Raw genomic sequence first — 115,343 nt, forward strand, 5'->3', positions numbered from 1 at the left:
GTATAAGCACCTGAAGCATTCGCTACATAAGTCTGTCCCGTTTCTCCTGCCAATAGCACCCCATCCCTGTACCACTGGTTACCAGTCGAAGCACTCGAAGTTAAGGTTACTGAACCGCCAGTACAGAATGTTGTTAGTCCTGAGGCTGTAACTGTTGGTGCAGGAGGTAATGGGTATATTATTATTGTCTTTACCTCAGATACAGTAGTACATCCAGCAGCTGAAGATACTATCACCCTTATTTTAACCTTATCTAAAACCAAAGGAGCATTTGTTATTGTTAACGTTGCCGTACCGAAATCAGAAACACCATTAGCGGCAACAAAATCCACCCAGCCACTTGAGCCTTCATATTGCCACCTGTAAGTATCTGTACTTGAAGACGAGACTACAGTTGTTGAGCCATTGGTGCCTTCACAAATAGTGATATCAGATGGTCCGCTGGTAATAACTGGGTTTGAATTCACCGATAATAAAACAGTAGTTTTTTTTCTTTCATTGCCAAAAGTCCCTATGGTAAAATTAAAAAGACCTGCCTGACTTGGCGTTCCATTAAGAGTAACTATGTTTGTTGTATTATCAAAGGTAGTAATCAGTCCAGATGGCATTCCAGTGCTAAAACTCGGAAAACCACCAATTGTACCTACAGTATAAACAATTGGTATTATGGAAGATCCAATACAAAATTGCTGGGGATTAAAAGTATTGTACTTAATGTTATTACAACCCTCAATGGTTGAACCGTTCAAACACTCCTGGTGCGGATCCACAGGTATAGCAGAGATAGGGTTCGTAGCATCCGGATCCGTTACATCGGGCGGTCTCAAAATACTGGCTTCAACTTCAAAAGGCTGATTTAAGAGCGGTACAACAACAGTTCCTGTAACCGTAAATTCTATCACAGTCTGATTGTTCATAGCTACTTTCGACTGGTATGTACTTCCCGAAACAGCGGCATTACTCACAGTCCCAGTTCCACTGATTATCGTTGGTACAACAGAACTGATATTATACCCTGTCGGCGCCTTAAAATCGAAGGTAGAACCAGAAATATCACTTGGCCCATCATTTTTAACCCTTATCTTATAACTTACCTTCTGATCAGTAAAATAGGTATCAACAGTTGGCGTAATACTTTCAACCAACAGATCAGAAGATTTAATGACCATTGCAATTGGCTGGGATTCTTCACTGCCCTGGATATAAGTCCAGGTATCCATAGATTTATTATTGCCAAAACCATTACTGGCAAAATTCGAATCGTATACTCCCCATTTATGGCCATTGGTTAAACTTGAAACACCTGTGACAGCATTACTCACCGGGTTCGGAGTTCCACTTGCTGACCCCGCACCAGATATATTACTATCATCCCAGTAGACCCTGCTACTATACACCCCCTCATCCGCGGAACCTGTTTGAAGGTTATAATCAGTTGTGTTATCGGTTAGTTCTATAATTACGCCCTGCGGGTTTACCTCCATATCAATGTAAGGAAAATGAACTTCTGCCGACAATAACCTAGTTTTTAACTGACTTACCGAAGTCCCAGCCGGCACGTAGTTTCCATTTGCGTCCTTTCCATCCCAAAATACAGTGTTGTTGCCAACAGAAGCTACACCTACAATCACTCTGTCGGCCCCTGATGGTACTGGAATGGTAATCTTATAAGTTCCCCCTGTGCTGGAATTAAAGGTAATGTTCCCCCCCTTTCTACTCACCTGCCCCAATGTACCCTCTGCACCTATTACTTTCAACCCAGTAATCTGTGGTAACACAGCCGTATTTTTAAGCCATGTTGTACCACCAGAAACTCCTGATATATACATTGGAGCACTCGCGGGCAAATCAGGATTAGGTTTGTTATAAAAAATTTTATGGGTTACATTGTTACCCGCATCTGGCAGCCTGGGGTCATGAGTGTAAGGAAGTATATCCGCCTTTTCAGAAAGATCCAGACTTTTGTAAGTAGGTATTGAATTCACAGCAAAACCGTTACTGTTCGAGAAGAAAGTAAATCCAATACCCTGATTCCCATTTGTACGAACACGATATGCCCTACCATCTTTTGTTAGCACATAATGCGTAGCGTAATAAGCGGTAGAAGAAGTATTTGAGGAGTTACTAAGCAAAAGATTCAAAACATTTGTATAGGTACGACCAATCAGCCAGGAAGTACCAAACCTTACAGATACATCCCATGCAGCAATGACGTTGGGATTTCCACTTGATGTCGTTCCCTGTGTCCAGGTATCAGTAGCTGATCTTGCCGGAACCGTTGAATTATTGTCTCCCGTCTCTCCGCCCGGTGGCAAAAAATCTACTGTCCATACCCCTTCTATATTAACACTAACCTCAAAAGGAATATAGCGATTTGCATCTCCGGCAGCACCATTTCTCGGACCCGCCAGTTCAGCTGCACGATCGCTAATGCGTCCGGTTGAACTACCTGATGTAGAAGCATAAACCTGCCCGTTAGGGGCAGTGATACGGATAATTCCATTATTAATACCCTGCGCACTAGACCCTGTAGCTATAATTTCTCCAATTTTTGCATATACAAAATGTGTACCTGTTGTCTTAAATGGCCATGAACTCGTATGAAAGGTGTTGGTGTTGCAGTATAAAAAAGCCCTGCTCCCATTTATCTGCCCACTAGGATAAAGATCCCTGCTCCCTTCAGCAAATACATTCAAACTAAAAAATAAAAAAACAAGAATGCCCAGACAGAATTTACCTCTGTGAGATGAGAGCACATCAGACCTGAGCGCATTTAGCATAAATTCAGTTTACATTAACTTTACTAAAAAAACTTCTTACCTGACACAGTGATTATTTTCTTAAGAGAGACAAACCCATCAGAAAAGTCAACACAAGCAAACAAAAATTTCTTATAAGTATAATTTCATTTACCTCTAGCAAATTAAATAGAATTCATGTCTTTTCCATTAAAAAAATAAAATTTTTAATAACAATCAAGCCAAAAATATCATATCACCAAAAAAATACCTTAATTTATACAATAAAGGCACTTTTTAATAAAGGCACCATATATCACCGCTCCAGAAAAAAAAATAAATTGTAGATTTTTGAGTAAAAAATTACTCATATAGAGTAAATAATAAACACAAATTAAATAAATAAAATTATGCCATCATAACAAAAAAGCAATAAAAAAGAACAAAAAAAGTCAAATTGGAAATTTTAATCCAAAAAACGTCAGACCAATCCAGAAAACAAATGATAAAAAATAAACTAAAAAGAAAACCAGATGTGGTAAAACCTCATTGCACAATCAAAGGCGTATTAAGTTTGGATTTTACAATTTTCAACACCTTCCCTTCCTTGATCACATATAAATAAATCCTATACATTACCGGATCCTTAGGAACGTTCAGGACAACCGAATTTCCTGTTGCAAAACGCTCCATAGAAACCGGCTTTTCAAACCTGTCAACCCTGGAGAGGTTCCATTCAAATTCAAAACCGTGCTTTAAAGAATCAGTCAGTATCCATCTATTGTTGTGTTTGATCAACGCGTGATATTTTAATGCTGCACCTTCAAAAGTTCCCAGAGCAGGTTTCAGAATTTTAACTTCTGGTACCTCAAAACGTACCGGGCTTTTTACCCAAAGATGAGCAAGTTGCATAAAGTCAAACTTCTCCCTACCCTGACCATCCTTAATCCCATTTACCATCACCCGATCAACCCTCTTTTCATCCTGCCAGTTCGAAATGAATATTCCCTCTGTAACCGTTCCTATACCAGTATAGGTATACACCGGCACATCACTATAAAAATAAGGCACATTTAAACTTCGGGCAAATGACTTTATCTCCGGTTTATCATCCGAAACCAGTCCATAAGCATCAATCTGAGGGATAGCTATTTTAAGCCTATCAACCGCAAAATTCAGGTTTTCAGAAACTTCTACATCAACCGATATAGGTCTTTCAGGATCAATTTTCCGAATGTTGACAACGAGTTCCTTGAGCTAGTTTAAGTAGGCATTTTGCTGATAAATCAATTCCGGCTTGTAATAATATAAGTCGAGTTTTTGAAAGACAGCGTTTCCTATATTCCAGGAAACAATCATAGGTTCCTTTTTTAGGGAGTTGACAGATTTCAATATTTTGGTCTGTAATTTATCCAATTCTTTCCCATCAGCTAAAAAATCCAGTTCATCCGAAATCCAGTAGCTATAGTGTATGCTGATACCAGTACTTTTGGCAGCTTTAAGTATGTTCCGGTCATAAATATCAGGGCCATAACGTTTAATCACATTGATCCCTATAGCTTTCATTTCCTTGAAATCGTTCAGCATATCGTAAATGGTTACCGTGTGATAGTTATTTGTCCAGTCTCCACCCCGGTTATAATTTATCCCTTTAAGTCCTGTAAACAAATTCTTTGCATTTCGGGATACAGACTGAGGGGCAGATTGATCTACCTGTGGTATCCCCAATATAGCACCAACAGGCTTGTCTTTGTTTTCTGCGGCAACAGGCAACAAAAGTTGTTTTAAAACCTCAGGATGCTGAATACTCCAGTTCAGTGCAGTCTGCCTGGCATTGCCCGGTACATTTCTGTCAAAATCCGAATTAAAGAAAACAAAGCCCTTGATTTCTTTGAATTTCTTTCTCACCCTAAAAGCCTCTTTAAACCACTTATCCTGATCTCCCGCATCGGCAAGAGAGCCCATCTCTGCCAGCATAACCGGTAACCCAGAGCGGAAAATTGCATTTTGATGAAAAGGCTGATAAAGCTCTTCCATAGTTGTCCATCTTTTATTTGAATTTAAAGCGCCATAGTTCAGATTGGTAACACCAATCCAATCCACATACTGTTTTCCGGGAAAATAGGCAGTAGTATTTTCTGCCTTCCAAGGGTTCCACACCCACACTGCATTGTAAGTAGCATGAGCATAAAAGAAATCATACACATATCTCCAGGCCTGCTTAAATTCAAAAGAACTATTGTTACCAGTTGCAGACCACGGATATGCAGGATTATCCATTTCATGCGCAAAGCGCAGATAAACAGGGCGCTGCAACCCTCTAACCTGGGCAGAAAATTTCAGCAGATACTGATCGTATTTCCCCGCAGTTATATTTTTGAATACCTTTTGATCCGCCTTCTTGTTTCCATAATCCCCGAATAAATTCTGCCATGGTTCCCAGGTAATCATCGGAACCGATCCCTTTCTATAAATAGAATCAACAGTCTTTATTGGCAAATTGCAATGCCCTTCATCTCCCCAGGGAATATATACAGATACCAGATCAAAATGATTGTCCAGCTGTTGCTCCAATTGGTTAACCTGCTTAAGTGACGACAGTCCGTTAAAGCCTGCAGGAGAAAATACACCAGTAATAAAATACTTTGACTTATGGTCGGGGACAGCCGGCATGATTGTCTTTTGACCAGAAAACTGAGCAAAATACAATATTGTACATGCCAGGATAATGGTAATAATCAATGATGCGCTTCTTACCCCGGCATATAAGCGCCGTCTCATTAGCCAAAAATCTATCTTTACACTTTTTACCCAGCTCATAAAAGCATTTGCCTGTGGGTAGCGCTCTTTTAGCAACTGATACTGCTGCTGTCTGCTTGCAGCAATATTAAAGCAAAGTATAAAGCTATTCAAACCTGCAAAACCGACCATAATTAAATTATAGGGATTCCAATCCACCCATAAACCATATCCTATTGCTATAACAGACAACGCCAGCATAACCAGGTTTGGCACATTTAAAGGCCAATTATTGGCTTCATTACCATCTTTAGGTGTCGGCACATAGGGTATTTTTTTTCCAATAATGGTATATACCAATCCCAGGATGTATATCCACCACGTGCCGATCATCAATAAGCCTCCGACAACATGAAAGCCCCTTTCTTCATCTTCCATAACCCACCATTGTACAAAATGACGAATCAGGAGTGTAGAAGCAACAAAAGGCAATACCACCAACCCGAAACTGGCAATGTTCATTCGCATCGGACTGACATCAAAAAGCAACGAAATAATTGGGATTAGGAAATTAATCAGATAAATCAGTCCAGAAAGGTAATGGAGAGGGATAACCGCATAATGTATTTTTTGTTTCCAGGTAAATCCCTTGAAAAGCTTAGGGTAGGCAGTAAGCAGCAAATCAAAAACACCCCTGGACCACTTTAACTGTTGCTTATAATATGCAGAAAGTGTTGATGGGACAAGTCCCCGCGCCAAAACACTAGGCACATATACCGATTTCCAGCCTTTGGAATGCAATTGCATGGCCGTATGCATATCTTCCGCAAGCCCTGCAGCATGCCCACCTATAGATTCCAGCGCAGTCCTGCGAAACGTGCAATTTGCACCAATAGCCAATACGGTACCATACCTATTCATCGTCATCATCATGGGCCCATAAAACTGATAGGTTTGCTGCGCCGCCCCCTTGGCAATCAGATTTTCATCATTGTTTTTGTAAGCCTGTACAATTTGCACAAAACCGATTTCAGGATTGTTAAAATGTGAAACAATAGGGTCAAGAAAATTAGGAAAAGGGACATGGTCCGGATCTAGCACTACACAAAGCTCACCTGAAGATCGCGCCAGCGCATTGTTGATATTTCCCGCCTTGGCATCTATCTTTTTTATGCGCGTAACGTGGTTTACACCCAACGCCTTACATAATTTTTTCAGATATGGATCATCAGCTTCATCGCACAGATAACTATTGTGAGGATAGGTAATGGCCTGAATAGCCTTCAATGTCTCCTCAATCATCTCATAAGGCTCTCCGGCACAATAGGTAGTAAATATATCTACCGTATATACCTTTTCATGCAGAGGGGTCTTGGGAATTGTGATAAAAAGATAATGGCACCACTCATGAATTGTTTTAAGGCACATGAATACAAACGTAACTACCAGCATCCAATACAACGGCGGGCAGCCCCTTACCTCCGGCACAAGCATGTTATAAAGAAAGAAGACCATAGCCGCCAATCCAAGTGTAATCATCAGCCTCAATGTAAACCGCTCCATTCTCGTAGGCGGCGACACCAGATGAATAGGTTTCAGGACAGGTTTCATTTGTCAGTAATTACGTAAAAAGGTGTATTTACAGTAGAGAAATGGCCATTTTCATCATAAATCGTAGCAAAAATCCGGTACGGTCCTTCGTCAGTTGGTGCTTTAAAGTTTACATTTAATCCCTGATCGTCCTCCATAAGTCCTGCAATAGGTTTTAATTTTCTGGTACTGTGCAGGTTATTTTTCTTGTACCAATCTTCCTTAAAAATCTGCCATTTTACTGTTTTTATTATTGCCTTTTCCAACATCAATACTTCAGCTGAAGAGTGATTTCCGGGCGATAAAATGATATTGTCTCTTGCCCCCTTTTTATCCAGAAGCATGTATTTAATCTGTGGAAAAGGATATTCTTTCCTTTTGCCCGTCCAGATGTACTGCATGGTACTTACAACCTCAGATTCTGCCCCGTTCTCATCAAACATACTAAACCAGGTGTGCGTTCCTTCTTGTTTGTTACCCCAATAAAAGGCAAAAGCTCCCAAAAATCTTGGATTTTCTACAGGCATATATGTTTTATACCTTTCCAGGTAAATATCTGCCTTTTTTGTACTGTTGTCTTCAATGTAAGCCCCCCAGGCAGTCTGCTCTGTCCCCTCCCAGGGGCCATTTATACCCCATTCAGCCAACATAAAAGGACCATTCCAAAACAACGAGACGCCTTTTAGCTCGTCCCTTAAAAAAGAAAGCCTGCTAAAAATATTAAAAGAGATCAGGTCAACATTGCAGCGCGCATTAATATTGAAGATGTTCTTGGAATTAAAATTCATTACTGTTGTGGTAACCGGATGGTCAGGATCTTCCCGGTGAATCATCTCCGTCAATTCGTTAAAAGCCTTATAAAAATTCAGGTAAGCCGGCTTATGTGGAAAATCCAGCTCATTCCCTATGCACCACATTAACAGGGCCGGATGTTTTTTAAACCTGGATACTACCGATTCAAATGCCTCATATTGCTTAGCCACCTTACTTCCGTTATTGTAAAAGGCCATATAGTCACTGTTAAAAACCGGCAAGCCAACCACTACAGCAATTTCATTTGCAGCAGCACTATCTAATACCTTAGCAAGGTTCAGGGTATCCCATACCCTTACGGTATTCCCTCCGGCTCTTTTCAAGACATCAAAATGCGCATTACCAGATGCACCTTTAATATAGAAAGGCTTTCCATCCCTATACAAGATATACTTTCCGTTTTTTTCTTCAATATGAACCTTTCCCTGCAAAGTATCCTTTTGCCGTGAAGAACTTATAGCTGCAGCAACCAGTAACAGTGCCGACAAGAATATTTTTATAGCTTTCAAGCAAACAATAGTTTCTTTCAATGATAAAACTTTTTTATCGATCTGCCTAAGCTTTTTTAAATTCTGTTTAAAAAGAATGCCCAAGAGTAAAAAAATACCTTTCGTTTACCTTAGAGAAGATTTTCACCTATCGATTCCTTTCTATTTACCAACTGCTTATTAAAATTATCTAAAACGAATCACCAATGAGAAGAACCTAGGCAAAAAATGGCTCAGGTTTTGATCGCTGCAAAATAAGTGACTGTAGCTGGATTGTGTTTTCAGAACGTAAAACAATCAGCTGCAAAAGAACCAAAATAAACCGGGCACTACATTTTAATGATAAAAAACAGGAATTGTGCCCACAGTAAGTAAAAGCCCCTGAGGATAAAGAAAGCAAACTCTAGGAGTAACAAATTGTACAATCAATGGATATAAAAAAGAACAGCCTAATAAAAGATCAATAGATTTTACTTTACAGAAGTCATTCAATATAAAGAAACAGGCGAAGTGTTTGAATATTATAAAGTCAAGATCACGTATGAACCATAAAAAGAACGGAAAACTAAATGAAAAACTTGCATTATACCCTCTTCTTGTTTTTGCTCTTTTCGTGTAAACCAAGGGTAAATAATTTTTATCAGGGAAAGGTCATAGACCTGAACAATAAACCTCTTGAAGGTGTCATTGTAACTGAAGAAGACAGGAAGGAGAAACAGACCACAACAGATAAAAACGGCTATTTTAAATTGGATAGAAGTCCGGATTGGCTGGGAAGGTTAATATTTATCAAGGATGGCTATCAAACTGACACCATTGCAAGTGTATGGCATCAGGCAGGTGAAACAACTGAATACAACTTTATTGAAAAAGACACAACTATCGTCAGGTTAAAAGCAACCAAAGTTAAAGATTCAATAGTTCCTTCCAACTCTCTATTCCAGTCGATTGAGTCCATAGGGCTGCCTTTCAAAGACTCTACAAATTTTGATAATTTTAATTTTAAGGAATCCCGAAAATTGACAAACCGGGAAGCTGGTATTTTAAAACTAAATACCCTATACAGTGGAGCCACGGGATTTTATTCCAGATATACCGTTCCATTCTCCACTAAATTCAAATCTGTTGTCATTAGCTATCATCCCAACGAACATGAGTTGATTACTACACTTATTAATTATGATAGGGATTATAATATTCTCGGTAAGGTTGATATCGCCTATGATGAAATTGCAGAATCACAATTTTGGAAAGAAAGCCTGCTGACAATGGATAAAATTATAGTCGATGAAATCAGCTGGATGGAGAACGGGCCGGTCAGGAAAACAAAAGCCTACGAGGTTTTGCCCAATGGCAAAATAACCAGGAACCAATGACAGACAGAATAATCAATACCAGCTCAGTAAAACTGGAGTCGGCCACAGCAGAAATAGGCTATTTTGATATATGAAATATGTAAAAGAAATAAAATCAAGCATTACAGGAGCCCATGAACTTGAGGAACAAGATGGGATTACTTATAAGATTAAAATATTAGGGCGAGGTGAAGAACTCTTTTTTCAAAAGGGTAATGATGCCTTAATTTGTGAAATATCTGCCAGACATGCAGTGATTGATCCCAGGACTATTCGTAGATGGGACAGCGGGAATAAAATTTCTGATGATGAACGGGCCCTTATATTAGAAAAGATCATTGAACTGTACAAGAAAGCGTACAAAGATGATTTGTCTGCTTTTAAAAATTAGTCGCTGAATGATAAAAGCTGATGAATCCAAAATCAAATCACTGATCATATGACAACAATTCCCGAAATCGCATCACACGAAAATATAACGGAGCACTACCTTCGGCTAAATATTGAAACAAATGACCTGCCCTGCGGATCTATTGATTTCGTTTCGGAAAAGATCAATTTCAATATTTGTGGTCGATGCCTCTTCAAGGGAATGGTAGCCATAAAAGACATCCAATTGGAATATAAGGATGGAAAATTAATTTTTATATTCAAGAACAAAAAGAATTTACGGTTCAATTGCAGTTTAAAAGAATTTGAAACAGTAAGTACACATATTAGGACCTATGGATATCATCCATAAAAACATTAACTATGAATTTTTATCTAATAAGGAATAGAAAAGCTTCATGGGGAGATTACGGAAATATTTTTTTGATAGGGACATTTTTACCAGCTGTTTACCCCTATAACAAGTATATTGCTGTTGTTGAGTCCATAAAACAAACGTTGGAAAAATATGATCTTAAAGGTCTGGATTTCTCGAAGGGTAAAAAGAAAAAAATAATACCTATTGACTGGCAGAATTGGGCAATAGAAGAACCAATACCTCGTAAGCCTAAATCTGTTGAACCTGAAGACTTTATATTGAAAGGAAAGCATGATGAACTACTTGCCAATGAAATGGATGAAATCTGGATTATTTCACCAGCCGACACCGCAAGAGTAGTAATTGACAGAGACAAAAAGGTTCATGATGAATGTAACCATATCAGTTTAGATTTGACAGGCTGGAATGAGAGTGATGTAATTTAGAACACCACAATTAGGACATATTTTTGCACAGAAAATTTCAAAATTGCCGTAGAGAAAACACCTAATTCGCATTTAACCTTTATTCCTATTCTTGCAGTTTAGTTGTATAGTAAAAACCATCCCATATTCATGATATGAGAATTTATATTTTTAGAATAACTATGAAAATTTTAATCACCTTACTTGGGGCAGTAGTCCTTCTTTTTCAATCTTGCACCAGCAAAGACAAGCATCCTGATGTTTTAACCCTGGAAAAACTAATTGAAAACGGAGAGGTTATTTTCATCGAGAAAAAAGATTCAGTTTCACTATCTCCTTTCATCACGTTTTTAAACGACTCAGTTTATTTAACGCAAACATCACATCATAACTACTCAGAGACAAAAAACTCAGGCAGTAATGAAAAAACGGCGACTGAGGTAAGCATAAAAAACAGCTTTGCGCTTAAAAATGTATTTAATGGCAAAACGTATCATTCAGAAACGTTACATTCAAAATCACTGGTATCCATAAATAAAAATAATGATGTGATCATAAATGATGTCATGTTCTTAGCCCCTGATTACACCTCAAAAAAACCAGCAGACACAGCCTTTGCAAAGAAAACTACAGATATAAAAGCGGATGAAAAATTAAACGAACTGGATGAGTTTGACAAAAGCATTATCCGTAAATGGACAAATACCGGCAGGCTTGGAACCATGCACGAAATGTTTTATTACCAACTTGGTGGAAAAAAGTTTAAGTCTACATCAGAGTGTTATTTAATTACAGAAAATGGAAATTATTTTTATAACAGTAAGTTGGGAATACTTAAACTTAAGTAAATAATATTGGTTATGGAAAAGTATAAGAAAGAACTCGACAGGATCAGGGTTATTTTCGAAAACTTCTATACTGTAAAGGTTACCAGTAGCGATAAAGAGTACGAAACAAATAAAATCAATAAACAACAAATTCAGCAGCTTATTGTGAGGATTAAACAGACGCAGGATTTGTCTCAAACAGATCAACAGGATTTGGTGAATGAAGCACTAATACTCTTGGCGAAAAATACGGGCAGTGCAGAAGATATTGAAATTGCAGAACAGATCTTAGATCATCTGTTTTTTGAGCTGAAAATAATCAGTCAGCATGAGGTTGATAGGTTTTATCAATGTAACGCAACCCGGCGCTGGGAATAAAACTGACCACTGAAAAATAAAGTATAAAGATGAAACGGGCAAAAGAAATAAAATCAACCATCAACGAAACCTATGAAGTTAAGGATCGTAACTACAATCATATAGCAAGATTTTCAGCATTTTTTATGGTATTGGTGTTGCTTTCATGCCAGAGTCCTTCTGGTCATCAATCGCAAGCGGCCAGTACATCCGACACAACAAAAACAACTATTACCAGGCATGATCAAGAAATGTCCTGCGACCAATTCCTGTCAGCCATCGTAAAATCCAGCAATGCAGTTGCGCTGAAACATTTTAGTGATACCCTTGTAAAAGTCCGCCTTGAATACCTTACAGCTGAAAAAGCAAGGATTAAATTATATGTGCTCAGTGATATTTCGGAAGATCCGGCAAATAAAAAGCTAACAGAAAATGCCGTGGGCTGGTTAGAATTCCATAGGCAAAACAAGCGGTTGACAGACATTACCAATGACCCCGATAAACCATTGGTTTTACAATATGACACCACCCTTTTGCAAAGGTATGATCTTTATAAATTGTGTGGCGCTGAAGCTGCAATTGTCAAACCCGGAACCGGTTATGAACAAAGAGATGTGATGCAGGAAGCCGATATAAGATTTAATGGTAAATTGAAACGGTTTTTTACCATGGCTGAGTTTGAAAAAGTATTTGGCAAGCCAGACAGCATACAAATGCTGAAAGATGAAGCCCCCTGTATCACTATTTTCAACACTGAAGCCCCGGATGATAAATATGTATACAAAGACGGTTCCCGCTTTGAAACCAGCAAGGACAGGGTGGCTGTTGATGAGTTTTGGTTTCTGAACGGAAATTTCATCACCTATAAAGGTATCCGGATAGATGCCAATACTACGATGAATGATATCAAACAGTTGTTTCCGACCGCTGTAAGCGGAAGACTGGGAATGGATAAGGAAGGAAAACTCTGGGTAATTCAATTAAGAGAAGATCATGAAGGAATTTCTTACGGACATATCAAACTGTTTTTTGAGAATGGGAAAGTAACCTTTATGCACTGGTGGTTTCCATGTTAGCATAAACAGCTGAGGATGTTCATCATTAATTAATCATATGTATTAAAATGAAAAAGCAAAATATTCAAAACTCAGATTATTTAAAAAGAGAAAAGAATTTTCTTAACGCAATTACTTCTGAGGAAACTTTTCAGGTAATTATTGAAAAGAAAATCATCAACAGATGAATTATGCTATCCATCTGGTCTTTGGGCAAGCATCTCCCAACTTACGTCCGACAGAACTGAGTAAAAAAATTATAGATCAAATGGAGAGTGATGGGGATTTTTATGACACATTAAGAATAAAACAAGAAATATGACCATTCCAGAATTTAAAGAAAAGCTACAAACCATACACCAGACGCTCTTCTCTGAAGAGGCACTGGATAACAATGAAGCTGATCAAAGCTATTTTGATGTTCTCTACCCATTTGCAACATCTTTGAATAAAAATGTATATCCATTTTTTGCCTTCAGGGAAGAAAGCGAATCGACAATCGAATTCATCTTTAACAACCGGGTAGCAGATCTATTTATGGTAAGCAAAGATCACATGTTCGCTGATGATCCTATGGTATACATCAAGACCAAAGCGCAATGGGAATCCTTTGAATTCAGTTTGTCTACGTTATTGCTTACCGAATATGTGAATTGGATAGCGGAAAATACCAGTAGCAAACTGGAATTTCGTCTCGAAGGATATGCAATGTATGTTAGAATAAAAAAAAACTGGAACCAGTTTTTTAACCCTTTCTCTTATCCGGATAAAATATGGATAGGAAAAGAACTGAAATCAGTGATCCTGATACAAAATGAGATCGGTATGCTAAAGTGCATAGCAATAGATGCTGGGAATTTACAAATAGCTCAGAAGCTGTTGGAAGAATCACACATTACAGAAACTTAAGGCAAAAAAAACGGAGTGAAAATTTCTGAAAATATTCACTCCGTTGATGTACCCTGGAAGGGACTCGAACCCCTGACCCACGGTTTAGAAAACCGTTGCTCTATCCAGCTGAGCTACCAAGGCATCTCTTATTAAGAGCGGCAAAGATAGAAGTTAGGAAGTAAACACGCAAATTTAAATGACTATTTTCTTCTGTGGGAACTGCGCCGTATAATTGCTGATCATATTTAAAATGTAATTATCAGAAGGATAGGGTTGTAATACAGATTTTAGCATTTCCGGACCTTCTATATCTGTATGGTAAGAAATATAGCCCATGCCGTAAAACTTACCCTGCTCTACCAAAAGGCAGCTCTGCTCCTCTTCATTCCTCCCCTTATCCAATACCGCAAAAGTTGGCAACATTCCTTTCAAATACTCAATAGCATATTTTACGCGTACATTATACGATGCTGCCGATTCCTTTCCTACACAGGCCCCGCTGCATTTCCCCTCTATATGCGCCGTACAGGCAATTCTTTTGGTTTGAACATAACATAACTTTTCACAAAGAATATGCTCCTTTATCAAAGACCTCAATAAGTTATGTCCCTCCAACAAGGTATTGAAGCTATGCAATATCGGCATCTGCTTTTTGTATTTGTCTATACCCAACCTCATATACCCGTTTTGATCTTCAAAAACATACAAAGCATATTTTTGCTCATGGTGCTTTAATGCCCGGTTATTCTCAGGCCAGAGTCGCTTAATTTCTGCCGCTTCCAATATAAAAGCCATCAATTCGGTACCACAGATTTCAAAATCAACCGAATGAATGTTCTTTAAAAATTCCTGCCGCTGTTTTCCTATGTTACTTCCCGTAAAATGAGAATAAACCCGCTTCTGAATATCTTTTGCCTTTCCAACATAAATAATCTCCCCTTTTTGGTCCTTGAAATAATAAACACCTGGTACACGTGGAAGCCGGTCTATCTGGCTTCTGGAGAGATTTGGCGGCAAAAGTTGCTCTTTAGCTTTCCGGTTTAAGGTCTGCGCAATCAACCCCTCCAAATCAGATTTGATCAGCAGCCCCAGCAAAATCGCGGTTGCTTCCGCATCCCCGCCTGCCCGGTGACGGTTGTGAACAGGGATACCTAAAGCAGCACAAAGCTTGCCCAGACTGTAAGAACCATGTCCCGGAAATAACTTCCTGCTCAACCTTACCGTACATAGTTTTTGCGCATTTAACTCATAACCAGATAAACTCAAATGATGTTTTATGAATGAAAAATCGAAATTCACATTATGCGCAACAAATACCTTGTCCAGCAGCAATTCATAGAGTTCATCAGCCACTTCTTTAAATCGTGGCGCATCTTTAACCATATCATTACTAATCCCGGTAAGTGCCTCAATATAGGGTAGAATATCCATTTCCGGGTTAATCAGGGTTTCAAACCGCTTTATGATTTCCTGCCCATCATATACCAACACCGATATCTCTGTAATTGCATTACCCGAAGCAAACCCTCCGGTAGTTTCAATATCTACAACAGCATACAACATCAACAATCAGTTTTACTCAGTTTAACAGCTCAAATATGCTAATAATATTAGTAAGTTCATTAAAATATTTCAACTATAACTCATGAGCTGACAGCCCCCTAACTCGTTTCAATTTTTATTGGATTATTCAATATCTTATGAATAGGGCATTTGTCGGCAATTAACATTAAACGTGCACGTTCATCATCGGTCAACGTTCCGGTAAATGTAATTTTTCGTTTAATTGTCGTCTCCTTGCCCATCTCCTCTTCCTTACAAATCGCAAGTTCAATTTTAATGTGTTCCAGGTTAAAGCCCTTTCTATCGGCGTACATTCTTATGGTAATTGCGGTGCAGCTTCCTAAACTGGCCAGTAATAAAGCGGCTGGTGACAAGCCCTCATCGGTACCACCAATATCCTCAGGTTCATCAGCGTAGATAAAATGTCCTCCCGAATATACCTTGGTTTTATAATGCGCCCTGTCCAATTCAGTAACGGCAGTGATCTGCTTGTTCTCCATATTCTTTTTTCTTTAAAAATACATATTCCCCAACATAAATAGGGCCATGTTCCCTAAATGCAGAAAGGGTGCAGCAATTGCTGCACCCTTTCCTTTAATCAGCCTCAAAAACCTATTCAGCCTCTCTTTTGATATAAGTTTTATTGCCGTTTTTATTGATATAATATTTTCCACCACGCGGACCGGTTAAAATTTGCTCCCCGTTAGGGCCATGCAAACTTCTGTCAATCGTAGGTTTGTATTCCTTGGCGGTAGTGGCAACAGAGGTAGCCTGCTTTTTGGTTGCCGCAACTTCCTTTTTCGCGGCCTTTACCGGAGCTTCAACTTTTTCCTTATTTGCCGAAAAACGCTTGTCTGGCGTACCGTCTTTTTTCAAACCCGGTGCATTTGCAGCCTCTTTAGCTGCAGCTTTGGTAGTGGTTACTTTTACTTCTTTTTCAACCGCTTTTGCATTGGCATAACGTTTATCAGGCGTGCCATCCTTTTTAAGTTTAACCCCGGCTTCCTTTGTTTTATCCTCTGCCTTTTTCGCATCTGCCTTAACTTTAGCAGCCTGTTTCTTCGCATCAGTCTTAGCTTTTGCAGTTTCTTTCTTCGCAGTTGATACCGCGGCTGTCTGCGCCATGCTCAGGTTTACACATAAACCCAGGATAGCAATTAACGATAGTAATTTTTTCATAGTCCTTTTTTTATACGTTGATTTCCAATTTGCTTACCCGACCAACAGGTAATCATATACAATTTAAGATATTGCTTCGAGTTTAGGAAAAAAAATTTAACGCCCCATGCTAAGGAAATAACCTCGGCTGGTAAACATTATTTATTTTCCCCGCTCCATTTTCAAAATTGGAGAGCGAAATTCCCAGCAACCTCACACTTCTCGATGTAAAATCTATCGTCTGCAGCAGCGCCTGCACTACCTCCATCATCCTGTCAAAATCAACTATCCCCTCAGCAAAAGATTTGCTCCTGGTTAGCTGTTTAAAATCACTGAATTTCACTTTTAGCGTGATGGTCCGCCCTGATAAATTGTTTTGTTTAATACGGTTAAAGACTACCTTTCCTATCTTCTCCAGTTCAATCTGCATCTCTCTAAGTTCGGTCAGGTCATACGAAAATGTGTCTTCTGCACCAATAGATTTCGTCTCCTGATTAGGTTCTACCGGGCGGTTGTCTATCCCTCTTACTATTTTATAAAAAAACCTCCCACTCTTGCCAAATAAGTTCACCAGTTCCGTTTCCGACAGTTTTTTCAGATCAGCACCGTTATGTAACCCACGCATTTTCATCTTTGCAGCAGTCACTTTCCCCACACCATGAAACTTTTCAACCGGCAGCTGCTCAATAAAACGTTCTACTTTTGAAGGCCCAATAAAGGTTAAGCCATCCGGTTTATTGATATCTGAAGCTATTTTGGAAACAAATTTATTGATGGATACCCCTGCCGATGCTGTCAAATGCAGTTCATCTTTTATTGCCTGCTTAATCTGCTTTGCAATGTCTATAGCAGAGCCGATCCCGAGCTTATCATCGGTCACATCCAGATAGGCCTCATCTAAGGAAAGCGGTTGGATCAGATCAGTATAGCGACGAAATATTTCCCTGATCTGCCTTGACACTTCTTTATATACTGCAAACCGGGGATAGACAAAAATAAGATGAGGGCACAATTTTATGGCCTGTTTGGAGGGCATGGCTGAATGTACCCCGTAGGCCCTTGCCTCATAACTTGCGGTGGCAACCACTCCACCCCTGCCTTCAGGTGATCCGCCCACGGCAATGGCTTTGCCCCGCAGGTCAGGATTATCCCTTTGCTCTACCGAAGCATAAAATGAATCCATATCCACATGGATAATCTTACGGTATTGGGTGCTACCTTCCATTTATCAAGCCTAAATGAGAAAGGCCCCGATATTTCGGGGCCTTTCTCATAAAATCAAAGATGATTACTTTGCATTTTTTTTCTCAGTAATTTCAGTACGGATTTCCTGAGCAAGACCTTTTAAATCCTGCATAGCTTTACGTACCCTGGTACCAGCAGCACCATTACCTGAATTATAGAATTTGTCTGCATCAGCTTCAGCACCAGCAATTAGTTGTTTAAGTTTTGAAAATTTTTCCATGTTTTTCTTCGTTTAAGATTTTTTAAATATAAGATATAACGTGCTAAAGTTAATAATTATTGGATTTTCACCAAATGAATATTTATACACATATTTTTTTGCACCAGCAGATGTTAAAAATAATCAGACAAAGCCCTGCTGTATTTTAACCGCAGGGTTTTATGCGCTTTGTCCCTAAGCTGCCGCAACCGCTCCTTCCCTATACTGAATATCGCTACCATATCTTCCAGCGGGGTTGGCGCGTAGCCGTTCATTCCATAAAACAAGATCAGAATTTTTTGCTCCCGTTTGGGCAAACGACTGATCGCCCGGTTCAGGTCAATTCGTATAGATTCATCTATTGTACGATGGTCTGTATCTCTTGTGCTTTTATCCACCAGCTTATCCATCAAGGTCAGTTTGCTTTCTCCATCCACCAGCTGGTCCAGAGAACAAGATGCAATACCTATATTCCTACAGGCTGCTACCTGTTCTTTTGTAAATCCTGTAGCCTCCGCCAGTTCTTCAATGCCAGGCAACCTTTCCAGTTTTTGCTCCAGTTTTAAACCTGCCAGATTGATTTTAGATAATGCAGCCAGCTGGTTGGCAGGCAGGCGCACCAGGCGTTTCTGTTTCGCAATAGCCGTTAATATAGCCTGACGGATCCACCATACCGCAAATGTAATGAACTTAAAGCCCATAGTAGGATTAAAACGCTGGGCCGCGATCATCAATCCTAAATTACCTTCGCTGATCAAATCGCAAAGCCCCAGCCCTCTTCCCTCATAGTTCTTGGCAATTGAAACTACAAAACGCAGGTTGCTCTCTATCAATTTGCCAAGTGCCTGCTGATCGCCATCACGCGCCTTGCTGCTCAACAAAATTTCCTCATTCATATTTAGCAGTTCAATTTTACCAATATCCCTCAGATACCTTTCAACAGCATCTGAATCCCTCCTGGTAATAGACTGTGCTATCTTTAACTGTCTCATATCATTTATGCTCCTTGTTTTTTACAAAACTCGCAAGCTAAAACTGAATAGTTGACAACTCCGTTAATTTCCGGAAAGTGTCCGGTTTTAGGCATCGTTTACCATACAACGTTTGTTTTGAATAAAAACAAACACCTTAAACAAAATAAAATTTCGTTAAGAATAAAATCACCTGTATAAATATATATTTGACACCAGCTAACTAACCATAAAAACTACTACTAATGACCACCCCTAACCAAACAACACCCAACCCTGATACGCTTGATTTTGAAATACTAAAGATTCTTGTACGCAATTCCAGACTGGGCAGCAAAGGAATTGGCATGCTGCTCAATCGCTCCAAATCTGTTATTGCAGAACGTATAAACCGCATGGAGGCAAATGGCATCATTAAAAACTATGTCGCCATTGCCGACCATAAAAAATTAAATAGTTTGTTCATCAGCTGTATACTTGTACGGGTAAAAGACCATTCTTCGCAGGCACTCGATCTTTTCAAGCATAGCGTATCAGATTTTGAAGAAGTTCTGGAATGCCTCCATATTACCGGACATTTCGATTTTTACATTAAAGCAGTGGTAGAACACATGGCCTCCTTCAACTATTTCCTCACTGAAAAGCTGGGCTATCTACCCAACCTGGCCGAAGTAAAATCATTACCTGTAATTGATGAAGTAAAAAGAGAAGTACTTTATCCCGTATTTAATTAAAAAAGCGCACAGCATGACGCTGTGCGCTCAGATTCTGCCTTCTATACTCAGGCCGTGTACAAATTAATTGTAATTCGGGTTTTGTGTCATCTGCGGATTTGCCAGTATTTCCTTTTGCGGTATAGGCCAAACCATATCCCTGTTGGCTTTAGCCGATCTCACTTCAACATTTACAGGCTGGTTTGTTGCAGGATCTACCGCACCATAAACCTGACCGTTCATCACTTCTTCAAATATCCCCCATCTCCTGATGTCGTAATAACGTACGCCTTCAAAGGCCAGTTCAATGCGCCGCTCGCGTCTTACCAATTCCCTCAGTTTTTCCTGGGTATTGTACACAGCAACGTTCACGTTAGGCATCCCGGCCCTGTTCCTGATTTCATTTAAATACTTTACTACATCGGGATTGCCGTAATCTCCCGTTTCAATCAAACATTCTACATAGTTCAACAATACTTCTGCATAGCGCATAATCATGTAATCAAGCGTTCTTGTTCCGGTCTTATCTTTAGGGTCCAGGTACTTATTCACCCAAAAACCAGTAGCAGTTGCATTTTGGTTTCCTATTTTATCCATACTCGATCCTGCAAAGGGATTTAGCACTACTCCCGTATAGGTTGTCCCGGGTAATATAATAGAAGCCAGCATCCTTGGGTCCCTGTTGTTGCGGTAATTCGGATCTTTGGTATAGATTGCAACAGAATCGGGGCCTAGCTCTGCAAGAGTTTTACCCTGCTTTGTTTCATAAGCATTCACGATAGAGGCTGTTGGCGAGACCACGGTCTTACCACCGGTACCCAGCGGGGCAAAAGTAAGCCATTGGTTCCCGCTGGTATTTTCCCTGAAAAAAATACGCTCATTATTAATTTCACCGGTATAAAGGAATAGGTCTGCATAACTTGCTTTAACATTGGTGCTTTTGCGCAAACTATAGTCCCCCATATCTATGATCTTTTTTGCCGCGCTTTTTGCCAGCTCATAATCCTTGTTATAAAGCGCATATTTTGAGATCAGCCCCCAGCAAGTGGCAGCAGACATCCGCTTTAAATCGGCATTGTCCACATACTTGTTCGGAAGATGGCCATTACTTGCGCAATCAGTCAGTTCCGCAATCACAAAATCATAAACCTCTTTTGCTGTATTTCTTGGCAAATAACTTCCTTCGGTGCTTACCGATTGCTTCATGATGGTTATTCCGCCAAAAAACATCGATAATTCCATATGGTAATAAGCCCTCAATGCCCTTGCCTCATAAGGATACCTGTTTTTAATGTCCTCATTGGTGATATAGGCTTTACCCATATTCTCCAGGAAACGGTTCGCCCTTCTGATATCGCGATAATCATCATCCCAAATTCCGGTCCCAACTGCCCAGTTGGGACCCTGTATTCCTTTGGTATAAGATTCATAGTCGCCCCTGGTACTTTGTCTGGCCACGGCATTGTCACTCATTGCATCCAAAAACATCAGCTGCCGGCCTGAAGCACCATCCGGTATTCCGGCATATACAGAATTCAGCGCTCCCGTTACATTGGCTTCCGTGTTCCACCATATTTCATCATAAACATCCGTAGGATGGTCGTGGGTAAGGTATTTTTCGCAGCCTGAAAATACAACCAGGCTTGCCGCACATACGATATAGAAAATCTTTTTCATCTTCAATGAATTAAAATTTAACATTAAAACCTATTGTATATAGTTTTACAATTCCATAAGTCCATTGATAGCCACGACTTTCAGGATCCGTAATTTTAACAGAAGTAAAAGTAAAAGGGTTCTGGGCATTGAAATATGCTCTGATTGCACTTACACCCAGCCTTTTTGCCATAAGCGGTTTAAAATTATAACCCAGCTGTACAAACTTTACCCTAAGATAGGCAGCGTTCTGAAACCAGAAATCCGACGAAACTTTATTATTGGCAGGTGCAATAGACAATCTCGGGAAACGTGCATCTGTACGCTCCGGTGTCCAGTAGTGATCTGCATAATAAGTAGTAGGTATCCCGCCATCGGCACTGAAATCCAAAGGCTGTGCAAACATGCCATACAAAACAGCATCATTATTGCCCACGCCCTGAAATAGCGCTTCAACATCCAGGTTTTTATAAGCCACCCTCAGGTTGGCAAAATAGTTCAGCCTCGGTATTGGGTTCCCAATTACCCCCTGGTCTTCAGCGCCAATCACATTGTCATTGTTCAGGTCCAGGTATTTGATGTCTCCGGGCTTTGCATTTGGCAGCACCGGGATCAGCGGCTGACCGTTTCCATCAAAATCGCTTTGCTGCAGCAAACCATTGGTCTTATAACCATAAATGCTGTTGATGCTCGAACCAACCTGTGTAATTACGGTCGGGCTTATAATAGAGCCTCCCCGCAGCTTAAGCACTTCATTTTTATTGTACGACAGTCCGGGTCTGAACGACAGGCTCAGGTGCTCACCAATCCTTTCATTGTAATTTACAGACGCTTCCCAGCCTTTATTCGATACCTCACCGGCATTCACCGGCACGTCAGCCTCAAACCCTCCAACCAAAGGCAGCACAGGAAAAAGAATGATGTCATTGGTTTTCTTATCGTAATAATCAAAGGTAAGTTCCAGCTTATTGTTCTTTAGCAGCCCCAGGTCCAGACCAATGTCCAGCATATTTACGGATTCCCAGGTGATGTTCGGGTTTCCATAGGTAGTTTCCACACCACTGCTGCTGTTGATCAGGGTCTGGTATTTGTACAGCCCGATATTGTCATTGCCAAGTTTTCCGTAAGAAGCCCTTAATTTCAGGTTGTTGATGATTTTTGATCCCGCCAAAAAGTTCTCATTGTGCAGGTTCCAACCCAAAGCAACCGATGGAAAAACACCAAATTTATTTCCCGGTCCAAAACGGGATGAGCCGTCGGTACGTACCGTACCTTCCAGCAAATACCTGTCTTTATAAGAATAGTTCAGTTTGGCATAGCCAGACACCATAGAAAACACATCCCAGGAGCCGCTGTTCGTTTCTTCCTGAGAATAGCCGGCCAAAGCAAAGATTCTGTGGTCATTAATATTCAGGGTATAATCCAGGGTCGTTCCTACATAGTAATAAGTGGTCCTTGCAAGTGTAGTTGCCCTTTGCAGGGTCCAGGTCCTCAGCAAATTTCCCGTAAAGTAATCAAAATGGTTAAAATTCTCCCGGGTATCCCGGCTTACATCACTGTTTAACCTGAAGCTAAATTGCCCCCTAAGGTTCAACCCCTTTGCCATTTCCCATCTTGGCTGAAGGTTGATGCTCGTTTGTCCGAATTCAAATGCACGCGTGCCCCCTACTTCTGCATAGGCAAGCGGGTTTACAATATCTACGTGCTGCCCATAAAATACGCGCCCGTCTTTCAACGGAAATTTCGGAATTACGGTCGGTGGCACCCGGTACATATCTTCCAAAAGCCGGTTTCCGGTATTGCCCGATGCACTTGGCCTGTTGGGCTGCTGGGTATTCCTTCTTATCGCCAAAAGGTCAAGGTTTACCTGGAACTTATCGCTTAAGGAAATGGTGGTATTGGCGCGGATGTTAAACCTTTTCATATCACTAAGGGGAATGATCCCTTTCTGGTAAGTATAGTTCCCTGTCAGCGCAAACCTGGCAATATTACTCCCGCCGCTTAAAGAAAGCGAATTGCTGGTAATCGGGGCGGCGTTGTCTATCAGCATATCCAGCCAATTAGTATTGGCATAAGCCAGGGTCGGATTGGCCACCGGGTCCATCCCATTACGGGTATTGTCTATCTGTTCCTGCGTAAAAGGCAAGGCATTTGTTGGGTTATTGTTAAAACTGGCCTCATTATACATACGCATATAGGTAGGTGCATCCACCGTTTCCGGTAAAGTGGAAGAGCGCTGTACACCATAATAGCCATCATAAGTGATCGCGATCTCACCGGCAACGCCCCTCTTGGTGGTAACCACAATAACGCCGTTTGCCCCTCTCGATCCATAACTTGCAGCCGCCGCAGCATCTTTCAATACCGTCACGCTTTCTACAGTTACCGGATCAATATGGTTCATGTCCATCGGGATCCCGTCAACCAGAACAAGCGGATCTGAATTTCCCAGGGTACTGATACCCCGTATCTTTATGGTAGCCGCATCACCGCCCGGCAAGCCAGAGCCCTGCGAAACATTTATCCCTGTTACCCCGCCCTGTAAGGATTGCGAAAGCGTAGTAATGGGTTTACCTTCTATATTAGACTTTACATTTAAGGTAGCCAGTGAGCTTGCAATGTGTTTCTTTTGCTGTTCGTTCATTCCCACCACAACGATCTCGTTCAATGCAGATACATTTTCTTTAAGCGATACGTTGAGGCTTCGGTCGGCCTTAACAACCGTATATTCAAAACTCAGGAAACTGATCATAGAAAATACCAGCACATCGCCTTTTTTGGCTTTTATGGTAAAATAACCATCACCGTCTGTAGTGGCACCGGTAGCAGAACCTTTTATCCTGATACTCACCCCAGGTAACGCTGAAGGCGGCTCATGCGTATCATATACGCGTCCTCTAATGGTCAGCAGGCTATCCTGTATACTGTTTTCGGTTCTTTCCTTGGCAAAAATCACAATCTGACGGCCCGAAACCGTATAAGTAAGCCCACTTTCTTTCAAAGCCTTATCTAAAATCTCTTTTATGGTTTTATTGTTTAGTTTAAGGTTTAGCTCTTCATACCTGTTCAGTTTAATGAAATCGTCTTTATAAATGATTAAGTAATCGCTCTGCTTTTGAATCTGCTGAAATAAGTCCGGTAAATTCCCTCTGATCAGGTCTATGTTCATCCGAACCTGGGCTTTAGTATTGGCATAAGCGGTCATCATTCCCATCCATAATAAAACCATTGTTACTTTCATAGTTCTTATTATTTTAGTTTTGAGCCTTAAATAGAATGCATGAGGTTCACATACATGAAGTTTTTTCATATTTTTGTTAATGAGTTAAATAATAGCTTGAATTGGTTATTGTTTGGAGGAGATGTTGGCGCATCTCCTTTTTTCATCAATAGTTAGCGTTTTCTCAGTTCCACCCTCCTTTCTGCACTATTGTATACATAAGACGTTCCCGAAAATAAAACCTTCAATACATCCTCTGCCGCACGCTGAAAATAGAGTGTACCAGAAAAGGTTTCGCTCAGGTCGAGCCCCTGTGTACCGATCTCAATACGATAATATCTTGCTACCTTCTGTACAATTTCTTCGAGTGATTCCTGTTCAACATGCAACAAGCCCTCCTTCCAGGATTCAAACTCTGCTGTCTTTACTTCCGCAATCTGAAGCTTATTTGCTTTAAGATCATAACTGATCTGCTGACCGGGAACCAGTTTCTTCTCCACTTTATTTAACCAGTTGCCTGTCGAAAAAGAGATGCTTCCCTTAACCAGAACAGCATAATTCTTTTCGCTTTTCGCATCCGAGCTCACGTAAAACTCGGTTCCTAAAACCTTAATGTCCATATTACCGGCCCTTACATAAAATGGATGTGCTTTATCGTGCGTTACATCAAAATAGGCTTCGCCCTCTAAATAAACCTCCCTGCTGTCACCCGAAAAAACAACCGGATAAATCAGCCTGGAACCAGAATTCAGCCATACTTTCGTACCATCAGGGAGTTTAATTACCGAACGCTGGGCATCCCCAACCACCAGGGTATTAAAATCGTTGGTCGTAATGATGTTCTCCTCTTCATTTACGGTGCCGGATGCCTGAAGCTGTCCTTTTATTGCTGTCTTATTCAGCACTGCACTCTTCCTGGTCACATTTTGTGCAGCAAATTCCATCAGCTTATGTGTAGGTGTATGTTGCTGGTATTGCCACATGCCTATACCCAGTACAGCAAACAAAACTGCCGCTGCCTGCAGGTATAGTTTCCAGGTGTGCCGCTTAGGTTTAGCTGCTGCCTCCTGCTCAATCCGCTCCCACAGGCCCGCTGCCTCCAGCGCCGTCAATTTCTCTCCACCGGCATTTTTTACAGCTGCCTTGATTTCTTCGCCAAGCTCCCGCTCGCTGTCAGAAACCAGGTGTTCCTTTCCCTCCGGAATACCGCCCGATAAAAAATCTTCAGCTTTATAATTGTTCTTTGAATCCATTTATACACTTTATAGTGTATACAGAGTGAGGAACCCCGATTTTATAGACGATTATTTTAAAAAAAACAAAAATCTCTTCCTGATGCATTTCAGGCCAGTATTTTATAGAGATGTTTCACTACCATACGCTCCCTCAACTGCTTTACACCACGGTACACCAGGGTACGGCAGGTCTCCAGTGAAACGTTCATCACCGCTGCTATCTCTTCATATTCCAGTTCAGAATTAAACCGCAGGTAAAGGGCTTCTTTCTGCCTGCTGGGCAACAACTCCAGCTGTTTGTTCAGCTTCAGCAAAAGCGCCGATTCCCGCTCGTCCTGAATGATCTGTTCTTCGGCATTACCAGAAAGTAAAAAAGGCACTTCAAAACTATGATTGGCCTCTGCTGCCTGTTTCTTTAGCACCAGGCAAATCTTACGCTTAAGTGAAGTAAAAAGATAGGATTTTACATTTACCTCTGGGGCCAAAGTTTTACGGTATTTAAACAGGTCTACAAACAAATCCTGTATCCCATCCTTCACCAGTTCCCCATCTTCGGTAAACCTCAAACCAAAAGCATACAGCACATCAACAAATTGTTTATACAGCGAATTCAGGGACTCCGTATCCCCGTTAATGAATGAAGTCCATAAATCTCTATCTGTTTCTCTAAACATCATTCAATAGTTTTTTTTAAAACTTTTCGCTGCTGCTCAATTATTTGGTTATTATGATGAAGTTCTGAACGGTATATCAATAATAAGAAAAAATAATTTAAAACCTTAACGATTTTTATGTTGCAAGCTAGTACAGCTATATAAATTTAACCATAAGCCGGTATTAACAATACATTAATAATTGTCAGGTAAGCTGCACAACCTGCCCGGTTTTTACCGACTCATCACAGGCAAAGGCAATCTTCAGGCTGTTGATGGCATCGGCTGTAGGCTCATCCAGGTCAATATCTTCCAGTATCGCCTTCAAAAAGTAGCGCTGTTCCCGGTTACACAGTTCCTGATGACCGGGTTCATCCGTAAGGTCTACCCAGCTGTCGGCTTTCGCAAACTTATCTGCTGCGTCGAGTGCTGCATAATGCACTTTAATCGACTCGGTTTTGGTATGCGCATCTATATTGTCCGAATTGCCTGATGCACCCGCTTGTTTTGCTACAATGGATACCGAACCTTTCGGGCCAATCACATCTTTTACAAAAAATGCAGTCTCACTCATCATCGGTCCCCAGCCCGCCTCGTACCAGCCTACAGAACCATCTTCAAAACGGATCTGCAGCTGCCCGTAATTGTAATTGCCTGCCGGGATTTCTTCCGTCAGCCTTGCCCCTATGGCGCTTACCTGTAAAGGTTTGGAACGTGTCATCTGGCACATCACGTCAATATAATGCACCCCGCAATCCACAATAGGGCTCAGGCTCTTCATCAGGTTGCGGTGTACCGTCCATTTTGCACCCTGGCTCTGCTGGTTCAGGTTCATCCGCATTACCAGCGGCTTGCCCATTTCCGAGGAAAGTTCAATAAACTTCTCCCAGGAAGGATGGTAACGTAAAATATAGCCCACCAGCAATTTCTTATTGTACCTTTTAGCGGCTTCGGCCACACGCTCCGCACCGGCTACAGAGTCGGCCAGTGGCTTCTCTATAAATACATGTGCCCCCGCCGCCATCGCCTTAATGGCAAAAGCCTCATGTGTATCCGGATAGGTGGAAATACATACCGCATCAGGTTTGGTTTGCTCCAGGGCCTGGTCGTAATCACTAAACAAGGGATAACCGCCGCCAAGTGCTTCGTTTAAAACCACTTTGCTGTTCCCTGTGGATACCAGGCCGCAAATTTCAAATCCGGGAAGTGTATGGTAGGCTGTAGCATGGGAAGCCCCCATATTGCCACAGCCCACTACCAATACCCTTAAATTTTTTAGTCCTACAGACATACTTTCAATTTAAAATTATATGCCTAAACTCCAGTCCTTGCGGTACTCACGTTTCACATACTGGTTTACCTCATCAAAATTCGTCACCCGCATGTTCTGTTTGTCCCAAAGCAGTTTAATGTCCCTGCCCGGATAAATCACCTTACCATCTGCTTTTGTGCGCGGCACGTCTGTGCCCCTGATGGCCAGATTGGCAATCAGCAAAGTTTCGGTAAGCGGGCCTGCAACATCAAAAGGCGAGCTCAGCTGTATCTTTCCATAACCTGCAATCGCCGCTTCTGCCCATTGTGTATAATGCCCGTCAACATCACCAGGTACACGTGGCAGCTTCTTTTTGGTACGCACCTCATTGTTGCGGGTTAACGGCAGCAGTTTCGGATTGGCTCCATACACACCGCACATCATCTTTCCTTTTGTACCTTCAAACAACACACCGTTGTCACCAAACGATTCGTTTGGCAGCAATTCTTCCGGACGTTCAGGCTTAATGCCCCCATCCATCCAGTGCATTTTCAGGTTACCCTTGGTCTTTTTCGTTTTCTCAAAAGTCATGATCACATGACTTGAAGGCGGACAACTGTCCGGAAAATATCCCCTTTTAAATTCATCCAGGTATAAGGTACCTACGCTGCATTGCACGTCAAGCGGAGTGTCCAACCCTAATACCTTTACTGAAGGCTCCACCAAATGGGCACCCATATCGCCAATGGCACCTGTCCCATAATCCCACCAGCCTCGCCAGTTAAAAGGCACCAGCTTTTCTATATAAGGTTTATAGGGTGCAGAACCCAGCCATAAGTCCCAGTCCAGTTCAGCAGGCACTACTCCTGGAGTCGAAGGCCATAAAAGCCCCTGCGGCCAGGTAGGCCTGTTTGTCCAGCAATATACCGTATGCACCTTGCCAATCTGGCCGTCGTCCAGCCATTCCTGCAATTGCCGCACCCCTTCTCCTGATGAACCCTGGTTACCCATCTGGGTAACTACCTTGTAGCGTTCAGCAGCCTCTCTCAGCTTACGTGCTTCATAAATATCATGCGTCAGGGGCTTTTCCACATACACGTGCTTGCCTAGCTGCATAGCCGCCATGGCTATCATGGCGTGGTTATGGTCTGGTGTCGATACCACTACCGCATCTATACTTTTCTGCTCTTTGTCCAGCATTTCACGGTAATCCCTGTAATACTTTGCCTTTGGGAAAGCCTTTACAGAATTGGCCGCCCTGCGGTCATCCACATCGCATAAAAATGCAATCTCGGATTTACCGCCATTGTATATTTTAGCCAGGTTACTCTCGCCTTTACCGCCTACACCAATACCGGCAACCATCAGGCGGTCACTCGGTGCCAGAAAGCCCCTGCCGCCCAATACATGGCGCGGCACAATCATAAAACCGGCTGCAGCCAATCCTGCAGTCTTAATAAAATTTCTTCTTGAATTGATTGCTGCAGAATCCTTTTTCTCTTCCATCATAATTTACAACCCGATACCATATGTTTTCTATTTCTTAACGCTCTTAACGCTCTCGTTCTTTGCACTAAGGTCTTTGATCCGGATGTTTCTGAACTGCACAGGCGAGCCATGCCCCAGGAAACCAATGTGGCCGCTTTCACGCTGCAAGCCAGGGTGTGGTTTTCCATCAGCGGCGCCATTTTTACGTGCTTCAGTGATGTCGCCATCCAGGATTACGGTACCGTTAAGGATCACCTTAATTTTAGGGCCTTTTACAATTACCTCCTCATAGTTCCATTCGCCTACAGGTTTAAGGAAACCTCTTTTAGCAGGGATGGTTCCATATACAGAGCCATGGTACTGGTAAACGTGCAGGTTCTTATAAATAGGTGCATCGTTGTCCAGGATCTGCAATTCCATACCCTGGTAAGCCGCATCACCCGTTAAAGGCGCCCTGATGCCCAGGCCATTGTTTGCTCCGGGGGTCAGCTGAAATTCAAAACGGAAAATGAAATCGCTGAATTCCTCTTTGGTAAACAGGTTACCGCCAGAGCCCTTTCCCGGTTTCGGGCGGATAGAGATGTTGCCATCTTCAATAATGTATTCCGTAGTGTTACCAGTCCAGTTGTGCATATTGGTACCGTCAAACAATACCTTATAACCTTCTTTCTTCTCCTGTGCGCTCAGCTCAAATGGTTTCGGACGCGGGATCTCCCGGATGTAAATATCGCGGTAAGCAACCGGCGAACCATGGGCCTGCAGTTCGATCTGCTCTTCGGCAAAGATCGGCAGGTTTCTGTCCCAGTAGTTTTCCAGGATCACATTATCAGTCACCAGTACGCCATTCAGATATACGGTAACACGGTCACCCTTCATTAAAATGCGGAAGGTGTTCCACTCATCCAATTTGTTGTCGGCAACCTGAAGCGGTTTGCTTTCATGAACTTTATTGTTGTACAAACCGCCAGAACCTACCTGGGCACCCACCTTTACGCGGGCATTGTCCCATATCTGTACCTGTGGGGTACCGCGCAGATAAATACCTGCATCACCTTCGCCTTTTTTATCGTCAATAATCTTCCAGTCCACCAGCATCTCAAAATCCCCATACTTTTTTACCGTGGCCAGGTTGTCGCCATGGCTCATAAAATGCAGCTCACCGTTCATCGGTTTCCAGCTTTCGCGAGCCGATGCATCTGCTTTTTCCTGTGCAGCAGCCAGGGTTTTGGCATCCATTTTCGACCTTTTTATCGGATCAGCCACCAGGCCTTTCCATCCTGTAAGATCGGTGCCATTAAATGCCTGTACAAAACCTTCGCCCTGTGGCATTTCGGCAAGGTATTTACGCATGGCCTCAATCTGGTATTCAGCATCACCGCCTTTAATGGTAGCGATGGTTTTATTGAGCAGGTCTTTGACAATTGTTCCTTTGTACGACTTATCGGCCAGGGCAATGTTCATTACTGCATTGGCAGCAGGCTGCTGTAAAGCGGCATTGTCTAAATACCTGCCCGCAAATAACAAGGAATTAAAACATTTGGCCTGCTCCAGGTCTTTTAAGATCTGTCCCTGCTGGGCCGGATTTTTGGCAACAGCCATCGCCTCACGAAGCAGCAGCAGCCTTTGCTCCGGCTGGTATTTTGTTGTCCTTACCAAACGCAGGTAACCATTAAGGGCCTGTTCAAGGTAGGCGGCATTGGCGGGCTCTCGGCTGATCTTTATCAGTTCTCCTGCTGCACCTGCATCTGTCCATGACGATAAAGCTGCAATTGCCGCCTTTTTGGTTTGTTCATTGCCCCTGTTAAAAGCTTCGGAAACCGCTTTCAGAGATTTCTCTCCACCCAAACTGCCCAGCATTTTATAATATAATTCTTTTTTGGCATCAGGTGCTGCAGCCATTTGCAATAAAACTGCATCTACCTGCTGGTCCCTGTTTTGCGTACCTTTTACCGCCGCAATAACAGCCTCTTGAACCTTTACCAGTTCATCCTGATTGCTGGTTTCGTTCAGCAAAGTGAACAACTGCGATAAGTTATCGCCGATTACAGTTTGTTTCAGCGCCGAAAAAGCGGCTTGCCTTACCTGCGGGTTTTTACTTTTCAGTAACGCAGAAACAGTACCCAATTGGGCGTTTGCCGCTTTCGCGGCCAATACATTGATTAAAGCCACCTGTACTTCTGGCTTTGCTTTAGGGATAAAGGCAGCAACCTTAGCACCCATGCCCTCACCTTTCATTCTTAAAATGGTATTGGAAAGCGCAGTTATGTCGGCCGCATCACCTTTGCCCATTACTTTAAGCAAGGCTGGCAGCGATGCTTCTTCACCAATATTACCGGTTGCAGCAAAGGCGGCAGCCCTTACAGCAGCATCATTACTTTTAAATAGTTTACTGATCGAAGGCAATACCGATTGAACTTTACTCTCGCCCAGCATATTTAAAATGGCCACCTGTGTTTCAGGGTCTGCTTTGGCAGCCTTTTTAACCCATTGTTCTGCAGTTGCAGGCGTAAGTTTAGGCAAGGCAAATTTCAATGCCGCAGCGCGGTATTCAAAGCTTTTATCGTCCATCGCGGCCATCAGGTATTCATCGCTCTGCTGTGTACTGAAATCAGAAACGATCTTCAATGCGGTAGTACGTGTATGTACCTGATTGTCGCCCGTAGCCTTTTCCAGGATCTGTTTGGCTATTTTATTGGCCAAAGCCTTATCATTGCCTTTCATCAGCTCAGTGGCGTAAATACCGTAGGCTGCAACAGCATTTGTTTTATCGTATTTAAAGCCTGCTTTCTCGGCAGCAGTGGCCATCACGCTCTCCGAAGCCGGATCAGCAATATAAGCCAGTGCATATAAAGCCATCTTAGCCAGGTCATCTGCGCCGGTAGTTAAACCTGCTATAGCTTTGGCGGCTTCCCTGCTCCTGCTATCTCCCAATGCCTCAACTATAGAAAGACGGGCAGCTCCTGATGATTTAGCTAAACTGTTCAGCAAAGCTGTTTTTGCAGCCGCCGAATTCACTTTAACCAGGGCCCTTGCCGCAGGATCTGCCAATTGGGCATCTGTTAAATAGCCTTCCAGACAAGCCACAGCATCGTCCTTACCTACAGTTTCCAGCTGAGCGATGAGGAAGGATTTGTTTTGTTTGTCCGACACTTTGGCCAGGGCTTTGCAATAAGCATTTACGCTCATTTTTCTCCAGGCTTCCTGTCCGGGCTGGGTCACATAACCCGAAAATCCGCCAATAGCATATTCCAGCAGGGCATTATTTCCTTTGCCTGGGGCGGTTAAACCACTGATGAGGGTTACATAACCATCTTCGCCCATGCTGGCAATTTCCTGCATGTTGGCTTTTAGCTGCTTGGCATCCCTGGCAGGCAGCTGCGCCAGTAAATCTGCAATTCTGGTGGTGATGGTACGTTGGTCTGTTTTGTCCTGCGCAAAGGCCTGATATTGCAGCATTACGGCAGCGAGCAGGACAAAGAATATCTTTTTTATCATTATAGTAAGGGTAAAAGGTTAATTCTAAATATTTAAAAGGATTAAATTAAATGGTAAAAGGGGCACGCATAACCGGGTTAATCAATCGGTTTGCGCCTTCATCATCAATAAATTCCTGTTTAACCGGGTCAAACTTCAGGTTACGTCCCAAACGCAGGGCAGCAAGGCCTATGTTAATGATGTTACATGAACGGTGCCCGTTCTGCTCATTTAAGGCAAACTGCTGTCTTGTTCTTACCGCTTCGCTGAAATCGGTGAGTTGTGGTGCCGGATCAGGGAATGCAGCAAGCTTGCGTTCCAGATCAGGGATATCCGATTTAAACCCTGGGTAAAGCTTTCCTTTTGGTCCTTCTATATAAGGTACATTCGCATCCTTAGCCTCACCATCTAAAATAATCTGGCAGCCATCTGCATAAGTATAGGTTATTCTGCGCCAGATGCCTACAGCATCCGTATGTTGTTGCGGGGCATCAATTTCGACAGATATTGGGTTGGTATCGTCTTTACCCAAAAAGTATTGGATCGGGTCCAGGTAATGCTGTCCCATGTCACTTAAACCACCACCATCATAATCCCAGTAGCCTCTGAAAGTCTGGTGCACGCGGTGGGTGCTGTAAGGTTTATAAGGCGCAGGGCCAAGCCAGGAATTGTAGTCCAGTTCTGCAGGCACCGGCTCAGGAGGCAAATTATCCTTACCTACCCAGAAAAATTTCCAGTCGTAGCCCGTATGCCTGCTTACCGTAACCTTTAAAGGCCAGCCCAGCAAACCGCTATCTACCAATTTTTTCACCGGTTTAACGGTAGTACCCAGTCCATAAAAAGTATCTTTAAAACGGAACCAGGTATTTAACCTGAAGATCCTGCCATTGGCCTGTACGGCCTCCATCACCTTTTTTCCTTCGCCTATGGTATGCGTCATGGGTTTTTCACACCAAATGTCTTTACCAGCGTTGGCCGCATCCACAGCCATAATGCCATGCCAGTGCGGTGGTGTCGCAATGTGCACAATATCTACCTCCGGAAGCTGGATCATCTCACGATAGTCGCTAAAGGTCTTTACCCCTTTATCCAGCATGGGCAGCGACTTGGCGATGTGCCTTTTGTCTACATCGCAGATCGCAACCACCTGTGTGCCTTCGTAAGGAAAGTGGTTACGGCCCATGCCGCCAACACCAATAACGGCCTTGGTCAGCTTATCACTTGGTGCAATAAATCCCTGTCCGCCCAATACATATCGCGGAACAATGGTAAATGCGGCCAATCCTACCGCAGTCTTTTTAATGAAATCTCTTCTGGAGTTTGCTTGTTGTGGTTCTTTGGGTTTCATGTCAGCTTTGTGTTGTTATCATCCTTCATACTTTTCCAAACATCAAAAATTCGGTACTTGCATGGTTAATATTAGGGAGAAATTGTTAAAAACACAAAACATCCTTTAATTATTTACGTATTAAAAATACTTTTATAAATTTTTAATATAAGTTCTCTATATTTAACCAAATAGAGCAATCAAATCCATGAATCTTAGTCTATTAAATCACATAACAAAACCAATGCAAGATAAGCAGCTGATACACAAATACCAGCTGGTCAAACATCTTTTTAACCTTGGCCCATGTTCTGTCTCTGCCTTATGCCGTACCATGAACATGAGCACCCCCAGTATTCTAAAACTGATCAGTGGTTTAACAGATGAAGGCTGGATAGAAAAGAAAGGTTATGGCGTATCTCTTGGCGGCAGGAAACCCGATCTCTACAGCTTAAAAGATAAAAAGATCCTGATCCTTTGTATTGACATCGCCTTGTTCCACACCAAAATAGCCATTATTGACAACAATTATAATTACATAGTAGAGGCCCAGACCATTGCCCTGCCCATCTCCAAAAGCACCCGGTCCGATTTTCTCCATATATTAAGCGGCCATGTACAGGATATTCTGAAAGACCATCACATCAGCAAAGAAACTTTGATTGGCTGCAGCGTAGGTATGCCGGGCCTGGTCGACTCTGAAAAAGGAAAAAGCTACAGCTATTTTCTTAGTGATGAAGAAGACATCTCGCTCACAACGGAATTTGAGAAAACACTGAAACTCCCTGTCGTTATCCAGAATGATGTCAACGGATCGTCTATGGCCGAATTTACGCACGGCATGGCAAAAGGCAAGCAGAACGTCCTCATCCTGTTAATGGACCTGGGCGTCGGGCTCGGCATCATTATGGATGGCAAATTAAGAAAAGGTGCCTGCGGGTTTTCGGGCGAGCTGGGCCACATCCCCTTCGTAGAGAACGGGGCCCTGTGTTACTGCGGCAAACACGGCTGTCTCGAAACCATTACTTCCGGCAACGCTTTATCAGAAATGGCAAAAGAAGGCATACTAGCGGGCAAAAACTCCATGCTCAACAAACTCAGTAAAGAAGAACTGCAAAGGATTGAACCTGCTGTGATTATAGAAGCAGCAAACAAAGGCGATCAGTATGCCATCCAGCTGCTCTCCAATATCGGTACCTATATGGGTAAAGGTATCGCCATGCTCATTCAGCTCTTTAACCCCGAACTCATCATATTAAGCGGAAAAATTGCAGAGGCCAAGCAATACATTACCCTGCCCATGCAACAGGCCATCAATACCTATTGCATGACCCAGATCAGGGAGCGGACCACTATCCTCTCTTCCGAGCTTGGCGAAAACTCAAGGCTGCTGGGCTATGCCACAACAGGGATCGATCATTTTCTGGACACCTGCATTCAGAAAGCCGGAAAACCAAAGTCAAAGCTTCAGGTTCAGTAATAATTTGCTTACTTTTTGTATTGAACAACTATTTTATGTTTTCATTTGTTGTTAACTTGTAATAGCTAAAGACAATATATGGCATTTATAGATTACTACCAGACACTGGAAATTGACAAAACAGCCTCCCAGGATGATATCAAAAAAGCTTACCGCAAGCTGGCCAGAAAGTACCACCCCGATCTGAACCCTAACGACAAAGAAGCCAACAAACGCTTCCAGCAAATCAATGAAGCCAATGAAGCGCTGAGCGATCCGGAAAAAAGGAAGAAGTACGACGAATATGGCGAGCATTGGAAAAATGCAGAGCAGTTTGAGCAGGCCAAACGGGCACAGTCACAGCAGCAGCAATACCAGGGTTCCGGAAATCCTTTCGGTGGCGGCACTTCAGGCAGTTATACTGCCGAGGATTTCGGAAGCGGCGATTTCTCGGAATTCTTTGAAAATATGTTTGGAAAAGGTGCTGGACGGCGAGGCGGCAGTCAGGTTAAATACAAAGGGCAGGACTACCAGGCAGAGCTGCAGCTTGAACTGATGGATGCCTATAAAACCCATAAACAAACGCTGACCGTAAATGGAAAGAACCTGCGCATTACTATTCCTGCAGGGATTGCCGACGGACAGGTGATCAAACTGGGCGGACAAGGTGGACCGGGCAGGAATGGCGGACCAAACGGCGATCTGTATATCACTTTCAACATCGCAGCCCACCCTGTTTTTAAGAGGTTAAATGATGATGTATACCTCAACAAAGAGATCGATTTGTATACTGCAGTGCTGGGCGGCGACGTTACAGTAAATACAATGGATGGGATGGTGAAATTAAAAGTTGCACCAGGCACCCAAAACGGAGCAAAAGTGAGGCTAAAGGGCAAAGGCTTCCCGGTTTACAAAAAAGAAGGGCATTTCGGGAACCTCTTTGTAACCTTTACGGTAAAAATCCCTGCCGCACTCAACGAAAAACAACAGGAACTGTTTAAAGAATTACAAAAACTGGAATCATGAACAACGAACTCATCACTATAACAGAATATTGTGTAAAATACGAGATTGATCCTTTATTCATCAATTCCCTGGAAGAATCCGGCATTATTGTATTTACTAACGTAGGCCTGGAAAAATTTATACATACCACCCAGTTTGCCGAAATTGACAGGTACATACATTTTCATTATGACCTGCACATCAATATAGAAGGGATTGACGCCATCCGGCATTTGCTGAACAAAGTAAGTAGCCTGCAGGATGAGATCAGCCAGTTGAAAAGGCAGTTATTGCTCCATGAAACCTGATTGATAAGGTTTACTTAAAACATTTCAGCTTTTTTAGCTATTTTAACATTATGCCCAGCAATATTAAAATCCAATTTTTCGTTAGGGATAACCGGTTTTAATGTGAAAATATTTCTTTTGTGGCATCATCTACCTTAATGTTCATAATAAGGTAAACTATGCAATCACACATCAAACTTCAATTGGCTCCAACTGAGCCCCTGACCCTTGATGCTCTCCTGTTAATCAGCAGTCTGCCACTTAAAATAGCAGAAGCCCAACGAATCGTTACTGATGATGGATATCTTCTTATCCAGTCTATCAATCATTACATTGCGCACATTGAATTGTTTGAATACAATTTAATCAGGGACAGCAAGATAGACTTCGTTATAGAACGACCCTCGTTTTTTATGCAAATCGTATTGGGTAAAAATACCTGCTGCATGAGTTATAAGCCCGCCGGAAAATACCGCAGAATCCTACCCGCCGGAAATGACCAGATCTTGCTCATTTCATTCCAGACAGAATGGCTAAATAAAAAATGTCACAAGCTGGCAGAGTTCAAACCCTTTAACGAAATTTCCGGCGATACCGGATATGCAGCCGTCAACCTTCCCCCCTTTGGTATAGCCAAAAACATTTTTAAGTCGCTCAAAAGCCTGGATTCAAAAACAAATGAGTTCAATATAGATGCCGATGTGCATGTGTTTGTCAACAAATGCTTTAATAAATACTACCATAAGCTGAGCTCAAGGAATGCCACAACCAGCTACCACCAGCACAAAGCCCAGGCAATAGCAGCCTTTATTGAAGAAAATTTTGCTACAGAACTGGTAGACGATCTGCCTAAACTTGCCCAGCGCTTTATGGTATCCGAAAGAAGCATGGCCCGCCTGGCTAAAATAGCCTTTGGCACCCCTTTACGGGAGAAAGTGATTAACTTCAGGATGTGCTCCAGTTTAGAACAGCTCATCACTACAAATTATCCGATCTATGAAATAGCCAAACGAAGTGGCTACAAAGAGGGACATTATTTCAGCAAAGCATTTAGAAAGCACTATGGAGTAGCCCCAAAATACATATTACGTCCGCACAGAAGATCGGCATGTAAATTGTAAGGTAGAATAACCTGCAAACTATTTTATACATAGATTGGCAGGTTATTCCATTTTTTTTACCATAAAAAAACCGGAATTTTACATCCGAAAGCATACCAAAAAAGCGCATTTTTAGTTTTCAAACATTTGGAAATAAATTGGTTAAAAAAAATCAAGGGGAATATTCTGCCACTTACTACGTAAATATTTTGGCAGGCCTACTCATTTTTTAAGTAAAAAATGAGCCGCAACTTTGGATCAGAAAATAATTCAAGATCCATATGCAAATCTCATTAAACAACCAGCCACGCCTCCATTTGTCTGCTAAGCACCGGGAGATCATTACCGATATTGCGATCTACCTGTTTGTTGCACTTTTCATGTACACAGCAGCAAGTAAATTCCTTACCATTAAATCATTTGCCAGCACATTGGCCAAATCGCCACTCATCGGTAGTTACAGCCTGTTTGTAGCCTGGGCTATTCCAACGGTTGAAGTACAGATCAGTTTATTGCTGATTGTGCCTTCTGCTAAGAGAATTGGCTTGTACGCATCCTTTGCATTGATGACCTTATTTACAGGCTATTTGATGTACATGGTCTTCTCAGGAGTAGAACTACCGTGTCACTGCGGAGGTGTCATCAGCCGCATGACCTGGCAACAACACATCTGGTTTAACCTGGGCTTCGTAGCCCTGGCCATTGCAGGAATCACCGCCAACAAAAAATAAAGAACTACACATAAAAAACAGGTAAAGCTGTAGCCTGACAAGAAAATACAGTAAGGATTAAAAAACAAAAAAAAGCACTATTATGAACAAGATTAAGAGACTCGCATTCGGTATTCTGGTAGCTGGCCTGGCATTTGGCTTCAGCGCATTCACAACAGTAAAAAAAAGAAGTGTATTGATTTATTATAAAGTAGATACAACCTATCCAAATGCAAATGACCCAAGAGGTTATGTTTATTACTCTGGAGATATGTGCGCATCAGGGGGCAATACCTGTTCAGCCCAATGGGATATCGGAACACACATCCCACCGGTTGGAGATGGAGAACCTCTACCTACAACAGGGGTAACCTTCCAAACAGGATCGGTATATAGCGGTCATGTAGATTTGTAAACTTATGTAACACCATACAAAAAGAGGCTTAGACAGTCTCTTTTTGTATTTAACGCTCATTTTGCTGAATCCCGCTTAATCGAATTTCCTGCTCATCTATCGGCAAAACATATCTTTTATCATTCGGCGGCAGAGTATAAGTATTGCCATTATTTGTTCTGGTTAAAGTTACTGCAAATCTACTGTCAGTATTTAACCTCCTTAAATCAGACCAACGAATTCCCCTAAAAGGCAACTCTCTACGTCGTTCTTTAATTACATAATCTAATACTGTAGCTGCATCTGCACTATTTAAATCCGCATAAATCCCAATCCATCTGTTTCTTCTCAAAGTATTCAAATCATTTAAAGCCCCCATAAGTTCTCCTAATCTTGCCCTGGCTTCCGCGCGGATCAGGTACATTTCTCCGGTAGTCAAACCACCAAACAAACTCCTGTCACCGTTATAGCTACCTTTGAAATTTAATCCTGTGGGACCGAAGAATATGGTTTTCCGACAATCACCAGCAACATATTCGCTATATAATCCAGGTGTTACAGTCATTCGGTTGGGATTAAAAATACCGAAATAAAAAAGACTATGAAAAATAACTTCAGTATTAAATCTTGTTATGGGGAAAGCGGCGGCACTGTTTAATTTGCTATAATCCAGCAAATCGTCCTGAACCAGAAGAGTTAAGTTTGCATATTGACCAGCCTTTTCATAATTTCCCATCACCAGATAAGTTCTGGCTAATAAAGCATAAGCGGCTTCCTTTGAAGGTCTTGTTTTAACAGCAGACTTGGTATTCAATAAATTAGCTGCTGTTTCAAGATCCTTTATTATCTGATCATAAGTTTGTTGGAGTGTGCTGCGCTTATGCTTAGCATTTATATTATATTCCAATTTCAAAAGTAACCCTAAATCCTGATTTGCAGAAGCAGAATTATAATTAACGCAATATCCTTGCGCCAGATTAAAGAAATCAAAAGCCCTAAAAAACAGCGCACTTCCTTTTACATTATTCCAGTTTTGCTGTTCAGAAATTTGCGGCTTTATTTTCTCTATCCCGTTTAAGATCACATTTGCATTCAATACTCTTCTATATGCGCTTTCCCAATCCTGACTTAGTTCTCCATTATAAAATTCTTCTGTCTTTGCCCAAGTGTAAGCACCCTTTTCCTGATTCACATTTACTGCAGACCAATTGGCATCAGCAATATAGAAATCCCCCGCACCAACTTCGCCAAGCCCACAAGCCTGTGCAGTATTAAATACCCCAACATTATCCAATAAAGATTGATAATCTTTTATGGTTTCAGGAACCACCAACGATTTATCAGGTTTTGCTGCCAGCCATTCTTTCTTACACGATTGAAGAATCAGGAAAAGTAACAGGAAACAAAAAATATTGATTGAACTTATTTTCATCATTCAATTCTGTTGATTAAAAATTAGCTTTCAAACCAAATGAAAAACTCTTCGGAAATGGATTTACCAATCGTTCTCCTTGTCCTGCAATCAAATCGGGATCCAAACCTGCATCATTGGCTTTCCAAAGAATCCCCAGATTATTTGCATAAAGATACAATTGAATCTGCTTCACTGGAATTGATGCCCAATTACGGGTATCAAAGTCGTAACTCAAACTGATGTCCTGCAAACGGACGTGATCACCTTCTAGTACTGTTGCAGATGAACCATTGTAAAATTTGTCCCTGGCCTCATCAGCTCCATAATTCCCCATTGAAGGTACATTTGTCCGGTTTTCATCTCCCGGATTTTGCCAGCGATTGGCAAAATCCTTATGCATAAACCTGCTTAAGCTGGTACTGTACATACCGGAATAATTTACGGATGATTTTCTGAAATAATAACCCATTTTATAGCTGATGTTAACCCCAAAGGTAAATTTACGATAAGTAAAGGTATTGTTCAGGGCACCAAAAAAAGTAGGTCTCGCAGAACCACTATATTCTAAATCTTCGGGTTTGGTTTTACCAATTATTGTTGCATAATCTTTGCTAATTTCAATTTTTTTAGTGACCTCGTTATAAGCATAGCCTCTCGGATCTCCATTCACAGGGTCCAAGCCAGCCCATCGATAACTGTAAATTCCATAAACAGGCTTTCCTACTATAGGAGTCGCATTATAACTTCCAACATAATAAATGGTATTGGGTTCAATCACATCATAAAGGGTAACTTCATCATGCACTGTAGAAAACAATACATTTGTTTGCCATTTCAATTTGCCACTTAGATTCTTGGAATTTAAAGCAATATCAAAACCATTGGATTTCATCTTTGAATAATTTCCTCTTAATACCTTTATCCCAGCTCTTGATGGAAATGATTTATCCCCCAACATATCTAAACCGTTTTTAAAGAAGTATTCTATTCTGCCGGTAAGTACTTGATTCCGTAAACCAAAGTCAACTCCAAAATTCGCAATACCAATCTTTTCCCAACGCAATTCCGGGTTACCGATATTTATAATGCTGGCATAGGGTAAATTGCTATACATTGCATTGACCACGCTATATTTGAAAGTAGTAACACCTGTATTACTTCTATCCAGATTTCCGTTAAAACCATAAGTTGCCCTTAACTTCAATACTGGCAGCCAGTCCAATTTGTAAAAGCTCTCCCGGTCCAAATGCCATAAAGCACCTGCCGACCACAAAGGTACATTTTTCTGGTTGGTTTTAACACCGAAGTAATTAGAACCATCCATTCTGGCACTGGCAGAAACAGTATACTTATAATCATAAGTATAGGCTGCATTTCCAAAAACAGAACGAATCCGATCAAGCCTGCCGAAAAGATCTGCACCAGAATTAATCTTAGCCCTTCCAGATGGGTTTAAGTTAAAAGTAGTCACAGTATCCACATCAACGGATTTCCCAGTGGTTGAATCATAACCATAACGGGTATATTTATTAGCCTGCGTATCAAATTCAGAAAGCTCGTATCCTGCAATAGCAGAAACCGCATGTCTGTTCCATTGTTTGTCATAATTCAACTGAACTCTGAAATTCTGGGCCACAGCTTTAGCTGAGGTTTGATTTTGAATAGCACCTACGGGAATATTAAATCCACTTACCTTTCCGGCACTCGTAGTCGAATATTGATTAATCAAGCTTCTGGTCAAATAAGCATCTAGACCACTAACCAGTTCAGAATTGTTACTAATTTTCTGATATTGATACTTCAATTCTGCACTCAGACCGGGTAATATCTCATACTTCAATCCGGTGTTAAAACGAAGATCATTTCCTTTCACACTAGTCGGCGGATAGCTTAATTCATTCAAAGGAACATAATTCCAATTCATAAAACCTTGTGAAACAGCTATTTTTTTGAACTCCGCGCTGTAATCCCGCTCATAGACAGTCGGGTTCCCATTTTGATCTTTGTACCGATAATAAGGAGTAAAATTCAATCCAGAAGTCACCACTATCGTACTGTCAATAGTCCCCTTATTCCTAATATAATTTAAACCTGCACTTAACTCCAGGTTCTTCAGCAACTTTACTGTATGCTGCGTATTAAAAGTATAGCGATTGTTCTCATTATTTGCCAAAGTGTACAAAATTTTGTCATATCCGGCAGAAAAATAATGACTGGACTTATCAGTTCCCTTACTGGCATTTATAAAATACTGTTGCGAAACCGGCTTCCGGTAAAAGTATTTCAGTTCTTCATTCCTGATGTCATTGCCCCTCAAGGCGTCCAGTTGTCTTTGCGTTTCAGCGGCCGATTGCCCGGAACGTTGTCTGTCCAGAATTTTCACTACAGGAGAAACCACGGGATAATTTACCTTATCCGCCAGGGCCGCATCGTACTTACCATTGTTAAATAAAAATGTCTCTACCTCTATAAAATCTTTAGACGATAAGTAATTCGGGTTGTAAAACAGATCCGGTTTACCAGCAACTGTAAGGTTACTGTTGAAACTTAAATTCAAAGCTTGTCCGTACTTTCCTTTCTTGGTTGTAATCACAATAACGCCATTACCTGCCCTAACACCCCAGATAGAGGCCGCTGCTGCATCTTTCAACACGTTAATGCTGGCCACGTCATTCGGGTTAATGGAATTAAAATCACCATTAAAAGGAAAATTATCCAGAATAATCAAAGGCTGATCATTCGCATAAATGGTACTTCTGCCACGGATAGATAGATCCAGGCTCCCCGTATTGCTGCTCATCGTATTTTTATTGAACAAAAGCCCACTGGTAATTCCTTCCAGCCGGCTTAAAATATCAGTGCTTACCCTGCGGTTCAGTTGCGCACTGTCTACCAACACAAAACTTCCCGTGGCGCGTTCCTTGGGAAGTCTCTGATAACCAGTACTCACGATTTCAACCTGCTGCAAGTCATATACACGTTCCTTATCGGGCACCTCTGGCTTGCTGTCTGGCCTATTGGAGACCTTAGGTTTTGGCGGAGCATTGGCCGAAACAACCGGATCGTTCTTTACGATCACCATTTTACCTACAATGGTATAATTCAATTGAAACCTGGCCGAAATAAAGTCCAATACCACTTTCAGCTCAGTATTCTGAAAACCAGCATCAAAGCGCTGCTCAACATCCAATTCCTTCTCATTCCAGGTTATGCTGAAGCCGGTTTGTTTTCTGATTTCCTTAAAAAGCTTGTTTAACGATACGTTCTTACCCGAATAGCTTAACTTTTGCGCACGCGCTGCCATTCCAAACAGTAAGAGCATGAAAATAACAGTTCCCCCTTTTAAATGCATTATTGTGTAACGGTAATCCTCCTGCCTTCAATTTTAAAGTGTACGTTTGCGGTTAATTCGAGCGTTTTAAGTACATCGCTCACATTTTCAGATTTCAACACCGAACCTCCCAGCAGGGCATCGCCTACAGTTTTGTTCTGGTAAATTACATCTACATCGTACCAGCGGGCAATTACCTGCATCACACTTTCCAATGGCATATTCCTGAATATGTATTCGCCCTGCCTCCAAGCTATGGCATCTTCGGCTTCCACTGCCTTCACATCGATGTTTTTTCCCGTCAGGACAGCCTGTTGATTGGGCTTCAACACCACCGCTTCGCCAGCTTGTATATAGCCCTCATCCACACGGGTTTCTAACGCCCAAAGCGGGTCAATAGTTGCAGGGTCTGTCCCGGCAGTCCGTTTGTCTACTTTAAGGAAAGGTGTTACACGTACGCTTCCTTCAAGTAGAGTAGTTTTAATATTGCCATCGTTACCGTAGGCAGTTACATTAAAATGGGTTCCCAACACTTCTATTTCCTGACCTTTGCTGGCCACTATAAAAGGATGTTTTTTGTCTTTCGCTACTTCAAAATAGGCTTCACCGGTTAATTCTACCCTACGTTTCATGGCACCTGCAAAGGTAGAAGGGAATTTCAGGTGACTGGCAGCATTTAGCCACGCCCTGGTCCCGTCGGGAAGTACCACCTGGTAAAGGCCACCCTTTGGGGTATTCAGGGTTACCAGTTGCTTACCTTCATAATCAGCTTCTACTTTACTGCCGTCATCGTATTTCAATTGATTGCTTGCAAAAACAACACCGGTTTTTCCTTCATCTAGGCTAATGTTCTTACCATTACCCAGGGTTAACGTAATCCGGTCCGTAACCGCCTCCACTATGTTATTATTATCTGAAGCAGGGGCTGGTTTTAAGAAGAACCAGCTTAAGCCTAACAATATGGCGGCAACCGCAGCAACGGAGCTAAAGCCCGCAATCAGCTTGTGGGTCATGTCTTTTTTCTTAGCCACTTTATATTCATCAACCCGCATATCCCTGATGGCAGCCAAAGCACTGTTCAGGTCAAAGTGCTGTTTATGGGCCTGCATGGCTCCCATCCCTTCTTTGTATTCCAGAAAGGCCATCAGTTCATCATAACTGATTTTACCAATAATTACTCCATTATCATACACAGGATAAGAATCTACCCCTTCTCTACGCATTATGGTCAATGCATCTGCAACCAGTTGTTGCGCATATAGTCTTTTCTGTTCCAGCGTTATATAAGTTACGTTAACAATTCTTTAATACAATTTTAAGGAAACTCCACCACATAACCACCATTCCATATTAAAAATAACTTCATATAATCAGTGTTTTTCTAAAAATGAAAATAAATCATACGAAAGCTATATCACAACCGGCTAACCCTATAAGTTACAGCACCGTCTATAAGGGGCCCGGTTTTATTTTGGAAAGGCTCCTAAAGGCCCGGATTGTAAAATTCGTTTATATTTGGTCAAATCTTCTCCGCAAATCCGCGGGCATTTCCTTGAAGTTATATTTAAATCCCTTTTGACCAGTACTTTCTCAACTAGTAATGACAAGATATTTCCATATAAATCACTAGTAAATCACATAGTTGAGATACCCTTGGAATAGGGTTGGCTTACCCTTGCAATACCCTATGGGGTAAACCAACCATATTCCAAGGGTAAGTCAAGGGTATTCCAACGGTAAGCCAATTGTGTTGTTTTCTTGTTGTTTATATGTGATTTACTACTCGTTATTACGAGAGAGGACAAGCGGCGTTTCCTGTTGGAAAGCAATTGGGTGCGTTTTAGAGTGGGCTTTTGAATAGAGGAGCGTAGATCCTAAATCTAGCTATGTTCAGCAGTTAAATATAATAAGAACAGCCGTTAAAAACAAGAATGCATTTACAAACCACCTTAGCAGCCAATCGGTTAGTTCTTTAAAACTGGCACCTTAGCTGTAACTTAACTTCTGTTTTCTTACTACCTTCAATTTCGTCTAAACCACTACCTATGGTTTCTACACCACCATAGCTGTAAATGGCAAACCTTCCCCATATGCCTACTTTTTTGAATGGCCGGTACCTCACATTAACGTAAGTACGGATGCCTTTGCCAGAATAATTGCCCGATCCTGAACCATAAAGCACATCGTCTTCATAAGCATAAATCCTGCTATTATAGGATGGAGTGTTGAAATAAGCAAGTCGCATATTTCCAGATATGCGGGAAGACATAGGTGCGTAGCTTACATCCTGATACACAAGAAAGCCTGTTTCTGTTGGGTTATCTCCCTTCTGATATTGGACAATTTCCACCCTTTGCTGAAAGCTGAATTTTCTATCGGGTTTCCAGTTCCCCTCCAGCCGGCAGCTTTGCTTAATCACCTTTAGCAGCCCCTTTACTGTACTCGCTGCATCAGGGTTTTGCAGTTTCTGTTCCCGCTTATACCTTATGACCGCCTTGAATATCTTTGCCCGGATATAGCTGAGCTGGCTTAAACCTTCGTACCCAGAGGAAGCAGCATCTACCCTATATTTTAACCATGGAAATTTAAAGTAATCGGTATAAACAGACCAGGTTAGGCTTTTGATGGGGCTGTAGTTTATCCCCGCATACCAGCCTTGTTCGTTATTCGCTTCAGTACCCTCGCCCACAGCACTGCTGAAAAAATTATGGTAATCTTTGCTATAATGTCTGTACAACAATACCGCAGATAGTTTAGGAGATAAAGTTGCTACTGCCCCATTAACCATAGCCCAGCCACTGCCGAGGCTATATGCAAGTTCACCATAAAAATAGGTATTCCTGAATGTGTAATTGTAATGCAGGCCGGTATTGGTTAATTGCTGACCTGTAAAGGCATATTTATTATACAAAGCCGTTCCGGTTACAAATTGGTGTTGGTAAGCAGATTGATAGCCAATAATCCCCATATTCAGGTTATCACTTAGATACTGTAATGTCCCGCCATAGACCAGTTGGCCCAGGGTCCGCTTGTTTTTAAGTTCTGTTTGCGTACGGTGCAGGCCGCTGATGTTGATGTTTGAAAGGGTAAAGCTCCCATCAGGTAAGGCTTTTAAACTGGCATCCAATTTTCTGTAGGAAACAAAAGGGCTGATGTGGATATTCCTACCCAGATCAATGGTACTGGCTGTGCCCCGGAAAAAGGAGGCTTCGTTGGCCGAGGTATAAGGCTTAAGGCCCATATCTTTGGCAGCTACGCTGGTTACATCAGGCCCTTTGCCAAATGCAAAACCAGACCACAGGGTCAATCCCTGGCCAAATTGCAGGCTGTAATCACCTAGCACCAGCTTTTTAAGCCTGCCCAGCTTAAAAAATGCAAGATGGCCAGACAAGTGATCCATACCTGTTTTTTTGTTGAACAATGTTTCTCCGGCATCTTTTTCCATTACCAGCGCGGCCGACAGTATATTTGAAAACTGGTACTTATACCTTAGCAATACCTTTTCGGGGCTACCTAAATACCTGCTCCCCGGAAGCGCCTTAAATCCCTTTTGCTGCTGCATTAACCGGCTATACCTTACAATCAGGTCATGACTACCTCCGGTTAGCAGATTTTTTGCTTTTAACTGCGCATAGTCTTCGGCTGAACTCAGGCATACAAAAGGTAAAAGCCTGTTAATGGTTGTGATATCAAAGCCGGGTATGGCCTGCAACTCCAATACATCCAGCAATTTGGCATTACTGTTTAGGTAATTAAAGAAACTGGCTATCTGTGCTGCCGACAGAAACACCAGGTTCTTTAATTCTTCGGGCTTGGTGCGGTTAAGGTTAATAGGATGCTTGCGAAAATGAGCAAGCTTTTCGGTTAGTTCAGACAGGTCAGCATCCTCCGGTATATTTTCGGCAAGGCTTTCTATAATGTCCTTAATCTTTTCATCTTCCTGGGCAAGGCCGTTGAGGCTAACCAGCAGTAAAAATAATACGCATAATCTTCTCATTTTGAGCAACACCCATTTATTTCTCAGTACTGGTTCCAATAAACCGGAAAGTCATCAGCCGCATTTCTTTATGATCATATATATGCAAGGTCTTGTACCTGTTGTTTATCTCGGCAGCATGAATGCTGTGTTTTTCATTTTCTGATTTGAGTTGTTGTGCCGTGGTTGCGCCATAAAATTCCCTTCCGTGAATAGCGGTAAGACGCCGGTTATATTGCTCTATTTTTTGTTTGAGGTTATCCTTTTTTAGCTTTTGAAGCTCTGCTGTTAACAGGAACCATTCTGTTTGAAAATCGGTTAAAAACAGCTTGACAATAATATATAGCTCTATTACCTCTGTATTTTTGTTAAATTTTATATGTGCAATGTGCCACTCTTTACCTAAGTCTTTTACAACACTGAAATCTTTTAAAGACTTTCGTATACCAGAATAAAAATAATGAAGAATATGCGCGTAATATTCCTCAAATGTGGCTTTAAATAGCGCTTTATCTTGTTTAGGCAACTTATATTTATGGTCTGTATTGGTTAATTTTCCCATGAGTAATTAGCTTGGTTATTTATTAAGGTTAGGTTTTCATTAGCTTCGGTGAAAAAGCTGAGTATAGCTTGCTGCTGTTGTATTTCGGTTATCCGAAACTGATCCGTTACAGATACTTCAGCAAAAAATTCGGTAATGACATAACTGATTAAAATTGGTTCCATTCTATTTCTATTTAGAAAATTTCTTAAGCCTTAAAAAAGGGATGTCCGGTGGGACCAGAAACCGGAACATCCCTAAAAACATCTGCCGCAAAATTGGAAAGCGATAAACCAATAGGTACGGCCAGACATTTTTAATTTATCAGCCCGTTATCGGTCTTATTGCTGTTAAAAATATCATTGAGCTGATTGCGCTCAACCTCCCGCGCTTCATTCGGTATATAGAAACTGCGCATAGACACCACATTTTCCATATCCATTAGCTTACTCGCTACATTGCGGTGAAAATCGTACATATCGCTAAGCAAAATGTGGAATAAAAAGTCAAAGCAACCATTTACACGGTAGCTGTTAACAATCTGGGGTATACCTTCTATTTCCTTCCGAAAAGCCCATACATGCTCATCCTTATTGCTATACAAGCGTATACCTGCAATGAACAATAACTTCTTTTCAATTTTCGACCGGCTCAATACAGTCGCATAGCCTTTGAGGTATTCATCCACCTCAAGTTTCTTCATCCGCTCAACAATGTCGGCTGCTGGTATATGTAAAATGTCTGAGAGTTCCGTTAAACTGATCCTTGAATTCTGCTGGAGCCACATCAGGATCTGAATGTCTTTTTCGTCTAGATTTAAAGCCATAGTGTTTTAGTTTGATGGCCAAACATAAATACTATATTTCACATTAAGAAATATAATTTAATTTTTAAAGAATTAAATTATATAATTATTTGCATTTTATTTCACTATAAAGAAATATTAACCAGCATTCTATAATATACTTCGATATATTGGAAATTTAATCTAGCATTTTTATGCCTGTCCCGCCTTAGAATCATAGAAAAAACTTGCTATATTGCTTAACTTTTTTGTTTCTATGGATTTAAATAAGCGGAGGGGAATAAGCCCCGAGATGCTAAAGGTATTTGAAACCTTACCGGGAATGTATCTTGTGCTCTCCAGAGAGCTGATTATCCTTACGGCCAGTGATTTGTACCTGCAGGCCATGAGTAAAACCCTTGAGGCTATCCAGGGCAGGTATATTTTCGATGCCTTCCCTATAGATGAGAAAAAAGAAAACTCATTCAGGCTAAGGAGTGCTTTGCTGGATGTGGTGCAAAGCAAAAGGCCTGTTCAGCTTCCTGTGGCGCGCTTTGATGTGCCCGATCCTGAAAATAAGGGCGTAAAAACAGAACGCTATTGGCATACGCTGAACACCCCTGTACTGAATGATGCCGGCGACATCCGTTACATCATCCATTCGACCAATGAAGTAACCCAGCAGGTTATGGCCGAAAAAAAGCTGAGTATCAATCTGCAAAAACAAAAGACAGTTACCTTACAGGTTGCCCAACTGAACAAAAGGCTGGAGAAATTATTTGCCGATTTGCCGGCAAGGATAGCTGTATTTTCAGGGCCGCGACTGGTTTATGAATACACTAACCCCAGCTATCACGAACATTTCGGCTCCCGCGATCTGATCGGCAAACCTTTAATTGAGGCTCTGCCTGAACTGAGGGAGCATCCGATAGTAGATGAGCTGCGTAAAGTTTACCAGACGGGCATCACCTACGAGGCAAAGGAAATCTGCATACCCCTGCAAAACATTGAAGGCCAGCCGCTGGTTGACCACTATTTCAATTTTCTGTGCCAGGCCAGATTGGATGAGAACGGAGAGATCAACGGCCTCATCAGTTTTGCTTATGATGTTACTGAACTCGTATATGCCCGAAAAGACATAGAACTGCAGGAACAAATGCTGTTGACTGGAAACGAAGCCCTGGAAAGGGCCAATAAAGAGACTAAAGCCAGTATGGAAGAGTTGGTCACAATTACTGCCGAACTGAATGAGGCCCGTCAAAAACTACTGGTTTTTAACACCAACCTGGAACAGCAGGTAGGCCTGCGTACGCGCGAACTGGAACTGGCCAAAAAAGTAAGGGTGGCCCAGCGCGAGCGTCTGGCCAGGTTCTTCACACAATCTCCCATAGGCATTTGTATTCTGGACGGGCCTCAGTTTATTTTTGAAATGGTGAACCCGGCATACCAGCAGCTTTTCCCGGGGCGGCACTTAACCGGATATTCGCTGGTACAGGCCCTTCCGGAGCTCAAAGACAAGGCCATTTTAGATATTTTAAAAGATGTTTACCGCACCGGCAAACCATTTGAAGGCAACAGGCACCATGTGCTGCAGGTGCTTACAGAAAATGACCTCATTGAAGACCGTTACTTTAATTTCATTTACCAGGCCAGGCACAATGACAAAGGCAATATAGACGGCATCCTGGTATTCGCTTTTGAAGTGACCGCCATGGTGCGGGTAGAAAAACGACTGAAAGAGGAACAAAAGAAGAAAGACGAGTTTTTGTCTATTGCCAGTCATGAGCTGAAAACCCAGCTCACCAGTATCCAGGCATTTAACCAGCTCATGGACCAGACCAATGACCTTGCTAAACACCGCAGCTTTATTCACAAATCGGCCGAGAGCATCTGGCGCCTCAATAAACTGATCAACGACCTGCTGGATGTGACCAGGATCAATTCCGGAAAAATGCAGTACAGCATGGAAGAATTCAGCTTTGATGAGATGCTGAAACAGACCATAGAAAACATGCAGCTGGTCACAAAATCGCATAAGCTGGTTTTTAAAAAGAATGAGCCTGCCAGGCTTTATGGGGATAAGATCAGACTTGAGCAGGTGGTCAGCAATTTTCTGAACAATGCGGTCAAGTACTCCCCTACAAAAGAATGGGTAGTGATAAACAGTGTGGTCATGAACAATGAGATCGTGGTGTCTGTTCAGGATTTTGGAATTGGCATTGCAGCGGCCGACCTGCAGTACATTGCTGAACGCTATTACCGGGTAGACAATGCCAAAATGCGGTTTGAAGGGCTAGGCTTAGGTTTGTTTATTTCTGCTGAGATCTTAAAAAAACACGAGGGCAAATTCTGGATAGAAAGCGAGCCTGGCAAAGGTTCTGTTTTTTATTTTTCGCTTCCATTGATCACGCCGGCTTTATAATACCTTAACATTGCAACGATATTTTTGATCAAAAGCAAAAATGTCATGAACAGTATTTTCAATTTTTTTACCCCTAAAGATAAATTGTTCCAGCCCTTGTTTGAACAGGCTGGAAGTAACCTGGTGTCTATAGCAGGGGCCCTGGTAAGTGCCGTAAATACACCCGGACAGGAACAACGCAAAGCCCATGTTAAGGAAATTGAAAAGCTGGAACAGGCGGGCGATGATATTACACACGCCATTTTTCTAGGTCTCGGAAAAACTTTCATCACGCCTTTTGACCGGGAAGACATCCATGCCCTGGCCAGCTCAATAGATGATATTGCAGATTACATTTATGCAGCAGGAATGAACCTGGACCTGTACAATGTAAAAACCATCAACAAGGCCATGATCAGTCTGGCCGAGCTGCTGCTCGAAATGTGTACCGACCTGCACAACGCCATTAAAGAACTGCGCAGTTTCAGGAATACAGACCTGATTGCCGAAGTATGCTTAAGGATCAATGCCGGAGAAGGCCGCGCCGATTACATCTGCAATACCGAAGTGGCCAGCTTGTTTGACCACGAACGGGATGCCATTGAGCTGATCAAACAGAAAGAAGTATTGCAGATGATGGAAACGGCCAGCGATAAATGCGATGACGCAGCCAATGTACTGGAGACCATCCTGATCAAGAATGGCTAGAACTGTTCTAAATTAGCCAGCTGCGTTACACTTAACATAGCCTTAAATTTGAGGCAATACTCCTGTCTTAAGTTTGTTACAGAAAACAAAAAACAAACTATGACTAAAAATCTATTCAAAAGAAAAACTCTGGCATTTGCCGTAGCAGGTTTTGTAGCTGCAGCCGTAGCGGTTACCGCATGTAAGAAAGATAAGAAAAACGATGATCCTTTAGATCTGAAGGATTATTCAGTTAACCCATCTTTAGTTAAAGCGTTGAGTGGTTTTGAAAGCCTTAAAATCACTACACTGATCAGTTCTGACGATGTTTTACCTGAATCGCCAAACTTTATCTTTGGTGCGCAACCAGATGGTGCCGGGATCATCAGAAACCCCAACGGACAAGGCTTTATCATGATCAATAACCACGAGATCCTGCAGTCGGTATCAAGGGTATATCTTGATAAGAATTTTAAGCCTGTTAAAGGAGAATACATTGTGGATTCAGATGGTGGTATGACCCGTCTGTGCTCTGCAACAATGGCAACCCCTGAAGAACATGGTTTTTCTAAACCTTTGTTTCTTACCGCCGGTGAAAGCGGCATTGAGTCTATGATCCACGCGATTGACCCTCTTGCCCCTGCCGATAAGAAAAACAACCAGCGTACAGTAAAAGCTTTGGGCAGATGGAGCGCCGAGAATGCTGTTCCATTGCCTAAAGGTGCTTTTGCAGGTAAAACCGTCATCATGATTGGTGAAGATGAAACAGACGGACAGCTGGCCATGTATGTTTCCAATACGCCTGGCGACCTGGAAAACGGGAAGCTATATGTATTGAAACGTACAAATAACGACCCGGTTGAGACCAATATGACTAAGGGACAAAGCTATGATGTAGAGTTTGTGGAACTGGACAATGTAAAAACAAGCACGGGTGCCCAGCTACAACAGCAAACAATAGACAAAAAGGCACTTTCACTGTCCCGTGTGGAAGATATTGACTACAGAAAAGGTAGCGCTGCCAATGGTCGTGAGGTTTATTTTACGGCAACAGGTGTGAGCCAGGCCGACAAACTAACACCTGTAGCTGGCAGGACTATGTGGGGACGCGTTTACAAACTTGTTTTTGACGAAGGCAACCCTTTAAAAGGAAAATTGGAAGTTGCTGTTGATGGTGGCGATAATCCTGGTAAAAGTATCGTAAACCCGGATAACCTCTGCGTTACGGAAAACTATGTTTACATAAAGGAAGACGGAGACTCATTTTATAAAAACAATGACCATGACGGTACGATCTGGCAGTTTGGCATTGCCAGCAAATCACTGAAACCAATGCTGCAAATGAACCACCGCAGAAATGAAGCTGCCTTCAATGCAAAATACAACTCTGTAAACAGTCAGTTGCTGAGCAGCTGGGAATATGGTGCCATGTACGACATTTCAAATTTAACGGGTATTCCCGATACGTTTATCGTAAACCTGCACCCGCACACCTGGCAGGATGCAAAATATAAAAATGCAGATGGGGGCTCGGCCCGTTTAACAGATAATAGTGAAGGCGGACAAGTTGTAATTGTTCGCGGAGTAGCAAGATAATTATCCCTGTATCCTATTGATCCCTGCCTGTTTAAATACGGGCAGGGATATTTTTATAAAAAGAACATGACCAGTATTAAACAAGCTGCAACGTTATTGCTAATCCTGACCATTACCACCTTACTCTCTATTTTTTGTACCCAAAAACAAACGCCCACAGAAAAGGTGAAGGCGCTTTTCAGCAAAGAACTGGCTGGCTTGCAGTCGCAGGTAGACCAGCGGCTTTTTACCGCGGTACAGCAAAAAGATGAGCAAAAAATAAAAACTGCTTTTATCGCTGCAAGGGCGCAATATAAAAAAATAGAATACTATGTTGAATATTTCTTCCCTTCCAGTTCGGTGATGATCAACGGTGCCCCTATTGACGAAATTGAACTCGGCGAAAACCTGGTAGAAAAACCCACAGGCTTCCAGGTAATGGAAGAACTGATCTATGAGGCCCCTACCACTGAGAGCCGGAACGAACTGCTTAACGAAGTTAAAAAGATGCAGTTGAATCTAAAACGAATGGACCGCTACAACCAGCAGTACGAAATCACTGATGCACAACTGTTTGATGCCATCCGACTGGAGCTGTTTCGCATCACCAGCCTGGGTATTACCGGCTTTGACACTCCTGCAGCCTTGCAATCTTTACCCGAGGCCGCTGCCGCTTTAAACGGGATCATGGATGTTTTAGGTCTTTACGGGGCCGGCGACGACCTGCACACAAGTTTAAAAGCTGCAATTGCAGTACTCAAAGCGGCCAAAGATTTCAATAGTTTCGACCGGCTGAATTTCATTACGGCGTATCTGCAGCCCATTGGCAATCAAACTGATCAGCTACGCAGGAAACGGAAAATCAGTACCGCAGCAAGTGGCTCGGCACTGCAGGACGATGCGGTAAGCCTATTTCAAAAAGATGCCTTCAATGTCAACAGATTTGTCGGAAACCATACCGAATACCAGTCGGACGCAAAAATTGCGCTGGGCAAAACCCTGTTCAACAGCAGTGTCCTATCCAATGCAGGCAACCGAAGCTGTGCCAGCTGTCACCATGAGGCCAAAGCCTTTACCGACGGACTTGCCACTGCCTCTGGTTTGAAAGGAATGCTCTTAAGGAACACCCCAACCTTAACTTACGCAGGCTTACAACGCGGCTTTTTCTACGACCTGAAAGCAGGATCACTGGAAGACCAGGCCCTGGATGTGGTGCACCATAAAAACGAAATGGACGGATCGCTGGACGAAGCTTCCAAACGCCTGAACAGTGAGAAAACCTATACTGCGGCTTTTGCGGCAGCCTTTAAAGATAAGGCAGGCCAGGCAGACCCATGGCGGATCCAGCATGCCCTGGCTTCCTACATCCGTTCGCTTTCACCATTTTCGTCGCGGCTCGACAAATACATGCGTGGTGATAAAAAACAGTTAAATACTGAAGAAAAATCAGGTTTTAACCTGTTCATGGGGAAGGCCAAATGTGGAAGCTGCCATTTTGCACCTTTGTTTAATGGTACCCAGGCACCATTGTTCCAGAAAAGCGAGGCCGAAGTACTGGGTGTACCTTCCCGTCCGGATACCATCAATGCTTCTATCGATAGGGATGAAGGACGCTATACGCTAAACCCTTACCCGCAATACAAATATGCATTTAAGACGATCAGCCTGCGCAACGTTTCCAAAACTGCGCCTTACATGCACAATGGGGTGTACAAAACGCTGGAAGAAGTGCTCGACTTTTACAACCGTGGTGGCGGGGCCGGTATTGGTATAGTGCTCGACAACCAGACTTTAGCCCCTGATCCTTTAAACCTGAGTAAAAAAGAAATGCAGGATATTGTGGCCTTTCTGAAAACGCTGGATGACAAATAAAAAAAGGCCGCTAAGCGGCCTTTTTTTATTTGCGTTTGCCAGGTTCCAGCACCTGCAATATTTTATGAAAGAGCTGATTGTTGGGATAGGTGCCCCTGAAGGTTTCGGCACCAGGTCCATAGGCAAATACCGGCACCATGATATTGGTATGGTCGTTGGTACTGAATTCGCCACTTAGGGTTCCGCTTTCTGTACTGGCGTCCAGCAGCGTTAAGCCCCCTGTTTCATGATCGGCAGTAACAATAACCAGGGTTTCCCCGTCCTGATCGGCAAAGCGCAGGGCGGCCTCTACTGTTTTATCGAAATCATGCAGTTCGGTAATGACATAAGGCAGATCGTTGGCATGCCCGCCATAATCTATCTGCGCCCCTTCAGCCATGATAAAGAAGCCTTTTTTAGGGTTACGCAGCAATTGGATGCTGTGCAGCAGCGCCTGCTTTAACACATCTCCCCTGCCATCTTTTACCGGGCGGGTAGCTTCGTCTGGAAGCAATACCAGTTGTTTGCCGGAAGTTTGAGTTAAAAAAGCATCCAGGCCTGTACTCAGGGTAAAGCCCTGCGCTTTCAGTTTATCCATCAGCTGTGCATCTTTATTCTGCAGAAAGCTTTTCTGGTTGGAACCGATCAGGAGCTCAGTTTTGCTATTGAGCAGGTCGCGGGCAATTTCCTGGCTCATGGAGCGGTCAGTCTGGTGCGCGTAAAACACGGCCGGGGTAGCATCGGTAATATCGCCCACGCTGATGATGCCACTCTTTATGCCATAGCCAGCCAGGGTATCTACCAGATTGGTACGTTTTTTATTATCCGTACCCATACCGATATAGCGGTTGTTTGTTTTTTCGCCCATGGCCATGGCCGAGCCGCCGGCTGCAGAATCGGTATTGTCTGCATTGGCAGCTGCTGTTTGGGAGAAGCCAATATTGCGCATCTGGCCAATGTTCAGGCTGCCATGGTTGGCAACGGTGGCGGCGTGGATCTGTGCCAGCCCCATTCCATCCCCAATCAGCAGGATGATATTTTTAGCTGTTTTTTTCAGTCCATCGCTTTTATAATCAGGTGTATAAACCGGGTAAGCAAGCGGGTTGCTGTAACTGAGTTTCTTACGGTTCAGGTAAAAACTGCGTAGCTTTTCCGGCTGATCGGTATTGAGCCAGTATACCCCGAGTTTTTCCAGCACAATCCAGGTATTGGGGCTATCCTGTGTGGCCCAGAAACGAAAGGGCTTGTTTTTTTGCCTGGCCTGAGCAATCACAGTTCTTAATTTAGCTTCATCAGCTTTTGTGGGCGTGCCTTTTCCATTCCAGGCCGTATATTTCTTAAGGTCATCGCTGATCATCGCTACGCGTTTCAGCTGTTCGGGGGTATAAGTAGTATAAGGTCGTCCATCGAAAGCAATATAACCCGGGTAGTTTTTAAAATTTTCCGCTGAGGGCATATCGCCGCTCAATACAATGCGGATGGCATGTGGGTTATGGTCCGACTTAAAAACATCACCGTAAACATTTAAGGCTTTGATCAGCTGGGGCAATACCTGCTGGTGGTTTTTCTTGATGTCTATCACCAGCTGCAGTTTCATGGCCGTATCCAGGTAAGGCCTGTTCCCGTTTTTCTGATAAAGAGCAGCCAGGGGATCCAGGTACAGCTGTTTAAGCGTGGCATTGGGTTTGATCTCGCTGGTATCATGTGCCACATAGAGTTCGCCGTTCTTCAGGAAAACATCGGCTTCAATGGACCCCATACCGGCATAATATGCTGTAAGCAAGGGGATGTTCTGGTGGTAATCGTTATGGCTATGCCCCTGGTTAGGGCTTAAGCCGGATTGTGCTTTGGTGTTAAAGGAAAGCAGCAGCCCTGTAAACAGGGTAAAATAAAACAGTTGCTTCATCAGCGCTTGGTTAATGGTTTTACTAAAATACAGAAAATGAGGATGTCTGTAAAACACCCTCATTTTATTAAAAGACCTACCAGCCCGGGTTCTGTTTGATTACCCCGCCGCTGTTGTCAATTTCTCTTTGCGGCACAGCCCATACATCGTGTACCTGAGGGTTAAATGCCCTTGCGGCCCAGATCTCCTTGCCCTGCGAGTCGTGCAGTGGTTTGGCATAGGTAGCTTCTGCATCTCCCCAGCGTACCAGATCGCGGTGGCGGTCGGCCCACTCCCCTGCCAGCTCATTGCGGCGTTCCCTTTTCAGGTCGGTCATGGTCATGCCTGTTTTAATGCCTAAGCCGGCGCGCTGGCGGATCTTGTTCAGTTCTGTATCACCAGACCCGGCTCCGGTGGTCATGATCGCAGCTTCGGCCTTGATCAGCAGTACCTCGGCATAGCGCATCAGCGGCACGTTCAGGTCGGTAGTCCCGTTATCCCCATTCGGGTTTACATGCAAAGGAATAGGATTCGGATAAGAAAAAGGCTCCATGTACTTTTTAAACTGGTAATCGGATGTGGCACCACCGTCTTTGGTAAAGCTGCGTTCCTGCCCGAAATACATGAACTTATCGCCTGTCTTCAGGATGGTCGCTTCGCGGCGCTGATCGCCCGCCTCATAAGAATCGTACAGTTCTTTGGTGGGCAGGTAATAGCCCCAGCCATTGTAAATGTTCCAGCCTTTATTGGTCAGCATTACCCCCGGCAGCTTACTGCCCCAGCCTGTACCGCCTACACTTGGAGAGCACACTACCGACCAGATGTATTCTTTAGACCAGTTATTGGTGGCTTTAAACACATCTGCAAAGCCGGTCAGCACCAATTCGTGTTTGCCTGACCCGATCACCAGATCTGCATATTTTCTGGCATTGGCATAATCTTTTTTGTACAGGTACACTTTCGACATATAGGCCCATGCCGCAGTTTTGTGCGCCTTGCCATAGTCGGCCGGCTTCATATCTGTAAAGTAAGGTAAATGATCTACTGCCTTTTCCAGTAACTGAATGATGTAATCGTAATTTTCATTTACATTTTTTGCTCTGGGAATGACAGCCGAGGCATCTGTTTCGGGGGTAACAATGGGCACACCAGCCTTATCATTTCCATAATTCGCTGCCAGCTGGAAATACACCAGACCGGCATTGAAGTAAGCATCACCAATGATCTGTTTCTTCAGTTCTTCGTCCATAGGGATACCCGGAACGTTTTTGATGATGTCGTTTGCACGCTTAATGATGGCATAGCGCATAGACCATTGCGACTCTGTATATCCGCCCCCGATGTAGTTTTTATTGAAGTTCTTGATGTTATCGGCCTCGGGTTTGTTACGACCGGTTACCATATCGTCGCTGGCATTGATAAACCAGAACATTCCCCTGCCATAGTAATCTTCTTCATTGTATTTTTCATAGAGTCCCGCTTCAGCTTTTAGGGCATCCTCTTTGGTTTTCCAGAAGTTTTGTGCCGATGGGGCACCTTCGGGTGTAATGTTCAGCTGGTCTTTGCAGGAACTTAAGAGGGCAAAGGCAGCCAGGGCTATGTATTTTATACTTTGTTTCATTTTCATTGTATTACAGATTATAAATTCACATTAAGACCGATGAGGAAACTTCTGGACTGCGGATAACGGCCTGTGTCCAGTCCATAGTTGTCCATTCCTATTTCCGGATCGAAACCAGAATACCTGGTAATGGTGAACAGGTTATTTGAAGTGGCATACACACGGATGGCACCGGCCTTAATTTTATTGCTCAGGTTTTTAGGAAGGGTATAACCCAGCGTAATGTTGCGTAGACGTAAGTAAGAACCATCTTCTACATAGAAATCGGAGGCGTTAAAGTTTCCGTTATCGTCGTCTTTTGTAGAAATGACCGGCACCTTTCCATTGGGGTTTTCGGGCGACCAGGCATCGAGTATGCCCACCAGTTTGTTGTAGGATGGGCCGCTGGCGCTGTAGGTGGTACGTTTAACCGCATTGAATAGTTTATTGCCCTGTACACCCTGTGCAAAAATATTGATGTCAAATCCTTTATAGGCGGCGTTAAAGCTCAATCCGTAGGAGAAATCAGGATAGGCACTCCCTGCAAAATAGCGGTCGCCCCCGTCAATAGATCCGCTGTCGTCGAGATCGGCAAACCTGAAATCGCCCGGACGCGCCTTAGGCTGGATCTTTACACCTTTGGAGTTCACATGGTTGTCCACTTCGGCCTGGGTCTGGAAAATACCCTGGGTTTTGCGTACGTAATAGCTGTAAAGGGGCTGTCCTACTTTGATGAACAAAGGAGCGAGTTCATTCCTGAAGTTGTTGGATACGGCGATGTTCTCCAGTCCCGGTGCAAGTTCCAGCACCTTGTTGTTGATCTTGGTCAGGGATGCAGTTACCGAATAGGTAAAGGCTTTATTTTTGTCAGCGGTATAAGTGATACCCAGTTCAATCCCTTTGTCGCGTACCAGACCGGCGTTGATGGTCTGGGAGTTCAGTCCTGCCGTTCCGGGTAAGGGCTTGGTCAGGATCATCTTATCGATATCCTTAATGAAATAATCGGCTGTTAAGGTCAGGCTGTTTTTCAGGAAGCCCAGGTCGATACCCACATTGGTTTGTTTGGACTCTGCCCATTTCATGTCGGGGTTTTCCAGCACAGTAGATACCAATCCGTTCTGCAGGGTGGGCACCTGGCCAAAATAAGCCTTTGTTTTGCTCAGGAGCGGGCTCACATCCGTAGGCTGCAATTGGGCAAGGTTGCCCAGCAGTCCGTAACTGCCCCTCAGTTTCAGTTCATTTAACCAGGTGCTTTCTTTTAAAAAGTTCTCTTTGCTCAGCACCCATCCGGCAGAAACGGAATAATAATTACGGAACCTGTTCTCTGCTTTAGGTACCAGTGAGGAACCATCGCGGCGACCGATCAGCGATAAGAGGTACTTTTCGGCATAGTTGTAATTTGCACGTACGAAAGTGGATGACAGCGCGGTCGACACGAGGTCGCTCAATGCCGGTTCAAAAACAGTCGCATTCACCAGGTACCTTTTCGAAGGGGCCTCATCATCAAAGTCCCTTCCGATTACAGAAAAGCCTTTGTATTTTGTTTTCTGGAAAGAAAAGCCAGCGGTAAAATCAAGGTGATGCAGGCCCAGGTCTTTTTTCCAGGCCAGCACCTGTTCTGCAAGGATATCTGTTAAAACCCTGTCTTTCTCTTCCAGTGAGTTGGAGAGCATGGGCTTGCCCACTTCCGGGCGTTTTGGTGTAAAAATTTTAGAATGGTAAAAGCCTTTGGTTACGCTCAGGTTAGACCGGAACGTTAAGCCTTTGGCTAAACTGAATAAGGCATACGGGTTAACAATTAAAATATTTTCGGGCTTATTGATATCGGTGCGCAGCAGTTCGGCCACCGGGTTGATGATATCGCCGTAATCGCCAGCATACTGTCCGCCCGGCAGGCCTGCAAATGAACCATCAGGATTATAAGGTGTGGCATTTGCAGGATAATAAATGGCAGAAAGCAAAGCACCAGTATAGTCACTGCTGGTATTGGCGCCTTGTCCGTTCGTGCTGCTGAACGAAAGGTTTTCCCCAACTTTTAACCAGGATGTAAGCTGGTGATCGGAGTTAACGCGGAAATTATAACGCTGCACTTTGGTATTGAGTACAATGCCTTCGGCCTGACGGTAATTAAAGCTGAGGTAAACATTTGATTTTTCTGTACCGCCGGATATGCCCAGGTTATAGTCCTGTGTTTTACCGGTCCTGAATACCTCATCCATCCAGTTGGTACGGGTAATCTGTCCTTCCGGGTATTTTGCAGCGTCAAAAGCAGGTAAAAGGTCTGTCTTACCATTCTTTGCGGCAGTTACCGCAACCATTGCGCGCTGTTCGGCATTGAGTGGCTGCAGCTTCTTCCAGGCATTCTGGGTACCTATCTTTCCATCAAAATTGATCTGAAGTGCGCCATTTTCGCCTTTCTTTGTCGTGATCAGGATTACCCCGCCGGATGCCCTTGCCCCATAAATTGCGGCCGAACCATCTTTCAGCACAGATATGGATTCAATGTCGTTCGGGTTCAGTACTGGTGTACCAATCACAATTGAGCCGTCTACCACATACAATACACTCTCGCCATTGATCCCCCCTGCACCCCTGATGTTCACACGCGGGCCAGAAGTTGGATCCCCCCCTTCATTGGTTACAATAACACCCGGCGATTTACCGGCCAGCACTTCGCCAACGCTGTTTACAGAGCGTGAAGAAAGCTGGTCGAGCGCCACAGTACTTACGGCCCCGGTAAGGGTTGCTTTTTTCTGCGTGCCGTAACCTACCACAACCACCTCGCTCAGCAGGGCCTTGTCTTCCATCAGGGTAACATTAAATACCTGTCCCTCACTTACCTTAACCTGTTTGGTTTTATAGCCTACCATAGAAAAAGACAGCACTGCATCCTCTTCAACGGTAATACTGTACCTGCCATTGGCATCGGTGGTGGTCGATTTTGCAGTACCCAGTACCTTCACAGATACGCCGGGCATGGCCAGTCCGGTGGAGTCTTTAACCACACCGCTGATCAGTCTGTCGGCTTTTTTTGGCGGCAGCGGAATATTTTTCAGGATGATGTAATCTCCTTTTTCCGTACAGCTGTAGCCCATTTTCCGGAGTACCTCTTCTACCTTCTCGTTTCTAAATGTTTCGTTAATTGGCCTTTTACCCTCCGAAAGCGCATCGGGGTTGTAAATGAAGCGCAGGCCCGTACTGGCTTCGATTTCTTTAAGGACCTGGCTTGCCGGCCGTTCCTTTGTTACCTTTAAGCTGATCCTGCTTCTTTCCAGCTTTTGCGCCATACCCGGCGATGCCAGCATGGCACCGCAGAAGGTACATAGGATTGAAAAAGTTAAAAGTGAATATTTCATGGCTTTATAAAGAGCTGCTGACCTCTTATATGAGGATTGTTTCATATATTTATTTGTTTTTTAACATGAATTTGTTTTAAAATTTGCCTGGCAGTACAATTGGCCTTAGACACCAGGCTTCAAAAATTACCGGTGCTGATCTGATCAGTGCCGGTTGTTTGTTTATCCTTCCTTATACACTCATTTTTTATATACATTAAAGGTTTTATGGTCGTCTGATTGATTGAATTTCATGCGGTGCAGACTGCACAGAAGGTCCATGATCTCTTCCGGTGCCTGCCGGGTATTGAATGTTGCCGTACATTTCAGCCTGCCCAGGGCCTGGTCTTTCAGGTTGATCTTTATGCCGTAGACATATTCCAGTTTACTGCAAACCTGCAGCAGGTTTTCCTTTTCAAATACCAGGTTTACATATACAGGGGCCGGTGTATAATCGATCAGTGCCCGTTCCTGCTTTTTATCGTAAGTGATCTGCTGCCCTTTTACCAATGTACCAAACACCTGTTTTGTATTGCCAACAGCTACTTTTCCGGTTGCCACTGTAATTTTAACTACCGGCGATACCGCGCGGGCCTGGATGCGGAACGATGTACCCAGCACCTTGGTTTCCAGATCGTTTGTAGTTTTTACGGTAAAGGGCCGGGATTCATCGTGCGCAATATCAAAGAAAGCCTCCCCCTCATTCAGTTCGACCACACGCTTTCTGTTTGAAAATTTTAGCGGGTAAGTTAAGCATGAAGAAGGTCCCAGGCTGATTTTAGAACCATCTGCCAGCACAATATTTTTCTTTTGCGAAGCAGTGGTGCGCACAGCAGCCAGACCGGCTGTTCCGCCTTGCCCTCCAGCTGCCGGCCAGAGCAGTACGGCTGTACCGGCGACCAGCAGCAATATTGCAGCAGCTTTTGCCACATTGTACCATTTTTGCAGGTGGATAAACCCTGCCTCTTGGCTCTGCTGCATTTCCCGCTGGAGTTCCTGAAAAATTGCTGCCCCTATGGCGGCTTTTTGGGCTGCCCCGATAGGAAACTCCCTGTGTTCCTGGCTGGCATACCAGGTATCCACATGCTGCCGTTCGGCCGGTGTGGCTTCCCCTGCTGCGTATTTTTCCAACAGTGCTTTTGCCTTTTCTTCTTTTGTCATCATCTACAAGTCAGTTCAAAAGAAGATGGGTACCGGCAAAAAAGGTTAAGTTTGTGTTAAGTTTATATAAACAACAAAATGAGGATTAAAAACGGGAGGTAAGACAACCTTTCCTTCAGCATTTTTAATGCGGCGGAGATCTGATTTTTAACCGTCTGGACCGAAAGGCCCAACTCTGCAGCGATTTCCCGGATGGTTTTTTCCTGCATGCGGCTCATCCTGAAAATCTGCCGCATCTTTTCGGGCAGAGCCTGCAGGGCCTCATCGATCTCCTTATTCATGTCTTTGACCATCAACTTGTTTTCGGCCGACAGTTCCATTTGCCCTTCAGCTAAAAAAAACATATCTTCCTGGTATTTGTCTTTAACTATGGCTGACTTAAAATAATTGATCACCTTGTATTTTACGGCCGCCTGCAGGTAACTGCGCAGGCTTCCCTTGATGGCCAGGCGCTGACGGTTTGTCCATAGGGAAATAAAAATCTCCTGGGTAATATCCTGTGCCACATCCTTGTCTCGTACGCGCCTGCAGGCGCTGTCAAAAACATCGGCCCAGTGGTCCTTATAGATCTGTTCCATAGCCTGTGCCTCTCCCTTTTTTAAGGAAGTAACCATATCGGTACTCAGAGGTGCAGCAATTATTTTGACAGACATTTTTTACAAAAGTACCGCTGCAATATTCAGCCTGTATTAAGAAATGTTTAAGGATGTAAAAGCGTTGAGACAAATGCAGAATGATTTGTTTTTGTTAAAAAAAGATTAAGTTTGCAATATGAAGTATCTGGCTTTCATACTCACTATCTATGTAATGGCCCTTGCCATGTGGCCATGTTGTAGTAATGAAACCAGTCTTTCCACTGAACATGAAGATCTTTGTCAGGCTGTTTCCTCAGAAAAACATGCAGATAACAATCATGAAAGTGCCCATGCCTGTTCTCCGTTTTTCCACTCTGGTACTTATCATGGGTTTGTAGCCTCAGCTGCAGTTAATAAAGCACCAGCGCTGATCCTGAATGACGAAAAAGACAGCTTTCCTGAACATCACGTACAGCCCGTAATTCTTATCCCGGGCGATATCTGGCAGCCGCCTAAACTGGTATAAATAATTACCGTCCTGAGCCTGCGCTCAGTTTCTTTATTATTTACCATTGCGGCTGAATAGCAAATACTGCTATACGACGCTTTACAACTAAATATTTATGTTTAACAGGATTATTTTATTCTCCATAAAGAATAAATTAGCAATTGGTATAATGACCCTGGCTTTAGTGATCTGGGGGATTTATTCCTTGACACGGCTACCCATTGATGCGGTACCCGACATTACCAACAACCAGGTACAGGTGATTTCCCAGGCCCCCAGCTTAGGCGCCCAGGAAGTGGAGCAGTTCATCACCGCTCCTATTGAACTGGCCATGGCCAATATCCCTAATGTAATTGAAAAACGTTCCATATCCCGCTCGGGTATATCGGTGATTACCATTGTTTTTGAAGATGATGCCGACATTTACTGGGCCAGGCAGCAGGTAGAAATGCAGCTGAAAGAAGCGGAAGGCAATATTCCAGACGGACTGGTATCGCCTTCGCTGGCGCCCATTACCACCGGGCTTGGCGAGATTTACCAATATGTGCTGCATACCAAAAAAGGCTATGAAGGCAAATACTCGGCAACCGACCTGCGGACCTTGCAGGATTGGGTGGTAAGGACCCAGCTGGCGGGCACCAAAGGTGTAGCCGAAGTGAGCGGATGGGGCGGCTTTGTGAAGCAATATGAAATTGCGCTCGACAATGAGAAGCTCAATGCCAGCAATGTGACCATCTCACAAATCTATGCGGCATTGAAAAACAACAATGAAAATACCGGCGGCTCTTACATTGAGCAGCAAAGCAATGCCTACACCATCCGTGGGATCGGGCAGGTGAAGTCGCTCGACGACATTGAAAAAATAGTGGTCAAAAATTCGGGCGGTGTGCCTGTGCTGATCAGGGACATTGGTACCGTGCAGTTTGGCAGCGCAACGCGTTATGGGGCGGTAACCCGCAATGGTACCGGCGAGGTTGTGGCTGGGATCACCCTGATGCTGAAAGGCGAAAACTTTAACCAGGTGATCAAAAATGTAAAGGAAAGGATTGCACAGATACAGAAGTCCTTGCCCGAAGGCGTGGTTATAGAGCCTTATATAGACCGTACAGAACTGGTTGGGCGCTCTATCAGTACTGTGCAGAAAAACCTGATAGAGGGTGCCCTCATTGTGATATTCGTGTTGCTATTGTTGTTGGGCAACTGGCGTGCCGGCCTGATCGTGGCTTCGGTAATTCCCCTTTCTATGCTGTTCGCCTTTGCCATGATGCGGCTGTTTGGTGTTTCGGGAAACCTGATGAGCCTGGGGGCCATAGATTTTGGGCTCATTGTAGATGGGGCCGTCATTATTGTGGAAGCCATCATTTTCAGGCTTACCGAAAGCAAGCTGTTTAAAGGGCTCCCTAAACTGAACCAGGAGCAAATGGACCAGGAGGTGTTTACGGCTTCCTCCAAAATCAGGGCGAGCGCCACTTTTGGCGAAATCATCATCCTGATTGTATACCTGCCCCTGCTCTCGCTGGTGGGTATTGAAGGAAAGATGTTTAAACCCATGGCCGAAACCGTAGTGTTTGCTATTGTTGGGGCATTCATTTTATCGCTTACTTATGTACCGATGGTCAGTGCGCTGTTCCTGAGCAAAAAGACGGAACACAAACGGAATGTATCCGATAAGATCATGGATTTCTTTAAACGTGTTTATACGCCCATGCTGGAAACAGCACTGCGTATGAAGAAATTGGTTGTAGCCATTGCCCTGGTATGCTTTGGATTTACACTATGGCTGTTCGCCAATATGGGTGGTGAGTTCCTTCCCCAGCTGGAAGAGGGCGACCTGGCAGTGGAGATTGCCATGTCTCAAGGCACCTCGCTTAGCCAGGTGGTGGAAACCTTCGGAAAGGCAGAGAAGATCCTGAAAGATAAATTCCCTGAAATCAGGCAGATCGTTACCCGGATCGGAAGTGCAGAGATTCCTACAGACCCTATGCCTGTAGAGCGGGGCGATATGATGGTGGCCATGACGCCTAAAGAAGAATGGACATCCGCAAAGACCAAGGAAGAAATGTCGGAAAAGATGGAGGATGCACTGTCTGTTTTACCCGGTGTAAATGTAGAGATCACCCAACCTATGCAAATGCGTTTCAATGAGTTGATGACGGGTGTACGTCAGGATGTTGCCGTTAAAATTTACGGGGAAGACCTGGACGTCCTGGCGCAGCAGGCCAAAAAAGTCTCACAGCTGATTGCACCTGTACAAGGGGTTAGTGAACCTTTTGTAGAGCAGGTTACCGGCCTGCCGCAGGTAATTGTGACCTATGACAGGGATAAAATTGCGCAATATGGGTTAACCATAGCCGACATCAACAGCATTTTAAGCACTGCTTTTGCCGGCAATGTGGCGGGCGTGGTATTTGAAGGTGAAAAGCGTTTTGATATGGTGGTACGCCTGCAGCGCGACCTGCGCGAAAACATTTCCAGCATAGAAAACCTGTACGTTCCCCTGCCCTCCGGTAATAAAGTACCCTTAAACCAGGTGGCCAAAGTAGAGCTGAAGGAAGCACCCGCCCAGATCTCGCGCGAGGATGGGAAAAGAAGGATCTACGTGGGCTTTAACGTAAAAGGCAGGGATGTGGAACGTACTGTAGCTGAAATACAGCAGGTTATGGACGCGAAGCTGAAACTTCCTTCAGGATATTACATTACTTATGGCGGGCAGTTCCAGAACCTCAAGGAAGCCAAAAGCAGGTTATCTGTTGCTGTACCTGTGGCCATGCTCCTGATTTTAGGGCTGTTGTATTTTACTTTCAGGTCATTTACCCAGACCATTCTCATTTTTACTGCCGTTCCGCTGTCGGCCATCGGTGGTGTACTGGCCCTTTTGGTACGGGGCATGCCTTTCAGCATCTCGGCAGGTGTTGGCTTTATCGCACTCTTTGGTGTGGCGGTACTGAATGGAATTGTACTCATCTCCTATTTCAACCAGCTGAAGGAAGAAGGCATCGCTGACGTATATAAAAGGGTGATGCAGGGAACAGCAGTAAGGTTAAGGCCGGTGATCATGACCGCCGCTGTTGCCTCGCTGGGCTTTCTGCCTATGGCATTATCGGGGGGTGCAGGTGCTGAGGTGCAAAAGCCACTGGCAACGGTAGTTATAGGCGGACTGCTGTCGGCCACGCTGCTGACTTTATTTGTACTGCCTTGCCTTTACATATTGGTTAGTAGCCATAAAAAAACAAAAAATACTCCTATGAAACCTTTAGCAGTAATTGTGATTTTATTTGCCGGACTGGGATTGACCCCTGCAAAAGCTCAGGAGCTGCCCTTGTCGGCCGACAGTGCCGTTGCCATGGCCTTGAAGCACAACCTGCAGGTGAAATCCAGCGGATTGGCCGTTAACCAGTCTAAAGCCATGCAAAAGTCGGCCTTCGATCCTGCCAAAACGGCTTTTACCATTTCCCAGGACCCCACCGGCGGCGGCAGTAACGACAACTCCATTTCTGTTTCGCAGAGCTTTGCCTGGCCCGGATTTTATAGGAACCAGAAAAAAGTACTGACGAGTGAAACCGGGCTGATGGAAAAAAATGCAGGTTATACCCGGGCGGAAGTGAGCAGGGACACACGTCAGGCCTATTACCAGCTGCTGTACAGCATCAATACTTTAAAAGTACTGGAACTGCAGGACAGCATTTACCGCAATTTTATCCGGAAATCGGAGCTGCGCTATAAAGTTGGCGAGACTTCTAACCTGGAACTGATCACCGCACGGAACAAATACCAGGAAGTACAGGCCCTAAAAAAGGCCGTAGAAACCAACCTGGCCAGTCAGCAGCTTAACCTTCAGCAATTGCTGAACCTGAAAAGCGCTGTTGTTCCTGTAGAGAAAAAACTGCCTGTACTGCCGCTAAATGATGGGTCTGAGGCCGCTGCAGGCAGCAACCCGCTTACTGCCGTTTACGAGCAGCAGATTGAAGTAGCCAAAGCCAGGATAGACCTGGAACGCTCCCGTGCCATGCCAGACCTGACACTGGGCTATGCGCAGCAGTTTGTGATCAGGTCTTTTGATCCGGCGAATATTGGGCGTACCTATACACCTGGGACCCGCATAGCAGGCATTCAGCTGGGGATAGCTGTACCTTTGTTCAATGGCGCAGGAAGGGCCAGGGTAAACAATGAAAAGATTGCAGCCCAGATTGCCGAGACAGATTATGAACGCACAAAGAACCAGCTGGCCATGCAGTACCAGCAGGAGCTGCAAAACTATGCACAACATAAGGCCATGGTCGATTATTTTATCTCAGGCGGCTTAAAACAGGCGGAAGAACAGATCCGTATCGCACAGGTCTCCTACGATCTGGGCGAAATTGGCTATATTGAATTCATTCAGAATATGTCGCTCGCCGTACAGAGCAAGCTCAATTACCTGCAGACGGTTAACCTGCTGAACCAAGCAGTTATTCAATTACATTTTTTAAAAGGGAACTAATCCAATGAACGCACTAGCATATATCAAAAGAAACCTGACCGGGCTGATCTGCGCGGCATTTATCCTGGGCAGCATCAGCTCCTGTAGCGATGGTGGAAAACCGAAAAGCACAAACGAAGAAGCGCATGGGCATGCTGAGGGCCACGAGCATGACGAACATGAGGAAGGCCTTGAACTCAGCCAGCAGCAGCTGGATGCGGTGGGCATTGTTATAGGCAATATAGAACAAAAAAACCTGACCGCTGTGGTTAAATCAAGCGGACAGCTGGCTGTGCCGCCACAGAATGCTGCCCAGATCAACGTGCTGACCGGGGGCATCATCAGGAAAATCAGTGTCATAGAAGGACAGAAGGTAAAAAAGGGACAGGTACTGGTAACGATAGAGAACCAGGACCTGATCAGGCTGCAGCAGGATTACCTGAGTGCAAAAGGCGGTTTCAGCTATATTGAAAGTGAATACAACCGTCAGCAGCAGCTCAAAGCGGCTAATGCCGGCACAGGTAAAGCCCATCAGCAGGCAGAGGCCAATTATAACGCAGAAAGGGCCAGGATAAAAGCCCTGGAACGCCAGCTGCTGCAATATGGGATTTCCCCGGCCCGCATCAGCAGCGGGAACATCACCTCTCAGGTGCCTGTAAGCTCTCCCATCAACGGAACGATAGGAAAGATCGTAGCGGAAACAGGCTCCTATGCACAACCCGGGGTATCGATTATGGACATCGTAGACAATTCTAAGATCCATGCCGACCTGATCGTATTTGAAAAAGACCTGTCCAAAATTAAGGTAGGCCAGCGTGTAGAATTTCAACTGACCAACCAGAAAAACCAGCAGATTGAAGGTGAAATCTATGGCATCAATAAATCCTTTGAAAACGACAGTAAAGGCGTTGTGGTGCATGCAGTTATCAAAAAGCCCGGGGCCAACCTCATCCCCGGAATGTATGTTACCGGACTGATTGCCGTAGGTACCGCCATGAGCGATGCTGTGCCTGTTGACGCCGTAGTGCGTTCGGAAGGCAAGGAATTTATTTTTGTTGTAGATACCGATGCTGAAGCTGCACATGAAAAAGAACATGCCGCTGAAGCAAAATCAGAGACCTCGGGTACCCACGATGAAAAGCATAAGGAAGAAGACAAAAAAGAAGAAAAATCGGTACACTTTAAAAAGGTAGAGGTTAAAACCGGTGTTTCGGAGTTGGGTTATGTTCAGATCAGTCTGTTGCAAAAATTACCTGCTGATGTGAAAGTGGTAACTAAAGGGGCCTTTTATTTGCAGTCCAAAGCTTCGGGCCCTGCCGAGCATAGCCATTAATAAGAAAAACAGGTTAACTTTATTGTAGTAATTTACCATTATGAAGGCATCGAACATACATAAAGACTGCTGTGCCGCTGAGGAAACCAGCGGTGCAGCAGTTCAAACAGATAAACATAAAGAACACCACCATACTGCCAATGGGCAGGAAGCGCATAGTGACGATGATGGCCATAACCATGGTGCCGAAGAAGATACGGGATGGCTGAGCCACTGGCCCCTGCTTACTGCACTGACCGTTGTTGTGGTCATGATGGTGCTGGAATATGGATTTGGCACTACTTTTAATACGACCATACAGCTCATCATATTTGTACCTGCCTACTTACTGGCAGGCTGGAATGTCTTGGAAATGGCCTTTAGAAAAGCCATGAGGTTAGACTTCTTTAACGAATTCTTTTTAATGAGCGTGGCCACCATTGGGGCCTTTGCCATTGGATCTTTCAGTGAGGGTGTGGCCGTAATGGTTTTCTATTCTATTGGTGAATGGTTCCAGGATTCGGCCGTAAGCAATGCCAAACGGAGCATTAAGGCATTGCTCGATATCAGGCCTGATGCAGTTGATGTGATCAGGGCAGGAAAAGTGCAGACCGTGGCACCGGCCGAAGTGGCCATTGGAGAAGTGATCCAGATCAAACCCGGTGAAAAGCTGGCCCTGGACGGGGAACTGTTGTCGGACAAGGCCACTTTTAATACAGCGGCACTTACCGGCGAAAGCAAACCTGATAATAAAGCTAAGGGAGCAGCCGTGCTTGCCGGTATGATTAACCTGAACCAGGTTTCGGAAGTACGGGTGCAGGCAGCTTTTAAGGACAGTAAACTGAGCAAGATACTGGAAATGGTACAGGATGCCACGGCGCGTAAATCGCAAACGCAATTGTTCATATCGCGCTTTGCCAAAGTATATACCCCTATCGTTTTTCTGCTGGCCGTACTGCTGGTGGCTTTACCTTATTTTTTTGTGGCCGATTATGTTTTTCAGGACTGGCTGTACCGGGGACTGGTGTTCCTCGTGATCAGCTGCCCTTGTGCCCTGGTGGTATCCATCCCACTTGGCTATTTTGGCGGCATAGGCCTGGCCTCTAAAAACGGGATTCTGTTTAAAGGTTCCAACTTTTTAGATGTAATGACCAAGGTAGATGCCATTGTAATGGACAAAACCGGCACATTGACCAAGGGTGTTTTTGAGGTGCAGAAGGTAGTGGGCAATGGTTTTGATGAGAAAGAACTGGTTTTGCTGGCTGCCGCTATAGAAAGTAAATCTACCCACCCCATAGCCCTGGCCATTGTGCGTTATGCCGGTGATGTTTTTCACAATGCGAAAATTGCCGATGTGGAGGAAGTTTCGGGGCATGGGCTTAAAGGTACCATAAACGGGAAAGCCCTGCTTGCCGGGAATACCAAACTTCTAAAAAAATTCAACATTGACTACGATGATTCCATAGATGCGGAAGCAGACACCATTGTGGTTTTAGCCGTGAATGGTAAATATGCAGGTTACATTACCATTGCCGATGAAATTAAGGAAGATGCAAAGCAGGCCATAGCAGCTATGCACAGGTTAAATATCGAAACGGTAATGCTGAGTGGTGATAAACAAACGGTAGTGGATAAAGTAGCCAGGTTACTGGACATAGATAAAGCTTATGGTGACCTTTTACCCGAACATAAGGTTGAAAAGGTTGAGCTGCTTAAAAAGGAAGGAAAACACCTGGCCTTTGTGGGCGATGGGGTAAACGATGCCCCTGTTGTGGCACTTGCCGACGCGGGGATTGCCATGGGTGGCCTGGGCAGCGATGCGACGATAGAAACTGCAGATATCGTGATCCAGAACGATCAGCCCTCAAAAATTGTAACAGCCATAAAGATTGGAAAGCTGACGAGGAACATTGTATGGCAAAATATTACCCTGGCTATGGGTGTGAAGATCATTGTGCTGATTTTAGGTGCAGGTGGCGTAGCCACACTATGGGAGGCTGTAATTGCTGACGTGGGTGTGGCCCTGCTGGCCATTCTCAACGCAGTGCGCATCCAGCAGATGAAACTGTAAACTGACAATTGAATTTATAAGTGTGCTAATAACGTTTATAAAAAAGCGGAATATTATTCCGCAATTGCATAAGCTATCTTTTAGTGGGTTAAAGCACACAGAATTCAATGAAAATCAGATCAGTTTTTGCATTTGTTATCCTGCTCATCAGCGGGGCAATGTTTTCCTTTGTAAAAGACAACATATGGCATTCCAGGTTCCTTACGGTAAATAAGGACGGAAGCATCACCTATCACCCGGATGAAAAAGGGAATACCATTCCCGATTTTAGCCTGGTGGGCTATCATCATGGCTTGAAACCAATTCCGGAAATAAAAGTGGTTAAAACGGTAGGCCCGGTAAAGGGCGATGCAGGTAGTACCATACAGGCTGCAATTGATGAGGTATCGGCCATGCCTTTGAAACCAGATGGTTTCAGGGGTGCTATCCTGCTCAAAAAAGGCGATTACGCCATAGCCGGCACGCTGAACATTAATGCCGATGGTATAGTTTTAAGGGGCGAAGGGAATGAGACCGGGGGTACAAGACTGATTGCGGCAGGCAAGGGCCAGCGCTCACTGGTTAAAATTGCCGGTAAGGGGAAAATAACGGAGTCTGGCAGCCGGGTAAAAATTACGGATGCCTATGTACCTGCGGGTGCAAAATCGTTCCAGGTTGCATCAGCAAATAATTTTAAGGTGGGCGACAGGATCATGGTATTCCGGCCTGGCACAGAAAACTGGATCCATGACCTGCAGATGGATAAAATTGAAGACAGGGGCGGCACCAAACAGTGGAAAGCCAGTGAATATAACCTGAATTTTGAGCGGGAAATTACGGCCATTGAAGGCAATAAGATCAGTATTGACAATCCGATAGTAATGGCTATGGAAAAACTTTATGGTGGTGGCGAGATCTTTAAATATGAATTTGCGGGGCGTTTAAAAGAGGTGGGTGTAGAAAACATTTTATTTGAATCGGCATATGCCGGTGACACGGATGAAGACCATGGCTGGACTGCTGTGGAGTTTGACCAGATAGAAAATGGCTGGGCAAGAAACCTGACATCCCGCTTTTTCGGCTATGCCTGTGTGAGCTTAAACGGCGCTGCAAAGAACATCACCGTAATGGATTCCAAATGCCTGGATGCCAAATCGGTGATTACCGGGAGCAGAAGGTATTCTTTTAGTAACAACGGACAGCAGAACCTGTTCATGAACCTGGAAACGACGGAAGGAAGGCACGATTATGTAACGGGTGCAAAAACCTGTGGCCCGAATGTTTTTTACAATTGCAGATCAAAAAATACGCATGCCGATATTGGCCCGCACCACCGCTGGTCTACCGGCACCCTGTACGACAATATTGATACCGATGGGGAGATCAATATACAGGACAGGGGAAACTGGGGCAGCGGCCATGGCTGGGCTGGCGTAACACAGGTAGTCTGGAACTGTAAAGTAAAAGGCGCGGCCATACAAAACCCATGGGTATCCGGCAAAAATTACGCTATAGGTGTTCAGGGACAAAAGTTAAAAGGGCGTTTGGATGGCAAACCTGATGGAGAGTGGGAAGGGCAGAATAAAAATAACCTTCAGCCGGCTTCCCTATACAAAGCGCAGGTTAAAGCCAGGAAAAATTAAACTGCCTTATTTAATGCTTTCCTTACGGCTGGTGCCACTTTGCTGCCAAATATTTCAATTGATTTCATCATTTCTTTATGTGAGGGATCGCCGACATCCATATGGCCGATGAACCTGGTGATGCCAAACAATTCGTGCATGTACAGGATCTTTTCTGTTACTGCATTGGCTTCTCCAATGAACAGGGCGCCTTCTTTAGAACGTCCACCATCGTATTGCAATTTGGTATAAGGTGCCCAGCCCCTCGTGGCCCCTACCCTGTCCATCTGCGCGGAGTAATTGTTATAATAGGCATCTGCATCGGCTTCATTATCGCTGACAAATGCATGCGAGTGGATACCGATCTGCATTTTACTGACATCGTGACCGTGTTTTACATATTGTTCCTTATAATACTCAATAAGGGGCTGAAACTGTTTGGGCATACCCCCGATGATGGCAACAACCAATGGAAGTCCCAGTACTGCAGCACGCAACACAGACTGCGGGGTACCGCCAACAGCAATCCATATGGGTAATTTTCCATTGTTGCTGGCCCTTGGCAATACCATCTGGTTGATAAGTGGGGCGCGAAGTTCACCTTTCCAGTTTACAACTTCATTGTTATTGATGTTGAGCAGCAGGTCCAGTTTCTCTTCAAAAAGCTGGTCATAATTTTTCAGGTCGTAACCAAACAGCGGGAAAGATTCTATAAAACTTCCCCGGCCTACCCCTATTTCTGCACGTCCGTTGGAGATCAGGTCAATGGTAGAAAAATCCTGATATACTTTTACCGGCTCGGCAGAACTCAATACCGTTACTGTACTGGTCAGTTTGATATTTTTGGTGATGCCTGCTGCCGCTGCCAGTACAATTTCTGGTGATGAAACCGCATAATCAGGACGATGGTGCTCGCCCAGGCCAAAGACATCCAGACCAACTTCATCGGCCAGTTTAATCTGTTCCAGGATTTCCTGCAGCTTTATTTGTGCAGACCTTGGTTTCCCTGTTTGCGGATCAACTGACAAATCGCCGAACATACCTATACCTAATTCCATAATCTTCTTATTTTTATACAGCAAAATTACCAAGCCGGTTAAATATAAGTCTTGACCTAGGATAAGTAATGACAGAAACCAGCTTATTTATGCAGATAAGATCTCGTCGATCATACCAAATTCCTTCGCCTCAGCCGCAGTCATCCAGTAATCGCGACTGGCCGCTTGATTGATCCTTTCATAAGGCTGGCCACTATGGTTGGCAATGATCTGGTACAGTTCTTTTTGTATCTGGAGTACCTGTTTAACGGAGATTTCCATGTCCATGGCTGTTCCCTGTGTTCCTCCCGAAGTCTGATGGATCATAACCCGGGAATGCTGCAGGGCAGACCGCTTTCCTGCGGCTCCGGCACAAAGCAGTACTGAGCCCATGGAAAGTGCTATACCGGTGCAGATAGTGGCCACATCGGGTGCGATGAACTGCATGGTATCGTAAATGCCCAGTCCGGCATAAACTGCTCCCCCCGGGGAGTTGACATACAGCTGGATGTCTTTTTCGGCATCTACAGATTGCAGGAAGAGCAGCTGGGCCTGGATCACGTTGGCATTCCTGTCGTCAACTGCCTCGCCCAGAAAAATAATGCGGTCCATCATCAACCTTGAAAACACATCCATCTGGGCAACATTCAATTGCCTTTCTTCCGTGATATAGGGCGTCATGGCTACCGGAGCAGCCATGGATGATGTTCTGGAGATGTATTTGTCTACATACAAACTATTGATGCGGTGGTGCTTTACTGCGTAACTGCGAAATTCATTGTTGCTCATATCTTTTTTAGATTAAATTGGGCATAGCACGGCCCCTGCCCTTTTTGGGGCATTAGTGTATTTATATTGAAATGGTTTACTTAGCGAAGAAACGCATGACCTTTTGCCTGAATGAAAGGTGCTCAGGTGCCGAAAACAGCTTTTGGTGTACCTGAGCGATTTCCTGCCGCAGCTGTCCCCTGCCATAGGTATTGACCAGCTGATAGGTTTTTTGCTGCCAGGAGATGCTTTCCTTAAGCGATGGCTGCAGCAGCAGTCGGGCCTGCATTAAGGTACTTTCTCCTTCGCTATTGCCGCCCAAAAGAAAATCTTCAATCAGCAGGAGCTCATTCAAGGATGTCTTCATATTGTATTGATTTTTCTTTTACGGTTTCCTTTATTTTTTCGAGGCATTTGAACTTCTGTACAGTGGCCGAGCGGGGGCCTGAAAAGCCAAACCTTTCTGCAACTTCATCCATGTTCAGTTTTTCATAATAGAATGCGCTGAGCAGCTGCATACATTTCTGACCTGCGGTTTGCAGCAGCCGCAACAGGCCTGAAGCTGAAATTTCCTTTTCAGCAGCAGCAAACAGTCCGGACTGTTCATCAAAATCTGCATTCAGCTGATCGATAGACAATTGCTTGCTACTTTCTTTGTATCGTTTGTTCCACACGTAGCGGGCAATGCCAAAGAGGTAAGCTTTATCGCTATGTTTCAGGGTCAGCGCAGAAGCTGCAGATTTTTCGTAATAGATGATCAGGGCATCCTGAAAAATATCCCGGGCATCGTCAAATGAACCACCCATCCTGCTGATGTGATTTGCGACCAGGGGGAAGACTTTTTTATACAATGCCGTAAGCCAGGCTTCGCGATCATTGCTTGTGACTGTATTTAATTTTGCATCCATGGTTACTATGTTTGATAGTATGTGGGCATTTTAAATCAAATATCACCAAAAAACAGTAATTATTTTTGCGCGGCCCTTAGAATAAAGTCGACAATAGGCTGTGGATTGGGCAAACTATGCGGGTGGTGCTTCCCTTCGGGCTTATGAATGATGCTGATATTGCCTCCGGCCTGTTTTATTTTTTCGGCAAAGAGGCTTGTGTTTTCCGATATGGGCACTACTTCGTCCTGATCTCCGCATACATGCAGCATGGGGTAACCGCCTTTAACGATCTCCTTGATCTTATCGATGGGACTGCCGGCGAAGGCCGCCGCCTGTTCATCAGTCTGGTAGCTATAATCTTTCAGGAAAGTTGCCCATTCCTTTTTACTGCCCGGACCTATGCCTTTTCCTCCGGGCCAGCTTTTTAAATCGAGCACCGGGTTATCGGCATAAATACAGGTCACTTTTTTAGGGTTCGCTGCCGCCCAGTTGTACACATACACTCCTCCCCGGCTCATTCCTTCAAGGACTGCCTTTTTTGCGAAGCCAAGCTTTTGCAAATGGTTATAAAAACCATTCCATAGGTTGATGGCTTCGCTATTTCCAAATAGCTCTGCCACATCGCAATAAACCACATGGTAACCCCTTTCCAGCAAGGCTATGTCCGTTTGCGGCTCGTGGCCCCAGAACCTGGCCCGCCAGATCCAGGGCTTGCCTGCCGCTTCCCTTTTAGGCACTGCGATTTTAGCATTACGCTCCTTAAACTTAAACTGAAAGCAGTTGTAGCCATAAAAGGAACTTTTTTCTGCCGGCAGATTGAGCTTAGGGATACTGCCTGTGGCGCCAGTTTTTTTTGTTTGCTGCGCAATCAATTCATATAAACGTTTGGCGATAAAGCCATCCCCTTCTGCATTCGGGTGAATTTTATCGGCCAGCAGGGCTTCCTTATCTGCAAACAGGGAATGCAGGTCGATCACTTCCAGGTTTTCCTCATAGGCCAGCTTTTGTATGGAAGGGATAATAGAATCCTTCAAATAAGTACCTGATATACCGAATTTTTCATCAGAGAAGGCTTTAATGGGCGTTAGCAAAATGATCCTGGGCCTGCTTTGCAATTTGGCCAGTGTCCTGACCATATCACGGTAGTCGTTGACGTAATCCCCCATCATAGGCCTGTTGATCAGTTTGCTGTCATTGGTGCCCAGCTTAACGAAATATACATTTGCCGCTGCTACCAGTGCCTGCTCATATTCAGGTGTTTTCCAGTAAGGTTTATTGCCTTTTTTAAGCATGGTAGCGCCGCTTACGCCAAAATTGAGCACTTCATAAGCCGGTCCGAGCAAAGCCTGCAATTGAGCCGGGTAAGATTCTTTTGCCCTGTCCTTCAAACCAGAACCAAAGGTAATGCTGTTGCCGATACAGGCAATACGAATTTTGGATTGGGCAAAACCGGTGTTTGTAGCAAAACACAGGCAGCTGATTATAAAATATCTAAAAAGATGCTTCATTTTGAATATAAATGTGCGTCGTTATGGTATGTAATTTATCTGATAAAAAATGACCATTCTCTTCAACGGCTGCATAATTTCTGTTTTTCTTATATTAATTGTAGCTTTCTACTGGTCCATCTGTCTATTTAGCCTTTTCGCATGGTCGTTCTTTTTTATCACCCTGCATAACGCTCCAACTAACCGCCCTGCCCTGGCTTAAAAAATTACCTTCTCAGAGAAGGCCTAGGCACTTTTTGCTCTCCCTTTCAGGGAGCCTAAAAGATGCCAGACTTCGAGGAGAATGGTTATTTTTTGACCAGGCAGGGGTACCTATCACTTTCTCATTCTCAGTACTAATTGCGCTTCAAACAATGATTTTGGCAATACCTCTTTACCCTGCAGCTCATTGATTCCTGCATTTTCAAAAGTAACCAGTTTATTGGAGCGAAAACCGACCAGGATAGGTTCTGCAATGGTGTAATTCCTTCTTCGGCTCATGTCCCAGAAATTGTAGTGCTGCTCCTTATCCGATTTATGGTAAAAATTCCAGAGTACCAGGTATTTCCCATGATGTGGATGCCCGCCAAGAGGGCCGCCAAGGTTATAGAAAACACCACCATCAATATTGTCGTACAGCGTTGCATTGGGCTGACCGGAGTGAATATCGAAGTTCTGATCTGTACCCAAGGAACAATTGGTAACCACAGTACCTGCTGCAGCATATCCTGTTCCTGCACCATGGTGCTGCGCACCATTAAATGTGCAATTCCTGATCAGCACCCCATAACCTGTACGGGCATGAACGGAAGCATGTCCTTTTTTGCCCCTGAAATGTGTATTTTCTACTGTTACCTTGTATCCGGAGCGGATAAAAATCCCTTCGTTCCAGTCGTGGAACTCGCAGTTACGCACCCAGCTGTTCTTTACATATTCCATTCCCACAGCTTCATAAGCATAATCGTGGATTTCGTTCTTATGGTGGATAAATTCTTCAGGGTAGCTTTTCCAGTTGCTACTAAACAAAATGTCCTCAATACCACATTCCTCGAGGGCATGATAAGCTTCTATGTTCCAGCTGGCAGATTTCACCATCCTGATGTCGTAATGCAAAGGGTTTTTAAAGCTTACCTTATTGCCATCAATACCGCTAATGGTGTGAATTTCATAGATTTGCATCCCTCCGTTATCACCAAACAGCCGGGTCCACTCCGGTTTAAGCGCCAGATGACCAAAATACATACGCGTATATTCCTCACTGCGGTGCCGGATCACGATGTCCTGCCCTACTTTAAGTTTGGATGCATCTTTTACCACCACGGCAAAAGTCTCCCGTCCGGCATCCTGAACAATGGTGGTTAACTTATCTGCAGCACTGTCATCAGGCTTAAAAAGAAACTGCCGGCCATTGATGCGCATATTGGCCTGGTAGATTTCTGTAACAGTTTTAGCCCCATCCGTACCGCTGCCGCTGCCTTTTAAAACAATGCCGCTTTTAGAAATCCTGATCTGCTTTTTGGCATCTTCATCGCCTGCAATCAGGTATTTTCCGGGAGAGAAAAATACAACGCCACCACCCGGGTTGGCTTCCGCAGCAGCAACAGCTTTCTGGATGGCAGCATCATCAAACTGCTCATCGTTGGGCCTGGCACCATAATCGTCAACCTTAAAAACCTTTTTCCCGCTTACAGCAGGAATGGCCGTTTCAGAAAAGTTATATCCTGCATAAGAAAAATCAGGTAATACCGGTGTATTTCCTGATTTTTTGGCTTTTACAAAATCCTCCCACAAGGGTGCCACTTTCTGAGCCTGTGCACTTACCGAAAACAACAAACAGCAGGCAAAAACCGGCCTAATTATACCTCTCATTTCAATTCAATAAATAATTCAATTATATGCTGCTAAAAAACAACTTCTTTAACTACTCTTCCTATCCCCCCAGGCCCGGAAGAAAAATTACCTTCTCTAACACCTCATCCTATCTCCCCAAGCCCGGAAGAAAAATTACCTTCTCTAACACCTCATCCTATCCCCCAAGCCTGGAAGAAGATTACCTTCTCTAACACCTCATCCTATCCCCCCAAGCCTGGAAGAAAAATTACCTTCTCTAACGCCTCATCCTATCCCCCCAAGCCTGGAAGAAAAATTACCTTCTCTAACGCCTCATCCTATCCCCCAAGCCTGGAAGAAAAATTACCTTCTCAGAGAAGGCCTAGGCGCTTTTTGCTCCCCCTTCGGGAGCCTAAAAGATGCCAGACTTCGAAGAGAATGGTTATTTTTCAGTCTAAAGCCCCGCTTTTCATTTCCTTTTTAGGTGCGGTATCAGCCTGATGGGCAACAGCGCCTTCAAACTCCACCTTAATTACGCTGGCAATCGGATCAGGTGCATTCGCCGGTAAAATAACAGACAGGTCATTGCCATTTAAAGCAGTCTTAAGCTTTGCTTTTGTAGCCAGTAAAGTAGCCGAAAGCACTTTATTTTTTACACCGGGAACAACCAGCTTGCCATTTGCAGGCCAATCAAACACGGAGAAATAAAGCGTTGTACCCCTGGCAGTTTCCTTACGGGTGCAGCGGCCCCAGCTTAATGGTGCAAAGGGACTTGATTTTGTGGCATAGATTGCCTCACTATTCACTTTCATCCAGTCGCCAATGGCTTTAAGCCGGTCTATGCTTTCCTGGGGAAAAGTACCATCGGGTTTAGGCCCGACGTTTAACAAATAATTACCTCCTTTTGAAGCAATGTCGCACAGATTGCGGATCAGGGTTTCTGCCGATTTCCATTTGTGATCTGAAGTTCTGTAACCCCAGGTTCCGTTCATCGTCATGCAGGTTTCCCAATCCATCCCATCCAGTTCGGCCTGACTAGGGATCTTTTGTTCAGGTGTTTTGGTATCACCTGGAAAATTGGGGCGCTTTAAACGGTCGTTGGTAATGATCTGCGGCTGTGTTTTCAAAGCGGCCTGCAATTTAAGTGCAGCCTGATCTGTCATATTGGTTGGGGTATCCCACCAAAGCACGGCAATATCACCGTAATTTGTCATCAGTTCTTTAACCTGCGGCACCGATACCTCATCGATATACTGATCAAATGTCCTGGTCATTTGTGCCGGGTCCCAGTGGCCGTTGTTTGCAGCTGTATAGGCATCTACCTTTGCGGAATCGGGGTTCAACCAGCCCTCACGCATGACTTTCCTGGCAGCAGAGCCTCCCGGATTGTTCCAGTCTTGCGCCTGTGAATAATAAAAGCCCAGTTTGATGCCATATTTTTTACAGGCCGCAGCCAGAGGCTTCAGCAGGTCCTTACCATAGGCAGTAGCATCGGTAACATCCCATTTGCTGGCTTTGGAATTGAATAAGGCAAAACCATCGTGGTGTTTTGCCGTGATGATGAGGTATTTCATACCTGCATCTTTTGCCATTTTTACCCATGCATCCGGATCGTATTTTACAGGGTTAAAGCTTTTGGCCATTTCCTGGTATTCGGCAACGGGGATTTTAGAGCGGTTCATGATCCATTCTGCTCCCCCGCGGAGCTGCTCATGACCTTTATAAACCCCGGCAAACTGGGCATAGATGCCCCAATGGATGAACATGCCAAATTTGGCTTCGCGCCACCAGGCCATACGTTCGTCTTTGGTCAGTGTTTTCTGGCTGTAAGCAGATTGCGCAACCAGGAAAAAGGCGGTTACTGCTAAAAGTATTTTTCGTTTATACATGATGTGATCTTATAATTTGGTTTCCATGCTGAATACTAAAATAAAGAATAACAATGTGCCAATATTCAGCGCAATTGGCTCATCAATAAACAATACACGCTATCTTTTCAAAGCTTTATATCTCAGTAATGCTTCCAGGTAATAATAATCTGCGTACGATAAAGGTACATTTACCTCGCTGTTGGATGGTTTCGAGCCCGTGCTTTCCAGCAGAATAAAACCTTTGTTCTGGCCTACAGGCGAAATGTATTTGGTGCTCAGGCTGTACAGCATTTTATCGGCTTTCTGCAAATAAAGCTTTTTGTTTGTACTGTAACCGCTCAGTTCAAATAAGCCTGAAGCAATTACCGCTGCAGCTGAGGCATCACGTGGTTCTTTCGGGATTTCTGGTGCATTGAAATCCCAGTAAGGCACCAGGTCGGCCGGCATATTCGGATGGTTAAGGATGAAACCCGCAACGCCTTCGGCCTGTTTCAGATAGGCAGGATTTTTGGTGTAGCGGTAACACATGGTATAACCGTACAGGGCCCATGCCTGTCCCCTTGCCCAGGCCGATTCGTGACTGTAGCCCTGATGGGTATTTTTCTTCAGCACCGCACCTGTATTGGGATCATAGTCGATCACATGATAGGAGCTGTAGTCGGGCCGGAAATGGTTTTTGATGGTGGTATTGGCGTGGCTTACGGCAATCTTGTAAAAAGAAGAATCGCCGGTTAACCTTGTGGCTTCAAAAAGCAGTTCCAGGTTCATCATGTTGTCGATGATCACCGGGTTTACCCATTTATCACGGCTGTGGTCCCAGGAAAGGATTACGCCTGTTTTGGGGTTAAAGCGGGTAGCCAGCGTTTTGGCCGACTGGATAATGACGGCTTTATAATGCTGGTCTTTAGTTAAACGGTAGCCTGTACCTACACTGCAATACACCTTAAAGCCCATATCATGGGTCTTTCCGTTGAACTGCTCCTGCTCTATATTAGCCGTAAATTCCTTTGCCTGGGCCATCCAGTTTTGCTTACCGCTATATTCGTAAAGGAACCAGAGCTCTCCGGGAAAGAAGCCACTGGTCCAGTCGCGCGAGGCAACCAGTTTCAGGTTTCCATCTTCTAAAGTCCGGGGGGCTACAAGGTCGGCTTTGGCCCCTGCGGCTTTAACTTTCTGAATTTCTTTCAGCATCACCAGGGTTTGCTGATCGGCATGTTGAAAGGCTTTTTTTACATCTACTTTCTGGGCAAAGCTTGTTCCTGCAAAAAGCAGGGCCGTACATATGATTGATAATGTTTTCATCTTGTCTATTGTTTTTATTTCATGGGTATCAATTGAATTTCAAGCAGGCGCATCAGTTCCGGACCTTTAATATCCAATGCTTTAACTATCAGTTCCTGCTGTCCGGGTTTAAGTTCGGCGGCGCCAATTTCCTGGCTCACTACCGCTCCTTTTTTGGAAGCGATCACCTGCTGCTGCTGAGCGAAACCATCGATTTTAACTTCGTAAGTTGAACCGCCTTCTTCTGCAATATACTTTGCAATAATTTTATACTTGCCGGCTTTCAGCAACCTCAAATCCCATGAGAGGTAATCTGTTCTGTTTTTCCAACCGGTTACATAATATTTATCGGTTTTTCCATCGCCAAAGCCCATTTTGCCATGTACTTTTGCATCGAATACCAGGAACCTGTTTACCGGAATGTTAGCGGCAACAAGCCTTGCAGCATCGGCTTCTATATTGCCTTTGGTTTCCAGTACAATGACCAAATCCGGGCTGCCAGAAGATTTCGGGGGCAGGCCAATATTGAGGGTTGTGGCATCCAGGCGCTTCACCTGCAACGGCTTTTTGGATTTATCGGTTAGCAACCAGACTTTACCAACTTCGGTTTTCAGACCACCAAGCTCTAAATTGCCGTCTTGCGGCCAGTGGAATACATGCAGGTAAATCTGCTTTCCTTTTTGTGTGGTTACGCCCCAGGCCGGGATGGGCAGTTGTCCGCGCGCGGTACCATAAATGGATTGACCATTCTGGTTTAACCAGCCTCCGATACTGTCGAGTATCCGCGTATCCCTGGTGTCGAAACTGCCATCTCCTTTCGGGCCTATGTTCATCAATAGATTTGCACCCCGGGACGCGGAGTTGGCCAGCAGCTGGATAAAGAATTTTGCGGACTTATGGCTGTTGTCGTGTAGAGAATAACCATAGGATTCATTGGTGGTAGGAATGGCTTCTGCATCACCATTAACGGTAAGCAGTTCTGCCGGCCTGTCGCCCGTATTTACATAATCACCAAAGTTTCCGGTAGCACTCCTTGCCAGGCGGCCGTTCACCACAATATTGGGATCTGTATCCCTGATGGCCTTCAAAATCCTGATGTTTTCAGACAAAGGCAGCTTATGCGGGGTATCGAACCATAGGATATCAGGATGATATTTGCTGATCAGTTCTTTGATTTGGGGGATCGCTTTTTCGTCTACATACTTTACAGCTTTAGGCAGCCATTCGGGATGACTATCGAACCAGTTTGCACCGCCCAGCAGTTTATCCCCTCCGGGGTTGTTGTATTCCCAGTCGTTGCCCGGCGCATCTGGATGCTCCCAGTCGAACGCATGCGAGTAGTAAAAGCCAAACTTCATGCCCTGCTTTTTTGCAGCCGCGGCCAGTTCGGCCATGGGATCACGTTTAAATGGACTTTGCTGAACCACATTAAAGTCGGACACCGCTGAATTGTACATAGCAAAACCATCGTGATGTTTTGCTGTGATGATGAAATAGCGCATACCTGCCTTTTTGGCCCTTGAGATCCATTCATCGGCATTGAATTTTTCAGGGTTGAAAGTATGGGCAAGGGCCAGGTAATCTGCCCTGCTGATCTTCTCTTTACGCATCAGATGTTCAGAATAGCCCTTTACTTCTTTCCCTTTCCATTCGCCGGCTGGAACGGAATAAATGCCCCAATGAATAAACATACCAAAGCGTGCATCGCGCCACCATTGGATACGTTCATCATGGGTTTTCATAGCATTTTTCCACCAGCCGCTGCGTGCTTCGTCTATTGCTTTCTGGTCGCGCTGCTGCGCGCGGTTAAACATCTCTTTGTCCTCATCTCCGGCTACCTGCCCAAAGGCAACTGTATGGGTTAGCAGTAAGGCTGAGCAGGCCAAATGGAAAAATACCTGTTTATGTTTTATATTAATTTTCATGCTTTTATTTCTCTGTTAATCCAGCCATATCAAAGGGTTTCTTACCGGCAGGTTACGGATCACCTCCTCAACCTTCGGGTCGTGGTCCAGCTTTGCCCAAGTGGTCATCCATTCTTTATTTTTATACGCAATGGCCCCAAATACGAGGAAGGGCTGAGCCACAGGCCAGTTGTCCCAATACATCACATCAGGTTTTAAAGTCCATTTGTTTTTATCCGCCACAAAGGGGTAGAGGTATTTAATGCCTTTTTCTATGGATTTTCCATCGGTGGTCTGGTAAGTCCACAGGTTATCATTTTTAGTGGATAGGATCTGGCAGAGGGTTGTCATGGCATCCAGGTTAAAAATAGAATAGCCGTAGGGTTTGGTACGTGCCAGCTCCCTTGGAAAACTGCCGTCAGCAGCCATCTGGCTGGGCAGCAATACCGTTTTATACCTTTCGCGACAAAAATCCATCAGTTTCAAATCGCCGCATAATTTGGCGAATGAGGCCACTTGCATGGTAAAACAGGTGCCGTGGTTATTTGCAGCGTTCATTTCATCTTTGCCGTATTGGTGGGTCATTAGCCATTGCAGGTAGGCAGCAAACCATTTCCTTGTCCCTGCCAGCACCGCCGGCGCGAGTGCCTTTTGCATGACGATTACACCCTGGGCCACTTCCATCAGCTGGATAGTATCGATGATGCCGATACCGCGACCAGTAAAGCGGCCTTTTATAGCTTGTGCAAACTGCAGATTTGGATTCATCAGGGTTCCCTGACTAATGAACCATGCCTGCAGGTGCAGCATGGCCTGCTTTACATATTTTTCCTGGCCAGTAAGCCTATAAGCCGATGCCAGGGCACCTATGATCTGACTGAAACGGATCATGGCCAGGCGGTGGGCCACAAAATTCTGGGGGTTGGTCATCCCATCCTTCTGAATATAAGGCCCATCCGGATTTTGCGGATCAGGCCACCAGTAGTCGCCTTCCGAATAAAAATCATGTTTACCGCCCGCACTTCTGGCGGTGCTTTCGGCTGTTACAGTAACCGGCTCCTGCTGCATGGCCCATTCGGCATTTTTAAGGATCAGTGCGCTCAGGGTTTTGACAACTTCCCTATTTGCAGGTCCTTTTTCCTTTTCTGCGGCCCTGCCTGCCGGTGTTTTTCCGATCAGCAGTGCCAATGTTAAAGCGGTTAAAATAAATCCTTTCATGATCGCATTTATTTGGTCATAGCCTTGAAGCTTACTTTGTTCAGTGTATTCGGCTTTCCTTTTTCGGCTGCAGAAACGAAGGTTTTCAGTTTACCGCCGGCATCTTTTGAAACCGTGATGGTCCTGAAACTGTACGCGCCTTTTTCGTAATTGAATGTTTCACCGTCATCATCGTACAGCATGTATTTGCCCGGTTTGCTACCATAATACCTGATCTCCAGGTCTACTTTCTCTGATGGTTTTGGCGCATGCATCAGTGCAGGGCCCATAGGGATGATGCCGCCATCTTTAACATACACAGGTATTTTATCCAGACCAGGGCTTACGCTGATCACTTGTCCGTCACCGGCATATTCGCCGGTATAGAAATCGAACCATTTGCCTTTAGGCAATATTACTGTACGGGTTTGTTTTCCCGCGAACATGGGCGCTACCAGCAGGTATTCACCGGCCATGTACTGGTCTTTTACTTCTTTGCTTATGGCTTCCACGTATGGATTTTCTTCCAGGTTGGTGGTTTTTATCTCTTTTTTCACTTCAGCCTGGTAACCATCCTCGAGGTTCATGGCCCGGAATGGCGGAATGCCCTGGAAATGATATTTTGCGAACTCACTGTACCAGTAAGGCATCATTTGCATGCGCAGTAAGGCCATGTCTTTTACCTGCTTTTCCACTTCCGGGTAAGACCATGGCTTGGTGCCGCTGGACCAGGCGTTGATCATCGCCATTGGCGAAAACACTACCGACTGCATCCTGCGCAGCCATTCTTCGGCAGTTTTAGAGGCACGGGCTTCCGGAGTCCACAATACGCCTGAAAAGCCGCTGTTGATCAGCGCCGTAATAAAATCTTCATGATTGTAATAATCATTATAAATGACATAAGGCAATGCAGTACCACCACCGTTGGATGCACGTACCAGTCCATAGGTACGCTGGTTACGCTCATGGTACATATCGGCGCTGTATTTCTGGATCAGCAGACCATAGGTCTGGCGCATCTGCTCTGCGCTATGTCCGGAAGGGAACAGCGACACATCCGGCCAGAGGTAATGGTCGTAGCCATCCACTTCATCGAATTTATAGCCGCTGATGCCAATATCCACCTGGCTTTTTTTCAGTTGCCCGAAAAGGATATCCCTTGCCTGGGGCATGGTCAGATCCGGCACTGCACCCAGCCATACCGTATGGTCGGCTGTAAAAGGTTTGATGCTGTTGTAGATACCCGCCTGTGGCGAAACGTAGGGATTGCTCCAGAGGTTTAACCTGATGCCTTTGTTCAGCATATTTTTTACAAAGCCGGAAGGATCAGGATAACGTGATTTGTCCCACTCAAAAGTACATGGATAAGCTTTGCTCTGCCAGCCTGGCTCCAGTCCGATGAAATCGAGCGGGAAGCCTTTATCGGCAAAAGCCTTTGCTTCTGCCTCCACCTCGCTTGCAGTAAATAAAGTTTTTACACGCTGCGTAAATCCCAATCCCCAGCGCGGTGGCAATACACCTCCGCCATTCAGCAGGTTATACCTGCGCACTGCATCGAGTGGCTTCGGACCGGCAAATACGTAAAACTCTACCCCTTCTGCCGGAACCAGGATTTCTACGCCATCCGAATACGGTCTTGAGGACCAGGATTTATCGGTATTACGGTCTTTGGCTTCAGGTACATTCTTTCCCTCGCGCAATACAGCTGAGCCCGCATAAATGTTTAAATAACGTGCCGAATTGACAAATACGCCATAACCATTGGAGGATACGTAAAAAGGTGTAGGTGCATGTGTACGGCCATTGTCTTTGCCCCCATAGTGGTCAACGTGCAATTGCAGTATTTTACCGCGCTGATGTACGGTCTGGAAGTTCAGGCCAAAGCCATACAATTGTTCTTTTTTATCGAGCGGAAACCTTAAATAGGTCTTACCATCGACAAGTTTGGCCGTAATCTCATCCTTGGACAAAGGAAATGCGGCATCTCCCGCCGCTTTCAACCCCTCTAAAGCAGGTTTTGCGCCCGCGGCAGTCAGCAGGTTATAACTTTCAGGTTTCCCTATTGTGCCCTTCCAGACGCCAGGGGCAACAGTTTCCCATTGGATTTCCTGCGCAGACAATCTGGTACATAGTAACAAAAGGAGGACGCAGGAGGCATATTTTACAAATCGGTTCATAGCAGGTATCATATTTACAAGACGGTTATTTTATAGGTTTTACCTTTCTCAGTAGGAAAATCAATGGTATAGTTCTGCTTCAGGTTCAGGTCCTGAAGTTTCGCTTCTTTATTTTTACGGTATTCTGGTCTTTCTGATGTGGCGTTCAAAGGATTTTCATTGGGCCCTTCAGCCGGTCTGGCGGTAACACCCTCCACTTTTACAGGAAGGTTGGTGGCTATGCGGCAATTGCCGCCCGAGCCTGAATATAGCGTTGCGGTGGTTAACCTTCCCTGGTTCCATTCCAGATCTACCCGGAAATTGCCCCTTGCTTTTATGCCTTTGATGCTACCTTTTGTCCATTCGTCGGGCAAAGCGGGCAACAGGCGCAACTCATCGGTATTGCTTTGCAGGAGCATTTCGGTGATACCTGCGGTAGCCCCGAAATTGCCATCGATCTGGAAAGGTGGATGTGCGTCGAAGAGGTTCGGATAAGTTCCGCCCCCACTCATTTGCACATTGGTAAGCTGCGCCATCGTTTTTGAAGGACCTTTCTCAGGTTCCAGGGTTTTGGCCGGATCGATCAGTGTAAGTCCGGATTTGAGTATTTTTAAAGCATGGTTTCCATCCTGGAGCCTGGCCCACCAGTTGATTTTCCAGGCCATAGACCATCCTGTACTCACATCACCACGATGCAGGAGCGACTGTTTGGCCGCTGCTGCCAGTTCTGGTGTATTTTGTATGGTAATCTGGTTGCCCGGATACAGGGCAAACAAATGCGACAAATGCCGGTGTGTATCTTTAGGGTCGTCTACATCGTTAAACCATTCCTGCAGCTGGCCATAACGGCCGATGTTGAAAGGATAAAGCTTTGCTTTTGCGGCTTCAAGCTCCGCACGAAATGCGGCATCTGCGCCCAGTACTTTTGAGGCTGCAATGCAGTCTGTAAACAGCTCGCGGATGATGCCCATATCCATAGTTGTAGCCTTGCTCACTTCATATTCCTTACCATCAATTTTAAATACATTCTCGGGCGAGGTAGAGGGATTGGTGACCAGATACCCGCTTTGGTTATCTTTTACAAGCCATTTCAGCATAAATTCTGCCGCACCTTTCATGAGCGGATAGCCCTTTTCTTTCAGGAATACTTTATCTCCTGTAAACAGGTAATGGTCGTACAGGTGGGTGCTTAACCAGGCTCCCCCCATGGGCCAGGCCGACCAGCGTGGTGCGGCTTTAGGGTCCCAGTCGTACCCTCCGGAAGGGGAGGTTTTGGTCCAGATGTCACTATTGTGATGCACCACCCAGCCTTGCTGAATGTTGTAGTTGACTTTTGCCGTTTTGCCCCCATTAACTGCCATACGGCCAATTAAATCAAATAACGGCTGGTGCAGTTCGGAAAGATTGGTCTGTTCTGCCAGCCAATAGTTCATCTGGGTATTGGCATTGACCGTATAATTGCTGCCCCAGGGCGGCTGCACATGGTCGTTCCAAAGTCCCTGTAAATTGGTAGCCTGTGAGCCAGGTCTTGAACTGGCGATCATCAGATAGCGGCCAAACTGGTAATACAGCACCTGCAGGCCTTGGTCGTTCCCCAGTTTCCCCTGCCGGGAAAGCCTGACATTGGTAGGCAGTTTCGACAATTCGGGATCATTCTGCAATTGAAAAGAAACCCTGTCAAATAGTTTTTTATAGTCGGCTATATGCGCAGTTTTGATTGCTGCATAAGGTCTTGCGTAAGCTTTCGCCAGTTCTGCTGTAGGTGCTACAGATGGGTCTTTACCTTCCAGTCCGGGGGATTTATCAAATCCGTTAAAACTAGTGCCATTTGTAAGGTAAATGGTTACGGCATCTGCCTTGTTTACGGCAATGCCGTTTCCTGCTGCTTTGGCCGTTCCGCCTTCGGCCTTTACCCGCACATGAACTTCAAAGTTCATCCCCTCTTTATCGTCGTATATGATCTGTTGTGGTTCCGATACGCGATGTGCTACATGCTTGGGGGCCTTTCCTTTCAGTACCAGGTAATCTGCAGCGGTAGCGGCTACGCTGTACCTGAGCTTACTGCTGATGCTGGTATGGAAGCTGATGGAACCCGGTTTATCGGCGGTAATCCGGATCAGCATTGCCTTTTCGGGATAACTGATAAAAGTTTCCCGTTTGTAGCTTACCCCGGCCAGTGTATAACTTACGGTGCTTACCGCATTGCTGATGTCCAGTTCACGGCGATAAGCAGTAGGGACGGAATCCTTAAGGTTAAAATCCAGGAACAGATCTGCCATAGTTAAATAGCGTGCAGAATAAGGGCCTTGCAGGTTCTTTTTCCAGATTTCAGCGGCCTTATCGTAAGCCCCTTCAAAAACCGCCTGTCTGACCAGTGGCAGTGCTGCCGGGCCTTTAGGATTGTTTCCGGCCTCAGGGGCACCCGACCATAAGGTACCATCGTTCAACTGAAAACGCTCCCTGTTTACCCTTCCAAATGCCATTGCACCGGTTTTTCCATTACCCAGCGGCAAGGCCTCTTCCCATATTTTAGCGGGTTGGTTGTACCACAGCTTTAAGGCATTATGCTGTTTTTGCTGGGCAGAAATGCTCCCTGCAGTGCAGATCAATAAAAAGGAAAGCAGTTTAGCTCTGGTCATATCAGTTTATGTTAAAAGTATAGTCCTTACCTGCCACAGTTTTCAAATCATATGCTGTTGATGACGGGATACCAACAGGATTTAGCTTTGCAGCAGCTGAAATTAATGGCGCTTTAATTTCGGGGACTTCATAAAAAGCATTGGTATTCGGACCTGATGCATCAGTAAGGCCTGTTGTATTTAACTTCAGGTTGCTGTTGATACGCAGCCGGCAATTGCCGCCAAGGAGGGATTTTATTTTTAAATGGGTAATTACCTTATTCCTCCAGCTGATGTCTACCACGTAACCGCCCCGGGCAACCAAGCCTTTAACCTCTCCCGAAGGCCAGGTATCAGGCAATGCAGGTAAGATATGCAGGGCACCATCGTGCGATTGCAGCAGCATTTCGGCAATGCCGGCGGTACAGCCAAAATTGCCATCTATCTGGAAAGGCGGGTGTGCATCAAACATATTCGGATAAGTTCCCCCACCGGTAGTATTCACACCATCTATCCTTCCACCTACCAGTTTAAGCTGATCTGTGATGAGTTTATAGGCATGATTGCCGTCCAGGAAACGGGCCCATAAGTTCACCTTCCAGCCCATAGACCAGCCTGTAGCCGGATCGCCCCGGTAAGTCAGGGAAGTCCTTGCTGCATCGAACAGCTCCGGTGTCCGGTATGGCGAAATCTGGTTGCTTGGGTACAAACCGTAAAGGTGCGATACGTGACGGTGCTTGTCATCTGTACGGTCCGAATCGTGCATCCATTCCTGCAGCTGATTGTGCTTTCCGATCTGCATGGGCGCAAGACGGGCCAAGGTGGCTTTCAGCTTAGCCTGGAAATCCCTATCGGTTTTCAGGATTTCGGCAGCTTTAGCAGTTTTGGTGAACAGGTCGAACAGCAATTGGTTATCCATTGTAGTGCCTGCCGCTATAGAAATGCGTTTTCCTGCTACATAGGTATTTTCAGGGGAATTGGAGGGCGTTACCACCAGCCATTTGTGTACAGGCTCTTCCTGTAATACATCCAGGTAAAATTCAGAAGCCCCTTTTAAAACAGGGTAATATTCTTTTAAAAACTGCTGATCGCCGGTAAACATGTAGTGGTCCCACAAGTGCTGGCTCAGCCAGTTGCCCCCCATAGGCCATAAACCTGCATATGGGCGGTCTACCGGACCTGTGATGCGCCACAGATCGGTATTGTGGTGTGTTACCCAGCCCTTGGCGCCATACATCACTTTGGCGGTTTCCTGACCGGTAACAGATAGGTCTTTCAGCATTTTAAATAACGGGTCGTGCAGTTCCGAAAGGTTGGTCACCTCCGCAGGCCAGTAATTCATCTCTGTATTGATGTTGATGGTATATTTACTGTCCCAGGGCGCCAGCATTTTATCGTTCCAGATGCCCTGCAAAGTTGGAGGCTGGTTTCCTGGTTGCGAGCTGCAAATGAGCAGGTATCGGCCAAACTGGAAATACAAAGCCGCCAGGTGCGGGTCATTTGTTCTGGCAAATTCGGCAATACGCTGATCTGTAGGTTTATTTACCGCTTCGGTAACACCGATGTTGAACTTTACACGGTTGAAATATTGCTGATAGAATTTAATGTGGGCAGCTAAAGCATCTGCATATTTCTTTTTGACGGCCTGATCTAAAAACGATGCAGCTTTGGCACCTTCATTTCCGGTTACATCGTGGTAATTCTTAAAATTGGTGGCTATGGAAATGTAAACGGTGGCCGCATTTGCATTTTTTATTATCCAGGCATTGTTTTGCAGGGATACCCTGCCGCCTTCGGCCAAAACTTTTACCTGGGATTCAAACCTGATCTGCCCCTTTTCGCCCTCATGATCTGAAGTGAGGCCGGACAGGATCAGTTTACCATTTTCCGTGCGTACGCTGCCTTTTTGCTGGGTATCCATACCGGCATTGAAACTGATCTTGCCTGGCTTGTCTGCCGTTAAGCGGACTACCATAACCTGATCGGTAAAAGAAGAGAAGATCTCCCTTTTATAATGCACACCCCCGGCCTGGTAAGTAACCGTAGCCAGCGCTTTTTCTATATTTAAATCGCGGTAATAATGCGATGCTTTCTCTGCCCCCTCTACCTGTAAAAAAAGGTTACCTACGGGCTGATAGATCATCCCGCTGTTCTTTTTAGGGAACATTTCCACATCGGCCAGGGCTTGTGCTTCTTCAAATTTTCCTTCAAAGATCAGCTTTCTAAGCGCCGGGATTGCTGCACCAGAGGCCGAAGTGATGTTGCTGTTGGGACCTCCGGACCATACGGTTTCTTCGTTTAACTGAAGTTGTTCTTTAGATGGGTTACCAAAAACCATGGCGCCAAGCCGGCCGTTGCCAATGGGCAGGGCCTCGTTCCAGTTTTCGGCCGGGCTATTGTACCACAATTTCAGGGTACCATCGTTCTTTTTTGTTTGCGCAAATGCTATCGAATTTCCAGTTAGCAGTACAAATACCAGGAGCTTTTTAATCATCATTATTTTAAAGTTCTACAAATGCAGATGGCAGTCCATCTGACTTAACACTCGCCACGCTTTTGCCTTTATTGAGGTCAACACTGATCAGGGCCCTGCCATTATAGAGCTGGACTTTACGTGACCCGCTGGAAGTCCCCTGGTCATCAATCAATTTACCATCACCTGTAAGGCCAAAGGTGATATAGCTGCGTGCGTCTAAACACAATATATTGTTTTTATCAAGTAATTTCACCTGGATCACAGCAATGTTATCCTTTTCAGAAAGCTTTTCCAGTACCAGTTTAGCCGGTTTATCCCATTTTTCGGTCTGGTACTCCTGTACGATCTCATCGCTGATGGTCTTACCATCTTTAGTAGTGGCTACAACTTTAATTTCATTTTTACCGGGCTGGTATTTCACCATCCATTTTAAACCTGCTGCCGGATAGCTCTGACTGTTCCTTTTCTTTTTGCCCATGCTTTTGCCGTTCAGGAACAGCTCTGCCTCAGCACAATTGGAGTACACCTTAACCATTTTCTGCTCTCCTGCATCGCCCCATCTTACCGGCCATGAATGTCCGTAAATGTGCACCATAGGCGTTTTTGTCCAGTACGACTGAAATACATAATACGCTTCTTTTTTGCTGAAGTCCCGTTCAACGACCCCCTTCTGGTTCATGTATGGAACCGGGTTATCCGGGCGTACAGGCGTAGAGAAATCTTTGAAAGGCCAGTAGGCAGCTCCCGTTAGCCAGGGCATATTTTCCTGCTCCTTTAAGTGCCAGTCGATCAGGTTCACAATATAACTTTCACTCCAGTCGCCATCCTTAGACACCCTGGCACTGCCGCCAAACAAGGAAGCATCACCATCCCGTTCATCGGTACCAACACCTGTCTGAACAGCGCTTAGCGCCTTATCCGGACTTTCAGAATGACGGCCGGCATGGCTATCGCCTCCCCATTCTACGTGCAGGAAGTGTTCTACCCTTTCAAATTCTTTTTTCGAAGCTTCCTTATATTCGGTATAGATGCCCCGGTACCAACCTGCCCATATAGAGGGTGAATAAACATCAACGATGTCCTTACAAAAATCGCATCTGCGGATGGCAGTTTTGCGTGAGGGATCCAGTTTATGGGAAAGATCGTTCAGCTCCTTCATAAAAGTCCTGATCTTCTGCTCATCAAATTCATTGAAATCGCCCGGCCAGTCGTTCTCATTGCCCAATCCCCATATGATTACCGAGGCATGGTTATAATGCTGCTCAATCATATTGGTCAGCATTCTGCGTCCCTGCTCCTTATACACCTCTCCCCCCAAACCACCGCGGCACCATGGAATTTCTTCCCACACCAGGATGCCCAGGCTGTCGCAGAGATCCAGGACAATCCTGGATTGCTGGTAATGGCCAAGACGGATAAAGTTGACACCCATATCTTTCATCATCTGCATCTCCTGCCGGATCATCTCTTCCGTCATGGCCGCTGCTACCCCGGCATGGTCTTCATGACGGTGCGTGCCCCTGAGCAGCAAGCGCTTTCCATTCAGCATAAAGGGGCCTTTTTTAACGAATTCAAAATTCCTGAAGCCGATCTTTTCTGTATGCACATGTGCAATGCCCCTGGCCGTAACGGTAGTTTGCACGGTATAAAGCACAGGGCGTTCGGGCGACCATAACCTTGGGCTTTTTATACTGGTTTCCCATAATGCTTTATCGCCATTAAAAGCTTTCATCTGGTTTTCCCAGCTGCCCAGTGTTTTGCCTTCGGGGTCTTTTACTTCTATTTTCAGGCTAACGGTATCTATACCTTCAGGGTTCAGCAGGCGGCCGCTGATGTTCAGTTTACCCAGACTGCCTTTTGCATCTACACTTGCAGCCGCAAAAATCTTGTCGACAGCCACCTTTGGGGTATAAACAAGGTTAAGGTAGCGGTACAGACCGCCATATACATTAAAATCGGATAAACTGGATGGGATCATTTCCAGGTCTCGGGAGTTGTCGCACCTGATGGACAGCGGCACCTTACCTTTGAACTGTTTTTGAAAGACATCAGTTTTTTTAAAGGCATTTACCGCATCGGTAATATCGGCAGTCCATTCATCATATCCCCCAACATGCTCTGCGACTTTTTTATCGTAGATGTAAACCTGCGTTTTTTGTCCCGCCCCCTCAAAATGCAATAAGCTGCGCCCCTCAGTATAGGGATTTTTCAGGTCCAGCAAGGTTCGGTACCATCCGGGGCCCTGGTAATAATTTACATCGGGGTCCACTCCATCCAGGGCATTGAAACAATGGGGTAAATTTACTTTCTCCCATAAGGGAACGCTTTCCGGATTGCCTTCTTTAACAGGCCTTATGGCTTCCCATATCCCCCCAAGATCTCCTTTTAAATATTCCCAATTGTGGGTTAACCTTTGCTTATTCTGCGCAAAAACGTACTGACTGCAAACAAGCAATCCTAATAAAAATACCAGCTTAACTCTCTTCACTTCTTAATTAATGTAAAATAAAAATATACTTGATTGCTGCACGTCTCTGAATCAGCTAAATTGCGAATTAGCTTATTGTAATCGTTTCGCCCTTTTAGCTTATTCATCAACTATTTTGGCAAAACAATTCCAGGCTGGTATGCACCAGCCGTTCAAAAAGGGGCATTATTTTGATTTATGCGCAGGCGCTAATGAACTCTTTCTGATAACATAGCGGACTTTTGCCTGTTATCTTTTTGAAGCACTTGTGGAAACTTGCAAAGTTATTGAAGCCGCTGTTATAGCATACCTGTTTCAGGTTCTGGCTATGTTCGATCAGTAACTTACAGGCCTGCCCAACTTTAACTTCGATTAAAAACTGGGAATAGGTTTTGCGTGTACGGGATTTAAAATAGCGGCAGAAAGAGTTCGGACTGATCCTGGCCACTTCGGCAATTTCTTCCAGATAGATCTTATTTTTAAAATTGGCATAGGTATAATCGTAAACATCATTGATCCTGTCCTTTTCAACCATTTCCAGATCATTGTGGAAGCCTACTGAAGAAAGTACTTCGAGCTGCGATGATTTGGCGATTTCTACCAGGGCCTGCATCAGGATGATGATCTTTTCCGTACCTTCTGCTTTCAGCATTTTGGTGATCAGCTCGGCAACCAGGGCTTTGTTTTTGCCGGTCACCTTTACCCCTCTTTTGGCTTTTTCAAGGATGTCTTTTAACAGTTTATTTTCTGGAAGGTTTAAAAAACAATCGCCAAACAGGTTCTCACTGAAATGACATACCCTTACATCTGCAGGAGCCGGCTTTACATCTGTGGTAAAATAGGCCTCATCGAACCTCCAGTAATGCGGCAGGTTTGCGCCCAGCAATACGATATCACCCGATTTAAAACGTTTGATGCTATCACCGATAAATTGCGTGCCATTGCCTTTATTAAAATAGATCAGTTCAATTTCCTGGTGGTAATGCCATTTATTATTGATAGAAGGTTCCAGATCCTGCCTAACACTGAATGACTGCGCTGGCTCCATTGATACTTTAAGTAGTTGTGCTTTCATGATCAATACATTTGGTTTGGTTAATGTTTAGTTTACCAGATGTAAGGAGACATGCTTGCTCATAGTCGACTCATTTACTTTACAGGTAAAAAAGACATTGGCATGTCTGTTTCACATTACATTTGGTATAGCTAAATTAGACCGGAACGAAATAGAAAAGGGGTAAAAATCTTAAATGAATAGGGGGAAATTCTTAAATTTCCCCCTATTTGAGTTGTTTTCGCCTATGTTCACCAACCTCACCTTGCGGGTTCCACCACAATTGCCTTTAGGCGGAACAACTCTTTCCCATTTTGTAATGGTGTTATTTGAAGTGTATATTCACCTGCCTTACTGAACGTAGTTGTAGCAATTACATGTCTGATAAATGGCAAGGGGGCCTTCTTATCAAATTCGGAAGTACGCAGTGTCCGGAACAAAAACTCCTGATCATTGATTTTCAGACGTCCTTCCTGTCTGGCACTTTCCGGAGAACAGGAATATTCGAGTGCAACTTTATAATCTCCGGGTTCAGTAACCCTGATGTTGAAAACGGCCTCATCTGTGGTATCCTTCAGGTCTGTTACACAAACCGTGTGCTTCCAATCGCCATAGTAATGGCTGTAGGTTAAACTCTGAATTTTTGGATTTCCTTTTAGTTTCGCAAAAACAGCTTCTACATTGTTTTCTTTGAATTGGGAGGAAACGGTTACCGGAACATTCAGGTCATAGTCTGAAACCTTGCCCGAATATTCCATTACAAAAACGGTATTGGCGCTGCCGCTTTCAAACTCAGGCAGGGTAATCCAGACATCATTCCCTTCTGTTTTAAATTCAAGTGCTTCCTTACCGATCAGGCTGTACACCTTACTGACGGTACCATTAAAGCCAGGTACCAGCAAACGGCCATTCTCTGGTCTGTTTACGACATGTAAATATTGTTTACCTGGTTTGGAAGTACTCACCCCCCATGGCTGGGCCGGGACCAGGCCGTAGGTAGAACCGTAAATACTTTCTCCATTTTTATCGAGCCATTTCCCCGTTTCCCGTAAAAATTTAGCAGAGTATTCGGGTATCCTTCCTTCGCCATCGGGGCCCACGTTCAGCATCAGGTTCCCTCCTTTCGAAGCCACATTGGCCAGGAGGCGGATAATTTCCGCAGGGGTCTTAAAATTCATGTCATGTTTGATGTAACCCCATGAATCGTTATGGGTATAAATGGATTCCCAGGCACCTTTAATCGGGGTAGAAGGCACTTCAGAATCGCCAAAGTCTTTATAGTCACCCAGTCCCTGACCAACACGGCTACTGAACAAACTCTTTGGCTGCAATTTTCTCAGGTCATCAACAAAAGCCTGCGTTTGTTCCTTTGTCATGCCACCCGGGGTATCGAACCAGACAATTCCCAGGGGACCGTAATTGGTCATGAGTTCCTTCAGTTGCGGAACAGCCTTTTCTTTATAGTATTTCTCGTAATCCTTTTTACCTTCCTCAAAGTCCCAGGTATTCCTTCCGCCATTGGGCTCATACCAGTCCTGAAACTGGGAATAGTAAAAGCCGAATTGTATGCCACGTTTTGTGGTGGCGGCAGCCAGGGCTTTCATGGGATCCTTTTTATAAGGCGTTGCAGCAACAATGTTAAAATCACTTACTTTGGAGTTGTACATCGCAAACCCTTCGTGGTGTTTTGCGGTGATGACCATGTATTTTATCCCGGCATCGCTGGCCAGCTGAGCCCATTCATCGGCATTAAATTTAACTGGATTAAAGGTCTGAGCTACGGCCTTATATTCCGCAACGGGAATCCTGGCCTGGTTCATGATCCATTCGCCACTTCCATAATAGCGTTTTCCTTTCCATTCACCAGCCAGTTTGGCATAAAGACCCCAATGGATGAACAGGCCGAACTTGGCATCCTTAAACCATTGGATATTCGGATGTTCTTTGCCCGACGAACGGGTGTCCCACATCTCATCCATGGTCTGAGCTTTCAGGGAGTCCTTAAACAACAAAAACAATGCAAGTACCGGTAAAAATGATTTAAAATTGAGCTTCTTCATATTTAAAAATTGTGATTCGAATGTATTCCAGGCCCTATGCCTGCTTTATTTTTTAGTACCCAATGTTAATAAGGGCAGCAGGCCCCAGTCGCTCAGCAAGCTGGGCGAGGTATAAACTTCCCGGGGTAACGGGTGTCCCGTAGGCATCATATATTCCTTCGGCAACAAAAGGATCTTTGTTAAATGGCTGGGCTTTCTTTTGTTTTTCTCCCTGTCCGCCAATTACCCAGTTCGCGGCACCGGGCGGCTGCTGGTTAAGAAAGGATTTCGCTTTTGAATTCCAGGCCACGGCCCAGCCTATAGACCAGCCATGCCCGGAGCCCATAGCGCCGCGGTTCATGAAATCTATGCCGCCATCGGGCACTTCGCAATTGTCGATCAACAGTCCAGTGGCCCATCTCTGGTGCGGTTGTATCCAGCCATTTCCTTTAAAAACACAGTTCAGCAATACAACCGGACCGGTAACTTTTGCTCCTGTGCCAAAAAAGAACATATTATCGCCCGTTATCCGGCAACGGTTAAACAACAATTGCCGGCCGCTTCCATTGATATCAGCAGGCTTTGCCGCTCCTGTGGTTGCCAGCCTATGCGCGATGCTTAAATTATCAACAGTAATACGCCTGCCCGTTACACTTACACTGTTCACTGTATTGAACACTTCGATATTACGGGCCCAGCCGTCGGCAAGACCACTCATGGTAAAGGCTTTATGATGCGATTCGTTGATCGTACCTGTCTGATCGGGCGATACCATGCGCAGGTTTTCAATTCCTACCTGCGACAATTCACCTGTAGAAGAGATTTTCACTACTGTTGTTCCTTGTTTTCCCAGGTATTTTGGATCGTAGCTGTCTGTAAGCGGAATATTTACGGTAACCTTTTTATGATCTATTCTAGTAATGATCCTATCGGTTGTGATTTCCCCGGTAATCCAGGTTTGTTTTTTACCATCCCGCACCAGCGTATCCATACCCATCAGTTTAACCCAGGCAGTCGTTACCGGCCGGCTGATCCTGATCGTATCTCCTACCTTCAATTCGGCCGTATTGGTGAGATCAAATGAGTAAGTCCCTGAAGGCACATAAGCATCTGAAAAAGCAACAGGTTTGCCCGCTGCTTTCGAAACCACATTGCCCCGCACAACAATGCAGGGATGGGCCTTGCCTGTCATATTGATCAATGTGCCATTCTGATCTGACCCGCTGCCCCTTAACACCACTCCGCTTGCGTTAATCATAATGGGGGCTTCACAATTGTAAACACCTGCTTTCAACAGTACTGTGCCCCTAAAACCCCTTGTAAGTTTCATTTCAGAAACCTGATCTATGGCCTGCTGGATGTTTTTTGTATTGTCGCCCTCAATGGGAGCTATTGTTATCTTTATTTCAGGATTAGGTATTTTAACCCCGCCGCCCATATAACCTGCATGGGAAAAATCCATGATCCTATCGCCACCAGGTAGGGTTTTATAAGCTAATTTCCCACTGTTGTTGGGGTATACCCATTCGCTTTTCACTGAAATACCCACCTGCTGTGCAGTAGCCACTACAGGAAGAATGGCAATGCAAAAAATAAGACCTAATTTCATGCCTTTAAGAATAAATGATATCATTGGTTAAGGTATCCTCTTTATTTCGTGATTAATTCTGCCGGTTTAGCTATTTATTCAATCATATTAGCCCTACCTATGATCCGGGCACCACAATTAACTCCAGCTTTTCACCCACCTGGGTATCAAAAGAAAAGGTTTTACCGTTCAACACTTCAGCTTTCCGGCCATTTCTTATCAATTGAACCCTTTTTCCTGGCCATGGATTATCCATCATACATTTCCGGCCTGCTTCACTTGACATCCTCACATATAATATCTGCCCTTTTTCCAGTTTACTGCTAACCAGAAATGCACCATAAGCCCTTAACTGATCAAAGGCTGCATCTTTCGCCCTGTTCCAGTTGGGAAACACACGAATCACATGCTCATAACTCTGCATCAGCATTTCATTGATGGTAAGCGGAACAGCGGCCAGGGTTTCTATACCACCACCTTCAGCAGTGATCCATAAATTAGGTAGCGACTGGACATTGATCCTGTCTTTCAAGTATGTTAGGATTTCATCTGAGTCGTAACCTACCCGCACTGCTGCAGGAAAACAGGTCTCTATGCCATTGCCCAAAGTATTGGCCCATTGGCCGGTCCCTTTCATCTTTTCTTTCCAGGCGGCTACATCACCAAGCAATATCTGGTTAAAAACAGAATCCGTTTTCGGTCCGCATACGCCACCAGGCAAGATCAGGCCGTGGATAGAAACCCTGGCCAACCCATTAACACCGCTGTGCCATGGCGAGGGACTTTTCTCTACGCTTTTTAAACTCAACCTTCCATTTACCTCAGCCACCGTAAAATCGCTCATGTGTTTAACGATATGCTGCCATTTTTCCTGCCGGCCTGCATCCCTATTTAAAAAACTACTGACATCTATCATCCCTTTGAACAACATTTTAACCAGTCCGACAGATAGTGTAGAATTGAAATCTCCCAGCATATCGCGCCAAATGCCCTTGTTCCGGAGGTTAGGCATAACTTCACCATAATGATCCATGTAAATCACATAACGTCCGTTCTCAAATTTGAGGTAGTCTTCCCAAAAATCTGCACAAGCCAGCATGTAGGGATAAATCCGTTCTGCATAACGGGTATCATAAGTGCTGTAAAATCGCATCAGCATGTTGCCTACACTAAATACCGCATTGATTTTCTGGCCCAGAAATTTATAGCCCCCATCGATGGTATGCTCACGTGTGGCATAACGTTTTTCCATTTCATCCGGTGTAAGCGGCCACCTGGTGGTAACCAGGCCTTTTGGGCCTATTCCTACCGGATAATAAATACCTTTCATCCCCAGCAGGTCTTTGGCATGCTGCCTGCCTTTGTCCATGTAATCGAGCAGGGGCTGGTCAAAATTATCGGTCTGATCAATATAGTTGGATGAATAGGCCGCCCAGTAAGGTGCCTGGTAATTGTAATTCAAATGATAATCGCCTCCCCAGGCGGAAGAATCCCGTGTAACAAATGGCCCCCAGATGCCAGGAGCAAATTTACCTCCCCTGGAGGTAGCGCCAAACAGATATTGTGAGGCATAGTAATACTTTTCCATAAAAGGATCTCCAATGCGTACGTTTGACCGGCTCCAGAAATCCTTCCACCAGGCTTCATGTTTTTCCTTTAGTTTTGCCAGTGCAGGTTCATTAAGTTGCTGTGCTTCTTTAATGCTTCTTTCCTTCCAGTTTTTATCGTCCTGATCTGTATACATGGTGATGACCAGTTTTATTCTTTGATCTGGTTTCAGCTGGATACTGCCATCAGCCGCTGCTTTTGCACCCAGTATCTTCATCGCCATCGCCACCCGGCAGGGCCATTCCAGCAAAGGGCCTTGTTCAAAAGCCCTGGTTACCCAGCTTATTCTGGCTGTAGTACCTGCGGTGTTGACGGCGGTATTGCCCTGTGTTGCGTTTAATTGTGGTTTTAATGTACAGGCTTCCGTCGCAGTAAACTCCACAACAATAGTGTTGCTGGTGGCAGAAACCCAGGCTTTCATGTCAACTCCCAGTCCCTTCTTTGTAAAGCGTCCGGTAATTAATGCTTTATCCTGTATTTGTTCTGCATAATAATCAGCGCCACGAAGGGCGCTGATCTTCACTTCTAACCATCCTGGCAATGCAATCCCGCCACCGGGGTAAACGGGGTAAGCGCGCCAGAAATCATTTTTTCCCAGGTAAAAGCATAACTTATCGGGACTGCCTCCAAGTGTAAGGCCGATATCTCCGTTGCCCGCTAAGGGGCCATCAGGTGTTTTAGCTGTAGGTACTTTTTTAGGCGCTGCTGTAAATACAGCCTTGTAACGACCGGCATAAATCTCCTGTGCGCTGGTCCTGAAATTTCCATATAACAACAGGGTTGAGATGATCACTATTCTGAACTTTATCATATTCATCCTTTAAATCTGAAGTTTTGCTTGTTCTGGGGTCCTGCCTTCAGGCAAGAGGATCAGTCTGTCGCCTTTTTGGGTTTGTATCACCAACAAATCTTCATTATATACAGTCTGCCTGCCATTTTTATAGACAGTTATTTTACTGTTCGGCCAGGGATTTCTGATGCGGCATTCGGAACCCAACTGGGAGTGAAGTTCTACAAAGCTGATCTCGCCGTTAAGTATAGCTGATGTAATGAGGAAGTTGCCCCTGCCCAACAAGCTGAAAGCCGCATCCCATTCTTTTGGCCAAGCCGGGAACAGGCGGATCACCGGGTCACCTGCCGGGCTTTCCGGGGCAGTTTGCAGCAACCCCGGATGCAATGCATCGGCAGCCCTTCCCAAACGCTGGATATTCGTAGTGTAAAAACCTTCGCTCAGGTCCATCCGGTTGGCTAGCACTTCATCGCCTGCTTTTCTCCTGATCTGGCTGGGCACGAGGTATCTTATAGCATCGGATCTGCCAAGAACAGCTCCGGCAGCGGGAATTTTGGACAACACATAGGGTTGATAGGCTTTGATGCCCCCTTCCCTGAAATAACCATCGTAAGTTTGCTGTGCTATTTTTAGCATTTCGGGATCTCCTCCCGGGTTGCACAAATCAAAAAACCAAACGGGCATGGTATTGCCGTCAGGCCTGCGCTGTCCGTTCCCTTTCAACAGCGGCGGTAAAGATCCTACCCAATATTCGGGTTGTGCAGCTGTTTCAGGGTAAGCTTTACTGCTGGACAATGGTGAAAGATCGCTGATAAAACTTTCCCAATGCTTCCTGAGTTCCTGATCTGTTCCGAGCAATTCAGCGGCCTTGATTGCGGCCGGAAAAATACCCTTCATTGAGGCTATCTCTTCTACGGTATTGTGTCCGCCCCAGATGGATTCATTGTCATTCACATGATAAATGTGGTATCTGCCGTTTTCCTTCCTCAGGTTTGGAAAATTCCGGTAGAACTCCGCAATTCCCTTCAGCATGGGATAGGCACGTTGCCTCAGCCAATCCATATCACCTGTATATTCATACCTTTGCCAGTACTGGTAGGCAATTTTTGCCCCCCTTGAAAAGATATGGTTTACCGGGCTGTAGGGACCGGATCCCCTGTCGGCCAAGGGCCATTTCCCTGCTACCCAGCTGGTATCTTTCTTCCAGTTCCAGCGGCTCAGAAAGGGTTGTTTGGTTTCGGCATAGTCTATAAATCTTTGTGAACGCTGCTGCCAGTTCTTTTTTTTCAGGTAAAGCTCCCGCATCTCGGCAGCAATATCATCCGGAAGGACAGGCTCTCCGTCAAAACCGACTGTTTCAGGGATGTAAATCCCTTTGCTGCCCCATTGTTGTTCAGCACTTTTACCAAACGAAGGATATGCATTTGAATACATGTTGAACATGGGATCCATCAGTTCCAGGTGATTGGTGGGAAACAGGGCATTGTATAAACAACTTTGGTTGGCACCCCAGAAATTAGCCCCCCATTTGCGCTGATCTCCACCTGTGGTCCATAACATCCCGTTAAACTTGGTTGGATAAGCACCCCTGGAACTGGAGCCCATTACATAGAGGTAATAAGTGTAATTCTTTTCTACAAAATCCGCTTCCGCGTCTTTACTGTGCAGGCTCACAAAGGATCTGGACCAGAAATCTGCCCACCATTGTTTATTCGATGCATACAGGCCCTCAAATCCAAGTTTTCGGGCCTGCTCAAGTTTAACAATAGCTGTTTTAACCAAGTCTTCGGCAGGATCGAAACCAGCTGCACTTGACATATAAACTGTAAAGTCTTTTTGCCCCTTTGTGCTGACCTGCAGCCTGGCCGTTGATTCGTTACTCAGTTCTGCATTGCATCCCGTTCCGCTGATGCCCATCACCACAGCAGAACCGCAGTAATAATCGTCTTCCTTAAATTCCTGCGTCAGGACGATGTAATCCCCATGGACAGCTATCCTGGAAACCGCAGTATGATTACCGCGACGGGTAACAGGTAACCGCAACATCCGCAGCGCAGCAGAAAAAGCAGCGCCAGAAGGTCTTTTATCACTAACCCGCAATGCGATAACATCGGTTTTGTTCCAGGCCAAAGCTTTAACCGAAACATCCTTTCCCCTTAATGTAGACAAGCCCTCGTAACAGGACAGCTGTTGTTTAAAATCAGGTTTATTGAACAAAGGCATCCCAAAATCCAAATCTGCATAGGCCGTCCCGCCACAATAATCAGTATTGCGCTGAAAAAAGTTATTGCTGGCTGAATTGGAAGCAAAAACATCTACGCGGTTGAGCTGCATGTGGAGCTGACTGGGACCTGTCCATAACAGGGTCCCCATGGTTCCATTACCTATTGGCATTCCGGCCTCACTCCGGCTTACCGGCTCGGAGTAATCCAGATCTGCCCTTGAAACCAGCTTTTTATAATCTACCCTGATCATGGAGGAAGGATTGGAGGATATGGCCGGAGGAGCCTGCGCATATACCGTAGCGGCACTCAGGGCCAGGCCCATTGTTATTGCTATAAATTTGCTCTTCATTTTATTTTCAGTTCAGGTGAAATGGCTACTGTATTTTTATCCCAGTCTACCGTGACCGTCGTACCGTCTGAAAAAGTACTGCGTTCCTGTCTGTAATTTTTATCCAGAAACTCGTGTTTTGTCATTTCCAGCAAAGCCACACGCTTGCTCAGTTCGCTCATACGATTGATCAGTTTCACGGTTGAAGCGTCAATCCCTTTATTGAAAGAAACCTGAGGTGTGCCGCCATACAACAATCCATGCAGATCGTCGGGATGATAGGGTGTCAGGATCGCATCATGATAAACCAATTCCCATAATGGCAGACTAATGCCATTTTTAGATTTAAGGGGCGATGAAAAATCGACATAAGGTATGGTCCAGTCGCAGGCGGTCTCTGTGCCTACAAAGCCCAGGTTATTCCTGGACCAGTTGTAGCATTTGATCCGATCGTTTAATCCGTCTGTACGTGTTGAAGGATGCTCCGGATTGAAATCTTCATCCGGTGGTACATACCCGAATACATCCAGGTAATTTCCCTGAGGGCGGATGTCCCGTTTAAACAGCCACTGATAATTTTTGTTGAGGTGGCCCAGCATAAAACGTCCGCTCAGGTAAGCCATTTTTCCGCCATCCCAGTAATCCATGAAAGGAATACGGCCTTCCTTGCTGTCGCCAAACCTTGTTCCCGGAAACATATTGGCCCTGCCACCTGCTTCTTCAGCATGAATGGCAAACTTCGTATTGTAGGATGGAGCATCTAGGTAATAATCGCGGTACTGGTCGTGCAAACTAAACAGGTAGCCGAGTTCCTTGCAGGTTTCGGCCAGTCTTTTCATACCTTCCCATCCCCCGGCTGTTGGTGCGGGTGGAATCGCATCGGGATGTTGCCTGTCGTAGCCCAGATTTGGCCAGCCGGTAAGTACCACACACAATTTATCAATTCCCATAGCCTTATAACGGCGAAACTCTTCAGCGCGCTGGTCAAAACTAACCAGTTTGTATCTCGTGTCAGCATCTCTTTTCCAGCGGGCGCTTTCGGGTTTGTAATTGGTCAGTATCCCCGACCGGATGATCGGTGTACCGATCAGTTCTGCAACAACCGGCTTTCTGGCAATCTTATCTTTAAGTGAAACAAAAAGACCGGTATTGACCGCATAACTACGGTAGCGTTTGGCCATATCTACATAATTGCCTTCATTGAAGAAACACATTCTGGCTGTTCTCGGATAGCCTAATTTGCCCAGTTGCGGGCGCCAGCGCGGACCGATCACTGTAGGTCCGCCAGCCGGATGGTTAAACTGGTATGCGGCGTCATCCGGTGTCTCTACGATGACCATCATGGCAGATTTTCCTTTCTGAAAACCCCACCACGACATGCACCAGTCTTCGATGACATTACTTTGCAGCTCGCTCCGGTCGCTTTTTGAGATGGAACCATCTGCATCCGAGGTCCGGATGGGATGGTAGGGTTTAGGCCAGTTGCGGGGTAGCAATACACCTCTTACATTACTCAGCAGGGTATGGTCAATTTCTCTTGCATCCAGGGCAGTAGGCCAGTTCAGCTCCCTTACGGTTACGGCATGCTCTTCGGCCGCCACATCAAAAACCAGGTCTTCCTGATCCCCTTCCAGGCATACCGTCAGATAAAGCGTCAGGTCGAGTCCCGGCCAGTCTTTAAAGATCAGCTGTATACCTGTTTTATAACCCGCATCATAGGGGATGATCTTTTTGTCGCGGGCATCTGCCAGCCTTACCTTCTGCATGTTGCCACCGGCTTTCACCGTCATGTCATCCCCACCGGAAGGCACCATAGTCCAGCTGGCAGGCCCAGCTTTCACCATAAGTGCAAGGTCATTTGCATTTAAGCTCACCTCCTGGCGTTTTCCTTTGATCAGCCATTGTCCATTGCTCACAGACACTTTCGTTTCCATGCCCCCCCAATCGGCACTCGACAGTTTTGGGTTTTCTTTTACCTGTGCACGTAAAAAGACGGGACAAATCGCTATAGCGATGATCAGTATATTTCTCTTAAACCATCTCATAGTCTTAACGATAAGCTGCATTTTGAAAATCAGGACCCATTTTATCCACTTCCGATTGTGGTATCGGCCACAGGTAATGTTTGTCTTCAAATACACGGGTTACATTCCCCGGGTCTTTGAAACCATTCATTACCGTCTTAGCGATATTCCATCTTTTGATGTCGTAATAACGCAGTCCCTCGAAAGCCAGTTCCACCCTTCTTTCATTGCGCACCAGCTCGCGGGTCAGCACGGTTTTTGCCGGCATAGTGATCCCCGGTCTTGCCCTCACATCGTTCAGTGCCTTCAGCGCAATTGCATCTGTAGTGGTTCCTCCGCCCATCTCGGTTACAGCTTCCGCATACATCAGCAATACATCTGCATAACGCAGTTTTACCATGGCCTGCTCGCTCCCGGTAGCCCCGGCATTACCATCGTTCACATTAATGTTGATGTATTTACGCAGTCCCAGGTTATTTACAGAGGGCGATTCAGCTTTTCCTTTATCTACATTATTGAAGCCAATGGTCGTATTGTAGGCCCATTGCGCCCCTGGTGTAAAAATGGTCAGCTTTAGCCTTGGGTCCCTGTTCTGGTAAAAATCGTTGCGCATCCTGTCGTTGATGTTATAGGAGGAAGGCACTATTGGAGCCACCGGTTTTGTACCATCGCGCATTTCATAGGCATCGGCCAGGCTATGTAGCGGCACCATCGAGAAACGCGATCCATACAGGAGGTCGAGGTTATGCGTTGCATTCGGACTAAGCGCTTTGATCGAAAAAATAATCTCCGGATTGTTGTTCTGCGCGCCGAAAAATATCCCCTCATAACTACTGGCAATGCTGAATTTCTTTTCGTCTATGACCAGCTTTGCAGCAGCAGCGGCTTCAGGCCACATTTCATTGTACAGACAGATCCTGGCCTTCAGCGCAAGTGCCGAACCACGAACCGCGTGCCCATTGCCGTAGGCCGTATTTGGCAAACCTGCGGCTGCCGCGTCCAGGTCTTTAATTATTTTTGCAACAACCTCAGCTTTTGGCGATTTCTTTACTTTAAATACCTCCGGACCAAAGCCCAGTTCTTCGGTAACCAAAGGAACATCTCCGTACAACATGGTTAACTCATTGTAGAAAAAGGCCCTTAAAAAATAAGCTTCACCCGTCATGCGTGCTTTCTCTGATGGCTCAAGTCCAGGCACCTTATCCAGGTTGCCCAAAAACCAGTTACAGCGGGCTATGCCCCGGTAAGCGTCGGTCCACATTCTAGACTGGATGCCTCCTGTTGCAGACGTGAGGATCCCTCTGGATATATCGGTATAGCTATCGAGCGTGGAATTGCTGTAAGCATTGTCGGTCAGACTTTCAAACTGCATGGAAGAAAAAGAACTGACATCAATGGAGAAGGCAGGTGTGCGCAGGGTACTGTAACAGCCTGCAAGCGCAAGGTCTGCATCCTTTTTTGAGGTCCAGAAAGCTTCATTGGTCAGTTTATCTGTCGGCTGCCTGTCCAGCAGTTCGTCGGTACATCCTGCAAATGCCATTGCTGATAACAACAGCAGCATATATTTTATATTTTTTACTTTCATCGTCTTAAAAATTAAAAGGTGGTTTTAATTCCGAAGGTATATACATTGGCCTGCGGGTAAATTGCAAAACGACCGCTGGTATTGTTCAGGATCACACGTTCCGGATCCCCTACAAAATCAGTAAGGGTGAACAGGTTATCGCCAGAAAAATATAGCCTCAGGTTCTGCATGCCTATCTTTTTAATAAAATCTGTTTTGAAGGTATAGCCTACGACCAGGTTCTTAAGTCTCAGGTAAGACGCATCCTGCAGCCAGAAAGACGATGCTGTAGTAATGGGTGCGTAGTTGTCAACATACATCCCTGGCAGTTTATTGCCTGGATTTTCCGGTGTCCAGCGATCGCGCCAGAAGGTTGGCGGTGGCGACCATTGCCTGAAAGCTCCATAGCCCCATTCATTGGTAAATACCTTTCGGCCTGCTACGCCCATAAAGAAGGCAGAGAGGTCAAAACCTTTATACTCCAGCCCAACATTGAAGCCATAGTTAAAATCAGGGTGCTGCCCGTCGATCACTACCCTGTCAAAAGGATCTATCCTGCCATCAGGCACACCGTTTGGACCGCTACGGTCTGCAAAGATCAGGTCACCTGGTTTCGGATTGTTCTGGTGCTTTGGTGCAGCGTCAATTTGTGCCTGATTCTGGAAAACCCCAATGGATTCCAGCATATACCAGGAATTCCATGGCAACCCTTCCCTCCTGATCTTGTTGCTCTGGATCTCTTCAGGACCAAATTTGGTAACTATATTTTTGTAGGTATAGAAATTGGCACCAATTTCATAGCCTATATTACCAATTTTGTTTTTATGCGATAATGTAAATTCAAAACCGGTATTTTTCATGGCCCCTGAATTTATGGTAGGCGCACCCATGCCCACAAAATCGGGCAGCTGTGCCACACGCAGGATGTCCTTGGTGTTTTTATGGAAATAGTCGAGTGTGCCGCTAAGTTTACCTTTAAACATCTCGAAGTCAAGTCCTATCCCCGCAGCGGTTGTGGTTTCCCAGGTGATGTTGGGATCCGAAAGATTCTGCGATACAACGCCTGTTGTGAGGCCGTCGAAAATATAGGTTCCATAGTCGAGCAGGTTCTGATAAGGGTAATTGGCAATGTTCTGGTTACCCAGCTGCCCCCAGGAGCCGCGAAGTTTGAGGTTATTTATCCATTCCACGTCTTTAAGAAAGCTTTCCTGTGATATCCTCCATCCGGCAGACACTGCCGGGAAGAGCCCCCAGCGTTTACCTTTGCGGAACCTGGACGAACCATCGTACCGGAAGGTAGCCTCAAACAGATAACGTTGATCGTAAGCATAATTCACCCTGCCAAAAAGCGATTGCAAGGCCCATTGGTAGGCATAACCATTGGCGGTTTGTGCATCGCTGCCCCCCGCATTCAGGTCTCGCAGGTTCTCTGAAGGGAAATCCCTGCGGAAACCTGCCTGCTGTTCATAATCAAAACTTTCCTGATTGTATCCCCCAACAGCGCTAAAATGATGTTTTTCATTAAAGGTCCGGTCGTAGGTCAGGGTTGCATATGCTGTGTAATTGATAGATTCCTGTTTGGTTTTACGTAGGGTAATAAAGTTGCCCAGGTAGTTCTGCTGAGGCTTATATACACCCTGTGCATCAGGCTGAAACAGAAATGTAGGCAAAGGAATGCGTTGTGCAGTCTGCAGATCGGTATTGTACCTCGCTGCCCCTCTTATCTCGCCGGTAAGCCCCTTGGCAAGGTTAAAGTTCAGGTAGCTGATCCCCGTGATGCCATACTCCCTGTTCAGGTCTTTGCTGGTCTTCATTACAGCATAGGCATTCTGGTTGGTTGTCTCAAAATCGTAGGCCTTGCTCACCACCCTTCCACTGCCATCGGGCAGGTAGGGAGACCAAAGCGGATGCTGGGCATAGATGCTCAATACCAGGTTCTCTGCATTGTCTACCGGATCCCTCCTGTCGCCCTGCATAAAACTGATATTGGTACCGAAAGTGACCACTTTGCTCATTTGTGTCTTGAAATTCAGGGAGGCATTGTACTTTTTATACCCGGTTTCGATCAGGATACCTTTCTGGTCCAGATACCCCAGGCCAAAGTTATAAGTGGTTTTACCCTCGCCCCCGTTAACACTGAGAAAATGCTGCTGCATAGGTGCATTTTTAAACATCAGTTTAGCCCAGTCGGTATTGGGAAACTGTGCAGAGCCATTTCCATTGCGGTAAGCATCAATCTGCGCCTGACTGTACAGCTTGGCCACATTTTGCCCGGTACGGTTGATACCTTCATTGCTCAGCTCCATAAATTCAACCGAATTCCAGATCAGATCGGGTACCCCTGCAGGCTGCTGTATGCCATAGTTGTAGCCATATTCAATATTCATTCTCCCCTGCGCGCCCATTTTGGTGGTTACCAGGATTACCCCGTTTGCTCCCTGCACCCCATAAATTGCTGCAGTGGCTGCATCTTTTAAAACGGAAATGTTTTCTATCATGTTGGGGTTGATATTGCTCAGTGAACCCGGCACACCATCGATCAGCACCAGCGGATTATTTCCGTTAGCCCCAAAGGTACCTACACCGTGAATCTGTATAGAAGGGTTCTCCTGGCCTGGCTGTGCAGAATTCTGTATGATCTGCAGTCCCGGAACTTTGCCCTGCAGCAATAAGTTCGCATTTGGTGCGGGTCTTTTGATCAGTTCGGCAGAAGCTACGGTGGATACCGAGCCCGTCAGGTTTACCTTTTTCTGCGTGCCATAGCCTACTACGACAATTTCCGACAGGCTGGAGTTTTCCTCTGCCAGTTGAACATTTATGGTGGTCTTTCCGTTTAAAGAGATTTCCTGTGTAGAAAAGCCAACGAAGCTGAATACCAGTACGCCTTTGGCATCAGGTATGGTTAATACGTAGTTTCCATTCTGATCGCTCACGGTACCTGTTGATGTCCCCTTGAGCTTCACACTGACACCAGGCAGGGGACCGCCTTTTTCATCTGTAATCCGGCCGCGAATGTCTATTTTAACTACTGTATTGATGTTATTTTCCCTGAGCTTCTCTTTGATCACAACGGTCTTTTCACTCAGCATATAGGTAAAAGGCTGCCCGGCAAAACAACGGTCAAGCACCTGCTCCATTGTTTCGTTCTTTACATAAAGATCTATCCGTTTGGCTGTTCTGAGATCCGCTTCATCATAAAAGAAGTCATAGCCACTTTGTTTCCTGATTTCCTTAAATATCTCTTCCAGCGTAGCATTTTTTTGTGAAAGGCTAAGGCGCTGGGCCATTCCGGCCTGTGCAAACTGGAGAAAGGCGCTGAGTAATAAAATGCTGGTAAATTTAACGCGCATAAGTATTTTTTGTCGTAAGCCGGGTGGCTTAGCTACAGATTGTTTGTAAAAGTTCATACATTTGGTTAGTTGGGTTAAACGAAAAATTAACAGTTTGAGGGTAATCCCAGCCATTTTTACCGGAGGTGGTTCCAAGCACTTCCGGTTTTTTTGACCTGCAGCGTGCCACAGGCCCTGGCATTTGTAACCTTAATTAAGTTGCTTGTTGTCTCATTTTTTTCATACTTGTTTGCTATTTGGTTATTATTATTTGTTGTTTTTATGGCCTGCTCACAATGACCTTCTTTCCTTCTATGCTAAATTTCACCTTGCCGGTAGATTCCATTACCTTGAGTACCGAGCTGATGCTTTTAGATCGGGACACATATCCCCCAAACTTCAGGTGATCCAGATTTTCGCTATAAACCACTTCTACGTCATACCAACGGGCAATTTTGTTCATGATGCTCTTCAGATCTTCTTTTTTAAATACAAAATCCCCATTCTTCCAGGCCATGACGGCTTCGATATCCGCATCTCTTACCGCAATTGCGCTTCCGGCAACCGTACTTTGCTCACCCGGTTTCAGTAGCCTGGAGATCTTTTCAGCCCCTTCTGCAACATTTACACGAACAGAACCCTCCAGCAGCGTTGTTTGAATATTTTTCTCATTAGCATAGCTACTGATGTTAAAATGCGTTCCCAGCACCTCCACTTCCTGTCCGCCTGTTTCCACCATAAATTTCACTTTACGTTTGGCCACTTCAAAATATCCCTCACCTTTTAGCTGTACCACACGCTTTTCGTTCTCAAATCTTGTCGGATAACGCAGGGACGAAGACGAATTCAGCCAGACCTTTGTACCATCCGGTAAATTCACCTGGTATTGTCCTCCCTTGGGCGTTTCTATGGTATTAAAGGCTGATGCTCCTTTATGATCTCTTTTTTTCTGATCGGCTACGGCATATACGAGCTGCCCGTCCGCTGCTTTATGGATACTCAATCCTTCCTGCTGTGCAATTTCACCGCTGGCAGCATCCGTCAGGGAAATTTTCCGCCCATCGGCCAGGGTAAGAAAAGCTTTGTTGCCACCGGGCACAATGGCAGTAAGATTCGCCTGCCCGCTGACAGCAGGTTTTATGGTCTCCGATTGCCTGTAATATAGTGCAGTTATACTTCCGACCAGTAACAATGCTGCTGCAGCAGCAAATTTTAACCTCCGGCTATATTTTCGGGCTTTATTCGCACTGAGTTCCGTCCATATTGCTTCTTTATTGCTCAGAGCAGATGTTTTATCCAATTGCGCTGCTTCTTCTGCACTAAGTTTGAGGTACCAGCTTTCCACCATCGCTTTTTCCGCTTCATTGCATAAACCTGCATTATACCTGCTCAACAGCTTTTCGGGATCGTTTGTCATCATTTAATTTACCATTCTGGTTTTTCAACATGTATGACAGGAAGCAGATACCACTGGGGGTACGTGGAATGAAAAAATCAGGAAATAAATGTGGTAATTAAACCAATGATGAAGCCAAATTTGGGTTTTAATATCTTGAGCGCTCTTTTTACCTGGGTTTTTACGGTAAGCTCGGAGAGTTGCAGCTGTGTTGCGATTTCTTTGTGAGACAGGTGCTCAGTGCGGCTCAGTTTGAAAATCTCACCCATCTTTACAGGAAGAGCTTCGATTTCCTTTTCAATCATATGTTTCAATTCTTTTTCCCGCACAAGTACATCGGGCAGGCAGGGATCTTCGTCAATGAATTCCTTAAGCGAATCCAGGTAGCGTACTTTCACTTTCTTGTGTTCAATGAGATTCAGTACCATATTCCTGGTTGCAGCGTAGAGGTAAGCAGAAAGACTCCCGTTCAGTAACAGGGTATCCTTTTTTCGCCATAACATCTCAAAGAGTTCCTGAACAATATCTTTAGCCTCATCCTCATCGCGAAGGATTTTCAGGGCATGGAGATAGAGTACGCCATAAAAACGTTCAAAAATCTGCTTATAGGCTTCGTGATCCCCTGTTCTGAGCAGCACAAATAATTCTTCATCCGTATGTAAGTGCTGTACCGACATAAAATGATTAAATTATCTTGGTATTACATTTGGTTAGCTTCTAACCAAATGTAATACATTAGAAATTGCTCAGTTTGGCATTACATTCAGTGATTTTGGCATAAATCACAAAGCAGATTATTTACAGGCCAAATCTGGCTATGTATCCACCACCTTCTCCGAGCTCAAGCTCGATACTGTCGGCTTTACCATAGGTTTTGTTTTCCAGTGTTAATGCACCTGTATTCCCTTGTGTGTCTTTCACCTCCAAGGTTTGATACGCATCACGAACAAGAAAAGACAAAGGAATATTCAGTTTTTTAGGTTTTGAACCGTTTATTACGGCCAGGAACCAGGTATCGCCCTTCCGACGGGCATAAACTGCAGCCTCTCCTATTGCCGATCCCGGTAAAACGATGGTTTCATCCCAAATGGATGGAATGCTTTTGATCATTTCCACCGCAGGGTTGTTCAGCAGGTTTTGCGGACTGGCAGCATACGTCAGCAAAGGGGCACTGAAAATTGCAGCTGTAGCAATCTGGTGTGCCCATGTGGTAT

The 115,343-nt window shown here is 44.7% G+C and carries 77 protein-coding genes, 1 tRNA gene and 1 pseudogene (1 of these 79 running past the window's edge); 23 read left to right on the forward strand and 56 right to left on the reverse strand.

The genetic code is table 11. The features are described from left to right. From B9A91_RS00005 to B9A91_RS00020, 4 genes and pseudogenes are all read right to left on the reverse strand, one after another. Positions 1–2,780: pseudogene (locus B9A91_RS00005) on the reverse strand (hypothetical protein); the annotation flags it as partial. A gap of 504 nt (positions 2,781–3,284) precedes the next feature. Then, positions 3,285–3,809 (reverse strand): hypothetical protein, encoded by a 525-nt coding sequence (locus B9A91_RS00010; protein WP_084236209.1) that lies wholly within the window; start codon positions 3,807–3,809, stop codon positions 3,285–3,287. Positions 3,810–3,995: 186 nt separating this feature from the next. Beyond that, a complete protein-coding gene (locus B9A91_RS00015) occupies positions 3,996–7,088 on the reverse strand; it encodes a glycosyltransferase family 2 protein (protein WP_084236211.1) in 3,093 nt (1,030 codons plus the stop codon). Then, a complete protein-coding gene (locus tag B9A91_RS00020) occupies positions 7,085–8,368 on the reverse strand; it encodes a glycoside hydrolase family 2 TIM barrel-domain containing protein (protein WP_200815589.1) in 1,284 nt (427 codons plus the stop codon). The genes B9A91_RS00015 and B9A91_RS00020 overlap by 4 nt, the downstream gene beginning before the upstream one ends. Before the next feature lie 569 nt (positions 8,369–8,937). On the opposite strand from B9A91_RS00020, the gene B9A91_RS00025 reads away from it, so the two are divergent. From B9A91_RS00025 to B9A91_RS00065, 7 genes are all read left to right on the forward strand, one after another. Continuing rightward, positions 8,938–9,744, forward strand: a complete 807-nt coding sequence (locus B9A91_RS00025) for a carboxypeptidase-like regulatory domain-containing protein (RefSeq protein ID WP_084236213.1) — start codon at positions 8,938–8,940, stop codon at positions 9,742–9,744. 70 nt (positions 9,745–9,814) lie between these two features. Beyond that, positions 9,815–10,114, forward strand: coding sequence for a hypothetical protein (locus B9A91_RS00030; protein ID WP_084236215.1), 300 nt, complete (start codon positions 9,815–9,817; stop codon positions 10,112–10,114). A gap of 362 nt (positions 10,115–10,476) precedes the next feature. Continuing rightward, positions 10,477–10,917, forward strand: coding sequence for a hypothetical protein (locus tag B9A91_RS00040; RefSeq protein WP_084236219.1), 441 nt, complete (start codon positions 10,477–10,479; stop codon positions 10,915–10,917). Between the two features lie 161 nt (positions 10,918–11,078). Then, positions 11,079–11,744 (forward strand): hypothetical protein, encoded by a 666-nt coding sequence (locus B9A91_RS00045; RefSeq protein WP_084236221.1) that lies wholly within the window; start codon positions 11,079–11,081, stop codon positions 11,742–11,744. Between the two features lie 12 nt (positions 11,745–11,756). Beyond that, positions 11,757–12,101: a hypothetical protein gene (locus B9A91_RS00050; protein ID WP_084236223.1), complete on the forward strand. Its 345-nt coding sequence runs from the start codon at positions 11,757–11,759 to the stop codon at positions 12,099–12,101. A gap of 29 nt (positions 12,102–12,130) precedes the next feature. After that, the gene (locus tag B9A91_RS00055) at positions 12,131–13,156 is read left to right on the forward strand and encodes a hypothetical protein (protein ID WP_084236225.1); all 1,026 of its coding nucleotides are present in this window, start codon (positions 12,131–12,133) and stop codon (positions 13,154–13,156) included. A gap of 297 nt (positions 13,157–13,453) precedes the next feature. Next, positions 13,454–14,044, forward strand: coding sequence for a hypothetical protein (locus tag B9A91_RS00065; RefSeq protein WP_084236227.1), 591 nt, complete (start codon positions 13,454–13,456; stop codon positions 14,042–14,044). Between the two features lie 49 nt (positions 14,045–14,093). Here the strand turns inward: B9A91_RS00065 and B9A91_RS00070 are convergent. The 7 genes from B9A91_RS00070 to B9A91_RS00100 all read right to left on the reverse strand — a co-directional run bounded on the left by B9A91_RS00070 (position 14,094) and on the right by B9A91_RS00100 (position 19,183). Next, a tRNA-Arg gene (locus tag B9A91_RS00070) sits at positions 14,094–14,167 on the reverse strand. Between the two features lie 51 nt (positions 14,168–14,218). Further along, entirely contained in the window at positions 14,219–15,589 is a 1,371-nt protein-coding gene (locus B9A91_RS00075; RefSeq protein WP_084236229.1) for an exonuclease domain-containing protein, read from the reverse strand. Between the two features lie 98 nt (positions 15,590–15,687). Further along, positions 15,688–16,089 carry an OsmC family protein gene (locus tag B9A91_RS00080; protein ID WP_084236231.1) on the reverse strand — a complete coding sequence of 134 codons (402 nt, stop codon included), beginning with the start codon at positions 16,087–16,089 and terminating at the stop codon, positions 15,688–15,690. Between the two features lie 112 nt (positions 16,090–16,201). Then, positions 16,202–16,768: a hypothetical protein gene (locus B9A91_RS00085; RefSeq protein WP_084236233.1), complete on the reverse strand. Its 567-nt coding sequence runs from the start codon at positions 16,766–16,768 to the stop codon at positions 16,202–16,204. Positions 16,769–16,877: 109 nt separating this feature from the next. Further along, positions 16,878–17,972 carry a DNA polymerase IV gene (gene dinB, locus B9A91_RS00090; RefSeq protein ID WP_084236235.1) on the reverse strand — a complete coding sequence of 365 codons (1,095 nt, stop codon included), beginning with the start codon at positions 17,970–17,972 and terminating at the stop codon, positions 16,878–16,880. A 63-nt stretch (positions 17,973–18,035) separates the two neighbouring features. Further along, on the reverse strand, positions 18,036–18,212 hold the full coding sequence (locus tag B9A91_RS00095) for a histone H1 (RefSeq protein WP_084236237.1): 177 nt from the start codon (positions 18,210–18,212) through the stop codon (positions 18,036–18,038). 113 nt (positions 18,213–18,325) lie between these two features. Further along, positions 18,326–19,183: a sigma-70 family RNA polymerase sigma factor gene (locus tag B9A91_RS00100; RefSeq protein WP_084236239.1), complete on the reverse strand. Its 858-nt coding sequence runs from the start codon at positions 19,181–19,183 to the stop codon at positions 18,326–18,328. Between the two features lie 224 nt (positions 19,184–19,407). On the opposite strand from B9A91_RS00100, the gene B9A91_RS00105 reads away from it, so the two are divergent. Further along, the gene (locus B9A91_RS00105) at positions 19,408–19,896 is read left to right on the forward strand and encodes an Lrp/AsnC family transcriptional regulator (RefSeq protein ID WP_084236241.1); all 489 of its coding nucleotides are present in this window, start codon (positions 19,408–19,410) and stop codon (positions 19,894–19,896) included. A gap of 63 nt (positions 19,897–19,959) precedes the next feature. Here the strand turns inward: B9A91_RS00105 and B9A91_RS00110 are convergent, their stop codons facing one another. From B9A91_RS00110 to B9A91_RS00145, 8 genes are all read right to left on the reverse strand, one after another. Further along, on the reverse strand, positions 19,960–21,552 hold the full coding sequence (locus B9A91_RS00110; protein ID WP_084239511.1) for a RagB/SusD family nutrient uptake outer membrane protein: 1,593 nt from the start codon (positions 21,550–21,552) through the stop codon (positions 19,960–19,962). A 10-nt stretch (positions 21,553–21,562) separates the two neighbouring features. Next, a complete protein-coding gene (locus B9A91_RS00115) occupies positions 21,563–24,772 on the reverse strand; it encodes a TonB-dependent receptor (RefSeq protein ID WP_235012308.1) in 3,210 nt (1,069 codons plus the stop codon). Between the two features lie 152 nt (positions 24,773–24,924). Next, on the reverse strand, positions 24,925–26,004 hold the full coding sequence (locus B9A91_RS00120) for a FecR family protein (RefSeq protein WP_084236244.1): 1,080 nt from the start codon (positions 26,002–26,004) through the stop codon (positions 24,925–24,927). An 89-nt stretch (positions 26,005–26,093) separates the two neighbouring features. Beyond that, on the reverse strand, positions 26,094–26,663 hold the full coding sequence (locus B9A91_RS00125; RefSeq protein ID WP_084236246.1) for an RNA polymerase sigma factor: 570 nt from the start codon (positions 26,661–26,663) through the stop codon (positions 26,094–26,096). A 181-nt stretch (positions 26,664–26,844) separates the two neighbouring features. Next, positions 26,845–27,930: a Gfo/Idh/MocA family protein gene (locus B9A91_RS00130; protein WP_084236248.1), complete on the reverse strand. Its 1,086-nt coding sequence runs from the start codon at positions 27,928–27,930 to the stop codon at positions 26,845–26,847. 15 nt (positions 27,931–27,945) lie between these two features. Next, positions 27,946–29,400: a Gfo/Idh/MocA family protein gene (locus tag B9A91_RS00135; protein ID WP_084236250.1), complete on the reverse strand. Its 1,455-nt coding sequence runs from the start codon at positions 29,398–29,400 to the stop codon at positions 27,946–27,948. A gap of 27 nt (positions 29,401–29,427) precedes the next feature. Then, positions 29,428–32,874, reverse strand: a complete 3,447-nt coding sequence (locus B9A91_RS00140; protein WP_084236252.1) for a DUF1080 domain-containing protein — start codon at positions 32,872–32,874, stop codon at positions 29,428–29,430. Between the two features lie 46 nt (positions 32,875–32,920). Further along, on the reverse strand, positions 32,921–34,201 hold the full coding sequence (locus tag B9A91_RS00145; RefSeq protein ID WP_084236254.1) for a Gfo/Idh/MocA family oxidoreductase: 1,281 nt from the start codon (positions 34,199–34,201) through the stop codon (positions 32,921–32,923). Positions 34,202–34,424: 223 nt separating this feature from the next. Between B9A91_RS00145 and B9A91_RS00150 the strand changes: the two genes are divergently transcribed. The 6 genes from B9A91_RS00150 to B9A91_RS00175 all read left to right on the forward strand — a co-directional run bounded on the left by B9A91_RS00150 (position 34,425) and on the right by B9A91_RS00175 (position 39,156). Further along, on the forward strand, positions 34,425–35,660 hold the full coding sequence (locus tag B9A91_RS00150) for an ROK family transcriptional regulator (RefSeq protein ID WP_200815590.1): 1,236 nt from the start codon (positions 34,425–34,427) through the stop codon (positions 35,658–35,660). Positions 35,661–35,738: 78 nt separating this feature from the next. Further along, complete coding sequence (locus B9A91_RS00155; RefSeq protein ID WP_084236259.1) at positions 35,739–36,665, forward strand: DnaJ C-terminal domain-containing protein; 927 nt, start codon at positions 35,739–35,741, stop codon at positions 36,663–36,665. Next, positions 36,662–36,952, forward strand: coding sequence for a chaperone modulator CbpM (locus B9A91_RS00160; protein WP_084236260.1), 291 nt, complete (start codon positions 36,662–36,664; stop codon positions 36,950–36,952). The genes B9A91_RS00155 and B9A91_RS00160 overlap by 4 nt, the downstream gene beginning before the upstream one ends. A 158-nt stretch (positions 36,953–37,110) precedes the next feature. Beyond that, complete coding sequence (locus B9A91_RS00165) at positions 37,111–38,052, forward strand: helix-turn-helix transcriptional regulator (RefSeq protein WP_235012311.1); 942 nt, start codon at positions 37,111–37,113, stop codon at positions 38,050–38,052. A 260-nt stretch (positions 38,053–38,312) separates the two neighbouring features. Next, a complete protein-coding gene (locus B9A91_RS00170; RefSeq protein WP_084236262.1) occupies positions 38,313–38,762 on the forward strand; it encodes a MauE/DoxX family redox-associated membrane protein in 450 nt (149 codons plus the stop codon). A gap of 82 nt (positions 38,763–38,844) precedes the next feature. Further along, entirely contained in the window at positions 38,845–39,156 is a 312-nt protein-coding gene (locus tag B9A91_RS00175) for a hypothetical protein (protein ID WP_084236264.1), read from the forward strand. 49 nt (positions 39,157–39,205) lie between these two features. Here B9A91_RS00175 and B9A91_RS00180 read toward each other — a convergent pair whose 3' ends face one another. The 7 genes from B9A91_RS00180 to B9A91_RS00205 form a co-directional block, all read right to left on the reverse strand. Then, positions 39,206–40,570, reverse strand: coding sequence for a RagB/SusD family nutrient uptake outer membrane protein (locus B9A91_RS00180; protein WP_084236266.1), 1,365 nt, complete (start codon positions 40,568–40,570; stop codon positions 39,206–39,208). 13 nt (positions 40,571–40,583) lie between these two features. After that, on the reverse strand, positions 40,584–43,871 hold the full coding sequence (locus tag B9A91_RS00185) for a SusC/RagA family TonB-linked outer membrane protein (RefSeq protein WP_159451593.1): 3,288 nt from the start codon (positions 43,869–43,871) through the stop codon (positions 40,584–40,586). Between the two features lie 29 nt (positions 43,872–43,900). Then, positions 43,901–45,181: a FecR domain-containing protein gene (locus B9A91_RS00190; RefSeq protein WP_394334670.1), complete on the reverse strand. Its 1,281-nt coding sequence runs from the start codon at positions 45,179–45,181 to the stop codon at positions 43,901–43,903. 671 nt (positions 45,182–45,852) lie between these two features. Further along, on the reverse strand, positions 45,853–47,877 hold the full coding sequence (locus B9A91_RS00195; RefSeq protein ID WP_084236271.1) for a helix-hairpin-helix domain-containing protein: 2,025 nt from the start codon (positions 47,875–47,877) through the stop codon (positions 45,853–45,855). Between the two features lie 16 nt (positions 47,878–47,893). Then, complete coding sequence (locus tag B9A91_RS00200; protein WP_084236273.1) at positions 47,894–48,418, reverse strand: hypothetical protein; 525 nt, start codon at positions 48,416–48,418, stop codon at positions 47,894–47,896. After that, positions 48,406–48,582, reverse strand: coding sequence for a hypothetical protein (locus B9A91_RS24045; protein ID WP_159451594.1), 177 nt, complete (start codon positions 48,580–48,582; stop codon positions 48,406–48,408). The genes B9A91_RS00200 and B9A91_RS24045 overlap by 13 nt, the downstream gene beginning before the upstream one ends. A 131-nt stretch (positions 48,583–48,713) precedes the next feature. Further along, positions 48,714–49,223: an Lrp/AsnC family transcriptional regulator gene (locus B9A91_RS00205; RefSeq protein ID WP_084236275.1), complete on the reverse strand. Its 510-nt coding sequence runs from the start codon at positions 49,221–49,223 to the stop codon at positions 48,714–48,716. 235 nt (positions 49,224–49,458) lie between these two features. Between B9A91_RS00205 and B9A91_RS00210 the strand changes: the two genes are divergently transcribed. The 4 genes from B9A91_RS00210 to B9A91_RS00225 all read left to right on the forward strand — a co-directional run bounded on the left by B9A91_RS00210 (position 49,459) and on the right by B9A91_RS00225 (position 55,716). Then, entirely contained in the window at positions 49,459–51,603 is a 2,145-nt protein-coding gene (locus tag B9A91_RS00210) for a PAS domain-containing sensor histidine kinase (RefSeq protein WP_084236277.1), read from the forward strand. Positions 51,604–51,648: 45 nt separating this feature from the next. Beyond that, positions 51,649–52,290 carry a DUF47 domain-containing protein gene (locus B9A91_RS00215; RefSeq protein WP_084239513.1) on the forward strand — a complete coding sequence of 214 codons (642 nt, stop codon included), beginning with the start codon at positions 51,649–51,651 and terminating at the stop codon, positions 52,288–52,290. 99 nt (positions 52,291–52,389) lie between these two features. Then, positions 52,390–53,865 carry an alkaline phosphatase PhoX gene (locus tag B9A91_RS00220; protein WP_084236279.1) on the forward strand — a complete coding sequence of 492 codons (1,476 nt, stop codon included), beginning with the start codon at positions 52,390–52,392 and terminating at the stop codon, positions 53,863–53,865. 66 nt (positions 53,866–53,931) lie between these two features. Continuing rightward, entirely contained in the window at positions 53,932–55,716 is a 1,785-nt protein-coding gene (locus B9A91_RS00225) for a cytochrome c peroxidase (RefSeq protein ID WP_084236281.1), read from the forward strand. Between the two features lie 25 nt (positions 55,717–55,741). On the opposite strand, the gene B9A91_RS00230 is transcribed toward B9A91_RS00225, so the two are convergent. From B9A91_RS00230 to B9A91_RS00250, 5 genes are all read right to left on the reverse strand, one after another. Then, positions 55,742–57,601, reverse strand: a complete 1,860-nt coding sequence (locus tag B9A91_RS00230) for an alkaline phosphatase (protein WP_235012313.1) — start codon at positions 57,599–57,601, stop codon at positions 55,742–55,744. A gap of 76 nt (positions 57,602–57,677) precedes the next feature. After that, on the reverse strand, positions 57,678–59,201 hold the full coding sequence (locus B9A91_RS00235) for a RagB/SusD family nutrient uptake outer membrane protein (protein ID WP_084239515.1): 1,524 nt from the start codon (positions 59,199–59,201) through the stop codon (positions 57,678–57,680). Positions 59,202–59,218: 17 nt separating this feature from the next. After that, positions 59,219–62,581: a SusC/RagA family TonB-linked outer membrane protein gene (locus tag B9A91_RS00240; RefSeq protein WP_235012315.1), complete on the reverse strand. Its 3,363-nt coding sequence runs from the start codon at positions 62,579–62,581 to the stop codon at positions 59,219–59,221. Positions 62,582–62,716: 135 nt separating this feature from the next. Next, on the reverse strand, positions 62,717–63,679 hold the full coding sequence (locus B9A91_RS00245) for a FecR family protein (RefSeq protein WP_084236284.1): 963 nt from the start codon (positions 63,677–63,679) through the stop codon (positions 62,717–62,719). 59 nt (positions 63,680–63,738) lie between these two features. Further along, positions 63,739–64,329 (reverse strand): RNA polymerase sigma-70 factor, encoded by a 591-nt coding sequence (locus B9A91_RS00250; RefSeq protein WP_084236286.1) that lies wholly within the window; start codon positions 64,327–64,329, stop codon positions 63,739–63,741. Positions 64,330–64,447: 118 nt separating this feature from the next. Here B9A91_RS00250 and B9A91_RS00255 point away from each other — a divergent pair, with 118 nt between their 5' ends. From B9A91_RS00255 to B9A91_RS00275, 5 genes are all read left to right on the forward strand, one after another. Continuing rightward, entirely contained in the window at positions 64,448–64,777 is a 330-nt protein-coding gene (locus tag B9A91_RS00255; protein ID WP_084236288.1) for a hypothetical protein, read from the forward strand. A gap of 97 nt (positions 64,778–64,874) precedes the next feature. Beyond that, positions 64,875–69,239, forward strand: a complete 4,365-nt coding sequence (locus tag B9A91_RS00260) for a CusA/CzcA family heavy metal efflux RND transporter (RefSeq protein WP_084236290.1) — start codon at positions 64,875–64,877, stop codon at positions 69,237–69,239. 4 nt (positions 69,240–69,243) lie between these two features. Next, entirely contained in the window at positions 69,244–70,551 is a 1,308-nt protein-coding gene (locus tag B9A91_RS00265) for an efflux RND transporter periplasmic adaptor subunit (RefSeq protein WP_084236292.1), read from the forward strand. Between the two features lie 40 nt (positions 70,552–70,591). Further along, a complete protein-coding gene (locus B9A91_RS00270; RefSeq protein ID WP_084236294.1) occupies positions 70,592–72,601 on the forward strand; it encodes a heavy metal translocating P-type ATPase in 2,010 nt (669 codons plus the stop codon). A gap of 107 nt (positions 72,602–72,708) precedes the next feature. Beyond that, a complete protein-coding gene (locus B9A91_RS00275) occupies positions 72,709–74,223 on the forward strand; it encodes a hypothetical protein (RefSeq protein ID WP_084236295.1) in 1,515 nt (504 codons plus the stop codon). On the opposite strand, the gene B9A91_RS00280 is transcribed toward B9A91_RS00275, so the two are convergent. From B9A91_RS00280 to B9A91_RS00400, 25 genes are all read right to left on the reverse strand, one after another. Next, on the reverse strand, positions 74,220–75,260 hold the full coding sequence (locus tag B9A91_RS00280; RefSeq protein ID WP_084236297.1) for an Atu2307/SP_0267 family LLM class monooxygenase: 1,041 nt from the start codon (positions 75,258–75,260) through the stop codon (positions 74,220–74,222). The genes B9A91_RS00275 and B9A91_RS00280 overlap by 4 nt on opposite strands. Before the next feature lie 87 nt (positions 75,261–75,347). Further along, positions 75,348–76,028 carry an ATP-dependent Clp protease proteolytic subunit gene (locus B9A91_RS00285; RefSeq protein WP_084236299.1) on the reverse strand — a complete coding sequence of 227 codons (681 nt, stop codon included), beginning with the start codon at positions 76,026–76,028 and terminating at the stop codon, positions 75,348–75,350. Positions 76,029–76,104: 76 nt separating this feature from the next. After that, the gene (locus B9A91_RS00290; protein ID WP_084236301.1) at positions 76,105–76,374 is read right to left on the reverse strand and encodes a hypothetical protein; all 270 of its coding nucleotides are present in this window, start codon (positions 76,372–76,374) and stop codon (positions 76,105–76,107) included. Further along, on the reverse strand, positions 76,355–76,915 hold the full coding sequence (locus B9A91_RS00295) for an RNA polymerase sigma factor (protein WP_084236303.1): 561 nt from the start codon (positions 76,913–76,915) through the stop codon (positions 76,355–76,357). The genes B9A91_RS00290 and B9A91_RS00295 overlap by 20 nt, the downstream gene beginning before the upstream one ends. Positions 76,916–76,974: 59 nt before the next feature. Further along, on the reverse strand, positions 76,975–78,405 hold the full coding sequence (locus B9A91_RS00300; RefSeq protein WP_084236304.1) for a GDSL-type esterase/lipase family protein: 1,431 nt from the start codon (positions 78,403–78,405) through the stop codon (positions 76,975–76,977). Between the two features lie 315 nt (positions 78,406–78,720). Then, positions 78,721–80,253, reverse strand: coding sequence for a DUF4955 domain-containing protein (locus B9A91_RS00305; RefSeq protein WP_235012317.1), 1,533 nt, complete (start codon positions 80,251–80,253; stop codon positions 78,721–78,723). 410 nt (positions 80,254–80,663) lie between these two features. Beyond that, positions 80,664–82,103 (reverse strand): alpha-L-fucosidase, encoded by a 1,440-nt coding sequence (locus tag B9A91_RS00310; RefSeq protein WP_084236306.1) that lies wholly within the window; start codon positions 82,101–82,103, stop codon positions 80,664–80,666. Between the two features lie 99 nt (positions 82,104–82,202). Next, positions 82,203–83,387 (reverse strand): glycoside hydrolase family 88 protein, encoded by a 1,185-nt coding sequence (locus B9A91_RS00315; protein WP_084236308.1) that lies wholly within the window; start codon positions 83,385–83,387, stop codon positions 82,203–82,205. Between the two features lie 14 nt (positions 83,388–83,401). Beyond that, the gene (locus tag B9A91_RS00320; RefSeq protein ID WP_084236310.1) at positions 83,402–85,291 is read right to left on the reverse strand and encodes an alpha-L-fucosidase; all 1,890 of its coding nucleotides are present in this window, start codon (positions 85,289–85,291) and stop codon (positions 83,402–83,404) included. A gap of 15 nt (positions 85,292–85,306) precedes the next feature. Further along, positions 85,307–86,488 carry an alginate lyase family protein gene (locus tag B9A91_RS00325; RefSeq protein ID WP_084236312.1) on the reverse strand — a complete coding sequence of 394 codons (1,182 nt, stop codon included), beginning with the start codon at positions 86,486–86,488 and terminating at the stop codon, positions 85,307–85,309. A gap of 8 nt (positions 86,489–86,496) precedes the next feature. Beyond that, positions 86,497–88,644, reverse strand: a complete 2,148-nt coding sequence (locus B9A91_RS00330; RefSeq protein ID WP_084239518.1) for a glycoside hydrolase family 31 protein — start codon at positions 88,642–88,644, stop codon at positions 86,497–86,499. 14 nt (positions 88,645–88,658) lie between these two features. Next, on the reverse strand, positions 88,659–91,262 hold the full coding sequence (locus B9A91_RS00335) for a glycoside hydrolase family 95 protein (protein ID WP_084236314.1): 2,604 nt from the start codon (positions 91,260–91,262) through the stop codon (positions 88,659–88,661). A gap of 1 nt (position 91,263) precedes the next feature. Next, a complete protein-coding gene (locus tag B9A91_RS00340; protein WP_084236316.1) occupies positions 91,264–93,738 on the reverse strand; it encodes a glycoside hydrolase family 95 protein in 2,475 nt (824 codons plus the stop codon). 4 nt (positions 93,739–93,742) lie between these two features. Next, complete coding sequence (locus B9A91_RS00345) at positions 93,743–96,205, reverse strand: glycoside hydrolase family 2 TIM barrel-domain containing protein (protein ID WP_084236318.1); 2,463 nt, start codon at positions 96,203–96,205, stop codon at positions 93,743–93,745. Between the two features lie 175 nt (positions 96,206–96,380). Further along, positions 96,381–97,259, reverse strand: coding sequence for an AraC family transcriptional regulator (locus B9A91_RS00350; RefSeq protein ID WP_084236320.1), 879 nt, complete (start codon positions 97,257–97,259; stop codon positions 96,381–96,383). A 239-nt stretch (positions 97,260–97,498) separates the two neighbouring features. Next, positions 97,499–99,298, reverse strand: coding sequence for an alpha-L-fucosidase (locus B9A91_RS00355; protein WP_084236322.1), 1,800 nt, complete (start codon positions 99,296–99,298; stop codon positions 97,499–97,501). 52 nt (positions 99,299–99,350) lie between these two features. Then, on the reverse strand, positions 99,351–100,910 hold the full coding sequence (locus tag B9A91_RS00360; RefSeq protein ID WP_084236323.1) for a hypothetical protein: 1,560 nt from the start codon (positions 100,908–100,910) through the stop codon (positions 99,351–99,353). Positions 100,911–100,983: 73 nt separating this feature from the next. Further along, a complete protein-coding gene (locus B9A91_RS00365; protein WP_200815591.1) occupies positions 100,984–103,284 on the reverse strand; it encodes a glycosyl hydrolase family 95 catalytic domain-containing protein in 2,301 nt (766 codons plus the stop codon). Positions 103,285–103,293: 9 nt separating this feature from the next. Further along, positions 103,294–105,837 carry a glycosyl hydrolase family 95 catalytic domain-containing protein gene (locus tag B9A91_RS00370; RefSeq protein WP_144008812.1) on the reverse strand — a complete coding sequence of 848 codons (2,544 nt, stop codon included), beginning with the start codon at positions 105,835–105,837 and terminating at the stop codon, positions 103,294–103,296. Next, positions 105,834–107,861, reverse strand: coding sequence for a DUF5696 domain-containing protein (locus B9A91_RS00375; RefSeq protein WP_084236329.1), 2,028 nt, complete (start codon positions 107,859–107,861; stop codon positions 105,834–105,836). Before B9A91_RS00375 ends, B9A91_RS00370 begins: the two co-directional genes overlap by 4 nt. Positions 107,862–107,865: 4 nt before the next feature. Continuing rightward, a complete protein-coding gene (locus tag B9A91_RS00380; protein WP_084236331.1) occupies positions 107,866–109,425 on the reverse strand; it encodes a RagB/SusD family nutrient uptake outer membrane protein in 1,560 nt (519 codons plus the stop codon). A gap of 11 nt (positions 109,426–109,436) precedes the next feature. Further along, positions 109,437–112,811, reverse strand: a complete 3,375-nt coding sequence (locus tag B9A91_RS00385) for a TonB-dependent receptor (protein ID WP_235012318.1) — start codon at positions 112,809–112,811, stop codon at positions 109,437–109,439. 202 nt (positions 112,812–113,013) lie between these two features. Continuing rightward, positions 113,014–114,153, reverse strand: a complete 1,140-nt coding sequence (locus B9A91_RS00390; protein WP_235012319.1) for a FecR family protein — start codon at positions 114,151–114,153, stop codon at positions 113,014–113,016. A gap of 74 nt (positions 114,154–114,227) precedes the next feature. Then, positions 114,228–114,806, reverse strand: coding sequence for an RNA polymerase sigma factor (locus B9A91_RS00395; RefSeq protein ID WP_084236335.1), 579 nt, complete (start codon positions 114,804–114,806; stop codon positions 114,228–114,230). Between the two features lie 121 nt (positions 114,807–114,927). Beyond that, positions 114,928–115,343, reverse strand: the 3' portion of a protein-coding gene (locus B9A91_RS00400; RefSeq protein WP_084236337.1) for a glycoside hydrolase family 97 protein. It continues 1,465 nt past the right edge of the window; the window shows 416 of its 1,881 coding nt (coding positions 1,466–1,881); its start codon lies off the right edge, out of view — the gene reads right to left on this strand; its stop codon occupies positions 114,928–114,930.

This window comes from Pedobacter africanus, from assembly GCF_900176535.1.
Classification (GTDB): Bacteria; Bacteroidota; Bacteroidia; order Sphingobacteriales; family Sphingobacteriaceae; genus Pedobacter; species Pedobacter africanus.

Coding starts and splice junctions, on each gene's coding strand:
- B9A91_RS00015 (WP_084236211.1), bottom strand. CDS start 7,088: ATGAAACCTGTCCTGAAACCTATTCATCTGGTGTCGCCGCCTACGAGA.
- B9A91_RS00025 (WP_084236213.1), top strand. CDS start 8,938: ATGAAAAACTTGCATTATACCCTCTTCTTGTTTTTGCTCTTTTCGTGT.
- B9A91_RS00030 (WP_084236215.1), top strand. CDS start 9,815: ATGAAATATGTAAAAGAAATAAAATCAAGCATTACAGGAGCCCATGAA.
- B9A91_RS00040 (WP_084236219.1), top strand. CDS start 10,477: ATGAATTTTTATCTAATAAGGAATAGAAAAGCTTCATGGGGAGATTAC.
- B9A91_RS00045 (WP_084236221.1), top strand. CDS start 11,079: ATGAAAATTTTAATCACCTTACTTGGGGCAGTAGTCCTTCTTTTTCAA.
- B9A91_RS00050 (WP_084236223.1), top strand. CDS start 11,757: ATGGAAAAGTATAAGAAAGAACTCGACAGGATCAGGGTTATTTTCGAA.
- B9A91_RS00055 (WP_084236225.1), top strand. CDS start 12,131: ATGAAACGGGCAAAAGAAATAAAATCAACCATCAACGAAACCTATGAA.
- B9A91_RS00065 (WP_084236227.1), top strand. CDS start 13,454: ATGACCATTCCAGAATTTAAAGAAAAGCTACAAACCATACACCAGACG.
- B9A91_RS00075 (WP_084236229.1), bottom strand. CDS start 15,589: ATGTTGTATGCTGTTGTAGATATTGAAACTACCGGAGGGTTTGCTTCG.
- B9A91_RS00080 (WP_084236231.1), bottom strand. CDS start 16,089: ATGGAGAACAAGCAGATCACTGCCGTTACTGAATTGGACAGGGCGCAT.
- B9A91_RS00085 (WP_084236233.1), bottom strand. CDS start 16,768: ATGAAAAAATTACTATCGTTAATTGCTATCCTGGGTTTATGTGTAAAC.
- dinB (WP_084236235.1), bottom strand. CDS start 17,972: ATGGAAGGTAGCACCCAATACCGTAAGATTATCCATGTGGATATGGAT.
- B9A91_RS00095 (WP_084236237.1), bottom strand. CDS start 18,212: ATGGAAAAATTTTCAAAACTTAAACAACTAATTGCTGGTGCTGAAGCT.
- B9A91_RS00100 (WP_084236239.1), bottom strand. CDS start 19,183: ATGAGACAGTTAAAGATAGCACAGTCTATTACCAGGAGGGATTCAGAT.
- B9A91_RS00105 (WP_084236241.1), top strand. CDS start 19,408: ATGACCACCCCTAACCAAACAACACCCAACCCTGATACGCTTGATTTT.
- B9A91_RS00110 (WP_084239511.1), bottom strand. CDS start 21,552: ATGAAAAAGATTTTCTATATCGTATGTGCGGCAAGCCTGGTTGTATTT.
- B9A91_RS00115 (WP_235012308.1), bottom strand. CDS start 24,772: ATGAAAGTAACAATGGTTTTATTATGGATGGGAATGATGACCGCTTAT.
- B9A91_RS00120 (WP_084236244.1), bottom strand. CDS start 26,004: ATGGATTCAAAGAACAATTATAAAGCTGAAGATTTTTTATCGGGCGGT.
- B9A91_RS00125 (WP_084236246.1), bottom strand. CDS start 26,663: ATGATGTTTAGAGAAACAGATAGAGATTTATGGACTTCATTCATTAAC.
- B9A91_RS00130 (WP_084236248.1), bottom strand. CDS start 27,930: ATGTCTGTAGGACTAAAAAATTTAAGGGTATTGGTAGTGGGCTGTGGC.
- B9A91_RS00135 (WP_084236250.1), bottom strand. CDS start 29,400: ATGATGGAAGAGAAAAAGGATTCTGCAGCAATCAATTCAAGAAGAAAT.
- B9A91_RS00140 (WP_084236252.1), bottom strand. CDS start 32,874: ATGATAAAAAAGATATTCTTTGTCCTGCTCGCTGCCGTAATGCTGCAA.
- B9A91_RS00145 (WP_084236254.1), bottom strand. CDS start 34,201: ATGAAACCCAAAGAACCACAACAAGCAAACTCCAGAAGAGATTTCATT.
- B9A91_RS00150 (WP_200815590.1), top strand. CDS start 34,425: ATGCAAGATAAGCAGCTGATACACAAATACCAGCTGGTCAAACATCTT.
- B9A91_RS00155 (WP_084236259.1), top strand. CDS start 35,739: ATGGCATTTATAGATTACTACCAGACACTGGAAATTGACAAAACAGCC.
- B9A91_RS00160 (WP_084236260.1), top strand. CDS start 36,662: ATGAACAACGAACTCATCACTATAACAGAATATTGTGTAAAATACGAG.
- B9A91_RS00165 (WP_235012311.1), top strand. CDS start 37,111: ATGCAATCACACATCAAACTTCAATTGGCTCCAACTGAGCCCCTGACC.
- B9A91_RS00170 (WP_084236262.1), top strand. CDS start 38,313: ATGCAAATCTCATTAAACAACCAGCCACGCCTCCATTTGTCTGCTAAG.
- B9A91_RS00175 (WP_084236264.1), top strand. CDS start 38,845: ATGAACAAGATTAAGAGACTCGCATTCGGTATTCTGGTAGCTGGCCTG.
- B9A91_RS00180 (WP_084236266.1), bottom strand. CDS start 40,570: ATGATGAAAATAAGTTCAATCAATATTTTTTGTTTCCTGTTACTTTTC.
- B9A91_RS00185 (WP_159451593.1), bottom strand. CDS start 43,871: ATGCTCTTACTGTTTGGAATGGCAGCGCGTGCGCAAAAGTTAAGCTAT.
- B9A91_RS00195 (WP_084236271.1), bottom strand. CDS start 47,877: ATGAGAAGATTATGCGTATTATTTTTACTGCTGGTTAGCCTCAACGGC.
- B9A91_RS00200 (WP_084236273.1), bottom strand. CDS start 48,418: ATGGGAAAATTAACCAATACAGACCATAAATATAAGTTGCCTAAACAA.
- B9A91_RS24045 (WP_159451594.1), bottom strand. CDS start 48,582: ATGGAACCAATTTTAATCAGTTATGTCATTACCGAATTTTTTGCTGAA.
- B9A91_RS00205 (WP_084236275.1), bottom strand. CDS start 49,223: ATGGCTTTAAATCTAGACGAAAAAGACATTCAGATCCTGATGTGGCTC.
- B9A91_RS00210 (WP_084236277.1), top strand. CDS start 49,459: ATGGATTTAAATAAGCGGAGGGGAATAAGCCCCGAGATGCTAAAGGTA.
- B9A91_RS00215 (WP_084239513.1), top strand. CDS start 51,649: ATGAACAGTATTTTCAATTTTTTTACCCCTAAAGATAAATTGTTCCAG.
- B9A91_RS00220 (WP_084236279.1), top strand. CDS start 52,390: ATGACTAAAAATCTATTCAAAAGAAAAACTCTGGCATTTGCCGTAGCA.
- B9A91_RS00225 (WP_084236281.1), top strand. CDS start 53,932: ATGACCAGTATTAAACAAGCTGCAACGTTATTGCTAATCCTGACCATT.
- B9A91_RS00230 (WP_235012313.1), bottom strand. CDS start 57,601: ATGAAGCAACTGTTTTATTTTACCCTGTTTACAGGGCTGCTGCTTTCC.
- B9A91_RS00235 (WP_084239515.1), bottom strand. CDS start 59,201: ATGAAACAAAGTATAAAATACATAGCCCTGGCTGCCTTTGCCCTCTTA.
- B9A91_RS00240 (WP_235012315.1), bottom strand. CDS start 62,581: ATGAAACAATCCTCATATAAGAGGTCAGCAGCTCTTTATAAAGCCATG.
- B9A91_RS00245 (WP_084236284.1), bottom strand. CDS start 63,679: ATGATGACAAAAGAAGAAAAGGCAAAAGCACTGTTGGAAAAATACGCA.
- B9A91_RS00250 (WP_084236286.1), bottom strand. CDS start 64,329: ATGTCTGTCAAAATAATTGCTGCACCTCTGAGTACCGATATGGTTACT.
- B9A91_RS00255 (WP_084236288.1), top strand. CDS start 64,448: ATGAAGTATCTGGCTTTCATACTCACTATCTATGTAATGGCCCTTGCC.
- B9A91_RS00260 (WP_084236290.1), top strand. CDS start 64,875: ATGTTTAACAGGATTATTTTATTCTCCATAAAGAATAAATTAGCAATT.
- B9A91_RS00265 (WP_084236292.1), top strand. CDS start 69,244: ATGAACGCACTAGCATATATCAAAAGAAACCTGACCGGGCTGATCTGC.
- B9A91_RS00270 (WP_084236294.1), top strand. CDS start 70,592: ATGAAGGCATCGAACATACATAAAGACTGCTGTGCCGCTGAGGAAACC.
- B9A91_RS00275 (WP_084236295.1), top strand. CDS start 72,709: ATGAAAATCAGATCAGTTTTTGCATTTGTTATCCTGCTCATCAGCGGG.
- B9A91_RS00280 (WP_084236297.1), bottom strand. CDS start 75,260: ATGGAATTAGGTATAGGTATGTTCGGCGATTTGTCAGTTGATCCGCAA.
- B9A91_RS00285 (WP_084236299.1), bottom strand. CDS start 76,028: ATGAGCAACAATGAATTTCGCAGTTACGCAGTAAAGCACCACCGCATC.
- B9A91_RS00290 (WP_084236301.1), bottom strand. CDS start 76,374: ATGAAGACATCCTTGAATGAGCTCCTGCTGATTGAAGATTTTCTTTTG.
- B9A91_RS00295 (WP_084236303.1), bottom strand. CDS start 76,915: ATGGATGCAAAATTAAATACAGTCACAAGCAATGATCGCGAAGCCTGG.
- B9A91_RS00300 (WP_084236304.1), bottom strand. CDS start 78,405: ATGAAGCATCTTTTTAGATATTTTATAATCAGCTGCCTGTGTTTTGCT.
- B9A91_RS00305 (WP_235012317.1), bottom strand. CDS start 80,253: ATGAGAGGTATAATTAGGCCGGTTTTTGCCTGCTGTTTGTTGTTTTCG.
- B9A91_RS00310 (WP_084236306.1), bottom strand. CDS start 82,103: ATGTATAAACGAAAAATACTTTTAGCAGTAACCGCCTTTTTCCTGGTT.
- B9A91_RS00315 (WP_084236308.1), bottom strand. CDS start 83,387: ATGAAAACATTATCAATCATATGTACGGCCCTGCTTTTTGCAGGAACA.
- B9A91_RS00320 (WP_084236310.1), bottom strand. CDS start 85,291: ATGAAAATTAATATAAAACATAAACAGGTATTTTTCCATTTGGCCTGC.
- B9A91_RS00325 (WP_084236312.1), bottom strand. CDS start 86,488: ATGAAAGGATTTATTTTAACCGCTTTAACATTGGCACTGCTGATCGGA.
- B9A91_RS00330 (WP_084239518.1), bottom strand. CDS start 88,644: ATGAACCGATTTGTAAAATATGCCTCCTGCGTCCTCCTTTTGTTACTA.
- B9A91_RS00335 (WP_084236314.1), bottom strand. CDS start 91,262: ATGACCAGAGCTAAACTGCTTTCCTTTTTATTGATCTGCACTGCAGGG.
- B9A91_RS00340 (WP_084236316.1), bottom strand. CDS start 93,738: ATGATGATTAAAAAGCTCCTGGTATTTGTACTGCTAACTGGAAATTCG.
- B9A91_RS00350 (WP_084236320.1), bottom strand. CDS start 97,259: ATGAAAGCACAACTACTTAAAGTATCAATGGAGCCAGCGCAGTCATTC.
- B9A91_RS00355 (WP_084236322.1), bottom strand. CDS start 99,298: ATGAAGAAGCTCAATTTTAAATCATTTTTACCGGTACTTGCATTGTTT.
- B9A91_RS00360 (WP_084236323.1), bottom strand. CDS start 100,910: ATGATATCATTTATTCTTAAAGGCATGAAATTAGGTCTTATTTTTTGC.
- B9A91_RS00365 (WP_200815591.1), bottom strand. CDS start 103,284: ATGATAAAGTTCAGAATAGTGATCATCTCAACCCTGTTGTTATATGGA.
- B9A91_RS00370 (WP_144008812.1), bottom strand. CDS start 105,837: ATGAAGAGCAAATTTATAGCAATAACAATGGGCCTGGCCCTGAGTGCC.
- B9A91_RS00375 (WP_084236329.1), bottom strand. CDS start 107,861: ATGAGATGGTTTAAGAGAAATATACTGATCATCGCTATAGCGATTTGT.
- B9A91_RS00380 (WP_084236331.1), bottom strand. CDS start 109,425: ATGAAAGTAAAAAATATAAAATATATGCTGCTGTTGTTATCAGCAATG.
- B9A91_RS00385 (WP_235012318.1), bottom strand. CDS start 112,811: ATGAACTTTTACAAACAATCTGTAGCTAAGCCACCCGGCTTACGACAA.
- B9A91_RS00390 (WP_235012319.1), bottom strand. CDS start 114,153: ATGATGACAAACGATCCCGAAAAGCTGTTGAGCAGGTATAATGCAGGT.
- B9A91_RS00395 (WP_084236335.1), bottom strand. CDS start 114,806: ATGTCGGTACAGCACTTACATACGGATGAAGAATTATTTGTGCTGCTC.